Origin of the sequence: Muricoccus pecuniae, assembly GCF_014199205.1 — a bacterium.
In the GTDB taxonomy this organism is placed as follows: Bacteria; Pseudomonadota; Alphaproteobacteria; order Acetobacterales; family Acetobacteraceae; genus Roseomonas; species Roseomonas pecuniae.
On record NZ_JACIJD010000011.1, the window covers coordinates 1 to 112,924 of the forward strand.

At 73.5% G+C, this 112,924-nt stretch carries 98 protein-coding genes (1 of these 98 cut by a window edge); 58 read left to right on the top strand and 40 right to left on the bottom strand.

The genetic code is table 11. From position 1 onward, the window contains the following. The 6 genes from FHS87_RS12805 to FHS87_RS12830 form a co-directional block, all read left to right on the top strand. The coding region (locus FHS87_RS12805; protein WP_184518817.1) for a cupin domain-containing protein at nucleotides 1–240 on the top strand (240 nt) is incomplete at its 5' end. A 106-nt stretch (nucleotides 241–346) separates the two neighbouring features. Beyond that, nucleotides 347–988, top strand: a complete 642-nt coding sequence (locus FHS87_RS12810; protein ID WP_184518820.1) for a TetR/AcrR family transcriptional regulator — start codon at nucleotides 347–349, stop codon at nucleotides 986–988. Between the two features lie 69 nt (nucleotides 989–1,057). Continuing rightward, a complete protein-coding gene (locus FHS87_RS12815) occupies nucleotides 1,058–2,212 on the top strand; it encodes a Gfo/Idh/MocA family protein (RefSeq protein ID WP_184518823.1) in 1,155 nt (384 codons plus the stop codon). A gap of 2 nt (nucleotides 2,213–2,214) precedes the next feature. Next, nucleotides 2,215–3,375, top strand: coding sequence for a dihydrodipicolinate synthase family protein (locus FHS87_RS12820; RefSeq protein ID WP_184518826.1), 1,161 nt, complete (start codon nucleotides 2,215–2,217; stop codon nucleotides 3,373–3,375). Between the two features lie 5 nt (nucleotides 3,376–3,380). Beyond that, nucleotides 3,381–4,193, top strand: a complete 813-nt coding sequence (locus FHS87_RS12825) for a sugar phosphate isomerase/epimerase family protein (RefSeq protein ID WP_312861986.1) — start codon at nucleotides 3,381–3,383, stop codon at nucleotides 4,191–4,193. Nucleotides 4,194–4,226: 33 nt separating this feature from the next. Then, complete coding sequence (locus FHS87_RS12830) at nucleotides 4,227–5,198, top strand: Bug family tripartite tricarboxylate transporter substrate binding protein (RefSeq protein WP_184518830.1); 972 nt, start codon at nucleotides 4,227–4,229, stop codon at nucleotides 5,196–5,198. Here the strand turns inward: FHS87_RS12830 and FHS87_RS12835 are convergent. Both FHS87_RS12835 and FHS87_RS12840 read right to left on the bottom strand, forming a co-directional pair. After that, nucleotides 5,195–7,294 (bottom strand): YjbH domain-containing protein, encoded by a 2,100-nt coding sequence (locus tag FHS87_RS12835; protein ID WP_184518832.1) that lies wholly within the window; start codon nucleotides 7,292–7,294, stop codon nucleotides 5,195–5,197. The genes FHS87_RS12830 and FHS87_RS12835 overlap by 4 nt on opposite strands. Before the next feature lie 304 nt (nucleotides 7,295–7,598). After that, a complete protein-coding gene (locus FHS87_RS12840) occupies nucleotides 7,599–7,799 on the bottom strand; it encodes a hypothetical protein (protein WP_184518834.1) in 201 nt (66 codons plus the stop codon). A gap of 298 nt (nucleotides 7,800–8,097) precedes the next feature. On the opposite strand from FHS87_RS12840, the gene FHS87_RS12845 reads away from it, so the two are divergent. Then, nucleotides 8,098–9,165: a P1 family peptidase gene (locus FHS87_RS12845; protein ID WP_246418376.1), complete on the top strand. Its 1,068-nt coding sequence runs from the start codon at nucleotides 8,098–8,100 to the stop codon at nucleotides 9,163–9,165. Nucleotides 9,166–9,199: 34 nt separating this feature from the next. Here the strand turns inward: FHS87_RS12845 and FHS87_RS12850 are convergent, their stop codons facing one another. Together FHS87_RS12850 and FHS87_RS12855 are read right to left on the bottom strand one after the other, a co-directional pair. Further along, complete coding sequence (locus FHS87_RS12850; RefSeq protein WP_246418377.1) at nucleotides 9,200–10,117, bottom strand: manganese catalase family protein; 918 nt, start codon at nucleotides 10,115–10,117, stop codon at nucleotides 9,200–9,202. Nucleotides 10,118–10,214: 97 nt separating this feature from the next. Next, complete coding sequence (locus FHS87_RS12855) at nucleotides 10,215–11,147, bottom strand: serine/threonine dehydratase (protein WP_184518838.1); 933 nt, start codon at nucleotides 11,145–11,147, stop codon at nucleotides 10,215–10,217. A 143-nt stretch (nucleotides 11,148–11,290) separates the two neighbouring features. On the opposite strand from FHS87_RS12855, the gene FHS87_RS12860 reads away from it, so the two are divergent. The 14 genes from FHS87_RS12860 (at nucleotide 11,291) to FHS87_RS12925 (ending at nucleotide 26,949) form a co-directional block, all read left to right on the top strand. Then, nucleotides 11,291–11,746 (top strand): HPr kinase/phosphorylase, encoded by a 456-nt coding sequence (locus FHS87_RS12860; protein ID WP_184518839.1) that lies wholly within the window; start codon nucleotides 11,291–11,293, stop codon nucleotides 11,744–11,746. Nucleotides 11,747–11,778: 32 nt separating this feature from the next. Further along, nucleotides 11,779–12,795, top strand: a complete 1,017-nt coding sequence (rapZ, locus tag FHS87_RS12865; protein WP_312861987.1) for an RNase adapter RapZ — start codon at nucleotides 11,779–11,781, stop codon at nucleotides 12,793–12,795. Further along, entirely contained in the window at nucleotides 12,792–13,238 is a 447-nt protein-coding gene (locus FHS87_RS12870) for a PTS sugar transporter subunit IIA (protein ID WP_184518842.1), read from the top strand. The genes rapZ and FHS87_RS12870 overlap by 4 nt, the downstream gene beginning before the upstream one ends. Further along, nucleotides 13,235–13,558: an HPr family phosphocarrier protein gene (locus FHS87_RS12875; protein ID WP_246418378.1), complete on the top strand. Its 324-nt coding sequence runs from the start codon at nucleotides 13,235–13,237 to the stop codon at nucleotides 13,556–13,558. The genes FHS87_RS12870 and FHS87_RS12875 overlap by 4 nt, the downstream gene beginning before the upstream one ends. Before the next feature lie 58 nt (nucleotides 13,559–13,616). After that, complete coding sequence (gene ptsP / locus FHS87_RS12880) at nucleotides 13,617–15,743, top strand: phosphoenolpyruvate--protein phosphotransferase (RefSeq protein ID WP_246418379.1); 2,127 nt, start codon at nucleotides 13,617–13,619, stop codon at nucleotides 15,741–15,743. An 84-nt stretch (nucleotides 15,744–15,827) separates the two neighbouring features. After that, nucleotides 15,828–17,243, top strand: a complete 1,416-nt coding sequence (gene ahcY, locus FHS87_RS12885; protein ID WP_184518845.1) for an adenosylhomocysteinase — start codon at nucleotides 15,828–15,830, stop codon at nucleotides 17,241–17,243. 143 nt (nucleotides 17,244–17,386) lie between these two features. Further along, nucleotides 17,387–19,981 (top strand): FtsK/SpoIIIE family DNA translocase, encoded by a 2,595-nt coding sequence (locus FHS87_RS12890; RefSeq protein ID WP_376766438.1) that lies wholly within the window; start codon nucleotides 17,387–17,389, stop codon nucleotides 19,979–19,981. Continuing rightward, nucleotides 19,974–20,450 carry a cupin domain-containing protein gene (locus tag FHS87_RS12895; protein ID WP_184518847.1) on the top strand — a complete coding sequence of 159 codons (477 nt, stop codon included), beginning with the start codon at nucleotides 19,974–19,976 and terminating at the stop codon, nucleotides 20,448–20,450. Before FHS87_RS12890 ends, FHS87_RS12895 begins: the two co-directional genes overlap by 8 nt. 202 nt (nucleotides 20,451–20,652) lie before the next feature. Continuing rightward, on the top strand, nucleotides 20,653–21,510 hold the full coding sequence (locus FHS87_RS12900; RefSeq protein ID WP_246418380.1) for an endonuclease/exonuclease/phosphatase family protein: 858 nt from the start codon (nucleotides 20,653–20,655) through the stop codon (nucleotides 21,508–21,510). Continuing rightward, nucleotides 21,510–22,973: a phospholipase D family protein gene (locus FHS87_RS12905; RefSeq protein WP_184518850.1), complete on the top strand. Its 1,464-nt coding sequence runs from the start codon at nucleotides 21,510–21,512 to the stop codon at nucleotides 22,971–22,973. Before FHS87_RS12900 ends, FHS87_RS12905 begins: the two co-directional genes overlap by 1 nt. Before the next feature lie 125 nt (nucleotides 22,974–23,098). Continuing rightward, on the top strand, nucleotides 23,099–24,145 hold the full coding sequence (locus tag FHS87_RS12910) for a glycosyltransferase family 2 protein (protein ID WP_184518853.1): 1,047 nt from the start codon (nucleotides 23,099–23,101) through the stop codon (nucleotides 24,143–24,145). Between the two features lie 4 nt (nucleotides 24,146–24,149). Continuing rightward, a complete protein-coding gene (locus tag FHS87_RS12915) occupies nucleotides 24,150–24,569 on the top strand; it encodes a GtrA family protein (RefSeq protein WP_184518856.1) in 420 nt (139 codons plus the stop codon). A gap of 40 nt (nucleotides 24,570–24,609) precedes the next feature. Beyond that, nucleotides 24,610–26,211 carry a hypothetical protein gene (locus FHS87_RS12920; protein ID WP_184518858.1) on the top strand — a complete coding sequence of 534 codons (1,602 nt, stop codon included), beginning with the start codon at nucleotides 24,610–24,612 and terminating at the stop codon, nucleotides 26,209–26,211. A 117-nt stretch (nucleotides 26,212–26,328) separates the two neighbouring features. Continuing rightward, nucleotides 26,329–26,949, top strand: a complete 621-nt coding sequence (locus tag FHS87_RS12925; protein ID WP_184518861.1) for a hypothetical protein — start codon at nucleotides 26,329–26,331, stop codon at nucleotides 26,947–26,949. A gap of 18 nt (nucleotides 26,950–26,967) precedes the next feature. Here FHS87_RS12925 and FHS87_RS12930 read toward each other — a convergent pair whose 3' ends face one another. The 3 genes from FHS87_RS12930 to purM are packed head-to-tail and all read right to left on the bottom strand — an operon-like array spanning nucleotide 26,968 to nucleotide 28,903. Beyond that, on the bottom strand, nucleotides 26,968–27,126 hold the full coding sequence (locus FHS87_RS12930; protein ID WP_184518864.1) for an aa3-type cytochrome c oxidase subunit IV: 159 nt from the start codon (nucleotides 27,124–27,126) through the stop codon (nucleotides 26,968–26,970). 41 nt (nucleotides 27,127–27,167) lie between these two features. Then, entirely contained in the window at nucleotides 27,168–27,854 is a 687-nt protein-coding gene (purN, locus tag FHS87_RS12935) for a phosphoribosylglycinamide formyltransferase (protein WP_184518867.1), read from the bottom strand. After that, complete coding sequence (purM, locus tag FHS87_RS12940; RefSeq protein WP_184518870.1) at nucleotides 27,842–28,903, bottom strand: phosphoribosylformylglycinamidine cyclo-ligase; 1,062 nt, start codon at nucleotides 28,901–28,903, stop codon at nucleotides 27,842–27,844. Before purM ends, purN begins: the two co-directional genes overlap by 13 nt. Nucleotides 28,904–29,048: 145 nt before the next feature. On the opposite strand from purM, the gene FHS87_RS12945 reads away from it, so the two are divergent. The 14 genes from FHS87_RS12945 (at nucleotide 29,049) to FHS87_RS13010 (ending at nucleotide 55,467) form a co-directional block, all read left to right on the top strand. Continuing rightward, the gene (locus FHS87_RS12945) at nucleotides 29,049–29,750 is read left to right on the top strand and encodes a hypothetical protein (protein WP_184518873.1); all 702 of its coding nucleotides are present in this window, start codon (nucleotides 29,049–29,051) and stop codon (nucleotides 29,748–29,750) included. Further along, nucleotides 29,734–30,330 carry a CDP-alcohol phosphatidyltransferase family protein gene (locus FHS87_RS12950; protein WP_184518876.1) on the top strand — a complete coding sequence of 199 codons (597 nt, stop codon included), beginning with the start codon at nucleotides 29,734–29,736 and terminating at the stop codon, nucleotides 30,328–30,330. Before FHS87_RS12945 ends, FHS87_RS12950 begins: the two co-directional genes overlap by 17 nt. Further along, a complete protein-coding gene (locus FHS87_RS12955; RefSeq protein WP_184518878.1) occupies nucleotides 30,327–31,478 on the top strand; it encodes an AI-2E family transporter in 1,152 nt (383 codons plus the stop codon). Before FHS87_RS12950 ends, FHS87_RS12955 begins: the two co-directional genes overlap by 4 nt. A gap of 9 nt (nucleotides 31,479–31,487) precedes the next feature. Next, nucleotides 31,488–32,234, top strand: a complete 747-nt coding sequence (locus FHS87_RS12960; protein ID WP_184518880.1) for a P-loop NTPase family protein — start codon at nucleotides 31,488–31,490, stop codon at nucleotides 32,232–32,234. 9 nt (nucleotides 32,235–32,243) lie between these two features. Next, entirely contained in the window at nucleotides 32,244–34,718 is a 2,475-nt protein-coding gene (locus FHS87_RS12965; RefSeq protein ID WP_246418381.1) for an RNA degradosome polyphosphate kinase, read from the top strand. A 109-nt stretch (nucleotides 34,719–34,827) separates the two neighbouring features. Next, nucleotides 34,828–36,312 (top strand): Ppx/GppA family phosphatase, encoded by a 1,485-nt coding sequence (locus FHS87_RS12970; protein ID WP_221299889.1) that lies wholly within the window; start codon nucleotides 34,828–34,830, stop codon nucleotides 36,310–36,312. Nucleotides 36,313–36,485: 173 nt separating this feature from the next. Then, nucleotides 36,486–39,758 (top strand): maltotransferase domain-containing protein, encoded by a 3,273-nt coding sequence (locus FHS87_RS12975; RefSeq protein WP_184518882.1) that lies wholly within the window; start codon nucleotides 36,486–36,488, stop codon nucleotides 39,756–39,758. A gap of 11 nt (nucleotides 39,759–39,769) precedes the next feature. Further along, nucleotides 39,770–43,042: a maltose alpha-D-glucosyltransferase gene (gene treS / locus FHS87_RS12980; protein WP_184518884.1), complete on the top strand. Its 3,273-nt coding sequence runs from the start codon at nucleotides 39,770–39,772 to the stop codon at nucleotides 43,040–43,042. Then, nucleotides 43,039–45,195, top strand: a complete 2,157-nt coding sequence (gene glgB / locus FHS87_RS12985; protein ID WP_184518886.1) for a 1,4-alpha-glucan branching protein GlgB — start codon at nucleotides 43,039–43,041, stop codon at nucleotides 45,193–45,195. Before treS ends, glgB begins: the two co-directional genes overlap by 4 nt. Nucleotides 45,196–45,203: 8 nt before the next feature. Further along, on the top strand, nucleotides 45,204–47,315 hold the full coding sequence (gene glgX, locus FHS87_RS12990; RefSeq protein ID WP_184518888.1) for a glycogen debranching protein GlgX: 2,112 nt from the start codon (nucleotides 45,204–45,206) through the stop codon (nucleotides 47,313–47,315). 10 nt (nucleotides 47,316–47,325) lie between these two features. Continuing rightward, nucleotides 47,326–49,083: a malto-oligosyltrehalose trehalohydrolase gene (treZ, locus tag FHS87_RS12995; RefSeq protein WP_184518891.1), complete on the top strand. Its 1,758-nt coding sequence runs from the start codon at nucleotides 47,326–47,328 to the stop codon at nucleotides 49,081–49,083. After that, the gene (malQ, locus tag FHS87_RS13000) at nucleotides 49,080–51,125 is read left to right on the top strand and encodes a 4-alpha-glucanotransferase (protein WP_184518894.1); all 2,046 of its coding nucleotides are present in this window, start codon (nucleotides 49,080–49,082) and stop codon (nucleotides 51,123–51,125) included. The genes treZ and malQ overlap by 4 nt, the downstream gene beginning before the upstream one ends. Before the next feature lie 11 nt (nucleotides 51,126–51,136). Next, complete coding sequence (gene treY, locus FHS87_RS13005; RefSeq protein WP_184518897.1) at nucleotides 51,137–53,956, top strand: malto-oligosyltrehalose synthase; 2,820 nt, start codon at nucleotides 51,137–51,139, stop codon at nucleotides 53,954–53,956. A gap of 77 nt (nucleotides 53,957–54,033) precedes the next feature. Beyond that, the gene (locus FHS87_RS13010) at nucleotides 54,034–55,467 is read left to right on the top strand and encodes a sensor histidine kinase (RefSeq protein WP_184518899.1); all 1,434 of its coding nucleotides are present in this window, start codon (nucleotides 54,034–54,036) and stop codon (nucleotides 55,465–55,467) included. On the opposite strand, the gene FHS87_RS13015 is transcribed toward FHS87_RS13010, so the two are convergent. The 3 genes from FHS87_RS13015 to ubiA all read right to left on the bottom strand — a co-directional run bounded on the left by FHS87_RS13015 (nucleotide 55,411) and on the right by ubiA (nucleotide 57,559). Continuing rightward, nucleotides 55,411–55,851, bottom strand: a complete 441-nt coding sequence (locus FHS87_RS13015; protein ID WP_184518902.1) for a response regulator — start codon at nucleotides 55,849–55,851, stop codon at nucleotides 55,411–55,413. The two genes, FHS87_RS13010 and FHS87_RS13015, sit on opposite strands and share 57 nt — an antisense overlap. A 102-nt stretch (nucleotides 55,852–55,953) precedes the next feature. Next, the gene (locus tag FHS87_RS13020; protein ID WP_184518905.1) at nucleotides 55,954–56,613 is read right to left on the bottom strand and encodes a class I SAM-dependent methyltransferase; all 660 of its coding nucleotides are present in this window, start codon (nucleotides 56,611–56,613) and stop codon (nucleotides 55,954–55,956) included. Nucleotides 56,614–56,623: 10 nt separating this feature from the next. Further along, nucleotides 56,624–57,559, bottom strand: coding sequence for a 4-hydroxybenzoate octaprenyltransferase (gene ubiA / locus FHS87_RS13025; protein ID WP_184518909.1), 936 nt, complete (start codon nucleotides 57,557–57,559; stop codon nucleotides 56,624–56,626). Here ubiA and FHS87_RS13030 point away from each other — a divergent pair. From FHS87_RS13030 to FHS87_RS13045, 4 genes are all read left to right on the top strand, one after another. Continuing rightward, nucleotides 57,552–58,280 carry a 16S rRNA (uracil(1498)-N(3))-methyltransferase gene (locus tag FHS87_RS13030; RefSeq protein ID WP_184518913.1) on the top strand — a complete coding sequence of 243 codons (729 nt, stop codon included), beginning with the start codon at nucleotides 57,552–57,554 and terminating at the stop codon, nucleotides 58,278–58,280. The two genes, ubiA and FHS87_RS13030, sit on opposite strands and share 8 nt — an antisense overlap. 7 nt (nucleotides 58,281–58,287) lie before the next feature. Next, complete coding sequence (locus FHS87_RS13035; RefSeq protein WP_184518916.1) at nucleotides 58,288–59,631, top strand: glutamate--cysteine ligase; 1,344 nt, start codon at nucleotides 58,288–58,290, stop codon at nucleotides 59,629–59,631. Between the two features lie 164 nt (nucleotides 59,632–59,795). Next, nucleotides 59,796–60,635: a glucose 1-dehydrogenase gene (locus FHS87_RS13040; RefSeq protein WP_184518918.1), complete on the top strand. Its 840-nt coding sequence runs from the start codon at nucleotides 59,796–59,798 to the stop codon at nucleotides 60,633–60,635. A 43-nt stretch (nucleotides 60,636–60,678) separates the two neighbouring features. Then, nucleotides 60,679–61,704 carry an SDR family oxidoreductase gene (locus FHS87_RS13045; protein WP_184518920.1) on the top strand — a complete coding sequence of 342 codons (1,026 nt, stop codon included), beginning with the start codon at nucleotides 60,679–60,681 and terminating at the stop codon, nucleotides 61,702–61,704. 13 nt (nucleotides 61,705–61,717) lie between these two features. On the opposite strand, the gene FHS87_RS13050 is transcribed toward FHS87_RS13045, so the two are convergent. Genes FHS87_RS13050 through FHS87_RS13075 form a run of 6 tightly spaced genes read right to left on the bottom strand, consistent with a single transcriptional unit; the run spans nucleotide 61,718 to nucleotide 68,088 of the window. Next, on the bottom strand, nucleotides 61,718–62,170 hold the full coding sequence (locus tag FHS87_RS13050) for a GNAT family N-acetyltransferase (RefSeq protein WP_184518923.1): 453 nt from the start codon (nucleotides 62,168–62,170) through the stop codon (nucleotides 61,718–61,720). After that, nucleotides 62,167–62,880: a TSUP family transporter gene (locus tag FHS87_RS13055; protein ID WP_184518926.1), complete on the bottom strand. Its 714-nt coding sequence runs from the start codon at nucleotides 62,878–62,880 to the stop codon at nucleotides 62,167–62,169. The genes FHS87_RS13050 and FHS87_RS13055 overlap by 4 nt, the downstream gene beginning before the upstream one ends. Nucleotides 62,881–62,895: 15 nt before the next feature. Next, nucleotides 62,896–63,327 carry a hypothetical protein gene (locus FHS87_RS13060; RefSeq protein ID WP_184518929.1) on the bottom strand — a complete coding sequence of 144 codons (432 nt, stop codon included), beginning with the start codon at nucleotides 63,325–63,327 and terminating at the stop codon, nucleotides 62,896–62,898. After that, nucleotides 63,327–64,775 carry a metalloprotease TldD gene (gene tldD / locus FHS87_RS13065; protein WP_184518932.1) on the bottom strand — a complete coding sequence of 483 codons (1,449 nt, stop codon included), beginning with the start codon at nucleotides 64,773–64,775 and terminating at the stop codon, nucleotides 63,327–63,329. Before tldD ends, FHS87_RS13060 begins: the two co-directional genes overlap by 1 nt. Continuing rightward, a complete protein-coding gene (locus FHS87_RS13070; RefSeq protein WP_184518935.1) occupies nucleotides 64,772–67,006 on the bottom strand; it encodes a PAS-domain containing protein in 2,235 nt (744 codons plus the stop codon). The genes tldD and FHS87_RS13070 overlap by 4 nt, the downstream gene beginning before the upstream one ends. Then, the gene (locus FHS87_RS13075) at nucleotides 67,003–68,088 is read right to left on the bottom strand and encodes a COX15/CtaA family protein (protein ID WP_184518938.1); all 1,086 of its coding nucleotides are present in this window, start codon (nucleotides 68,086–68,088) and stop codon (nucleotides 67,003–67,005) included. The genes FHS87_RS13070 and FHS87_RS13075 overlap by 4 nt, the downstream gene beginning before the upstream one ends. A 213-nt stretch (nucleotides 68,089–68,301) precedes the next feature. Here FHS87_RS13075 and FHS87_RS13080 point away from each other — a divergent pair, with 213 nt between their 5' ends. The 3 genes from FHS87_RS13080 (at nucleotide 68,302) to FHS87_RS13090 (ending at nucleotide 70,770) form a co-directional block, all read left to right on the top strand. After that, nucleotides 68,302–69,066 (top strand): glycosyltransferase family 2 protein, encoded by a 765-nt coding sequence (locus tag FHS87_RS13080; protein ID WP_184519221.1) that lies wholly within the window; start codon nucleotides 68,302–68,304, stop codon nucleotides 69,064–69,066. A gap of 11 nt (nucleotides 69,067–69,077) precedes the next feature. Next, nucleotides 69,078–69,815, top strand: a complete 738-nt coding sequence (locus FHS87_RS13085) for a TVP38/TMEM64 family protein (protein ID WP_312861989.1) — start codon at nucleotides 69,078–69,080, stop codon at nucleotides 69,813–69,815. A 208-nt stretch (nucleotides 69,816–70,023) separates the two neighbouring features. Further along, on the top strand, nucleotides 70,024–70,770 hold the full coding sequence (locus FHS87_RS13090; RefSeq protein ID WP_184518942.1) for a hypothetical protein: 747 nt from the start codon (nucleotides 70,024–70,026) through the stop codon (nucleotides 70,768–70,770). Between the two features lie 15 nt (nucleotides 70,771–70,785). On the opposite strand, the gene FHS87_RS13095 is transcribed toward FHS87_RS13090, so the two are convergent. Next, nucleotides 70,786–72,066: an OmpA family protein gene (locus tag FHS87_RS13095; protein ID WP_184518945.1), complete on the bottom strand. Its 1,281-nt coding sequence runs from the start codon at nucleotides 72,064–72,066 to the stop codon at nucleotides 70,786–70,788. Between the two features lie 124 nt (nucleotides 72,067–72,190). Continuing rightward, nucleotides 72,191–72,856 (bottom strand): invasion associated locus B family protein, encoded by a 666-nt coding sequence (locus FHS87_RS13100; RefSeq protein WP_184518947.1) that lies wholly within the window; start codon nucleotides 72,854–72,856, stop codon nucleotides 72,191–72,193. Nucleotides 72,857–72,928: 72 nt separating this feature from the next. Between FHS87_RS13100 and FHS87_RS13105 the strand changes: the two genes are divergently transcribed. After that, nucleotides 72,929–73,759 (top strand): aldo/keto reductase, encoded by an 831-nt coding sequence (locus FHS87_RS13105; RefSeq protein WP_184518950.1) that lies wholly within the window; start codon nucleotides 72,929–72,931, stop codon nucleotides 73,757–73,759. A gap of 113 nt (nucleotides 73,760–73,872) precedes the next feature. Then, a complete protein-coding gene (locus FHS87_RS13110) occupies nucleotides 73,873–74,865 on the top strand; it encodes a hypothetical protein (RefSeq protein ID WP_184518953.1) in 993 nt (330 codons plus the stop codon). Nucleotides 74,866–74,868: 3 nt separating this feature from the next. On the opposite strand, the gene FHS87_RS13115 is transcribed toward FHS87_RS13110, so the two are convergent. Then, the gene (locus FHS87_RS13115) at nucleotides 74,869–75,273 is read right to left on the bottom strand and encodes a response regulator transcription factor (protein WP_184518956.1); all 405 of its coding nucleotides are present in this window, start codon (nucleotides 75,271–75,273) and stop codon (nucleotides 74,869–74,871) included. Between the two features lie 106 nt (nucleotides 75,274–75,379). Here FHS87_RS13115 and FHS87_RS13120 point away from each other — a divergent pair, with 106 nt between their 5' ends. After that, a complete protein-coding gene (locus FHS87_RS13120) occupies nucleotides 75,380–76,186 on the top strand; it encodes an aspartate dehydrogenase (RefSeq protein WP_184518958.1) in 807 nt (268 codons plus the stop codon). Between the two features lie 11 nt (nucleotides 76,187–76,197). Here the strand turns inward: FHS87_RS13120 and FHS87_RS13125 are convergent, their stop codons facing one another. Continuing rightward, a complete protein-coding gene (locus tag FHS87_RS13125) occupies nucleotides 76,198–77,628 on the bottom strand; it encodes a GTPase (RefSeq protein WP_184518960.1) in 1,431 nt (476 codons plus the stop codon). Nucleotides 77,629–77,647: 19 nt separating this feature from the next. On the opposite strand from FHS87_RS13125, the gene FHS87_RS13130 reads away from it, so the two are divergent. Then, entirely contained in the window at nucleotides 77,648–78,379 is a 732-nt protein-coding gene (locus tag FHS87_RS13130) for a hypothetical protein (RefSeq protein WP_184518962.1), read from the top strand. Between the two features lie 27 nt (nucleotides 78,380–78,406). Here the strand turns inward: FHS87_RS13130 and FHS87_RS13135 are convergent, their stop codons facing one another. From FHS87_RS13135 to FHS87_RS13155, 5 genes are all read right to left on the bottom strand, one after another. Then, nucleotides 78,407–78,694, bottom strand: a complete 288-nt coding sequence (locus tag FHS87_RS13135) for a DUF2218 domain-containing protein (protein ID WP_184518964.1) — start codon at nucleotides 78,692–78,694, stop codon at nucleotides 78,407–78,409. 65 nt (nucleotides 78,695–78,759) lie between these two features. Beyond that, on the bottom strand, nucleotides 78,760–79,437 hold the full coding sequence (locus tag FHS87_RS13140) for a GTPase (RefSeq protein WP_184518966.1): 678 nt from the start codon (nucleotides 79,435–79,437) through the stop codon (nucleotides 78,760–78,762). A 10-nt stretch (nucleotides 79,438–79,447) separates the two neighbouring features. Beyond that, nucleotides 79,448–80,857, bottom strand: coding sequence for a TRAP transporter large permease (locus FHS87_RS13145; RefSeq protein WP_184518968.1), 1,410 nt, complete (start codon nucleotides 80,855–80,857; stop codon nucleotides 79,448–79,450). Between the two features lie 30 nt (nucleotides 80,858–80,887). Then, nucleotides 80,888–81,442 (bottom strand): TRAP transporter small permease subunit, encoded by a 555-nt coding sequence (locus tag FHS87_RS13150; RefSeq protein WP_312861990.1) that lies wholly within the window; start codon nucleotides 81,440–81,442, stop codon nucleotides 80,888–80,890. Nucleotides 81,443–81,461: 19 nt separating this feature from the next. Then, entirely contained in the window at nucleotides 81,462–82,580 is a 1,119-nt protein-coding gene (locus FHS87_RS13155) for a TRAP transporter substrate-binding protein (RefSeq protein ID WP_184518970.1), read from the bottom strand. Nucleotides 82,581–82,795: 215 nt separating this feature from the next. Here FHS87_RS13155 and FHS87_RS13160 point away from each other — a divergent pair, with 215 nt between their 5' ends. Beyond that, complete coding sequence (locus tag FHS87_RS13160) at nucleotides 82,796–83,014, top strand: hypothetical protein (RefSeq protein WP_184518973.1); 219 nt, start codon at nucleotides 82,796–82,798, stop codon at nucleotides 83,012–83,014. A gap of 10 nt (nucleotides 83,015–83,024) precedes the next feature. Here the strand turns inward: FHS87_RS13160 and FHS87_RS13165 are convergent, their stop codons facing one another. Genes FHS87_RS13165 through FHS87_RS13205 form a run of 9 tightly spaced genes read right to left on the bottom strand, consistent with a single transcriptional unit; the run spans nucleotide 83,025 to nucleotide 95,028 of the window. Further along, nucleotides 83,025–84,920, bottom strand: a complete 1,896-nt coding sequence (locus FHS87_RS13165; protein ID WP_312861991.1) for a response regulator — start codon at nucleotides 84,918–84,920, stop codon at nucleotides 83,025–83,027. Next, on the bottom strand, nucleotides 84,917–86,686 hold the full coding sequence (locus FHS87_RS13170; RefSeq protein WP_246418382.1) for an ATP-binding protein: 1,770 nt from the start codon (nucleotides 86,684–86,686) through the stop codon (nucleotides 84,917–84,919). The genes FHS87_RS13165 and FHS87_RS13170 overlap by 4 nt, the downstream gene beginning before the upstream one ends. Nucleotides 86,687–86,699: 13 nt before the next feature. Continuing rightward, nucleotides 86,700–87,725, bottom strand: coding sequence for a chemotaxis-specific protein-glutamate methyltransferase CheB (gene cheB, locus FHS87_RS13175; protein WP_184519233.1), 1,026 nt, complete (start codon nucleotides 87,723–87,725; stop codon nucleotides 86,700–86,702). Between the two features lie 27 nt (nucleotides 87,726–87,752). After that, the gene (locus FHS87_RS24480) at nucleotides 87,753–90,008 is read right to left on the bottom strand and encodes an ATP-binding response regulator (RefSeq protein ID WP_184518975.1); all 2,256 of its coding nucleotides are present in this window, start codon (nucleotides 90,006–90,008) and stop codon (nucleotides 87,753–87,755) included. A gap of 19 nt (nucleotides 90,009–90,027) precedes the next feature. Further along, nucleotides 90,028–91,704, bottom strand: coding sequence for a methyl-accepting chemotaxis protein (locus FHS87_RS13185; RefSeq protein WP_184518978.1), 1,677 nt, complete (start codon nucleotides 91,702–91,704; stop codon nucleotides 90,028–90,030). Between the two features lie 5 nt (nucleotides 91,705–91,709). Further along, complete coding sequence (locus FHS87_RS13190) at nucleotides 91,710–92,375, bottom strand: chemotaxis protein CheW (protein WP_184518981.1); 666 nt, start codon at nucleotides 92,373–92,375, stop codon at nucleotides 91,710–91,712. Then, a complete protein-coding gene (locus FHS87_RS13195; RefSeq protein WP_184518984.1) occupies nucleotides 92,375–93,751 on the bottom strand; it encodes a CheR family methyltransferase in 1,377 nt (458 codons plus the stop codon). The genes FHS87_RS13190 and FHS87_RS13195 overlap by 1 nt, the downstream gene beginning before the upstream one ends. Next, the gene (locus FHS87_RS13200) at nucleotides 93,748–94,275 is read right to left on the bottom strand and encodes a chemotaxis protein CheW (protein WP_184518987.1); all 528 of its coding nucleotides are present in this window, start codon (nucleotides 94,273–94,275) and stop codon (nucleotides 93,748–93,750) included. Before FHS87_RS13200 ends, FHS87_RS13195 begins: the two co-directional genes overlap by 4 nt. Nucleotides 94,276–94,302: 27 nt before the next feature. After that, nucleotides 94,303–95,028 (bottom strand): ankyrin repeat domain-containing protein, encoded by a 726-nt coding sequence (locus FHS87_RS13205; RefSeq protein WP_184518990.1) that lies wholly within the window; start codon nucleotides 95,026–95,028, stop codon nucleotides 94,303–94,305. A 522-nt stretch (nucleotides 95,029–95,550) separates the two neighbouring features. Here FHS87_RS13205 and FHS87_RS13210 point away from each other — a divergent pair. Then, a complete protein-coding gene (locus tag FHS87_RS13210; protein ID WP_184518993.1) occupies nucleotides 95,551–95,688 on the top strand; it encodes a hypothetical protein in 138 nt (45 codons plus the stop codon). A gap of 110 nt (nucleotides 95,689–95,798) precedes the next feature. Here FHS87_RS13210 and FHS87_RS13215 read toward each other — a convergent pair whose 3' ends face one another. Both FHS87_RS13215 and FHS87_RS13220 read right to left on the bottom strand, forming a co-directional pair. Continuing rightward, nucleotides 95,799–96,149 (bottom strand): hypothetical protein, encoded by a 351-nt coding sequence (locus FHS87_RS13215; RefSeq protein WP_184518996.1) that lies wholly within the window; start codon nucleotides 96,147–96,149, stop codon nucleotides 95,799–95,801. Nucleotides 96,150–96,192: 43 nt separating this feature from the next. Continuing rightward, on the bottom strand, nucleotides 96,193–96,888 hold the full coding sequence (locus tag FHS87_RS13220; RefSeq protein ID WP_184518998.1) for a Fe2+-dependent dioxygenase: 696 nt from the start codon (nucleotides 96,886–96,888) through the stop codon (nucleotides 96,193–96,195). Nucleotides 96,889–96,917: 29 nt separating this feature from the next. Here FHS87_RS13220 and FHS87_RS13225 point away from each other — a divergent pair, with 29 nt between their 5' ends. The 3 genes from FHS87_RS13225 to FHS87_RS13235 all read left to right on the top strand — a co-directional run bounded on the left by FHS87_RS13225 (nucleotide 96,918) and on the right by FHS87_RS13235 (nucleotide 100,661). After that, nucleotides 96,918–97,940 carry a hypothetical protein gene (locus FHS87_RS13225; protein WP_184519001.1) on the top strand — a complete coding sequence of 341 codons (1,023 nt, stop codon included), beginning with the start codon at nucleotides 96,918–96,920 and terminating at the stop codon, nucleotides 97,938–97,940. Continuing rightward, a complete protein-coding gene (locus FHS87_RS13230; protein ID WP_184519004.1) occupies nucleotides 97,937–99,316 on the top strand; it encodes a cytochrome c peroxidase in 1,380 nt (459 codons plus the stop codon). Before FHS87_RS13225 ends, FHS87_RS13230 begins: the two co-directional genes overlap by 4 nt. 61 nt (nucleotides 99,317–99,377) lie before the next feature. Next, entirely contained in the window at nucleotides 99,378–100,661 is a 1,284-nt protein-coding gene (locus FHS87_RS13235; RefSeq protein WP_184519007.1) for an ArgE/DapE family deacylase, read from the top strand. Here the strand turns inward: FHS87_RS13235 and FHS87_RS13240 are convergent. Genes FHS87_RS13240 through FHS87_RS13255 form a run of 4 tightly spaced genes read right to left on the bottom strand, consistent with a single transcriptional unit; the run spans nucleotide 100,658 to nucleotide 107,340 of the window. Further along, nucleotides 100,658–102,739, bottom strand: coding sequence for a hypothetical protein (locus FHS87_RS13240; protein WP_184519010.1), 2,082 nt, complete (start codon nucleotides 102,737–102,739; stop codon nucleotides 100,658–100,660). The genes FHS87_RS13235 and FHS87_RS13240 overlap by 4 nt on opposite strands. Next, nucleotides 102,740–105,442, bottom strand: a complete 2,703-nt coding sequence (locus FHS87_RS13245) for a DUF4159 domain-containing protein (RefSeq protein ID WP_184519013.1) — start codon at nucleotides 105,440–105,442, stop codon at nucleotides 102,740–102,742. A gap of 25 nt (nucleotides 105,443–105,467) precedes the next feature. Then, nucleotides 105,468–106,331: a DUF58 domain-containing protein gene (locus FHS87_RS13250; RefSeq protein WP_246418384.1), complete on the bottom strand. Its 864-nt coding sequence runs from the start codon at nucleotides 106,329–106,331 to the stop codon at nucleotides 105,468–105,470. Continuing rightward, entirely contained in the window at nucleotides 106,324–107,340 is a 1,017-nt protein-coding gene (locus tag FHS87_RS13255; protein ID WP_184519016.1) for an AAA family ATPase, read from the bottom strand. The genes FHS87_RS13250 and FHS87_RS13255 overlap by 8 nt, the downstream gene beginning before the upstream one ends. A 118-nt stretch (nucleotides 107,341–107,458) precedes the next feature. Between FHS87_RS13255 and FHS87_RS13260 the strand changes: the two genes are divergently transcribed. The 7 genes in view from FHS87_RS13260 to FHS87_RS13290 are tightly spaced (at most 47 nt apart) and all read left to right on the top strand, a layout consistent with a single transcriptional unit that may run on beyond the window. Next, the gene (locus tag FHS87_RS13260) at nucleotides 107,459–108,106 is read left to right on the top strand and encodes a DUF1285 domain-containing protein (protein ID WP_246418385.1); all 648 of its coding nucleotides are present in this window, start codon (nucleotides 107,459–107,461) and stop codon (nucleotides 108,104–108,106) included. Then, nucleotides 108,103–108,720: a CoA pyrophosphatase gene (locus FHS87_RS13265; protein ID WP_312861992.1), complete on the top strand. Its 618-nt coding sequence runs from the start codon at nucleotides 108,103–108,105 to the stop codon at nucleotides 108,718–108,720. The genes FHS87_RS13260 and FHS87_RS13265 overlap by 4 nt, the downstream gene beginning before the upstream one ends. A gap of 45 nt (nucleotides 108,721–108,765) precedes the next feature. Beyond that, nucleotides 108,766–109,083 (top strand): hypothetical protein, encoded by a 318-nt coding sequence (locus tag FHS87_RS13270; RefSeq protein WP_184519019.1) that lies wholly within the window; start codon nucleotides 108,766–108,768, stop codon nucleotides 109,081–109,083. Further along, nucleotides 109,080–110,360 (top strand): CCA tRNA nucleotidyltransferase, encoded by a 1,281-nt coding sequence (locus FHS87_RS13275; protein WP_184519022.1) that lies wholly within the window; start codon nucleotides 109,080–109,082, stop codon nucleotides 110,358–110,360. The genes FHS87_RS13270 and FHS87_RS13275 overlap by 4 nt, the downstream gene beginning before the upstream one ends. 45 nt (nucleotides 110,361–110,405) lie before the next feature. Continuing rightward, nucleotides 110,406–110,828, top strand: coding sequence for a DoxX family protein (locus FHS87_RS13280; protein WP_184519025.1), 423 nt, complete (start codon nucleotides 110,406–110,408; stop codon nucleotides 110,826–110,828). A 47-nt stretch (nucleotides 110,829–110,875) separates the two neighbouring features. Continuing rightward, a complete protein-coding gene (locus FHS87_RS13285; RefSeq protein WP_184519028.1) occupies nucleotides 110,876–112,645 on the top strand; it encodes an ABC transporter ATP-binding protein in 1,770 nt (589 codons plus the stop codon). Beyond that, nucleotides 112,642–112,924, top strand: partial view of a HutD/Ves family protein gene (locus tag FHS87_RS13290; RefSeq protein ID WP_184519031.1) — the 5' portion only. It continues 257 nt past the right edge of the window; only the first 283 of its 540 coding nucleotides appear in the window; it begins with the start codon at nucleotides 112,642–112,644; its stop codon lies beyond the right edge, outside the window. Before FHS87_RS13285 ends, FHS87_RS13290 begins: the two co-directional genes overlap by 4 nt.

The following is a 112,924-nucleotide window of genomic DNA, read 5'->3' on the forward strand; positions in this document are numbered from 1 at the left end:
CTGCAGAAGCACTACCACCGCGCCGAGCACTGGGTGGTGGTCAACGGCACCGCCATCGTCGAGAGGGACGCCGAGCGCATCCTGCTGCGCGAGAACGAGAGCGTCTACCTGCCGCTGGGCTCGGTCCACCGCCTGGAGAACCCAGGCATGATCCCGCTGACCCTCATCGAGGTCCAGTCCGGCGCCTATCTCGGCGAGGACGACATCGTCCGCTTCGAGGATACCTACGGGAGAACGTGAGGGCCGGAGGCCGGGGGACCGTTAGCCCCCGGCCTTTTCAGCTTCGGGCCTTTTCAGCTTCGGGCCTTCTCCGCTTCGGGCTTTTTCCGCTTCACTGGGGGGCATCATGGACACCCCAGCCCGCACCATCCCGCAGAGCCCCCGCGCCGAGGCCACGCGCCGGCGCATCCTCGACGCCGCGCTGACCGAGTTTGCCGCGCACGGCCTGGCCGGCGCGCGGGTGGACGAGATCGCGGCGCGCGCGGGCGCCAACAAGCGGATGCTCTACGCCTATTTCGGCAACAAGGAGGAGCTGTGGGTGGCGGTGCTGGAGGCCGCCTATGCCCATAAGCGCGCGGAGGAGCGGGCGCTTCAGGTGGACGGCCTGCCCCCCGCCGAGGCGATGGCGCGGCTGGTGCGCTTCAACCTGCGCTATACGGCCCGCCACCCCGAATTCGTGGCCCTGCTGAACCAGGAGAACCTGCACCGCGCCGCCTATCTCGCGCGCAGCGAGAGCGTGCCCGCCCTTTACTCACCTTTGCTGGACACGCTGCGCGAGGTGCTCAGGCGGGGCGCGGAGGAGGGGGCGTTCCGCCAGGGGGTGGACCCCGTGCAGGCCTATATCACCCTCGTCTCGCTCGGGCATTTCTACGTCTCGAACATGCACACCCTCTCCGCGATCTTCGGGGCCGGGCTGGACACCGAGGCGGCGATCGAGGTGCGGGAGACCCATGCGGTGGAGGTGGTGCTCGGCTGGCTTCGCCCTTGACGGGACCTCCCCGGGGGCGCTTAGGTAACCGCACAGTTACCTAAACGATGTCCGGGGAGGAACGCGCGAATGGCGCAGCGGCGTATCGGCCTGATCATGCACGGCGTGACCGGCCGCATGGGCATGAACCAGCACCTCATCCGCTCGATCGCGGCGATCCGGAAGGAGGGGGGCGTGCCCCTGCCGAACGGGGACCGGATCATGCCGGACCCGATCATCGTCGGGCGCAACAGGGAGAAGCTGGAGGCGCTGGCCAGGGCGCACGGGATCGAGCGCGTAGGAACCGACCTCGACGCCGCCCTCAGGGATCCCGAGGACACGATCTTCTTCGACGCCGCGACGACGCAGATGCGCGCGGCGCTCATCAGGAAGGCGATCGGCGCCGGCAAGCATATCTACTGCGAGAAGCCGACGGCGGAGAACCTGGAGGACGCGCTGGATCTCGTGCGCGTGGCGAAGGCCGCCGGCATCAAGCACGGGGTGGTGCAGGACAAGCTCTTCCTGCCGGGCCTGCGCAAGATGAAGATGGTGATCGACAGCGGCTTCCTCGGCCGCATCCTCTCCGTGCGCGGCGAGTTCGGCTACTGGGTCTTCGAGGGCGACCTGCAGCCCACCCAGCGCCCGAGCTGGAACTACAAGAAGAACGAGGGCGGCGGCATCATCCTCGATATGCTCTGCCACTGGCGCTACGTGCTGGACAACACCTTCGGCGAGACGAAGTCCGTCTCCTGCCTCGGCGCCACGCACATCCCCGTGCGCTACGACGAGCAGAACAAGCCCTACGACGCCGATACGGACGACGCGGCCTACGCCACCTTTGAGCTGGAGGGCGGCATCGTCGCGCAGATCAACTCCTCCTGGACGACGCGCGTGCGGCGCGACGACCTCGTGACCTTCCACGTGGACGGCACGCACGGCTCCGCCGTCTGCGGCCTGACGGATTGCTGGACGCAGTCCCGCGTGAACACGCCCAAGCCGGTGTGGAACCCCGATGTGCCGCAGACCATCGACTTCTTCGAGGGCTGGCAGAAGGTGCCGGACACCCAGCCCTATCCGAACGGCTTCCGCGTGCAGTGGGAGGAGTTCCTGAAATACGTGGCCGGCGAGCGCGCGGACTACCCGTGGGACCTGATGGCGGGCGCGAAGGGCGTGCAGCTCGCCGAGGCCGGGCTGAGGTCCTGGGCCGAGCGCCGCTGGATCGACCTGCCGAAGCTGGAGGCCTGAGCATGGCCAGCATCACCCTGCCCACCGCCTCGGGCGCGCTGGAGACCTACACCACCGGCGCGCCGGGAAGCTTCGCCGTCGCGAAGCCGCCCTATCCCCGCGTGGCCTATGCCGCCGCGCATGTCGTGGCCGATCCGCTGGCCGAGCAGGACCCCTGGCTGGACGTGCGCGTGGACTGGGACCGCACCATCGCCTTCCGCCGCCATCTCTGGTCGCTCGGCCTGGGGGTCGCGGAGGCGATGGACACGGCCCAGCGCGGCATGGGCCTGGACTGGACCGGGGCGCAGGAGCTGATCCGCCGCTCCCTCGACGCGGCCCGCGACTTCCCGAACGCCTTCATCGCGAGCGGCGCCGGGACGGACCACCTGACGCCCGGGCCGGAGGTGACGGTGGACGACGTCATCCGCGCCTATGAGGAGCAGTGCGAGGCGGTGGAGGGGATGGGCGGCCGCATCATCCTCATGGCCTCCCGCGCCCTGGCCAAGGCGGCGAAGTCGCCGGAGGACTATGTGCGCGTCTATGACCGCGTGCTCTCCGGCGTGCGGCAGCCCGTCATCATCCACTGGCTCGGGGAGATGTTCGATCCCGCGCTGGAAGGCTACTGGGGCCATCACGACCACATGGCGGCGATGGAGGTGGCGCTCGACGTCATCGCGGGCCATGCCGACAAGGTCGATGGCGTGAAAATCTCGCTGCTGGACGACAGGAAGGAGATCTCGATGCGCCGCCGCCTGCCGAAGGGCGTGCGGATGTATACGGGCGACGACTTCAACTATGCCGAGCTGATCGCGGGCGATGCGGAAGGCCACTCGGACGCGCTGCTGGGCATCTTCGACCCCATCGCGCCGGCGGTGGGCGGGGCGCTGGCCGCGCTGTCGCGCAACGACCTCTCCACCTTCCACGAGATCCTGGCGCCGACCGTCCCGCTGTCGCGCCACATCTTCAAGGCGCCCACCCGCTTCTACAAGACCGGCGTGGTGTTCATGGCCTGGCTGAACGGGCACCAGGACCATTTCGTCATGGTGGGCGGGCAGCAATCCACGCGTTCCATACAGCACTTCTCCGAGCTGTTCCGGCTGGCCGACAGGGCGGGGCTGCTCTCCGATCCCGAGCGCGCGGTATCGCGGATGCGGACGCTCCTCGCCCTGCACGGGGTGGCGTGATGGGAGTGCCCGGTCCTCTCTCCCTCAACACCGTCACGGTGAAGGAGCGCTGGGGGCTGCGCGAGTGCATCGAGGGATGCGCGCGCCACGGCATCCCCGGCATCTCCCCCTGGCGCGACGTGCTGCAGGGCATGGGGGTGGAGGCGGCCGCGCGCGCGATCCGCGATGCGGGCCTCTCCGTCTCCGGCCTCTGCCGCGGGGGCATGTTCCCGGCCGCCGACGCCGGGGGCCGCGCCGCCGCGATCGAGGACAACCGCCGCGCCATCGCCGAGGCGCATGCGATCGGCGCGGCCTGCCTCGTCATGGTCTGCGGCGGTCTGCCGCCGGGATCGAAGGACCTGGAAGGCGCCCGCGCCATGGTGCGGGACGGGCTGCACGCCATCATGGAGGAGGCGCGCGCGGCGGGGGTGACGATCGCGCTGGAGCCGCTGCATCCCATGACCTGCGCCGACCGCAGCGTTCTCTCCACCCTGGGACAGGCGCTCGATCTCTGCGACGAGCTGGGCGAGGGCAGCGGCGTCGCGCTGGATGTCTACCATGTCTGGTGGGACCCGGCGCTGCGCGCGCAGCTCGCCCGCGCGGGCCGGCGCATCGCGGCCTTCCATGTCTGCGACTGGCTCGTTCCCACCACGGACACGGTCTTCGACCGCGGCCTGCCGGGCGAGGGGGTGATCGACATCCCGGGCATCCGCGCCATGGTCGAGGCGGGCGGCTATCGCGGCCATACGGAGGTGGAGATCCTCTCCCGCCGCTGGTGGGCCGCCGATCCCGACGACGTGCTGCAAGAGATCAAGCGGAGACACGCCACCGCCTGCTAGCGTCAGAGAAAGAACACGGAGGAACAGGCAAGAATGAGCATCAGCCGGCGTTATCTTCTCGGCGGCGCCGCGGCCCTGGTCGCGGCGCCCGCTCTCGCGCAGGGCTGGACGCCCACGCGACCCATCCGCTTCGTCGTTCCCTTCGCCGCCGGCGGCGCCACGGACGTGGTGGCCCGCGTGCTGGCCGAGCGCATGGGCGAGCGCCTGGGCCAGCCCGTGGTGGTGGAGAACCGCGCGGGCTCCGGCGGCAATCTCGGCATGGAGAATGTGGTGCGCTCGCCCGCGGACGGCAGCACCATCGTGATGGGCACCACGGGCACGCTGACGATCAACCAGCATCTCTACGGCAGCATGGGCTTCGATCCCGTGAAGGACCTCGCGCCCGTCGGCATGGCCTTCGCCACCGACCACGTGCTCATCGTTGGCGAGAAGGTGCCCGCCCGCACCGCGGGGGAGTTCCTCGCCTGGCTGCGCGCCAATCCGGGCAAGGCGAGCTTCGGCTCCGCGGGCTCCGGCTCCTCCACCCACATGGTCGCGGAGCTGTTCCGCGCGGCGGCGAAGGTGGAGGTGCAGCACATCCCCTATCGCGGCAGCGCGCCGGCGCTGAACGACACGGTGGCGGGCAACGTGCAGTTCATGCTGGACCAGCTCCCCTCCGCCATCGGCATGATCCAGGGCGGCAAGGTGCGGGCGCTGGCCACCACCGGGCCGCGCCGGACATCGCAGCTGCCCGATGTGCCGACGATGCGCGAGATCGGCCTGCCGGATGCCGAGGCCTCCTCCTGGGGCGCGGTGATGGCGCCGGCCGGCACGCCCGCCCCCGTGATCGCGGCGCTCAGCGCCGTGCTGCGCGAGGCGCTGGCGGATCCGAAGATCCAGGAGCGCCTGCTGGCCGCGGGCGCCGACGCCGTCTCCTCCACGCCGGAGGAGCTGCAGGCGAAGATCGCGCAGGAGGTGGGGACCTGGGGCCGCGTGGTGCGCGAGGCGAAAATCACGGTGAACTAGCGCGCGTAGTCCCCGATCCCGCGCCGGACGGCATCCTCCCGCCCGGCGCGCGTCACCTCCCAGAGCGGGTTGTCCACCGCCAGGCGCTGCCCGCCGTCGCGCTGCACCGGCCGGATCACCGCCGTGCCGGAGCCGCGCGCCTCCGTGCCGAAGAGGGAGAGCGGCAGGCGGACATAGATGCCCTTGTCGAAGGAGCCCTCGCCGAAGCGGGCGAAGGGGACATTGGTGAAGGTGGCGAAGCCGCCCACCTCGATGCCGCTGTCGAAGCGGCGCCCCATCTCGATCGTCGTGCCCCAGTCGCCCGCGAGATAGCGCCCGGCGCGCAGGACGCCGTAGAGGTTCCACACGGGCAGGTCGGCGTAGAGGGAGAGGTGGCCCGTCGCCACGCCGTAGTCGCGGAAGCCGAACTTCCCGCCCGTGCCGCGCTGCTGCACGAGGTTGAGGTCCAGCCCCAGCGCGAAGCCGCGCCCCGCCGGGCGCCACAGCACCTCCGAGGACAGGCCGCCGAACATCGGCTCCAGCAGCCCCGCCGTCGCGCGGGCGAAGACGTCGGGCGCGAGATTCCACACGCGCTCGCCGTAGAGGGCGGGGATCGAGGTCTTTCCCTCCCGGGCATAGAGGGCGTAGTCGCTGCGAACGCGCGGGAGCTGGCTGTCCGAGGGCAGGCCGCGGTCGAGATTGCCGAACACCGCCTGCTGCACCGCCCCCGCCGCGCTGAAGCCGCTCCCGAACTCCACCCGCGCCCCGGCCGCCACGGCGCCCTGGTAGCGCAGCGTGCGGGAGGGATCGCCGAGCTGGAGGTTCAGCCGGGGCTCCAGCAGCAGGTCCCAGTCGGGGCCGGGCTCGCGATGGGCATCCGGCCAGGGGGCGCCCTCGGCGGGGTGCAGGGCAGTGGCGGCCCAGGCCTCCTCGGCACTTCCCCAGGGAGAGGCGGCGGCCTCCAGCGCCGGGCGGGACAGGGTGGTGGCCGCGATCTCGGCGCCTGCCGACCACCAGGAGAGGCGGATCACCTCCACCTCGGGCGGCAGGATGCCGTTCACGGCGCGCAGCACGCGGGAGGCGGTGCCGGGGAGGGTGCGCTGGTTGCCCTCGGAGACCGCGATCCGCGCCTCCACGCCGCGCTCCTCATAGGCGAGGGGGCGGAAGCCGGCCTCCCGCAGGGCGGCGAAGGCGGCCCGCGCGCGCTCGTCCGGGTCGCCTCCGCCGCGGCGCGCGGGCATCGCCGGCACGGGGCGGAGCGGCGGGGCGGCGGGCGGGCTCGCCGGGTCCATGCGGAGGGAGAGGCGCACCAGCAGGTCCGTGCCGTGGAGGAAGCCGATCCCGGCATCGAGGTGCTCGCCCGACCATTGCAGGCCGAGATTGACGGGGCTGCGCGCCTCGCCCCGCAGCGGGCCGCGGCGCACGGGGTAGCCGCCGCGCTCGTCCCGCAGCGCATCGCCCGACCACTCGGCCTTGGCGCGCAGCCCGTCCAGCTCGCCCCAGGGCGTGTCCAGCCGGGGCAGGCTGTATTCCACCCCGCCGAAGGGGGCCACCCTCTCGCCCCGGAAGAAGTCCAGCCGCAGCGTGCCGCCCCGGCCCACCTCGCGAGGGCGCACGCTGAACTCCTCGGCGAGTTCCGTCAGCGGGTTCCCGAGGTCGCCCCGCGTGCCCAGCCGCCCGAAGCCGAGGCCGAAGGAGACGTCCAGCGGCCCCCAGCGGCGGGAGGCGACGAGGTACTCGCCGGCATAGATGCCGGTGCCGATCACGTCCTGCAGCCCGAGGGCGAGCGCCGGGTTCCACTTCCCCTCCTCCAGCAGCCGGAGCTTCACGTCGAAGGCGCGGTCGGTGGTCGTGCCGCGGCCGGTGGTGGCGTTCAGCCGCTCGCTCAAGCGGAAGGTGGTCTCCAGGAAGGGCAGGGCCTGGAAGTTGACGAACCAGAAGCGCCGCTGGTGCCGGAGGGAGCCGCCGGCCTCCAGCGTTCCGTCCTCGCGGAAGCGGGCGTTGCGCGTCTCCATCAGCCCGATGCCGCCGAAATCGCCGCCCGTGGCCGGAACCTCCTCGGCGCGGGCCGGGAGGGAGAGGAGCAGCAGCAGGGCGAGCCGGGCGGCGCGCAGCATGGGGCGTGTTAACGATGCTCTCGACTTCGTGAGGCCAATGGGCATGACGGCCGCGCGAAGGCAAGGCGAAAGAGACTACCGATGCGCGAGAGGATCGGGATGGGCACCCGCGCAACACGCCCGTGGGAGCAGGGGTGGGCTTAGTGACCCCCCGCATCATCCGCGCCGGATGGGTCGGCCCCCTCGGCCCGGTCCCGCCGTGCCAACCAGGGGACGGCCGCCCATGAGAAAGGGCACGGCGGGGATGCCCGCCATGCCCTCACTACTCTCTCCGTCCCCGGTTTCTCGCGGGGAGAGGATGCCGTCAGCCGTGGGTCTTGTGGCCCGGCCGGTTGTTCGCGGTCTTATTGGAACCCGCCCCGCCGATGCTGTGCTGGTTGTCCCCCTTGTCGCCCGAGCCGGGGAAGCTGCCCGGCCCCGTGGAGGTGCCGCTCTCGTTGCTGACGCTGCCCTGCCCGGACCCCAACTCTTCCGCCCGCCGGTCCGCCTTCTTCGCTGTCGTCATCGCCCGTTTCCCTTCCCGTCGGGGTTTCCCAGTGCAGAACGCTGGGAGGGTGCCGATGGTTCTGCAGGAGCTTTCCTTCCCGCACCGCCGGACCGCCGCCCGGCCGGAGCCCGGGAAAAGCGCGGTGGACACCCGTGGGGCGCGCCCCCAGGATCGGGGGCCATGACCTTCTCCCTTCTCGGCCGCTGCGCGCGACCGACCCGGACCGCGCGAGCGGCGGGGCCTCCGGCTCCGTTCCGGCCCCGCGCAAGGAGCGGGGCAGGGAGCCGGGCGTGGAACCGGGCCTGGGGAGTGCCGCATGAAGCGCCGCGAGATCGCCACGGGGTTGGGCGCCGCCACCCTCGCCGCCGGAGCCGCCATGGCCCAGAGCCCTCTCTCCCGCGCCACGCCGCCGCCGATGATCGGCGCCATCACCGAGGTGCCCGGCATCAAGGTGGGCCACTTCACCGATAGCAGGCGCCCCACGGGCTGCACCGTGATCCTCACGGAGGAGGGCGCGACGGCGGGGGTGGATGTCCGCGGCGCCGCCCCGGGCACGCGGGAGACCGACCTGCTCAACCCCGCCAACCTCGTGGAGAAGGTCCATGCGGTCCTGCTCTCCGGCGGCTCCGCCTTCGGGCTGGAGGCGGCGACGGGGGTGGTGCGCTGGCTGGAGGAGAAGGGCATCGGCTACCCCGCCGGCCCGGCGCGCGTGCCCATCGTGCCCGCCGCGATCCTCTTCGACCTCGGCCTCGGCGACCACCGCATCCGCCCCGACGCCGCCGCCGGCCACGCCGCCTGCGAGGCCGCCTCCGCCGAGGCCCCCGCCGAGGGCAGTGTCGGCGCCGGCACGGGGGCGACCGTGGGCAAGCTCTTCGGCATGGCGCGCGCGATGAAGGGCGGCATCGGCACCGCCTCGGTGCGGGTGGGCGCCATCACCGTGGGCGCGATCGTTGCCGTGAACGCGGTGGGCGACGTGATCGACCCCGCGACGGGCGAGGTGATGGCCGGCGCGCGGGACGCGGAGGGCCGCCGCCCCTTCGGCGCCACCGCCGGCATCCTGCGCGGCGAGTTGCCGCCGCCGATGCAGGCGGGCATGGCGACGACCATCGGCGTGGTGGCGACGGACGCGACGCTCACCAAGGCGCAGTGCGGCCGCCTGGCCGGCGCGGCGCATGACGGGCTGGCCCGCACGATCGACCCCATCCACACCATGTCGGACGGCGACACGGTCTTCGCACTGGCGACGGGCAAGAGCGGATTGCCCGGGAACATGATGGCGCTGGGCGCGGTAGTGCCGCATGTGATGGCGGCGGCGGTGCTGCGCGCGGTGCGCGCGGCCAAGGCGGTGGGCGGGAGCCCGCCGGGAATGTCGGAGCTGCGGTGAAAAGGGCCGGGGTTCCTCCCCGGCCCGGTTCGGCTCACATCTTTTTCGTGAGCTTCTGCGCGATCTCGAACATCTCCTCCGGCGCGTAGTCCGGCGTGAAGGCGGAGGGGACGCCGGTGAGCTGGTGGATCTTGCCGCCCTCGGGCATGCCGTCCACCACCGTCAGCTCGCCCGGCGGGTCGCCGGGAAGGGCGCTCTCGCCGTGGTTCCAGATGCCGGCGATCTCCTTGTAGTCCTGCGGGCTCCATGTGTAGAGGCGGCGGTGCGAGCCCTCGTCGAGGTACTTCTGGCACTCCGGGATCTTGCCCAGCGGGATGTTCGGCGTCGGCAGGAACTTCTCCAGCTCCACGCCCGTGATCTGCTTCAGCGCCAGCGCATAGGCATGCGCGTGGACGGAGCCACGCACGAGGAGGTAGCCGCAGACCTCGCGCCCCGTGGGATCGGACAGGCTCTCATAGACGCGCAGCTTGTGCAGTCGCGCGCCGCATTCCAGGTGGAAGTTGTGCAGGAGGTCCACGACGACGTTGCCCGTCGTCGTCACCATGTCCGCGTTCCAGGACATGGAGTTGCTGTTCACCGGCGTGCTGCCGCCGCCGTGCGAGGCGAAGGAGGCGAAGGAGCGGATGTCCTTCATCGCCTCGAAGGGCGCGCCGGAGATGTCGCCGCCGTCGCCGGAATCGGCGCCCGGCTTGTCCGGCCCGTTGGCGAGCATGGCGACGCCGTTGCTCACCAGCTCCACATGGCCCAGCTCCTCCGCCGTGATGCTGGCGACGAGGCTGTAGAAGGGGCGCAGCTTGTCCTTGCTGCGGAAGTTGAAGCTCTGGAACATGTAGTTCCCGAGCGTGGACATCTCGCCGTACTTGCCGCCCAGCAATTCCTGGAGCGCGGCGGCGGCGTTGGGGTCTTTCCTCTTCGGGGCAGGCAGCTCGGCCTGCAGCTTGTCGACACGCATAAACATAGGCGAATCTCCGCGAGGGGTGCGCGCCTCAAACGGCAGCCCCGGCCGGAGGTTATGGGCGTCACGGACTCGTGCGCCCCTCGTTGCGGCCTCAGCCGGTGACGGAGCCCGGCTCGCAATTCCCGCCGCAGACGAGCACGCCCACCCGCGCCCCCGCGGGCGGCACCCAGGCGCCGGAGAGGAGCGCGGCCAGCGCCGCCGCCCCGCCGGGCTCCGCCACCACGCGGCAGGCGGACCAGAGGCGGCGCTGCGCGTCGCGGATCGCCTCGTCCGTCACGAGCACGGATTCGCGGATCTCCCGCCGCGCCAGCTCGAACATGAGCGAGCCCACGCGCCGCGCGCCGAGGCTGTCGGCCGCCAGCCCGCCCACCGGCGCGTCCACCGGCATACCGGCGCGCAGGGCCGTGTGCAGCGTGGGGCAGCCCTCGGGCTCCACCGCCACCACCTCGGTCCCGGTGCCGGCGAACCAGGCGGCGGTGCCGCCGATCAGCCCGCCGCCGCCCACGGCCACGAGCACATGGGTCAGGCCGGGCAGGTCGGCTTCCAGTTCGCGCGCGGCCGTGCCCTGGCCGGCCAGGACCTCCGGCTGGTCATAGGCGTGGACGGAGGCGGCGCCCGTCTCCGCGCGCCGGGCCTCGCTGGCGGCGAAGGCCTCGGCATAGGTCGCGCCGCCCTGCACCACCACCGCCCCCGCTTCCCGGATGCGCGCGACCTTGGAGGGGGCGGCGATGGCGGGGACGTAGATCTCCGCCGGGATGCCGAGCGCGCCCGCCGCATGCGCCACCGCCGCGCCATGATTGCCGCCCGAGGCCGCGATCACCCCCGCCGCCGCGGCCGGGGATTGCAGCAGGGCGTTGAAGGCGCCGCGCGCCTTGAAGGAGCCGCTGACCTGCATTGTCTCCAGCTTCAGCGCCGCCCCGCAGGGGGCGCCGAGCGCCTCGGCGGGCAGGTGCAGCACCGGCGTGCGCCGGATATGGGGGGCGATCCGGGCGGCGGCGGCCTCGATTTCGGCGCGTGTGGTCATCGGCTTGGGATGGGGCAGGGCGGGGCACCTGTCCAGGCCCGGCGGCCGGGGCGGTTTTTGAGACGCGCGGGACCCTCCCCGCTTCCGCCCCCGCCGGATTTCTGCCACCTTTCGCCTTCTGTCCGGGGTGTCCTTATCCAGCCATGCTGCAACACGGCAGTTGTGCCGCGCGGGACGGGGCCGGGGTGCTCCTTCTCGGCCCGCCCGGCGCCGGCAAGTCCGACCTCCTCCTGCGCCTCACGGGCGAGGGGTGGAGTCTCGTCGCCGACGACCAGGTGTTGCTGCGCGCGGAGGGCGAGGCCCTTCTCGCCGCCGCGCCCGAGTCCCTGCGCGGCATGATGGAGCTGCGCGGGATCGGGCTGATGGCGGGGCTGGCTGCCGTGCCCGAGGCCCGGCTCGCCCTCGTCGTCGATTGCGTGGCGCCGGGGGAGGTGCCGCGCCTGCCCGAGCCCGCCCGCTTCGAGGCGCTCGGCCTCCCTCTGCCGCGCATCGCCCTGCACGCGCGGGAGGCCTCCGCCCCGCGCAAGCTCTCCCTCGCGCTGGACGCGCTGGCCGGGCGCATCGCCTGCCGCGCGGGCGCGCTGGAAGCCGTGCCCTGAGCGCCGCTTTCCATGATGGCGGGCCACGCCCCGTGGTGGTGGTCACCGGCATGTCGGGGGCCGGCAAGTCCTCTGCCCTGCGCGTGCTGGAGGATCTCGGCCACGAGACGGTGGACAACCCGCCTCTCGCGGTGCTCGGAGAATTGATTACCGGCCCCGGCGTGGGCCCGCTCGCCATCGGGGTGGACACGCGCACGCGCGGCTTCGACCCCACCGCCCTGCTCGCCGGGCTCGACGCGCTCCGCGCCCGCCGCGCCGCCGCGCCCGAGATCGTCTTCGTGGACGCCGCGGAGGATGTGCTGCTGCGCCGCTTCTCCGAGACGCGCAGGCGCCACCCGCTGGCCCCGGCGGGGATGCCGGGCGGCGGCGTGGCGGACGGCATCGCGCGGGAGGAGCTGGCCCTAGCCCCGCTCCGGGAGGCGGCGGACTGGGTGATCGACACCTCCGTCCTGCCCCTGCCCGAGCTGCGCCGGATGCTGGAGCGGCGCTACGGCCCGGCCGGGCTGGCGGGGATGTCGGTGACGGTGCAGTCCTTCGGCTATCCGCGCGGCCTGCCGCGGGAGGCCGATCTCGTGCTGGACCTCCGCTTCCTGCGCAACCCGCATTATGACCCCGCCCTGCGCCCGATGACGGGCCGGGACGCCCCTGTCGCGGCCTTCATCGAGGGGGACCCGGAATGGGGCCCATTCTGGGCGCGCATGACGGCGCTGCTGGACCCGCTCTTGCCGGCCTATGAAACGGGGGGCAAGAAGTACCTCACCGTCGCGCTCGGCTGCACGGGCGGCAAGCACCGCTCGGTTCTCGCGGCGGAGCGCCTCGCCCGGCACATCGCCGGGAAGGGCTGGCCGGTGGAGCTGTCCCACCGGGAGCTCTCGATAAGGGAGTCCCTGCCGGGCGCCCGACTCCAAGCGACCCCCTCCGCACCCCATATCGGCTCCCCGAGCATGAACGAACCGCCTCCGGCCACGCCCCGCGCGGCCCATGCCCTCTCTCCTGACAACCCAGCCGAGACCCGCCCCTGGCGGGCGGCGCTGCCGGACCACCGATGATCGGATTCGTCCTCGTTACCCATGGGCGCCTGGCCGAGGAGCTTCGCCTCGCCATGGAGCATGTGATGGGTCCGCAGAAGCATGTGTCGACCATCTGCATCGGCCCCGAGGACGACCTCGAGGGCCGGCGCGGCGACATCCGCGCGGCGGTCGCGCAGGTGGACCAGGGCGACGGGGTGGTGGTGCTGACCGACATGTTCGGCGGCACGCCCTCCAACCTCGCCGCCTCCATCAAGACCTGCGTGCCGGAGGCCTGCTGCGGGCGGCAGGTGGAGGTGATCGCGGGGGTGAACCTGCCGCTGCTCATCAAGCTCGCCCGCGTGCGCGGCACGGAGCCCCTGGCCGAGGCAGTGAGCCATGCCGTGGATGCCGGGCGGAAATACATGGCCACCGCCGGCGAACTGCGCGGCGACAACGGGACGAACGGGGGAAGCAGGCGATGAGCTACAAGGGAGCGGAGCTGACGATGGGCGGGAAACCGGAGGGCGCGCCGCTGCCGCTGCGCCGCAGCATCCTCATCCGCAACCAGCGCGGGCTGCACGCGCGCGCCGCGGCCAAGCTGGTGACGCTGGCCGAGAAGCACTGCTCCGCCCTCAGCGTCACGCATGATGGCCAGACCGTGCCCGCCTGCTCCATCATGGGGCTGATGATGCTCGGCGCCGGCAAGGGCGCGACCGTGGTCCTCGAGGCCGAGGGCTGGGACGCGCGCGAGGCGCTGGACGAGGTGGCCGCCCTGATCGAGGCCGGCTTCCACGAGGAATAGGACCCGCCCGCCCGGCGGGCCCTGATACCGCCGGCACGGTGCCGGCAGGAGCGGATCCATGAAGACGGAGGCGCCCGGCTCACCCCGCGCCGCGGATGGCAAGTCCGCCGAGGTAAGTTCCGGCAAGTCCGCCGGGGCGGGCCCGGGCAAGTCCGCTGGTCAGGCGGGTTCCGGCAAGGCTGCCCAGGGCGCGGGCGGTAAGCCCGCCGAAGTAGGCTCCAGCAAGCCTGCCGAAGTAAGTTCCGGCAAGCCCGCCGAGGACGGTTCCGGCAGGCCGGGCGCGGGCAAGGCGGCGCCATCGGGCAAGGCTGCCCCCCCGGGTGGGGGCAAGTCCGCCGACTCCGGCGCGATTAAGTCGGGCGATCCGGGCGCGGGCAAGGCAGGGGATTCGCGCAAGGGTGGTCGCCGCGGGCGCGAGCTGTCCATCAAGGGCATCCCCATCTCCCCCGGCGTCGCCATCGGCCCGATCTTCGACACGGATGCCGCCCCCGCCGCCACGCCCCGCCGCTCGATCACCGCGGCCGGGGTGGAGGAGGAGCGCGCGAGGCTGGCCGCGGCCGTCGCCGCCTCCCGCAAGCAGGTGAGCAAGCTGAAGGCGCGGCTCGCCATCCTGCCGGAGGAGGCGCAGGAGGAGCTGGAGCCGCTGCTTGATGCCTACTCGATGATGCTGGGCGAGAGCCGCCTCATCCGCGGCGCCCGCAAGCGCATCGAGGCGGAGCTTCTCTCGGCCGAGACGGCGGTGGAGGACGAGGCGGAGGCGATCGCGGGCGCGATCCTGGCGGCCAAGGACGACGACAAGGCCGGGCTCCGCCGACGCGCCGGCGAGGTGCACGAGATCGCTCGCCGCCTGACGCGCAACCTCACCCAGTCCGGCTTCCGCTCTTTCAAGGACGTGCCTGAGGGCTCGATCCTCGTGGCCGAGGAGCTGACCCCGGCCGATGCCGCGCTGCTCGACCCCTCCCGCATCGCCGGCGTGGCGACGGAGGAAGGGGGGGCGGACGGACACACGGCGATCATGCTGCGGGCTCTGGGCATTCCCAGCGTGCTCGGCCTGCCCGGCCTGACCAACGCCTTCTCCCGCGGGGACGAGGCGGTGCTGGACGGCGGCACCGGCACCATCGTGCTGCGCCCGGGCAAGGAGGCCCTGGCCACCGGGCGCAGCTCCATCGCGGCCTATGCGAAGGAGCGCACGCGGCTGGGCAAGCTGCGCCGCCTGCCCTCGGTCACCACCGACGGGGAGGAGATGGAGCTCCAGGCGAATCTGGAGATCCCGGCGGAGCTGCCGCTCATCGCCCAGGCCGGCGCCCAGGGGATCGGGCTGCTGCGCACCGAGTTCCTCTTCATGAACCGCCAGGGCCTACCGGACGAGGAGGCGCATTACGAGGCCTACCGCCAGATCGTGGAGGGCACGGACGGGGCGGGTGTGACCATCCGCGTGCTCGACTGGGGCGGCGAGAAGGACATGGAGGCGCTGGCCGAGGGGGTGGAGCCCTTCCATGCCGGCCCGAACCCCGCCCTTGGCCTACGCGGCATCCGCATGCTGCTGCGTCGGCCGGAGCTGCTGGAGGTGCAGTTCGCCGCCATCCTGCGCGTGGCGGCGCTGGGCCCCGTGCGCGTGCTGCTGCCCATGGTGACCATCCCCCAGGAGGTGCGGGAGGCGCGCGAGGTCTACGAGCGCGTGGTCAAGCGCGTGCGCCGCCGCGGCGTGGCGCTGCCGGAGAAGCTGCCCCCGCTCGGCGCCATGATCGAGACGCCCGGCGCGGCGCTGGCGGCCGACGCCATCGCGCTGGAGGCGGACTTCTTCGCGATCGGGACGAACGACCTGGCCATGTACACCCTGGCGGTGGACCGGGCGGAAGTGGAGGTCTCCCACCTCTACGATCCCCTCCACCCCGCCGTGCTGCGCCTCATCCAGTTCGCCACCGAGGCCGCGCTGCGGCTGCGGATGCCCGTCTCCGTCTGCGGGGAGATGGCGGGGAACCCGCGGCTGGTGCCGCTGCTCATGGGGCTGGGGCTGCGGAGCCTTTCCATGAATGCCAGCGCCATCCCGCGGGTGAAGCAGATGGTGCGCGCCCTGAACGTGGACGACTGTGCCCGCTTCGCCCGGCGGGTGATGGAGCAGAGCGACCCCAAGCGCATCCAGGAACTGGTGATGGGCTTCGTGCCGGGCGAGAAGACCACATAAAGATATCCTGATATCGTTTAACCCCTTGGCCATTCCCTGCCGGGCATGATAGGCGCCTGCCCGATACCGGAAGGCCATCCCGACATGCCCGACACCCTGCCCCCGAAGACCGACTACGTCGTCGCCGATCTCTCCCTCGCCCAGTGGGGCCGCAAGGAGATCGAGATGGCCGAGGACGAGATGCCCGGCCTGATGGCCACGCGCCGCGAGTACGGCCCTGCCCAGGTGCTGAAGGGTGCCCGCATCGCCGGCTGCCTGCACATGACCATCCAGACCGCGGTGCTGATCGAGACGCTGAAGGCGCTCGGCGCCGATGTGCGCTGGTCCTCCTGCAACATCTTCTCCACCCAGGACCACGCGGCCGCCGCCATCGCGGCCACCGGCACCCCGGTCTTCGCCGTGAAGGGCGAGACGCTGGAGGACTACTGGCATTACGTTCAGCGGACCCTCGAGTGGGCCGATGGCGGCGAGCCGAACCTCCTGCTGGACGACGGCGGCGACATGACGCTGCTGGTCCATTACGGCCTGCGCGCCGAGCAGGGCGATACGAAGTTCCTCGATGGCGCGACCAATGAGGAGGAGACCGTGTTCTTCGCCCTCATCAGGAAGCTGCTGACGGAGAAGCCGGGCTGGTTCGCCAAGCTCGCCGCCTCCCTCAAGGGCGTGTCCGAGGAGACGACCACGGGCGTGCACCGCCTGTACTCCATGGCGAAGGAGGGCAAGCTGCTCTTCCCCGCCATCAACGTGAACGACAGCGTCACCAAGTCGAAGTTCGACAACCTCTATGGCTGCCGCGAGTCCCTGGTGGACGCGATCCGCCGCGGCACGGACCTGATGATGGCCGGCAAGGTCGCCCTCGTCGCCGGCTTCGGCGATGTCGGCAAGGGCTCCGCCGCCTCGCTCCGCAACGCCGGCTGCCGCGTGATGGTTACGGAGATCGACCCGATCTGCGCGCTGCAGGCCGCGATGGAGGGCTATGAGGTCGTGACGATGGAGGATGCCGCGCCGCAGGCCGACATCTTCGTGACCGCCACGGGCAACGTGGACATCATCACCATCGAGCACATGCGCGCGATGAAGAACCGCGCCGTGGTCTGCAACATCGGCCACTTCGACAGCGAGATCCAGGTCTCGGCGCTGCGCAACCTGCAGTGGACGAACATCAAGCCGCAGGTGGACGAGATCCGCTTCCCCGACGGCAAGAAGATCACCCTCCTCTCCGAGGGCCGGCTGGTGAACCTGGGCAACGCGACGGGCCACCCCTCCTTCGTGATGTCCGCCTCCTTCACCAACCAGACGCTCGCCCAGATCGAGCTGTGGACGAACGGCGCGGCCTACGGGAAGCAGGTCTACACCCTGCCGAAGCACCTCGATGAGAAGGTCGCCTTCCTCCACCTGGAGAAGGTGGGCGCGAAGCTGACGAAGCTCTCCCAGCAGCAGGCCGACTATATCGGCGTGCCGCAGCAGGGCCCCTTCAAGGCCGAGCTGTACCGCTACTGACCGGGAAGGGGGCCTTGGCCCCCTCCCTCCGGGACGGGAGGGCGCGCCCTCCCGTTTTCGCGATTTCCTGCCAACTGTGTCGTTCAAACCAGCGATTTAGCGTGTAGTCTTGTCCCGCTGCATCAACCGCAACCGGGACTTCCATGCCGCGCGCCTCCGCCGACCGCTCCGCCCCTGCCCAGACGGACGCGGTGTCCGGCATGAACCCCTTCGGCACGGCCACCATCCGCCGCTTCGCCTCCCCCGCCGTGAAGGCGGCGCTGAAGAGGCGGGGAGGGCAGTCGCTCGGCCTCGTCTGCGGGCTGCTGGGCCTCGCCGTGCTCGTGGCGCTGGCGAGCCATAACCCCGCCGATCCCTCCTTCTCCACCGCCACCAGCCGGGCGCCGACCAACCTCGCCGGGCCTTTCGGGGCCATGGTGTCGGACGTGCTGCTCCAGGGCTTCGGCTGGGCGGGGCTGCTGCCCGCGGCCTGCCTGATGACCTGGGCGCTGCGCCTCTCCACCCATCGCGGCCTCTCGCCCTTCGCCGGGCGCGTCGCGGCGCTGCTGGCGGGGTTGCCGCTGCTGGCCGCGGCCCTCTCGGCCAGCCCGCTGCCGGCGCCCTTCCCCGGCGGCACGGCCGGCGGCGCCATGGGCCCGCTGGTGCGGGAGGCCGTGGACGAGACGCTCGGCGCCGCCTTCGGCCCTCTGGGCAATGCCCTCGGCAACACGGGCGTGCTGGTGATGGCGGTGGCCGCCTCGGTGCTGGCGCTGGCCATCCCGCTCTCCTCCTGGCGGCGCGCGGGCAAGGCCGCGGCGCGGCGCGGGCACGGGCTGGCCGGGACCATCATGCGCCGCCGGGCCGATGCCCGCGCCCGCGCCGCCGAGGCCCGCCACGCGCGGGACCGCCTCTCCCACCGCCGCGGGGAGGCCGTGCAGCCCCCGGGGCTGCTGGCCCGGCTTCTCGGCGCGCCCGCGCATCTCGCCGGGATGATCCGCCGGCGGCAGGAGGCCTCGCCCGGCCTCTCCGAGCTGCTGCGCGCCGCCGACGCCGCCGCCCGCGAGGCCCCGGCCGCGCCCCCGCCGCCCCGCCGCGCGCCCAAGGCCCCGCCGGCCGAGGTCCCGGCTTCCGATGCCAAGGGGGAGGCGAATGACGGCGCCAAGGGCGAGGGACCGCGCATCGCGGACCGCGTGCTGCCCGCGCGCCGTCTGCCGATCGGCGAGACGGTGAAGAAGGGCGACGACGGCAAGTTCCGCCTGCCGCCGCTCTCGCTCCTCGCCCCCGCCCCGCCGCGGCGCGACACCGGCCCCTCGCGCGAGGCGCTGGAGGAGAATGCGCGCCTGCTGGAATCCGTGCTCGACGACTACGGCGTGCGCGGGAAGATCGTGGACATCCGCCCCGGCCCCGTCGTGACGCTCTACGAGCTGGAGCCCGCGCCCGGCACGAAGTCCGCCCGCGTGATCGGCCTGGCGGACGACATCGCGCGCAGCATGTCCGTGCTGGCGGTCCGCATCGCCACCGTCCCCGGCCGCAACGTGATCGGCATCGAGATGCCGAACGCCAGGCGCGAGACCGTCTACTTCTCCGAGATGATGGAGGCCGAGGACTGGGCGCGGAACACGGGCAAGCTGCCCATGGCGCTGGGCAAGGACATCGGCGGCGCGCCCGTCGTCGCCGACCTCGCGCGCATGCCGCACCTGCTGATCGCGGGCACCACCGGCTCGGGCAAGTCGGTCGGCATCAACACGATGATCCTGTCGCTGCTCTACCGCTTCGGGCCGGACGAGTGCCGCTTCATCATGATCGACCCGAAGATGCTGGAGCTCTCGGTCTATGACCGCATCCCGCATCTGCTCGCCCCCGTGGTGACGGAGCCGCCCAAGGCGATCGGCGCGCTGAAGTGGACGGTGCGCGAGATGGAGCGCCGCTACAAGGCGATGAGCCAGCTCGGCGTCCGCAACATCGGCGGCTACAACGAGAAGGTCACCGCCGCCTCCGCCCGCGGCGAGGCGCTGACGCGCCGCGTGCAGACGGGCTTCGACCCCGAGACGGGCAAGCCGGTCTTCGAGGACCAGCCGCTCAACCTCGCCGCCCTGCCCATGATCGTCGTCGTGATCGACGAGATGGCGGACCTGATGATCGTGGCGGGCAAGGAGATCGAGGCGGCGGTGCAGCGCCTGGCGCAGATGGCGCGCGCGGCGGGCATCCACGTCATCATGGCCACCCAGCGCCCGTCGGTGGACGTCATCACCGGCACGATCAAGGCGAACTTCCCGACCCGCATCTCCTTCGCCGTCACCTCCAAGATCGACAGCCGCACCATCCTCGGCGAGCAGGGGGCGGAGCAGCTCCTCGGCCAGGGCGACATGCTGCACATGGCCGGCGGCGGCCGGGTGAGCCGCGTCCACGGCCCCTTCGTCTCGGACGAGGAGGTGGAGCGCGTGGTGGACTTCCTGCGCGAGCAGGGCGAGCCCGCCTATATCGAGGAGGTCACGGAGGTCGAGGACGACGAGGAGGGTGGCGGTGGCGGCTCCATCGGGATCGATGCGGGCGGCGGCGAGAAGGGCCTCTACGAGCAGGCCGTCGCCCTCGTCTCCCGCGAGGGCAAGGCGAGCACCTCCTTCGTCCAGCGCCACCTGAACATCGGCTACAACCGCGCCGCCAAGCTCATCGAGCAGATGGAGCGGGACGGGGTGGTGGGCCCGGCGAACCATGTCGGCAAGCGCGAGGTGCTGGCGCGCGCCTCCGCCGATGACTGAGGCGCGCCGTTTCGCGCCTTCCGGCGAGATCCCGAACTCGGCGCTTCCCCTGCTGGTCCGGCGCGGCGCCCTGTCCGGGGACGCCGCCGCCGTCACCGCGCATTTCGCCCGCCACGGCTGGTCCAACGCCTGGACGGACGGGGTCTTCCCCTACCACCACTTCCACAGCACCGCGCACGAGGTGCTGGGCGTCACGCGCGGGCAGGCCCGGGTGCGCTTCGGCGGGGAGGGAGGAGAGACGGTCGAGCTCCGCGCCGGGGACGCCGTGGTGATCCCCGCCGGGGTCGGCCACTGCCGGGAATGGGCCAGCCCGGATTTCGAGGTGGTCGGCGCCTATCCCGGCGGGGCGGATTACGACATCCGGCGCGGCGACCGGGCGGAGCGGGCGGAGGTGGAGGCCAATCTCGCCGCCGTGCCGCTGCCCGATGCCGATCCCGTGAGCGGGGGGAAGGTGCCGGAATGGGGCTGAATCCCGGGGATCACGGGATTTTCAGTCCTTCCGCGACGGGACCGCGCCAACGATGAGCGCCCCGGCCCGCTCTCTCTTCCGGGTCCTGTGGCGGCGCCTCGGCGCGCGCGGCGGGGCCGGGCGGCTTGACCGGGGGCTCCCCGACCCCAAGTCGGGCCCTTCCCGGGCGGATGGTCGCCCATCGCCCAGGATGGAAGACAGGATGATCCCACCCCTCGCGCAGCAGGCCACCCGCCGGGAACCCTTTCCCCGCGTGATGGCCGAGCTCCGAGGCCGGCTCAGCGCCCCGCCGGTGCTCCATCACGGGCCCGTGCCGGAGGGGGCGATCACGGTCGCCTCCTACAACGTCCATAAGTGCGTCGGCACGGACAAGCGCTTCGATCCCGCCCGCGTGGCCGAGGTGATCGCGGAGCTGGATGCCGACATCCTCGCCCTGCAGGAGGCCGACCGCCGCTTCGGGCGCCGCGTGGGGCTGCTCGACATGGCCGGGATCGAGCGCCGCACGGGGCTGCGCCTCGTCCCCCTCTCGGTCATTCCCCAGGGACATGGCTGGCACGGCAACGCGCTGCTCGTGCGCGGCGGCCATGCCGTGCGGGTGCGTCGCCTCTCCCTGCCCGGCGGCGAGCCGCGCGGGGCGGTGATGGTGGACCTGGAGATGCCGGCCGGGCCGATGCGCGTGGTGGCCGCCCATTTCGGCCTGCTGCGCCGCCATCGCTCCCGCCAGGTGGATGCCATCCTGGATTCCCTCTCCGGGGAGGACCATGTCCCCACCGTCATGCTCGGCGACCTGAACGAATGGCGGCCGGGGCGGCGCTCCTCCCTCCGGGCGCTGGAGGGCAGCTTCGGCACCGCCCGCCCTGGCCCTGCCACCTTCCCCAGCCGGATGCCGATCCTCTCGCTGGACCGCATCCTGGCCCGGCCGCACTCGCTCATCTGCGGCCTCCAGGCGCATGACAGCCCGCTCGCCCGTATCGCCTCGGACCACCTGCCCCTGAAGGCGCGGCTGGACCTGGCGGCCGCGCAGGACGCGATGGCCGCCTCCCTCGCCGCGGCGGCGTGATGACCCGGGCCGCCCGAGTGGCGGCCGGGGGCGTCCTGGCCTCGGACGTCCTGCCCCGGCCGGAGGGCGCGGCCAGCGGCGTGGCGCTGATGCCGAGCGGGCTGGCGGCCTTCGCCGCCCGCGTCCAGGCGGCTCGGGCGGCGACGCGGACGCTCGATCTGCAATACTACATCTGGCGCGGGGACCTCACGGGCCAGGTGCTCGCCCGCGAGCTGCTGCGCGCGGCCGATCGCGGCGTGCGCGTGCGCGTGCTGCTGGACGACATGTACGCCATCGGGCGCGAGCGGGTGCTCGCCGTGATGGACGCGCATGAGAACATCGAGGTCCGGCTGTTCAACGCCACCCGCTGGCGCCGCTTCGGCCAGCTCGGCCTGCTGCTGGAGATCGTCTTCGGCGGCTGGCACCTGAACCGGCGCATGCACAACAAGGCCTGGATCGCCGACGGGCGCGCGGCTATCTGCGGCGGCCGCAACATCGGGGACGAGTATTTCGACGCCTCCGGCGAGTTCAACTTCCGCGACCTCGACCTCGCCATCGCCGGCCGGGCCGCGGGCGCCGCGCAGGCGATCTTCGACCTCTACTGGAACCACCACCTCGCCCGGACGGTGACGGAGGTGAGCCAGGCGCCGCACCGCCGCCGCGGGGGGCTGCGGGGCCTCGCAGCGAAGCTCGATGCCGCCTGCACGGCGCCCGCGGCGCGACCCTTCTTCGAGAGCCTCGATGCCGAGCCCGGCGTGGCGCGGATCCTGGCCGGGGACTCCTCCCGCCTCTCCCCCGTGAAGGCGGACAGCATCCGCATCGTCGCGGACCCGCCGGACAAGGCGCGCGGCCTCGCGCCGGAGAGGGAGTGCCTCGCCCACGTCATCCTGGAAGCGCTGCAAGGCGCCAGGCGCGAGGCACTGCTGATCTCCCCCTATTTCGTGCCGGGCGAGCAGGGGGCGGAGATGCTGGAGAGGATGGCGCGAGGGGGCGTGCGCGTCTCCGTCGTCACGAACTCGCTCGCCGCGACCGATGTGGTGGCCGTCCATGGCGGCTATGCCCGCTACCGCGAGCGGCTGCTCGCCGCGGGCGTCGAGATCCATGAGCTGAAGCCCTCCGGCGACGAGGGGGCGAGCGTCTTCGGCTCGCGCGGCGCCAGCCTGCACACCAAGGCGCTGGTGATCGACGGGGAGCTCTCCTTCGTCGGCTCCTTCAACCTCGATCCCCGCTCGGCCGCGCTGAACACCGAGATGGGCGCCTTCGTGCGCGACGGGGGGATCGCGGCCGAGCTGCGTGAGGAACACGCGCGCCTCGCCGAGCCGGCGCGGAGCTGGAGGGTGGCGCTGGAGCGGCCCGGCCGCCTTCTCTGGACCGGCGAGTTCGTCGGGGTGGAGGTGACGCGGCACAGCGAGCCCGACGCCTCCCTCCGCCGCCGGCTGCTCGCGCGGCTCGTGCGGCTACTCCCGGTGGAGTCGCAACTTTAAGACGACGTACGAAAAAAGACGATCAACCCATTGTGTTGATGCCTTCCCACTGCTCGCAAGCTTGTTCCCGCAACGCGAGGGGCACAGCCCTTATTGTGCAGGTGCAGCATAAGGACGGGCCCGGCATGCATCAGACCCAGGACCAGCTTCGGCCCAAGATCTCGATCGTGGCGCCCTGCTACAACGAGGAGGAGAGCCTGCGCGAGTTCCATGCGCGGGCCTCGGCCGCCTGCAGCGCGCTGACCTCCTCCTACGAGATCGTCCTGGTCGATGACGGGTCCAAGGACCAGACCTGGCGCATCATCGAGAGCCTGGCGGATGTGAGCCCGAACGTGGTGGGCGTCCGCCTGCTCCGGAACCACGGGCACCAGCTCGCCGCGACCGCGGGGCTGCACGTGGCCAAGGGCGAGCGCGTCATGCTGATCGACGCCGACCTCCAGGACCCGCCCGAGCTGCTGGACCAGATGATGCGGCTGATGGATACGGGCGCGGACGTCGTCTACGGCCAGCGCGCCTCCCGCGACGGGGAGTCCATGTTCAAGCTCGTCACGGCCGGGCTGTTCTACCGCCTGCTCTCCCGCCTCACGAGCGTGCCGATCCCGCGCGACACCGGCGACTTCCGCCTGATGAGCCGGCGCATCGTGGACCTGTTCATGTTGATGCCCGAGCGCCAGCGCTTCATCCGCGGTATGGTGAGCTGGATCGGCGGCAACCAGGTCGCGCTGCCCTATGAGCGGCAGGCGCGCTTCGCCGGCACTACGAAGTACCCGCTGAAGAAGATGATCCGCTTCGCCGTGGACGCCATCACCAGCTTCTCCACCGTCCCGCTCCGCATCGCGGCCTGGGTCGGCATGGTGACGGCCGGGCTGGCCATGGTGATGCTCGTCTACACGCTGTGGCAGTGGTCCCAGAACTCGGTGGTCGCGGGCTGGTCGAGCCTGATGACGGCGATCACGCTCTTCGGCGGGCTGCAGCTCCTCGTGCTCGGCGTGCTCGGCGAGTATCTCGGCCGCCTCGTGAACGACGCGAAGAACCGCCCGCTCTTCATCATCGATTCCATCCGCGCCGGGCGGAACGCCTATCAGGTGCCGAGCGAGTTCTCCGGCCTGAACCCCTCCATGCGCGAGGACGTCGTCGCGAGCTGGACGCCGCGGAACCCGGTGCGCGCCTGAGGCCATGCAACGACCCGTCCGCTCCGGCCCCGTGGCGGCGATCCCGCCGCGGCTGCTGGAAGCCGTCCTCTTCGCCGGCGTCGGGGCGCTGAACACGGGGATCGACATCCTCGTCTTCACCGCCCTCGTCACCTTTACTGCCACCCCGCCGCTGCTCGCCAGCGCGGTGGGCTATGCCTGCGGGGCGCTGAACAGCTACGTCGTGAACGGCCGCCTCACCTTCCGGCGCCGGGACGTGCGGCTGGCCTCGGCGCGCCGGATCGCGGGCTTCGTCCTGGTCAACCTGCTCTGCCTCGGCTTCTCGCTCGTCGTGCTCGCGCTGGCGGCGGAGGCCATGCCGCTGCTCGCCGCCAAGCTGCTCTCGGTGGTGATGACCTTCGCGCTGAGCTTCGTGCTCTCCAGAACCCTCGTCTATGCCGCCTAGCGAGCCGGCCCGTCCCCTCGCGCGCCATCAAGGAACCTCGATGGGATCGATGAACGGGCCGGTCCGCTACGGCGGCGCGCTCCTCTTCGGGATCGTGCTTCTCCTGCCGCTCCTCTTCTCGCCCCTGCCCATGCTGTCGGACTATCCGAACCACCTCGCCCGCTTCTGGCTGCTGAGCGGCGGCACGGAGCTGATGCCCGATGTCTACGGCGTGGACTGGAGCCGGGCGCGGACGAATATCGGCGCGGATCTCGTCACCGTCGCGCTCAAGGGGCTGCTGCCGGGCGAGCGGATCGCGCAGGCGATCCTGGCGACCGCCATTCTCGGGCCGGCGCTGGGCTGCTTCCTGCTCAGCCTCCGCCTGCACGGCTGGAACGCCTGGCAGTTCGCGCTGCCGTTCTTCGCCTGGACGCACACGCTCATCTTCGGCTTTGTCACCTTCCAGATCGGGCTCGGCGTGGCGCTGGTGCTCGCGGCGGCGGATGGCGGGCGGGAGGGGGGCGCGGCGGTCTGGCTGTCGCGCCTCGTCGCGGCGGCGGCGCTCCTCGTCGTGCATCCCTTCGCGCTGCTTTTCTACGCGGCGCTTCTCGGCGGGCTGATCATCGGGCCGCGCCTCGCGCCCATCCTCGCCTCGCGCGCGGCCTTCCTCGCCTTTCTCGGCAGGGGCGCCGGGCTGGTGCTGTGCTGCGCACTGCCCGTCATCGTCTTCGCCCTCACCGCGAAGGAGCTGCCGGGCGCCGACGCCAACGCGAATGGCGACGGCATCCTCTGGAACACCTCCATCGCGGGCCGGATCGCGGCCCTGACCTCGCCCGTTCGCCTCTACGAGATCCGGACGGACATGGTGCTCGTCGCGCTGCTCGCGGTCGTGCCGATCGTCGCGCTGCTGCGCTCGGGGCTGCGGACGCATCAGGGGCTGCTGCTCGTGGCCCTCGTCCTCGCGGCGGTCTCGCCGTTCATGCCGCTGGCGGTGGCGGGGACGAGCGTGATCCAGGTCCGCATCCCCATCATGGCGCTGCTCGCCGCCGCCGCCGCGATCCGGATCGAGCTGCCCGCGCGCGCGGCGGTGGTGGCCGGGCTCGCCCTTGCCCTGCTGAGCGTGGCGCGCACGGGCGATGTCGCGCGGCACTGGGCGCGGTCGGAGGAGGACATCCAGGCCATGCGGGCGGTCCTCGCCGCCCTGCCCCGGGGCAGCAGCATGCTTCCCCTGCAGCACGAGGCCTCGCGGGAGGCGGCGATGCGGTCGGGGCCGCTGGGGCGCTACTTCACGGGGGACCGCCCGGCCTACACCCAGTCCGTCGCGCTGGCGGCGCCGTGGCGGCAGGCCTTCGTGCCCATGCTCTTCACCGCCCGCGGCAAGCAGCCGCTCGTCGTGCTGCCGCCCTGGAGCGAGATCGCCGTGCCGGAGGGGGAGATCGCCACGATCCACGCCCTCGTCGATCCGGAGCTGCCCCTGCCGCCGAGCCAGGCCTATGTCCGACAGTGGCGGGAGCGCTTCGACTACGCCCTCGTCCTCAACACCGACATGGAGGACATGCGGGGGCCGGCAACGCTGCCGGCGGGGGTGGAGGTCGTCGCCGCCCAGGGCTTCGCCCAACTCCTGCGCCTTCCCCGCGCCGCCCGCACGGCCGAGGCGCGGTAAGGGGCCACACCCGAGAGGCCGCACCCAATAGGCCACACCGGGGTTTGAACCGGGGCCCCTTGCGCCGGCCCGGGGGCGGGGCCTTCTCTTCCCGCCCCTTGCCGGACCGGAGTGCCCATGCGCCGCCTCATCCTCACGCTGGCCCTCGCGGCACTCCCCGCCATGGCCGGGGCGCAATCCTCCGGCGGGGCCCCCGCCGGGGCGCGCCCGGCCTCCTTCCCGACGCGCGACGTGGCCGTGACCTATCGCGTGCTCGGCAACGCCGCCCCGCAGGCGCCGCGCGAGTTCAGCGTGGCAGCGCTCGCTTCCGAGGGGCGGCTGCGGGTGGAGAGCCCCTCCCTTCCGGCCTGGGGCCTGACGGACCGCCGCACCGGCCGGACCGAGATGGTGATGGATTCCATGCGGGTGGTGAGCCCGAGCCCGCTGCGGCAGGAGGAGGCGATGCGCTATCTCCGCCTCGCCGAGACGGCGCGGCTGACGCGCGCGGGCACGGCCAGCCAGGCCGGGCATTCCTGCACGAACTACCGCTGGGAGGAGAGGGGGCAGAGCGGCACGGTCTGCCTCACCGGCGACGGCGTGCTGCTGCGCGGCGTGAACGAGCGCGGCGAGGGGGTGGAGGCCGCGCGGGTGGAATATGCCCGCCAGGACCCCGCGCGCTTCCGCGTGCCGGAGGGCTATCGGCGCGTGGACCTCAGCGACATGGCCCGGAGCTTCGGGCTGGGCCTGCCGGGCCGCTGAGGGCCCGGCGGCGCGCGATCAGCCGAAGAAGAGCTTCAGCGCGATCAGCAGGACCACGATGGCCCCGATGCCCCAGGCGGTCGCGCGGGTGAACATCGCCCAGCCGGTCTGGCGCTCGGCGATGATGTCCTTCGCCTTTACCTCGACGAAATCGATGTGCTGCGGCGCATCGGCCATGGGTCTGCCTCGTGATGGGGCGCCCCGCGGCGGGGCGGCGTTCAGGGGATTTCTGTAGGGAGCCCCGCCCCGCCGGGCAAGGGGTTGGCGAGGGCGCCCCCGGCCATGGGAGCGTCGAGCACCACCCGTCCCCCCTCCAGCCGCGCCGCGCCGGAGGCCGCCCAGGCGAGGGCGGCGGGGAAGATCCGGTGCTCCTGCGCCAGCACGCGGGCGGCCAGCGCCGCCTCGTCGTCCCCCGGCAGCACGGGCACGGCGGCCTGGGCGATGATCGGCCCCTCATCCACCCCGGGGGTGACGAAGTGCACGGTGCAGCCGTGCAGCCGGACCCCGGCGGCGAGCGCCCGGGCATGGGTGTCCAGCCCGGGGAAGGCGGGGAGGAGGCTCGGATGGATGTTGATCATCCGGCCGGCCCAGGCGGCGACGAAGCCCTCCGTCAGCACGCGCATGAAGCCGGCGAGCACCACCAGCCCGATCCCGGCGGCCTCCAGCCGCGCCCCCAGCGCCGCCTCGAAGCCCGCGCGGTCGCGGCCGAAGGGGCGGCTCTCCACCACCTCCGCCGGGATGCCCGCCTCCCGCGCCCGGTCCAGCCCGGCGGCGTCCGCCCGGTTGGAGAGGACAAGGGCGAGCTCGGCGGGGTAGGCGGGGTGGCGCGCCGCCGCGATGAGGGCGCCGAGATTGCTGCCGCGGCCGGAGATGAGGACCGCGGCGCGCCGCTTCAGTTCGGCCATGCGGCGGAGAGGCCTTCCATGCGGACCTCGGCCTCGCCCTCGCCGGCCTCAATGCGGCCGATGCGATGGGCGGTCTCGCCGTGCTCGCCGAGCATCGCGACGGCGGCCTCGACCTTCCCTTCCTCCACGACCAGGCACATGCCGATGCCGCAGTTGAAGACGCGCAGCATCTCCTCCGGCGCCACGCCGCCGGTGCGGGCGAGCCAGGCGAAGACCGGCGGCACGGGCCAGGAGCCGGCATCCACCACCGCGGCCGTGCCCTCCGGCAGCACGCGGGGCAGGTTGCCCGGCAGCCCGCCGCCGGTGATGTGGGCGGCCGCCTTGACCAGCCCCGCCCGGTGCAGGGCGAGGACGGGCTTCACATAAATGCGCGTGGGCTCCAGCAGCGCCTCGCCCAGCGTCCTGCCGCCTTCGAAGGGGGCGGGGTCGCCCAGCCCGGCCCCCCCGGCCTCCAGGACGCGGCGGACGAGGGAGAAGCCGTTGGAGTGGACGCCCGAGGCGCCGAGACCGAGCACCACGTCCCCCGGCCCCACATCGCCGGCCGGCAGCAGCGCGCCGCGCTCGGCCGCGCCAACGGAGAAGCCGGCGAGGTCGTAGTCGCCCTTGTGGTACATGCCCGGCATCTCGGCCGTCTCGCCGCCCACCAGCGCGCAGCCCGCCTGCCGGCAGCCCTCGGCGATTCCCGCCACCACCTCGGCGGCCTGCGCCACGTCCAGCGCGCCGGTCGCGAAGTAGTCGAGGAAGAAGAGCGGCTCGGCCCCCTGCACGACGAGGTCGTTCACGCACATGGCAACGAGGTCGATTCCCACCGTCGCGTGGTGGCGCGCATCGATCGCGAGCCGCAGCTTCGTGCCCACGCCATCGGTGGAGGAGACGAGGACGGGGTCGGTGAAGCCCGCCGCGCGGAGGTCGAACAGCGCGCCGAAGCCGCCGAGTCCCCCCATGGTGCCCCTGCGGTCCGTGGAGCGCGCGAGCGGCTTGATCCGGTCCACCAGCGCGTCGCCGGCCTCGATATCCACCCCGGCGTCGCGGTAGGTCAGTCTGGTCATGGCGGTCCTTGATCGGCTATCCCCGGGGGAGGAACCATAGGGGTTCACGGGGGAGCGGCTTATGCCGGGTTCAGACGGTCGCGCTACCCATCATGTCCCGGGCCCGCGCGCAATCCATTCCCCGCGCGGGACGGCGATGCACGGAATGATTCGGGGTGTGGCCCTCGCCCTGGCCCTGCTCTCCGCCCCACTCCCGGCGGCGGCGCAGGACGATCCGGCCGTGCAGCGCGGCGTGCCGGCGGAGGCAACGGCCGAGAACGCCGTGGTCGCGCGGGAGCGCGCCATCGCCAACGCCCAGCGCCTGGCATGGCAGCGCTACGCCGCCGCCACCGGGCAGAACCCGAACGCCTCCGCCTCGCAGATCGAGTCGCAGGTGGCGAGCATGGTGGTGGAGCAGGAGCGCACCAGCCTGAACGCCTATACCGGCCGCTACACCATCCGATTCCGCGGCGCCGGCTCCTCCTCCGGCGGGGGCGCGGTGGCGGGCGGGGCGACGCCGCCGCTCGGCGGGCCCGCCACCGGCAGCGCCCCGGCCGCCACGCCGCCGGTCCTGCCGCTCTCCTCCTATGTCGAGGCGGGGACGAGCTTCCGCTCGCTCGACGAGTGGCTAGCCCTGCGGCAGCGCCTGCTCGCCCAGCCCTCGGTCGGCAGCGTGGACATCCTGGCCATCTCCACCGAGGGCGCGCGGCTGCGCCTGGGGCTGCGCAGCCCGCCGGGGATCGTGGCGCAGGAGCTGGCGGGGGGAGGCATCTTCCTCGCCCCCAGCGCCCCGCCGGTTCTGCCGGGCGGGATCCCGGCGCCCACCACCGGCCCGGGCTGGCGCGTCGGCCTTGCCGGGGGAGCGTGACACGGGCCCAGCCCCGGAGGGCGGGGAGCCGGGCACCGGATCGGCGCTCCTCACCCTGCCCAATGTCATCACGCTCGCGCGGCTCTGCGCCGTGCCGGCCGTGGTGTGGCTCGTGATCCAGGGGCGGCTGGACCTCGCCTTCCTCCTCTTCCTCGGCGCCGGGCTGTCGGACGCGCTGGACGGCTGGCTGGCGAGGGTGCGGAACGCCCGCTCCTTCATCGGCTCCGTGCTCGACCCCGTCGCGGACAAGGCGCTGCTCGTCTCGGTCTATGTCACCCTCGCCGTCATCGGCGTGCTGCCGGACTGGCTGGCCATCCTCGTCGTGTTCCGGGACCTGCTGATCGTGGGCGGGCTGCTCGTGCTCACCCTCGTCGGCTCGCGGCCGGCGATCCGGCCCATCATGGTGTCCAAGCTGAACACGGCGCTGCAGATCGCCCTGGCCGGCACCGCCCTGTTCCTCCAGGGCTTCCGGCTGGACGGGGGCTGGCTGCTGCCCGTGCTCATCGCCCTCGTCGCCCTCACCACCCTTCTCTCCGGCGCCGCCTATGTGCGGGACGCCGCGCGCTCCTACCGGGCATGAGCACGACGGCGCCCGCACCGGCCCCCGCGCCGTTGCGCCCCGACCCGCGGCCGCGCTCGCCGGGGCCGCGCAACGCGACGCGGGCGCAGCGATTCGGCCTCGGCTTCGGGCTGCTCGCGGCCTTCATCTTCGCCCTCTGGTTCTTCGCGGCGATCCTCACGCCCTTCGTGCTGGCCGTCTGCGTCGCCTACTTCCTCGATCCCGTGGCGAGCCGGCTGGCGCGCGTCGGCGTGCCGCGATGGCTGGGGGCGGGGCTGCTGATCGCGGGGCTGCTGGCTTTCGCCCTCATCGCGCTGCTGCTGCTCTACCCCCTGCTCATCTCCCAGATCGGCGTGCTGCTCACCCGCCTCCCGGCCTATGTCACGACGATCAGCGCCCGGCTGCAGGACGTGATCGCGGCGGCCGAGGACGCGGTGGCGCCGATGGTGCTCGACCCCCGGCTGAAGGACCTCGCCGTCTCGCAGCTCGGCTCCATCCTCGTCTGGCTCGGCACCTCGGCGACGCGGCTGATCGGCGGCGGCTACGCCCTGTTCAACGTCTTCACCTTCGCCGTGGTCACGCCCATCGTCGGCTTCTACCTCCTGCGGGACTGGCCGCGGATGATGGGGCGGATCGAAACCTGGCTGCCCCGCCGCAACGCCGCCGTACTGCGCCAGCTCGCCCATGACACCGACCGCGTTCTCTCGGCCTGGCTGCGGGGGCAGCTCATCTGCTGCGCGCTGCTGGCCGTGTACTACGCCCTCGCCCTCTCGGCGGTGGGGCTGGAGCTGGGCCTGCTCGTCGGGCTGCTGGCGGGAATCTTCACCTTCATCCCCTATGTCGGCTCCATGACCGGCATGATCACCGCCATCCTCCTGGCCATCGGCCAGTTCGGGAACTGGCGGGACGTGGCGATGGTGGTGGGGGTGTTCCTGGCCGGCCAGATCGTGGAGGGCTACATCATCTATCCCCGCCTGCTCGGGGACCGGGTGGAGCTGCACGCGGTCTGGGTGATCTTCGCCCTCTTCGCCGGCGGCGTGGCCTTCGGCTTCCTCGGCGTGCTGCTGGCCGTGCCCATCGCGGCCGCCATCGGGGTGCTCGCCCGCTACTGGCTGCGGCGCTATCTCGAGAGCCCCCTCTATCTCGACCCGCCCCGGACCGGGGGCTGAACCGATTCCATGGCCCGACAGCTTCCCCTGCCGCTGCTCCCGCGCGCGGAGATCGAGATCGACCCGATCCCCGATTCCTCCAACGCCGTGGCCCGCACCTGGCTCGCCGATCCCATGAGCTGGCCCGCCGGGCGGCTCGCCCTGCACGGGCCGGAGGGGAGCGGGAAGTCGGCCTTCCTCGCCCAGGCCGCGCGGCGGCTGGGGCTGCGCCGCCTCTCCGGGCCCGCCCTGCGCGGCGTGCCCGACGGCGCGCCGACGGCGCTGGACGACGCCGATTGCGCGGCCGAGGAGCCCGCCCTGTTCCACCTCATCAACGCCTGCGCGGCCGGCGGACACCTGCTGCTGATGACCGGGTGCGAGCCGCCCTCACGCTGGGAGGCGCGGCTGCCCGACCTCGCCAGCCGGCTGCGCGCCACCGCCGCCGCGCCGCTCGCCCAGCCCACGGACGCCCTGCTGCGCGCTCTTCTTGCCCGCTACTTCGAGCGCCGGCAGCTCCGGGTGGAGCCGGCGATCCAGGACTGGCTCCTCGCCCGCCTCCCGCGGGAGGCGGCGGTGCTGGCCGAGGCCGCCGCCCGGCTGGACCGCGCCGCCCTCGCCCATGGCGGCGGCGTGACGCGCGCGCTCGCGCGGGCAAGCCTCGCCGGGTTGCTGGACGGCAGCGGGGAGGGGGCGCCGGAAGAGGAGTGGGAGGGGATCGGTGACGATTCCGTGGCAACCCTCGGCCCGCCCTCCGCTTCCATGGGGACCTTGCTGTAACCTCCGACGATGGACGCCAACACCGAATCCCCGAAGTCCGAGACGCCCAAGCCCGACGCAGCCCGGGCCGCCTCCTCCCGCACCCCGCGGACGGAGCGCCCCGCCGCGCGCGGCACGCCCCTCCCGGCACCGGAGGAGACGGTGAGGGAGGCGGCTCCCGGGACGTCCGGCGAGACCGGGGGCGTGGCGCCCGAGGCCGCGAGGGCCGATGCGCCCCGGCCCGCACAGCCCCGCGCCCCGCGGGCGGAGCGCGCCGCGACGCTGCGCGGCACCCCCACCCCTGAGCCGGCGAGGGAGCCGGAGGCCGACGCGCCCACCGGGCTCGGTGCCGCCCTCAACGATCCCGGGCGCTTCATCAACCGCGAGCTCTCCTGGCTCGCCTTCAACGAGCGCGTGCTGGAGGAGGCGGCCAACCCCGCCCATCCTCTGCTGGAGCGGCTGCGCTTCGTGGCAATCTCATCCTCCAACCTCGACGAGTTCTACTCCGTGCGCGTCGCGGGGCTGATGGGGCAGGAGCGGGCGGGTGTCGGCACCCTCTCGCCGGATGGCCTCACCCCCGCCCAGCAGCTCGCCGCTATCCACGAGCGCGCGGGGCGGCTGCTCGCCCGGCAGCAGGCGGGGTGGCTCGACCTGCGCGGGCAGCTCGCCGAGGCCGGCATCCGCGTCAGCGAGCCCTCCGAGCTGTCGGAGGCGGACCGGGAATGGCTCGCGGCCTGGTTCATGGACCGCGTCTTCCCCGTGCTGACGCCGCTCGCCATCGACCCCGCGCACCCCTTCCCCTTCCTGCCCAACCTCGCCCTCTGCCTCATCATGAAGCTCGTGCGGGAGGAGGATGGCGGCACGATGCGGGCGATCCTGCCCCTGCCGCCGCAGATCGACCGCTTCATCCGCCTGCCCGCCGGCGGCCCGCGGGCGGATGGGGGGCGCGAGCCCGCGCGCTTCGTGCTGCTGGAGGAGGTGATCCTCCTCAACCTCCGCCGCCTCTTCCCCGGCTTCATCCTCGCCGAGCGCGGGTTGTTCCGCCTCATCCGCGACACCGACGTGGAGTTCGAGGAGGAGGCCGAGGACCTCGTCCGCTCCTACGAGACCGCGCTCAAGCGCCGCCGGCGCGGGCGGGCCATCCGCCTCTCCGTCACCGCCGACACGCCGCCCGACATGCTGGACCTCGTCGCCGAGGAGTTGGACGCGCCGCGGGCGGAGATCTTCACGATGGACGGGCTGCTCGGCCTGTCCGACCTGACGCAGCTCATCCTGGACGACCGGCCCGACCTCCTCTTCAAGCCCTACACGCCGCGCTTCCCCGAGCGCATTCTCGACTTCGGCGGGGACTGCTTCGCGGCGATCCGGGCGAAGGACATCGTCGTCCACCACCCCTACGAGTCCTTCGACGTGGTCGTGCAGTTCCTCCGCCAGGCGGCGCGGGACCCGGCAGTGGTGGCGATCAAGCAGACCCTCTACCGCACGAGCCGGGACAGCCCGATCGCGCGCGCGCTGATCGAGGCGGCCGAGGCGGGCAAGTCCGTCACCGCCATGGTGGAGCTGAAGGCGCGCTTCGACGAGGAGCGCAACATCGCCCTCGCGCGGGAGCTGGAGGCGGCGGGGGTGCAGGTCGTCTACGGCTTCGTGGACCTCAAGACCCACGCGAAGGTCAGCCTCGTCGTGCGGCGCGAGAGCGGCGCGCTGCGCTCCTACGCGCATTTCGGCACGGGCAACTACCACCCCGTCACCGCGCGCATCTACACCGACCTCTCCTTCTTCACCGCCGATCCCGGGCTGACGCGCGACGCGGCGCGGCTGTTCAACTACATGACGGGCTATGCGCGGCCCGAGACGATGGAGAGCCTCGCCTTCGCGCCCCTCACCCTGCGCCCGACGCTGATGGGGCTGATCGAGGGCGAGATCCGCAACGCGCGGGAGGGATGCCCCGCGGGCATCTGGCTGAAGCTCAACTCCCTCGTGGACGAGGGACTGATCGACGCGCTCTACCGGGCGAGCGCGGCCGGGGTGAAGGTGGACCTCATCGTCCGCGGCATCTGCTGCCTGCGCCCGGGGGTGAAGGGGCTCTCCGACAACATCCGGGTGAAGTCCATCGTCGGCCGCTTCCTCGAGCACTCGCGCATCTGCGTCTTCGCCAACGGCCACCGCCTGCCCAGCCGCCGCGCGCGCGTGTTCATCAGCAGCGCGGACTGGATGGCGCGCAACATGGACTGGCGGGTGGAGACGATGGTGCCGGTGGAGAACCCCACCGTCCACGCGCAGGTGCTCGACCAGATCATGGTGGTGAACCTCAAGGACCGCGACCAGTCCTGGGAGCTGCATCCCGACGGGAGCTACCGGCGCATCGACCCGGCGTCCCAGCCGCTCTCGGCGCATGAATACTTCATGACCAACCCCTCCCTCTCCGGCCGCGGCAGCGCGCTGCACCGCGCGCCCCGCAACCGCGCCCCCGCGCGGCGCCGGCCGGACCGCGTGGCACAGGACTAGACGCTTGGATCTTCGCGAAGTTCACCCCGACGTCCCCCGGCCGGGCGACGTCGCCCCGCAACATGCGGGCGGGGCTTCCCCGCAGTGCGCGAGGGACGCTGCGGCGCCCTTGCCGCGCGCCGGGGTGGTCGATCTCGGCTCCAACTCCGTCCGCCTCGTCGTCTTCGAGGGGCGCTGCCGCAACCCCGTGACCATCTTCAACGAGAAGGCGGTGCTCGGCCTCGGCCGCGGGCTGCAATCCACGGGGCGGCTGAACGCGGCCGCGGTGGAGGGCGCGCTGACCATCATGGGGCGCTACATCGCCATCGCCCGCGCCATGGGCGCCGACCCGATCGAGGTGCTGGCGACGGCCGCCATGCGCGACGCCGCCAACGGCCCCGCCTTCGCCGAGGCGCTCCGCGCGCGCATGCCCGGCGTGCCGCTGCGCATCCTGACAGGGGAGCAGGAGGCGGCAATGTCGGCCGAGGGCGTGCTGCTCGGCGTGCCCGGCGCCGACGGCATCCTGGGCGATATCGGCGGCGGCAGCCTGGAGCTGGTGGACCTCGCCAATGGGCGGCCCCGCGATTCCGTCAGCCTGCCGCTCGGCGTCATCCGCCTGGCCGAGCGCGCGGGCGGCGATCCCGTCCGCGCCCGCGCCATCGCGGAGGAAACCCTGGCCGGCGTGCCCTGGCTCGACCGGGGGCAGGGGAGGGACCTCTACCTCGTCGGCGGCGCGTGGCGGGCGCTGGCGAAGATCCACATCACCCAGACCGGCTACCCCCTCTCGATCGTCCACCACTACGTGCTCCGGCGGGAGGAGGCGCGGGATCTCTGCGCCGCCGTCATCGCCGCCGGGGACCGCCCGAACCGCCTGCCCGGGGCGCCGGCCAAGCGGCTGGCCGACATGCCTTATGCCGCAGTGGTGCTGCGGCGGCTGCTGCGGCGCACGGGCGCGCGGCGCGTGGTCTTCTCCGCCAACGGGCTGCGGGAGGGGTGGTACGCGCGCCTGCTGCCCGATGCCGTGCGGGAGCGGGACCCGCTGCTCGCGGCGGGCACCGACCTCGCCGAGCGCTTCGGGCGCGACCAGGCCATGCCGCGGGCCCTGGCGGACTGGACCGCGCCGCTCTTCCCGGATGAGCCGCCGGCCGATGCCGCGCTCCGCCGCGCCGCCTGCCAGCTCTCCGACACCGGCAGCCACGACCACCCGGACTACCGCGCCGAGCAGGCCTTCCTGCGCGTGCTGCGCCAGCCCGGCGTGGGGCTGGACCACCACGCCCGCGCCTTCCTCGCGATGACGACGGCGCTGCGCTACGACGCCGGGCCCGCGGACCCCCTGCTGGAGCCCGCGCGCCGCCTGCTCGGCCCCACGGCGCAGCAGCGGGCGGAGCGCATCGGCGCGGCGCTGCGGCTGGCCTACACCCTCTCCGGCGGCACGCCGGCCCTGCTGGCGGGCACGGCGCTGATCCCGCGCGGCGGGCGCCTCGTGCTGCGGCTGGTCGAGGGCACCGGCGTCTTCGCCGGGGAGAGCGTGCAGCGGCGCGTGGACAACCTGGCCGCCGCCATGGGGCTGGAGGCCGCGGTGGAGGTCGCCCCGGGGCCCGTCACCGCCGCCTAGGAACGGTGCGGCGGGGGCGGATCGGCTCAAAAAAGTTGCCCTAATCACAGGATGATGCGGCCCGCATGCGGGCCGCGCCGCCTCACGCCTTGTTGCGCCGCGTCACGCTTGGCCCGGCGCGCGAGGGCTGCGATCCCCTGGCATCCAGATCGACGAAGCCGGAGCCGGGAACCATGACCGCCGACCACCGTTCCTCGCCGATGCGACCCTTGACCCTGTATCACCTCAACCCGCTCCTGCTCGGCCCGCTCGCGGGCTGGGGGGCGGAGCTGGAGCGGATCGCGGCGCTCGGCTTCCGCGCCGTCTGTATGCCGCCGCCCCTGGCGCCCGGCCGCTCGGGCGACCCGCTGCAAGTGGCCGATCACGACCGCCCGCACCCGGCGCTGGAGGCCGGGACGGACGGCACGGCCGCGATCGCCGCCATCGCCGAGGCCTGCCGCATGGCCGGGCTGGAGCTGTGGCTCGATCTCGCCCCGGGCTACGTGGCCGCCGAGGGCGCGCTGGCCGCCTCCCATCCCGAGTGGTTCGCCGGGGCGGGCGACGTGCTGCCCGATCCCCGCGGCGGCGTCGTGCCGCCCGGCCTTCTCCGGCTGAACCTCTCGGCCGAGGGGCCGCTCGCCTTTTGGGAAGCGCGGCTGCGGGACTGGATCGGGGCAGGCGCCTCGGGCTTCCGCGCGCTGCGCCCGGGCGAGGTGCCCGCCCCTGCCTGGGGACGCCTGATCGCTGCCGCACCGGGCGCGGACTTCATCGCCTGGAACCCCGGCATGCCCTGGGGCGAGGCGGCCGCGCTGCGCGGGGCGGGCTTCGGCTGGCTTACCTCATCGGTGGCTTGGTGGAACGGGCGCGATCCCTGGTTCATGGAGGAGCGCGCCGCGCTCGGCGCCCCGCTGATCGGCTTCCCCGAGGCTCCCTTCGGCCCGCGCGCCGCGATGGACGAGGGGGACGAGGCCGCGCGCGCCCGCGCCGCCGCCCTTTCCCTCCGCTTGGCCGCCACGCTCTGCGACGCGCTGCTCGTCCCGCAGGGCTTCGAGTACGGCGCCCGCCGCACCGCCGAGCCCGCGCAGGACCGGCCGGGCGACCTCGCCTGGGCGAGGGAGAACGCGCCCTACGACCTCTCGGCCGAGATCCGGGAGGCGAACGCGCTGGCCGCGCGCCTCGTGCCCCTGGCGGGCCCCACGGCCAGCGGTGAGATACGCCCGCTGACCGGCCCCGGCGCGCCGGTGCTGGCCGTGCTGCGCGCCGCCGCCGACCCCCGCGTGGCGGAGGCCGCGACGCTGGTGATCGCCAATCCCGACCGCCGGGCCTCGGCGAGCCTCGCGCCCGAGACGGTGCTGCCCGGCATCGGCGGCGGCCCGAACCTTTTCATCGGCGCTGATGGCCAGGAGACCGTGACCCCCGGCGTGCCGCTGCTCCTCTCCCCCGGCGAGGTGCGGGTGCTGGAGGCCGGCGCCCCCAACCCCGTGATCCGGCCGGATGCCGCGCGCATGCCGCCGGAGCAGGGCGTGCTGATCCCGCGCATCGGCATCGAGAACGTCACGCCGCTGGTGGAGGGCGGGCGCTTCCCGGCGAAGCGGATCGTGGGCGAGGTGGTGACGGTGGAGGCCGACATCGTGGCCGACACCCACGCCACCTTCGGCGTCGCGCTGCTCTGGCGCCCGATCGACGAGAAGGCCTGGCGCGAGGTGCGGATGACCCCGCTCGGCAACGACCGCTGGACCGCGAGCTTCCCGCTGGAGCGCATGGGCCGCCATGTCTTCGCCGTCGAGGCTTGGCTCGATGTCTTCGCCGGCTACCGCGACGAGCTCTCGAAGAAGCACGCGGCCGGTGTGCCGGTGACGCTGGAGCTGGAGGAAGGGCGCCGCCACGTCGTGGCCGCCGCCGCGCGTCCCGGCAATGCGCGCCGCGGGCTGCTCGCCCTGGCGAAGTCGCTGGAGAACGCGCCCGAAGCCGAGCGGCTGACCGCCCTGCTGGCGCCCGAGACGGCGCGGCTGATGGCGATCGCGGACAACCGCCCGCACCGGATGCGCCAGAACCCGCCCGGCAAGATCGAGGCCGAGCGCATCGCGGCGCGCTTCGCGAGCTGGTACGAGATCTTCCCGCGCAGCCAGTCCGGCGACGAGAACCGCCACGGCACGCTGGACGACGTCATCCGCCAGTTGCCGCGCGTGAGGGCGATGGGCTTCGACGTGCTCTACTTCCCGCCCATCCACCCGATCGGGCGCAAGAACCGCAAGGGCCGCAACAACACCCTCACCCCCGGGCCGGACGACGTGGGCAGCCCCTACGCCATCGGATCGGAGGAGGGCGGGCACGACGCGCTGCACCCCGCGCTCGGCACCATCGAGGACTTCCACCGCCTGCGCGACGCCGCCCACGCGCACGGGCTGGAGCTGGCGCTGGACTTCGCCATCCAGTGCTCTCCCGACCATCCCTGGCTGCGCGAGCACCCGGAGTGGTTCGACTGGCGCCCTGACGGCACGATCAAGTATGCGGAGAACCCGCCGAAGAAGTACGAGGACATCGTCAACGTCGACTTCTACGCGGCCGGCGCGAAGCCCTCGCTCTGGGTGGCGCTGTACGATTCGGTGAAGTTCTGGGTGGAGCAGGGGGTGAAGACCTTCCGCGTAGACAACCCGCACACCAAGCCGCTGCCCTTCTGGGAGTGGATGATCGGGGAGATCCGCGCGACCAACCCGGAGGTGCTGTTCCTCTCCGAGGCCTTCACGCGGCCGAAGGTGATGTACCGGCTGGCCAAGAGCGGCTTCAGCCAGTCCTACACCTACTTCACCTGGCGCGAGACGAAGGCCGATATGGCGGAGTACCTGACGGAGCTCTCCACCACCGCGCCGCGCGACTTCTTCCGCCCGCATTTCTTCGTCAACACGCCCGACATCAACCCGCGCCACCTCCAGACCGGCGGCCGGCCGATGCACCTGACGCGCGCGGCGCTGGCCGCCACGCTCTCGGGTCTCTGGGGCGTGTACCAGGGCTTCGAGCTCTGCGAGGCGACGCCGCTGCCGGGCAAGGAGGAGTATCTCGACAGCGAGAAGTACCAGATCCGCGTCTGGCCCGATCGCCGCCCCGGCGACATCGTGGACGAGGTGACGCGGCTGAACGCCATCCGCCGCGCCAACCCGGCGCTGCAGACGCATCTCGGCGTCACCTTCCTGCCGGCCTGGAACGACAACATCCTCTACTATGAGAAGGCGACGGAGGACCGCTCCAACGTGATCCTCGTTGCCGTCAGCATGGACCCATCCACTGTGCAGGAGGCGGGCTTCGAGCTGCCGCTCTGGCGCTGGGGCCAGCCCGACCATGCCGGGTTGGAGGCCGAGGACCTGATGCGCGGCCAGCGCTTCGCCTGGCACGGCAAGACGCAGCACATGCGCCTCGATCCCGCCGACCTTCCCTTCGCCATCTGGCGCGTGCGCCCCCTCGGCGCCTGAACGAGAAAACCATGCCCGACGACGCCCTTCCGGCCAACGAGGCCCTCCCCAACCACCAGCCCGATCCGCGCGACCCTCAGTGGTACCGGGACGCGGTCATCTACCAGCTCCACATCAAGTCCTTCTTCGATTCCAACGACGACGGGGTGGGCGACTTCCCCGGGCTGATCGCGAAGCTGGACTACATCGCCGAGCTCGGCGTCGACACACTGTGGCTGCTGCCCTTCTATCCCAGCCCGCGGCGCGACGACGGCTACGACATCTCCGAGTACACCGGCGTCCACCCGGACTACGGCAGCACCGAGGACGCGAAGCGCTTCATCGAGGAGGCGCATCGCCGCGGGCTGCGCGTGATCACCGAGCTGGTCATCAACCACACCAGCGACCAGCACCCCTGGTTCCAGGCGGCGCGCAACGCGCCCAAGGGCTCGCCCGAGCGCAACCTCTACGTCTGGTCCGACACGGACGAGATCTACCAGGGCACGCGCATCATCTTCCTCGACACGGAGAAGTCGAACTGGACCTGGGATCCGGTGGCGGGCCAGTACTTCTGGCACCGCTTCTTCTCCCACCAGCCGGACCTCAACTTCGACAACCCGGAGGTGGTGGAGCGCGTCCTCGGCGTCATGCGCTTCTGGCTCGATGCCGGCGTGGATGGGTTGCGCCTGGACGCCGTGCCCTATCTCATCGAGCGCGACGGCACCTCCAACGAGAACCTGCCCGAGACGCACGACGTGCTGAAGCTCATCCGCAAGGAGCTGGAGCGCGGCTATGCCGGCGTCGGCAAGATGCTGCTCGCCGAGGCCAACATGTGGCCCGAGGATACGCAGCAGTATTTCGGCGAGGGCGACGAATGCCACATGGCATTTCACTTCCCGCTGATGCCCCGCATGTACATGGCGATCGCGCAGGAGGATCGCTTCCCGATCACCGACATCCTGCGCCAGACCCCGGATATCCCCGAAGGCTGCCAGTGGGCGATCTTCCTCCGCAACCATGACGAGCTGACGCTCGAGATGGTCACGGACAAGGAGCGGGACTATCTCTGGAACACCTATGCCGCGGACCGCCGCGCGCGCATCAACCTCGGCATCCGCCGCCGCCTCGCCCCGCTGCTGGAGCGCGACCGCCGGCGCATCGAGCTGATGAACGGGCTGCTCATGTCCATGCCCGGCACGCCCGTGATCTACTACGGCGACGAGATCGGAATGGGCGACAACATCTATCTCGGCGACCGCGACGGCGTGCGGACCCCGATGCAGTGGTCGCCCGACCGCAATGGCGGCTTCTCCAAGGCCGATCCCGCAGGCCTGGTTCTGCCGGCCATCCAGGACCCGCTCTACGGCTTCCAGGCCGTGAACGTGGAGGCGCAGGCGCGCGACGCGCACAGCCTGCTGAACTGGACGCGGCGCATGCTGGCCACGCGCAAGCGCAGCCAGGCCTTCGGGCGCGGCACGATGCGGCTGCTCTATCCCGGCAACCGCAAGGTGCTCGCCTATCTCCGCGAGATGGGCGACGAGGCGATCCTCTGCGTCTTCAATCTCTCCCGCTCCGCCCAGGCGGTGGAGCTGGACCTCTCCGACATGGCCGGGCGCGTGCCGGTGGAGATGCTGGGCGGCACCGCCTTCCCGGCGATCGGCCAGCTCACCTACCTCCTGACGCTCCCGCCCTACGGCTTCTACTGGTTCGTCCTCGCGACGGAGCAGGCCCTTCCGCCCTGGCATGTGAAGGCACCCGAGCCCTTGCCCGACCTCCGCACCATCGTCTTCCCGACGACCGCCACCGCCATGGGCCCGGCCCAGCGCGCCGAGATCGAGCGCGAGGTGCTGCCGGCCTGGCTGCCCAAGCGCCGCTGGTTCGCCTCCAAGGACGAGGAGCTGGAGGGCGTCTCCCTCCGCGCCCTCGCCCCCGTGCCCGGCAGCCAGCACAACCTGCTGGCCGAGGTGGAGGTGCGCCTGCCCGGCCGGACGGAGCGCTACTGCGTGCCGCTCGCCGGCATGGGCGAGGACGAGGTGACGGGGCCGCTCGCCTCGCAGCTCGCCCTTTCCCGCGTGCGGCAGGGGCGGCGCGTGGGCTACCTCACCGACGCCTTCGCCTCCGACGCCTTCGTCCACCGCGTGGTCCGCGCGCTGCGCGACGGCGCCGTGGCGGAGACCGAGGACGGGCCCATCCTCTTCATGGGCGGCGAGCGCATGGCGGCGCTGGAGCTGGGCGACGAGCCCGCCGTGCGGCGCCTGCCGGGCGAGCAGTCCAACTCCTCCATCATCGTGGGCGAGGAGGTCGTGCTGAAGATCCTCCGCAAGCTCTCCCCGGGCATCCACCCCGAGGCGGAGATGACGCGCTACCTGACCGATGCGGGCTACGCCAACATGGCGCCGCTGCGCGGCGAGGTCGTGCGCAACGGGAAGGACGGCGTGCCCGTCACCCTCATGCTGCTGCAGGGCTTCGTCCGCAACCAGGGCGACGGCTGGGGCTGGACGCTCGACTGGCTCGCCCGCGCCGCCGACCAGACGGATGACGAGCACGGGGACGCGCTCTCGGGCTACCTTTCCTTCATCGCCGCGCTCGGGCGCCGGCTGGGCGAGCTGCACGCCGTGCTGGCCCGGCCGAGCGACGATGCCGCCTTCACCCCGGAGGTCGCGGGCGAGGCCTCACGCACCGCCTGGGCCGAGGGCGCCATCGCGCAGCTCGACCCCGCGCTGGACCTGCTGGAGAAGGCCGCGCTGGAAGGGGAGGAGAAGGCGATGGCCGAGAGCCTCCTCGCCCGCCGCGAGCCGTTGAAGAGGGCCGCGCGGCGCCTCGCCCAGTCCGCCGACGGCGCGCTGATGACGCGCGTGCACGGCGACTTCCACCTGGGCCAGGTGCTGGTGGCACAGGGCGACGCCGTCATCGTGGACTTCGAGGGCGAGCCGGCGCGCACGCTGGAGGAGCGCCGCGCCAAGGGCAGCCCGCTGCGCGACGTGGCCGGGCTTCTCCGCAGCCTCGACTACGCCGCGGCTGCCGCGGCCGGCACCACCTCGACCGCGCCGGCCGAGCGGCGGGAGGCGCTGCTCGCCCGCTTCCGCGCCGAGGCGGGAGAGGCCTTCATGGCCGCCTATCGCGAGGCCGAGGAGGCGTCGCCCAACCAGTGGGCGCCGGAGGAGACGCGCGGCGCGCTGCTCGACCTCTTCCTGCTGGAGAAGGCCGCCTACGAGCTGCGCTACGAGGCGGCCAACCGCCCGGCCTGGCTCCCCATCCCGCTGCGCGGCCTCGCCGCGCTGGCCGACCGGCTGGTGACCGCATGAGCGACGCCCCGATGGAAGCGATCCAGGCGATCGTGGAGGGGCGCCACGGCGACCCCTTCGCCGTCCTCGGCGCGCATGGCGGGCGGGTGCGGAGCTTCCAGCCCGGCGCGCTCTCGGTGGAGGCGGTGCCCGCCGGCGGGGCGCCCGTCGCGCTGGGGCAGGTGCACGACATCGGGATGTTCGAGGGCGAGGTGCCGGCCGGCCCCTACACCCTCCGCATCACCTGGCCCGGCGGCGTGCAGGAGACGGAGGACCCCTACGCCTTCGGCCCGCTGCTCGGCGACATGGACATCTACCTCTTCAGCGAGGGGCGGCACCACGAGATGGGCCGCGTCTTCGGCGCGCGCGCGATGACGGTGGAGGGCGTGCCCGGCGTGCGCTTCGCCGTCTGGGCGCCGAACGCGCGCCGCGTCTCCGTGGTGGGCGAGTTCAACAACTGGGACGGCCGCCGCCACCCGATGCGGCTGCGCGGCGGCGCGGGGGTGTGGGAGATCTTCGTCCCGCGCCTCGCCCCCGGGGCGCGCTACAAGTACGAGATCCTCGGCGCGCATGGCGGCGTGCTGCCGCTGAAGGCCGATCCGGTCGCGGCGCAGTCGGAGCTGGCGCCGGGCACTTCCTCGATCGTGACGAAGCCCGTGTCGCATCCCTGGAACGATGCGGCCTGGATGGACCGCCGGGCCGGGCTGCAGGCGCCGGATGCCCCCATCTCCATCTACGAGGTCCATCCCTCCTCCTGGTGGCGGGCCGAGAACGGCGAGGCGCCGGACTGGGACGGGCTGGCCGCGCGCCTCATCCCCTATGTCCGCGGCATGGGCTTCACCCATGTCGAGCTGCTGCCGATCATGGAGCACCCCTTCGGCGGCTCCTGGGGCTACCAGCCGCTCGGCCTCTTCGCCCCGACCGCGCGCTTCGGCACGCCAGAGGGCTTCTCGCGCTTCGTGGACCACTGCCACGAGGCCGGGATCGGCGTGATCCTGGACTGGGTGCCCGCCCACTTCCCCTCCGACCCGCACGGGCTCGGCCAGTTCGACGGCACGGCGCTCTACGAGCACGCGGATCCGCGGGAGGGATTCCACCGGGACTGGAACACGCTCATCTACAACTTCGGCCGGAACGAGGTGCGAGGCTTCCTCATCGCCTCCGCGCTGCACTGGCTGGAGCACTACCACGTCGATGGCCTCCGCGTGGATGCCGTGGCCTCCATGCTCTACCGCGACTACTCCCGCAACGCGGGCGAGTGGGTTCCCAACATCCATGGCGGGCGCGAGAACCTGGAGGCCGTCGCCTTCATCAAGGAGCTGAACGAGGTCGTGCGCGCGCGCTGCCCCGGCGCGATCATGGTGGCGGAGGAGAGCACCGCCTGGCCCGGCGTCTCCGCCTCCGTGTCGGAGGGTGGCCTGGGCTTCCACTACAAGTGGAACATGGGCTGGATGCACGACACCCTGCACTACATGCAGGAGGACCCGGTGAACCGGCGCTGGCACCACGGCCAGATGACCTTTGGCCTCGTCTACGCCTTCTCCGAGAAGTTCATGCTGCCGCTCTCCCATGACGAGGTGGTGCACGGGAAGGGCTCGCTGCTGCGGAAGATGCCGGGGGACGACTGGCAGAAGCGCGCGAACCTGCGCGCCTATCTCTCCTTCATGTGGACGCATCCCGGCAAGAAGCTGCTCTTCATGGGCGGCGAGATCGCGCAGCCGACGGAGTGGAACCACGACACCCAGATCCCCTGGCACCTGCTGGACGATCCCCGCCACCGCGGCGTGCAGGAGTTGGTGCGGGACCTGAACCGCGCCTATCGCGCGCATCCCGCCCTGCACCAGCGGGACGCCGATCCCGCCGGCTTCGCCTGGGTCGTCGGGGACGATGCGGGCAACAGCGTCCTCGCCTTCCTCCGCTACGCCGAGGGCGCCGCGCCGGCGCTGGTGGTGTGCAATCTCACCCCCGTCCCGCGGGAGGGATACCGGATCGGCGTGCCCTCCGCCGGCTGGTGGCGGGAGATCCTGAACAGCGACGCGGCCTCCTATGGCGGTTCGGGCCTCGGCAACGCGGGCGGTGCGGAAGCGCGGGAGGAGGCGTCGCACGGGCAGCCGGCCTCGCTCACCCTCACCCTGCCGCCGCTGGCCACCCTCATCCTCTCGCCGCAAGGATAGGGGAGGGGATGCCGAGCGCGCCGCCCCGGCTGGAAACGGGCAAGCCCTATCCGCTGGGCGCCAGCTGGGACGGGCTGGGCGTGAACTTCGCGGTCTTCTCCGCCCATGCGGAGAGGATCGAGCTATGCCTGTTCAACGCGAACGGGCGGCGGGAGGTCGCTCGCTACGACCTGCCGGACTGCACGGACGAGGTCTGGCACGGCTACCTGCCCGATGCCGGGCCCGGCACGGTCTACGCCTATCGTGCGCACGGGCCCTACGACCCCGGCAAGGGCCACCGCTTCAACCCGACGAAGCTGCTGCTCGATCCCTATGCGCGGCAGATCGTCGGCAACATCACCTGGTCGGACGCGCTCTTCGGCTACCGCGTCGGCAGCCCGCGCGGGGACCTCACCCAGGACCGCCGCGACAGCGCCGCCGCCATGCCCAAGGGCGTGGTGGTGGAGGAGCGCGCCTATGAATGGGGCGGCGACCGCCTGATCGAGCGCCCCTGGGGCGAGACGGTCATCCTCGAGGCCCATCTGAAGGGGTTGACGCGGCTGCACGAGGAGGTGCCGGGCCCGGTCCGCGGCAGCTTCCAGGCGCTCGGCCATCCGGCGGTGATCGACCATCTCGTGAAGCTCGGCGTCACGGCGGTGGAACTGCTGCCCGTCCACGCCTTCCTGCAGGACCGCTTCCTCGTGGAGAAGGGGCTGACGAACTACTGGGGCTACTCCACCCTCTCCTTCTTCGCGCCCGAGCCCTCCTATCTCGCGACGGGCGGGCTGAACGAGATCCGCGCCGCGGTGCGCCGCCTGCACGAGGCCGGGATCGAGGTGATCCTCGACGTCGTCTACAACCACACCTGCGAGGGCTCGGAGATGGGGCCGACCCTCTCCTGGCGCGGCCTCGACCACGCCTCCTACTACCGCCTGCTGCCCGACAATCCCCGCCACTGCATCAACGACACGGGCACCGGCAACACGGTGAACATGTCCCACCCGCGCGTGGTGCAGATGGTGATGGACAGCCTGCGCTACTGGGTGGAGTCCTTCCACTTGGACGGCTTCCGCTTCGACCTCGGCAGCGTCCTCGGGCGCGAGGCGACGGGCTTCGACCCGGGATCGGGGTTCTTCGACGCGCTGCGCCAGGATCCCGTGCTGGCGCGCTGCAAGCTCATCTCCGAGCCCTGGGACATCGGCCCCGGCGGCTACCAGCTCGGCAACCATCCCCCCGGCTTCGCCGAGTGGAACGACAAGTTCCGGGACGGCGTACGCCGCTTCTGGAAGGGCGACGAGGGCATGCGCGCCGACATCGCCGCGCGGCTGACGGGCTCGGCGGAGCTGTTCGACCGCCGGCGCCGCAAGCCCTGGGCGAGCGTGAACTACGTCGCCTCCCATGACGGCTTCACGCTGGAGGACATCGTCTCCTACGACCACCGCCATAACCTGGTGAATGGCGAGGACAACCGCGACGGCCATGGCGAGAACTACAGCCACAACTGGGGCGCGGAGGGGGAGACCGACGATCCGGAGATCCTGGAGACCCGCGCCCGGCTGAAGCGCGCCATGCTGGCGACCGTGCTCTTCTCCGCCGGCACGCCGATGCTGCTGGCCGGCGACGAGATGGGCCGCACGCAGCGCGGCAACAACAACGCCTACTGCCAGGACAACGAGATCTCCTGGATCGACTGGAGCAGGGGCTCGGCGGAGACGGGGCGCGCCCTCACCCGCTATGTCGCGCGTCTCATCCGCCTGCGCCACCGCTTCGCGCCGCTGCGGCCCCCGCGCTTCCCCCATGGCCGGTCCGAGCCCATGCCCGGCCTGCACGACACGCAGTGGTTCGGCCAGGACGGCCAGCCCATCACGCCCGAGGCCTGGCGCGATCCCATCGCCAAGACCTTCGCCATGCTGCGCGCCGACCACGCGCCGGAGGACGGCGTGGACACGGTGCTGCTGATGATGAACGCCGACAGCGCCGACCAGCCCTTCACCCTGCCCTCCCCGGTGCAGAATTGGACCGTCGTGCTCGACAGCGCCGACCCCGAGGGCCCCGAGCGCGTTCTCGATCCCGGGGAGGCGGAGGTGACCGTGCCCGCCCGCTCCGTTCTGCTGCTGTGGAGCCGCCTGGCCCACGATTGAGGATCCGCGCATGACCACGCTGTGGGGACCGTTGCTGCACGCCGATGGGGCGCGTTTCCGTCTCTGGGCACCGTCCAGCGATGCCGTTTCGCTGGAGGTGGAGGAGATGGACCCCATCCCCATGAGGGCCACCGGGGATGGCTGGTACGAGGCCGACGCCCCCGCCCGCGCCGGCGCCCGCTACCGTTTCCGCACCTCGCCCGACCTGCTGGTGCCCGACCCCGCCGCGCGCGCGCAGGCCGAGGATGTCCACGGCGCCTCCGTGCTGGTGGATGACAGCGCGTATCGGTGGCGCAACGCGGGATGGCGCGGGCGGCCCTGGCACGAGACGGTGCTCTACGAGCTGCATGCCGGCACCTGCGGCGGCTACAACGGCATCCGCGCGATGCTGCCGCGGCTGCGCGACCTCGGCGTGACGGCGGTGGAATTGATGCCGATCGCCGCTTTCCCCGGTGGGCGGAACTGGGGCTATGACGGGGTGCAGCCCTTCACCCCCGATCCGAGCTACGGCACCCCCGACGAGCTGAAGGCGATGGTGGACGAGGCGCACGGCCTCGGTCTCTCCGTCTTCCTCGACTGCGTCTTCAACCATTTCGGGCCGGACGGCGCCTATCTGCACGCCTATGCCAAGCCCTTCTTCGACGAGGGCATCCACACGCCCTGGGGCGCGGCCATCGACTTCACGCAGCCCGCGGTGCGCGCCTATTTCGAGGAATGCGCGCTCATGTGGCTGCGCGACTATCGCATCGACGGGCTGCGCCTGGACGCCGTCCACGCCATCGCCGACCAGCCCTGGCTCGACGTGCTGGCGCGGCGCATCCGCGCCGAGATCACGGGGCGGGAGGTGCACCTCGTGCTGGAGAACGAGGGCAACACGGCGTCCAAGCTCACTCCCGGCCTCTACGACGCGCAGTGGAACGACGACGGCCACAACACGCTCCATCCCCTGCTGACCGGCGAGCGCGAGGGCTATTACGAGGACTTCGCCGATGACGGCGCGAGAAAGCTCGCCCGCGTGCTGGCCGAGGGCTTCCTCTTCCAGGGGGAGGAGATGCCACATCTCCACCGCCCCCGCGGTGAGCCCTCGGGGCATCTGCCGCCCACCGCCTTCGTGCTCTTCCTGCAGAACCACGACCAGGTCGGCAACCGCGCGATGGGCGAGCGGCTGGACGCGCTGGCCCCGCCCGAGGCGATGCGCGCCGCCAACGCCCTGTTGCTGCTCTGCCCGCAGATCCCGATGCTGTTCATGGGCGAGGAATGGGGCGCCACCTCTCCCTTCCTCTTCTTCACGGGCTTCGGCGATCCCGATCTGGCCAAGGCCGTGCGCGAGGGGCGGCGCAAGGAGTTCGCCCACTTCAAGGCCTTCCAGGACGAGGAGGCCCGCGAGCGCATCCCCGATCCGAACGACCCCGCGACCTTCGAGATGTCGCGTCCCGACCCGGAAGAGGCGAAGCGCCCGCCGCACGACGCCATCCTCGCCCATCACAAGGCCCTGCTGGCGCTGCGCCACGCCGAGATCGTCCCGCGCCTGCGCGGCGCCATGGCGGCGGGCGCGGAGGTGGCGGGGGAACGCGCCGTGCTCGCCCGCTGGCGCATGGGCGACGGCGCGGTGCTGACCATCGCGACGAATCTCGGTGCCGCACCAGCACAGGTGAAGGCGGAGGGCGCGCGATTGCTGTTCGAGAGCGCCCCCGGCGCCGCCGCCTCCCTCGCGGCGGGGACGCTGCCCGCCCACACCACCATCGCCCTGCTGGACCCTTCTGCATGAGTGACCAGGATCTTCATGATCTCGCCCAGGCCGCCGGCATCGCGGCCGAGTGGCGGGACGTGCACAACAAGGACCACGAGGTCGGCCCGGAGGCGATGCGCGCCATCCTCGCGGCGCTGGACCTTCCCGCCGGTAGCGAGGCGGAGATCCGGGCGAGCCGCGAGCGGCTGCGCGAGGAGGGCAGGGGCCTGCCGCCGCTCTGCACGGCGATCCAGAACCGCCCCGTCCTGCTCGGCCTGCCCGGGGAGCCGGAGTTCCGCCTGCGGCTGGAGAGCGGCGAGGCCTGGGAGGGCCGCGCCTGGCAGGCGGACGGGCTACTGAACCTGCCGCCCGTGAACGAGGCCGGCTACCACGAGCTGGAGATCGGCGGGCAGAGGACGGTGCTGGCCGTCTGCCCCCAGCGCTGCCACGGCATCGCGTCGGGCACGCGGCCCTGGGGTGTGGCCGCGCAGCTCTACTCCCCGCGCCGCAAGGGCGATGGCGGGATCGGGGACTTCACGGGGCTGGAGCAGCTCGCCGTCTCCGCGGCCCGGCGCGGGGCGGACGCGCTGGCCATCTCGCCCGTCCACGCACAGTTCTCGGCCGATCCCGAGCGCTTCTCGCCCTACGCGCCCTCTTCGCGCCTCTTCCTCAACGTGCTGCACGCCGACCCCGCGGCCCTCGGTCCCGACGCGCTGCGAAAGGCCCTGTCCGAGACGGGGCTGGCGGACGAGTTCGCGCGGCTGGAGGCGCTGGACCTCGTGGACTGGCCCGCCGCCGCGCGGCTGCGGCTCCGCGTCTTCCGCGCGATCTTCGACCGCTTCGGCGGCGACCGCGCCTTCGACGCCTTCCGCAGGGAGGGCGGGGAGGCGCTGGAGAGCCATGCGCGCTTCGAGGCGCTGCACGCCCATCTCTACGGCCGCGATCCCGCCCTCTGGCACTGGAAGAGCTGGCCGGCGGAGCATCGCAGCCCCGAGGCGCCGGGGGTGGCCGAGTTCGCGCGGGCGCACGCGAAGGAGGTGTCCTTCCACGCCTTCCTGCAATGGATCGCCGATCGCGGTCTCGGCGCGGCGCAGGCGGCCTTCAAGGGCGCGGGCGCGGGGATCGGGCTGATCGCGGATCTCGCGGTCGGCACGGATGGCGGCGGCAGCCACGGCTGGTCGCGCCAGGGGCAGATCCTCTCGGGCGTCGGCGTCGGTGCGCCGCCCGACATCTTCTCGCCCCTCGGCCAGTCCTGGGGCATCGCCGCCTTCTCCCCGCGCGGGCTGCGCGAGGGCGGCTACGCGGCCTTCCTGGAGATGCTGCGCGCGGCCATGCGCCACGCGGGCGGCGTGCGGATCGACCACGCCATGGGCCTGGCCCGCCTCTGGCTCGTGCCGGAGGGCGCCAGCGCGGCGGACGGGGCCTATCTCCACTTCCCCGTTATGGACATGCTGCGCCTCGTCGCCCTGGAATCGCGGCGGCACGAGGCGATCGTGGTGGGCGAGGACCTCGGCACCCTGCCCGAGGGCTTCCGCGAGCGGCTGGACGAGACGGGGGTGATGGGTCTGCGCGTGCTCTACTTCGAGCAGGGTCAGGACCACCGCTTCACCCCGCCGGCTCAGTGGTCCCCGGGCGCCGTCGCCGTCACCACCACCCACGACCTGCCGACCGTCGCCGGCTGGTGGCGGGGGCGCGACATCGACTGGCGCGTGAATCTCGGCCTGCTCGGCGAGGGCAATGACGGCGGCGAGCAGCGCACCGAGCGCCTGCTCGACCGCGCCCGGCTCTGGGAGGCCATGCGGGAGAGCGGCGTGGCCGAGGGCGACATGCCGGACGAGGACGAGGGCGGGCGGGTCGCGACCGCCGCCGCCCGCCACGTCGCCTCGGCGGCCTGCGCCCTCGCCCTCCTGCCCCTGGAGGACGCGCTGGCGCTGGAGGAGGCGCCGAACCTGCCCGGCACCACCGAGGGCCACCCGAACTGGCGCCGCCGCCTGCCGGGCCAGGCCTCGACGATGCTCGACGAGCCCGAAACCGCCGCCCGCCTGGACGCTTTCGCCCAGGCACGTAGCCCGAAGAGCTGACTGGTCCCCCCATGCCCGCATCCGAGAATTCCGACACCGCTCCGGCGACGCCGCGCGCCACGGCGCGCCTGCAGTTCCACAAGGACTTCACGCTGGATGCGGCGGTGCCGCTGGTGCCGTACTTCCGCAAGCTCGGGATCAGCCATCTCTACGCCTCGCCGGTCCTGAAGGCGCGGCCGGGCTCGACCCATGGCTACGACATCGTGGACCCCGAGCGGATCAACCCCGAGCTGGGCGGGGAGGAGGCGCTGCGCCGCCTCGTCGCCGCGCTCCGCGAGAACGGCATGGGGCTGATCCTCGACATCGTGCCGAACCACATGGGCGTCGGCGGCGCCGACAACGGCTGGTGGCTGGACGTGCTGGAATGGGGGCCACAATCCCCCTTCGCCCGCTTCTTCGACATCGACTGGAACCCGCCCGACCCCGCGCTGAACGACAGGATGCTCGCGCCCTTCCTCGGCGCGCCCTACGGCACCGTGCTGGAATCGGGCGACCTCGCCCTGCATTTCGAGCCGGAGAGCGGGAAGATCTACGCGGAGTATTTCGAGCACCGCTTCCCCCTCGCGCCGCGCAGCTACGCCACGATGCTCTCGGCGACCGACGAGCCGCAGCTCGCCGGCCTCGCCCAGGTCTTCCGCGCCCTCGGCGTTGAAGGGGAGCGGGATGCCGTGCGCGCCGCCGCCTCCATCGCCCTCGACATGCTGGCGGGCCACGCGCGCACGCCAGAGGGCCGCGCGCAGATCGACGCGGTGATCGCGGCGCACGACCCGAAAACCGATGAGGGCCGCACGCGGCTGCACGCGCTGCTGGAGGCGCAGAACTACCGCCTGGCCTGGTGGCGCGCGGCGACCGACGAGATCAACTGGCGCCGCTTCTTCGACGTCACCTCCCTCGGCGGCTTGCAGGTGGAGCGCCCGCGCGTCTTCGAGGCGACCCACGCCCTCATCCTCAGCCTCTACGCGGACGGCCTCATCGACGGCGTGCGCGTGGACCATGTGGACGGCCTCGCCGATCCGCGCGGCTACTGCCGCAAGCTGCGCCGGCGCCTGGAAGGCCTCACCGCGCGCCGCCCGGAGGGGGCGCCGAAGGGCCATCCTCTGCTGCTGATCGAGAAGATCCTCGCCCCCCACGAGAAGCTGCGCCGCGACTGGATGGTGGACGGCACCACCGGCTACAACTTCATGGACGAGGTCGCGGGCGTGCTGCACGACCCCGCGGGCGCCGAGCCGCTGGCCGCCACATGGCACGCCATGACCGGCCGCCCCGCCGATTTCGGGGAGGAGGCGCGGGAGGCGCGGCGCCAGATCCTGCGCTACAATCTCGCCTCCGAGCTGAACGCCACCTCCTTCGCGCTGCGCCGCATCGCCATGCGCGACCTCGCCACCCGCGACTTCACCCTCACCGCCATCCGCCGCGCGCTGACGGAGGTGCTGGTCCACTTCCCCGCCTATCGCTCCTATCTCGGCATCGCCGGGCGCAGCGAGGCGGATCGCCGCCTGCTCGACTGGGCCATCTCGGGCGCCCGCCGCACCATCCGCGAGACCGACCGGCCGCTGCTGGACCTGCTGAATTCCTGGCTTGGCGGCGATCCGCCGCGGAGCCTGCCCCACGCGCAGCGCCGCGAGCGCCAGCGCGCCGCCATCCGCTTCCAGCAGCTCTCCGCCCCCGTCGCCGCGAAGTCGGTGGAGGACACGGCCTTCTATCGCTACGGCCGCCTTATCTCCCGCAACGAGGTGGGGTCCGAGCCCTCGCACTTCGCCATCACGCCCCACGCCTTCCACGCCGCCTGCCGCGACCGCGCGAAGTACTTCCCGCGCGAGATGCTCGCCACCGCCACGCATGACACGAAGCGCGGCGAGGACACGCGCGCGCGGCTGGCCGCCATCTCCGAGCTGCCGGAGGAATGGGCGGCGACGCTGACGCGCTGGACCCGGCTGAACAGCGTGCTGAAGAAGGAGGTGGATGGCGAGCCCGCGCCGGACGCGACCGACGAGATCATGCTCTACCAGTCCCTCATCGGTGCCTGGCCACTGGATCTCGACCCCTCCGACGAGGCAGGGGTGGAGGCGCTGATCAAGCGCCTCGCGGCCTGGCAGGAGAAGGCGCTGCGCGAGGGCAAGCGCCGCTCCGAATGGGCCGTGCCGAACGAGCCCTACGAGGCCGCCTGCCGCGACTTCCTCACGGCCATGCTGGCAAATGACCGCCCCTCCCGCCTGCGGGAGGAGGTGGCGGCACTGGTGCGGCGCCTCTCCCCGGCGGGCGCGGTGAACGGTCTCGCCCAGGCGCTGATCCGCTGCACCTCCCCGGGCATCCCGGACCTCTACCAGGGCACGGAGTTCTGGGACTTCTCCCTCGTCGATCCCGACAACCGCCGCCCCGTGGACTTCGCCGCCCGGGCGGCCGCGCTGGAGGCGGGGGAGCCGCCCGTCGGCCTGCTCTCCCACTGGCGGGACGGGCGGGTGAAGGCGGCCGTGATCGCCCGCGCCCTCGCCCTCCGTGCCCGCCATCCCGCGCTCTTCGCGGAGGGCGAGTACATCCCGGTCGAGGCGGAGGGGCCCATGGCGGCGCATGTGCTGGCCTTCGCGCGCCGGGCGGGGGAGGCGGCCTGCCTCACCGTCGTCACGCGACTGCCCGCCCGCGCCCTGGGCGATTCGTCCGACCCGTTGATCCCCGCCGAGGCCTGGGGGGAGACGGCGCTGGTGCTGCCGCCCGCCCTGGCCGGCCTGCCCCTGCAGGACGTGCTGGGCGATGCCGGCATGACGGGGGAGGAGCGCCTCCCGCTGGCCACCCTCCTGGCGCGCCTCCCCGTTTCGCTTCTCGCGACGGGTTGATCGGGATACCCTGGTCATCGCGGCCCATCCCTGTTCGATGGCGCCGCGAGCGGGAGGGCGATTCGATCAAGGACTCGTTGCTGCCCGACCGTCCCCAGGCCGAGGCGCGCCCGAGCTGGGCGGAGCAGCGGCTCGCCCTGGCGCTCGAGGCCTCCGGCATCGCCGGCGCATGGGACTGGGATGCGGGGACGGACCTGATCCACGGCGATGAGCGGGCCTGTGCCCTGCACGGGGTCGATGCCGGGCTGGGCGCGCGCGGCGCAAGGGGGGCGGAGCTGCTCGTCCATGTCGTGCCGGAGGACCGGCCGGCGCTGGACCGCGCCCTGGCCGCGGCACTCGTCGGCCGCGCGCCGCTGAACATCAGCTACCGCGTCTGGCCGCCGGGCGGTGATGTGGGCTGGGTGATGCTGCGCGGCCGCGTGCTGCGCGACGCCGCCGGCACGGCCACGCGCCTGGCCGGGGTCGCGCTCGACATCTCCGAGCAGAAGGACACCGAGGCCGCGCTGCGCGAGAGCGAGGCCCGCTTCCGCGCCATCGCCGACACCATGCCCCAGGCCGTGTGGTCCACCCTGCCCGACGGCTATCACGACTACTTCAACCGCCGTTGGTACGAGATAACCGGCACGCAGGCCGGCGAGACCGAGGGCGGGGCCTGGGCGGAGATCGTCCATTCCGACGACCGGGCCGTTACCTGGGAGCGCTGGCGCCACTCCCTCGCCACCGGCGAGCTCTACGAGGTGGAGTACCGCCTCCGCATGGCGGACGGGTCCTGGCGCTGGTTCCTCGGCCGCGCGCTTCCCGTGCGGAACTCGCGCGGGCGGATCACCCGCTGGTTCGGCACCTGCACCGACATCCATGACATCCGCCGCGCCGCCGAGGAGCGGGAGGTGCTGAGCCACGAGCTGAGCCACCGGATCAAGAACATCTTCTCCGTCATCGGCTCGCTCGTCTCGCTCTCCGCCCGCGGCCATCCGGAGGCGGCCGAGTTCGCGCAGGAGCTGCGCGGCCGGATCGGCGCCCTGGCCCGCGCCCATGAGTTCGCCCGCCCGCACAGCGAGGAGAGCCGGCCGGAGACGGGTGGCGGGACGCTGTTCGGCTTCCTCGGCGACCTCCTCTCCCCCTACGACCCGACGCCGGGGAGCGAGAAGCGCATCGCGGTCGAGGGAGAGGACCAGGAGTTCGGCGACGCCGCCGCCACGCCGCTCGCGCTGCTCTTCCACGAGCTGGCGACGAATGCCGCGAAATACGGCGCGCTGTCCGTCCCCACCGGCCGGGTGACGATCGGGGTGGGGTGCGAGGGGGAGGACATCGTCCTGCGCTGGCGGGAGCGGGGCGGGCCGGAGATCCCCTGCCCCCCGAAGCATGAGGGCTTCGGCAGCCGCCTGGCCACGATCAGCGTGCAGGGCCAGCTCGGCGGGCGGATGACGCGCCGCTGGCCCCGCGAGGGGATGGAGCTAGAGGTGCGGCTGCCGCGCGCAGCCCTCGCCCGGCGCCCCCGCGAGCAGCCTTAGCCCGGGCGGCGGCGAGGCGCAGCGGCCCTCGCGCAGGGAAACCGCGAAGCGCACCGCTTCCGCCACGGAACCCTCGGTATAGGGCTTGGACAGCACCCCGACCGGCCCCCGCACGCCCGGCCCGACCTGCCGCGGATTGGCGGTGAGGTAGATCACCATCGCGCCGTGGTCGCGCGCCAGGGCCTCGCCGAGCGCCGGGCCCGTGGGGCCGTCCCGCAGGTTCAGGTCCACCAGGGCGAGATCCACCCCTTCCTCGGCGGCGGCGAGGGCCTCGGCGGAATCGGCGGCCGTGGCGATCACCTCGTGCCCGAGCGTCTCCAGGCAGAAGGTGAGGTCGAGGGCGATCAGGGCCTCATCCTCCACGATCAGGACGCGTTGCGACATGCTGCTATCTGAACCCGCACGAATGACGGAACGATGAACCCGGGCGCGGTGCCCTGGTTTCCCCCGGAAATCAGGATTTGAGGGGCCTGTGTCCGTCGTGCCTCAGCCCAGGAGGCGGGACAGCACGACCACCCGCTCGTCCCGGTCCTCCAGCTCCCGCGTCACGGGCACGCGGAAGCGCGCGACCTCGGCCAGCCCGCCGCGCGGGACATAGGCGCGGCCGGGATCGGCCAGGATCACCCTCGCCCCCGCCGCGGCGAGGCCGCGCAGCCAGGGCAGGATGTGGTTCGTCATCGGCGCCTCGTAGCAGACATCGCCGGCCAGCACCGTGTCCCAGCGGCAGGGGGCGCCCACCACGTCCCCGGGCGCCTCGGCCACCGCCACCCCGTTCAGCCGGGCATTGAGGCGCGTCGCGGCATGGGCGAGGGGGTCGATCTCCGCCGCCTCCACCACGGCCGCCCCGGCCCGCGCGCAGGCGATGGCGGCCAGCCCCCCGCCCGCCGCGAAGTCCAGCACCCGCCGCCCCGCGACGCGGGACGGGTCGTCCAGCACCCAGCGGGCGAGCGCCTGGCTGCCGGGCCAGGCGAAGGCCCAGAAGGGCGGCTCAATCCCCTGCTCCCCGAGCCAGGCCTCGGTGGCCTGCCAGATCGGGGTGATCTCCGTGGCGAGGTGGAGCGGGATCTCGGGCACCAGCGCCGGGCGGGCGATGGCGGTGTGGGCGGCGACGAAGTCCTCCGCCTCCGCCTCCGCCGGCCCCCTCATAGTCGTCCCCTCACAGGCGCCCCAGCAGCAGGGCGAGGGCGATCAGCAGCCCCGCGTCGCGGTTCGACCTGAACAGGCGGAGGCAGAGGCCGGGATCGTGGATGTCCAGCCGCCGCACCTGCCAGGAGAAGTGCAGCGCGGGCAGGATCAGCCCCGCGGCGAAGAGCGGGTGCAGCCCCGCCAGGAAGCCCGCCGCGGCCAGGAGCAGGATGCAGGCGGCGAAGGCGGCGCCGAGGAAGGGCCGCGTCCGCTCCCCCAGCGTCAGGGCGGAGGATCGGATGCCGACCAGCGCGTCGTCCTCGCGGTCCTGGTGGGCGTAGATCGTGTCGTAGGCGAGCGTCCAGGCGAAGCCCGCCGCCCAGAGCGCCAGGGCGGGGGCCTCCAGCGCCCCCGTGGCCGCCGCCCAGCCCATCGGCGCCGCCCAGGTGAAGACGACGCCCAGCACCGCCTGCGGCCAGTTCGTCACCCGCTTGGCCAGGGGATAGAGAGCCACCGGCAGCAGCGAGGCCACGCCCAGCCCGATGGCGACCGGCGGCAGTTGCAGGAGGATGAGGAGCCCGAGCAGGAGCAGCCCCGCGAGGAAGGCCAGGGCCTGCCGGGGAAGGACGGCGCCCGAGGCCAGCGGCCGCCCGCGCGTGCGCTCCACCTTCCGGTCGAGGTCGCGGTCCCAGAGGTCGTTCACCACGCAGCCCGCGCCGCGCATCACCACCGCCCCGACGCCGAACAGGAGGGTGAGCCAGAGCCCCCTCTCCGGGAAGGGCGCGGCGGCGGCGAAAGCCCAGAGGCCGGGAAGGAAGAGCAGCCAGGAGCCGATCGGCCGGTCCAGCCGCATGAGCAGGGCGTAGGGCACCGCCCAGGCGGGCAGCCAGGCGGAGAGGCCTTCGCGGCGGATATCGGTGTAAGAGGCCACGGCCCTCCTGTCCGACGGATCATCGCCCGTGTCCATCCCGCGCCTCTTCACCGAACACGACCTCCGCGCCGGGATCGCCGTCCCGGCCGCGCCGGGGCAGGGCCGGTATCTCGGCGCCGTCATGCGCAAGAAGGAGGGGGACGCGGTGGTCCTCTTCAACGGGCGGGACGGGGAGTGGCGCGGCCGCCTCGGCCCCATCCGCAAGGACGACGCGGCGCTGATCCCCGAGGGGATGATCCGCCCCCAGCCCCCCGCCGCCGGCCCCGTGCTGCTGATGGCCGCCCTCAAAAGGGAGGCGATGGAGTGGGTGGTGGAGAAGGCGACGGAGCTTGGCGCCCGCGCCATCCGCCCCGTGATCACCGCGCGCGCCGTGCCGGACCGGGTGAACCGCGCCCGCCTCACCCTCATCGCGCGGGAGGCCGCCGAGCAGTGCGAGCGGCTGGACGTGCCGGAGATGGCCGAGGCCGTGCCCCTCCACGCCGCCCTTGATGCCTGGGACGGCACCCCCCTGCTGGTCGCGGCCGAGCGCCGCGACGCGCCCCCCCTGGCGAACCTCCCGCCCGGCCCGCCGCCCGCGATCCTTGTGGGGCCGGAAGGAGGGTTCACGGGACCGGAACTTGACGCCCTGGCACGGCATCCCTTTGTTGCATTGGTCAGCCTCGGCCCCCGAATCCTCCGGGCGGAGACGGCGGCGGTCTCGGCGCTCGCGGTCGTGCAGGCGATCCGCGGCGATTGGGCCCACCACACGGACGAGTAGAGAACGCATGTCGAATCCTGGCGAGGCCGACCTCACGCCCATCCAGTCCGTGAGCGACCTCGCCGGATGGTTCGCCGCCGGCAGCAAGCCGCGCGAGGCCTGGCGCGTGGGCACGGAGCACGAGAAGATCGGCTTCTACCGCGAGGGCTTCGCCCCGCCGCCCTACGAGCCCCAGGGCATCTGCGCCCTACTGGACGGGCTGGCCGCCCGCGGCTGGGAGCGGATCGAGGACGCGGGCAAGCTCATCGGCCTCAAGCGCGGCGAGGCGAGCGTGAGCCTCGAGCCGGGCGGGCAGTTCGAGCTGTCGGGCGCCCCCGTTTCCACCATCGCCGAGACCGAGGCCGAGCTGGACGACCATCTCCGCGACCTCCGCGAGGTGGCCGAGCCGCTGGGCATCGGCTTCGCCGGCATCGGCTTCCACCCCCTCGCCACGCGCGAGGCGATGCCCTGGATGCCCAAGACGCGCTACGCGATCATGCGGAACTACATGCCGCGCGTGGGCGACATGGGCCTCGACATGATGCTCCGCACCGCGACCGTGCAGGCCAACCTCGACTTCGGGGACGAGGCGGACATGGTGCAGAAGCTCCGCGTCTCCCTCGCCCTCCAGCCGCTCGCCACCGCGCTCTTTGCCAACTCCCCCTTCCGCGAGGGGGAGCCAACGGAGTACCGCACGCTGCGCGGCCAGGTCTGGTCCCGCACCGATCCGGACCGCACGGGCATCCCCGCCGTCGCCTTCGAGGACGGCTTCGGCTTCGAGCGCTTCGCCGACTGGGTTCTCGACGTGCCAATGTACTTCATCATGCGCGACGGCCGCTTCGTGGACGCGACGGGCAACACCTTCCGCGAGTTCATGGCGCGCGGCCTGCCGGGCGATCCCTCCGTGCGCGCCACCATGGGCGACTGGGCGGACCATGTGACGACGGTCTTCACCGATGTCCGCCTCAAGCGCTTCCTCGAGATGCGCGGCTCCGACATGGGCTCGGCCGAGATGGTCTGCGCGCTTCCCGCCTTCTGGGTCGGGCTGCTCTACGACGACGCCGCGCAGAAGGCCGCGGCCCGCCTCGTGCGCGGCTGGTCGGTGGCGCAGATGCAGGCGCTGCGCGCCGACGTGCCGAGGCGCGCGCTGGACGCAACCATCGGCGGCGCCACGCTGCGCGAGGTGGCGCGGGACGTGCTGACTATCTCGCGCGAGGGGCTGCGCGCACGCGGCCAGGGCGAGGAGCGCTTCCTCGAGCCGCTGGAGCGCATCGTGGCTTCCGGCGAGACCCAGGCGGACCGCTGGCTGCGCCTGAACACGGAGAGCTGGGAAGGCGACGTCTCGCGCGTGTTCGAGGCGGCCGCGCTCTGAGAGGCTGAAGAACTTTCCTGTCCAGCACAGGGCTTTCTTAACCCAGGTTACGCCGGCGCTCACGATCGGGGGATCGCGCCGGGGCGGCGAAACAACGGTGTCCCGCAGCCGCTTGTGGGAGGTCCGCGCGCCAGGCCAGGCCGGCGCGCGCCAAAGGAACCCCCATGTCCCAGCCTCCGCAGCACCAGAACCCGCCCGGCAGCACGGCGGAGATGACGCCCAGGCCCGACCATGGCGAGGAGAGCTACAAGGGCTGCGGCAAGCTCACCGGCAAGGCGGCGGTGATCACGGGCGGCGACAGCGGCATCGGCCGCGCGGTCGCCATCGCCTATGCGCGCGAGGGCGCGGACCTGCTCATCAGCTATCTCGACGAGCACGAGGACGCGCAGGAGACGCAGCGCTGGGTGGAGAAGGAGGGCCGCAAATGCGTGCTCGTCCCCGGTGACATCGGCGACCCCGCCCATTGCCGCGCGATCATTCAGAAGGCGGTGGAGGAGTTCGGCCGCCTCGACATCCTCGTCAACAACGCCGCCTTCCAGATGGTGCGGCAGTCGCTGGAGGAGATCCCGGACGAGGAGTGGGTCCACACCTTCAACACGAACATCCACTCCCAGTTCTTCCTCACCAAGGCCGCGCTGCCGCACATGAAGCCGGGCTCGGCCATCGTGAACACGAGCTCGGTGAACTCGGACAAGGCGCCGCCGAGCCTCATCGCCTATTCCGCCACCAAGGCCGCGATCGCCAACTTCACCGCCAGCCTCGGCCAGTCGCTCGCGGAGAAGGGCATCCGGGTGAACTGCGTGGCCCCGGGCCCGATCTGGACGCCGCTCATCCCCTCCACCATGCCGGAGGAGGAGGTGAAGAGCTTCGGCCAGTCCGTGCCGATGAAGCGCCCGGGCCAGCCGAAGGAGGTGGCGACGCTCTTCGTCTTCCTCGCCTCCGACGATGCCAGCTACGTCACGGGGGCGCTCTACGCGGTCACCGGCGGCACGCCCGTTCTCTGAAGCACGCCGTTCTCGGCACATGACAGCACAGCGGAGGCCCGGGATGCAGCTCAAGCCCGTTTCGGAACAGGTCGTGGTGGTGGCGGGAGCCTCCAGCGGCATCGGGCGCGAGACCGCGCTCCGCTTCGCCTCGCGCGGCGCGAAGCTCGTCGTCGCGGCGCGCAGCGAGCCCGGCCTCGCCTCGCTCGCGGGCGAGATCGAGGCGCTCGGCGGCCAGGCGCTGCACGTCGCCTGCGACGTGGCCGACTTCGCGCAGGTCCAGGCCCTGGCCGAGGCGGCGGTGGCGCGCTTCGGCCGCATCGACACCTGGGTGAACAACGCCGCCGTCTCGGTCTACGCCCTCGCCGAGGAGACGAAGCCCGAGGAATACCGGCGTGTGATGGAGGTGAACTATCTCGGCCAGGTCCACGGGGCGCTGGCGGCGCTGCCGTACCTGCGCGCGGCGGGCGGGGGTGCGCTGATCGCCATCTCCTCGGTGGAGAGCATCGTTTCCCTGCCGCTGCACGCGGCCTACAGCGCCTCCAAGCACGCGGTGGAGGGCTTCACCGACGCGCTGCGCCGCGAGCTGATGGCCGAGGGCGCGCCGATCTCCGTGACGAGCGTGAAGCCCGGCACGATCAACACGCCCTTCTTCAACAACTCCCGCAGCAAGATGGACGTGAAGCCGAAGGGACCGCCGCCCTATTACGACCCGGGCGTGGTGGCGGATTGCGTCCTCTACGCGGCCGAGCACCCCGTGCGCGACCTCTTCGCGGGCGGCGCGGCCAAGAGCATGGCGGCCGCGCAGATGATGGCCCCCGGCCTCGTGGACGCGGCGCTCGCGCGCTTCGGCATCCCGGCCTCGCGCACCGGCGAGCCCGAGACGCAGGGGCAGCAGGGCAACCTCTACGAGCCGCGCGCCGGGGACAACCGGACCGATGGCGACTTCGCCGGCCGGGCCCGGCGCTTCAGCCTCTATACCTGGCTGGAGACGCATCCGCCGGCGAAGGCGCTCGCCCTTGGCGGCGCGGTGGTGGGAACGGCGCTTCTCTTCATGCGGCGGCGCGAGGAGCGCCGGCGCTGGGGCTGACCGCGCGGCGGGTTCAGGTGTCCAGCCGGCGCACCATGTAGACGCGCCGGTAGCCCGCCTCCTCCCGCCGCTCGGTCTCGGTGAAGCCCGCGCGGGCGTAGATGGCGCGGTTGCGCTCCATCCGCTCGTTCGTCAGGAGCCGCATCTCGCGCAGGCCGAGCCGCCGCGCCTCGGCCTCGCAGAAGGCGAGGAGCGCGCGGCCGATCCCCTGGCCGTGCAGCGACGGCTCCACCGCCAGGTCCTCGATCCAGAGATAGGTGCCGCGATCCTCGATCACCGCGAGGGCAATGATCGCGCCGCCATGCTCCATCACATGCGCCTGGCCGTGGGAGATGCGGAAGGCGAAGTCGTCGTCCATCGGTGCGGGCCGGCGGCCGAGCAGCGGGATGTAGGGGGCATAGGCGCGCTCGACGAGCGCCCGGATCGCCTCGGCCTCCCCGGGCCGCGCGGGGCGGAGCGGGCTCATCCCGCCGCCACCAGCGAGACGCCGCCGAGGGTGGCGATGCCCAGGATCGCCCAGCGCAGCCGCGCGCCGTGCAGCCAGCGCCGCGCGGGACCGGAGAGGGCGACGCCCAGCGCGATTCCGGGCAGCAGCGCGGTGGCCAGCCACAGCTCCTCCCATCCCAATCGGCCCGCGAGCAGGGCGATGAGGAGGATGGCGAGATAGGCGATGAGCCAGAACAGCCCGAGGAAGCCGCGCACCGCCCCCGCGGGGAGATGCGCGACCACCAGCCCCATCAGCGGCCCGTGCACGCCGGAGATCCCGCCCATCGCGCCGGAGACGAAGCCTGCCCCGGCCAGCATCGGCACCGTCGGCCGCAGCCGCGGCACCGCGAGGGCGAGCACCACGGCCAGGAGCACGACGACACCGTAGCCGCGCCGCGTGGCGAGGCCGGGATGCACCACCGCCAGCGCCATGCCCGCGGCGGTGCCGAGCACCACCCCCGCCGCCGCGGGAAGCAGCATCCCCGGCGGCACCGCGCGCGAGTCCACGCGCCACTGGCCGAACATCATCAGCAGTGCCGAGAGGGCGAAGGGCACGGGCAGCAGGCGCGGATCGACCGCCGCCAGCAGCGGCACGCCGACCAGCCCGAGGCCCAGCCCGGCGGAGAGCTGCACCACCGTGGCGAGGGCGATTGCCAAATTGACGAAGACGAGTTGGACAACGTCAATCACGAGCTTTTACTGAGTTCAGCCCGACCATGCTGTCGATATTTCAACGCTCAGTCGGCGTGAAATTTTGCTCAGTGCTCCGCTTCGGAGGGCCTCAAAGACCATCCCTCCACCGTTTTCAAAGCCAGCGTCGGCGTGTCGCTCGGCCCGGAGCATATAGTGCACAAACTGCCGGACATGCTTGAAGGGTGCAGAAAGAACAGCATCTGGGTTGGTGAGGAAAACTTCCCAATGGAAGGCTTCTGGCAAGAAATCTCGGCAGACGAAGCCGCAGGCATATGCGCCTTCTAAAAAGCGGCTGTAGGCACCTAAGTCACGAAAAGGGCCTCGGCCAGCAGCGCTCTCTTCTGCAGCGAGCTCGTCAATGAGGCGGATGAAGAATGACGCTTGGAAGGCATTGATCTTCTGCCGTGAGCTGGGTGCGAGGCCGGAGATCGCAGTGGAAGCCATCACACCGCCGTGCCGCCGATCGTCAGCCCCATCATCTTCAGCGTCGGCTGGCCCACGCCCACCGGCACGCCCTGGCCCTGCTTGCCGCAGGTGCCGATGCCGGCATCCAGCGCCATGTCGTTGCCGATCATGGAGACCTGGGTCAGCGCGCTCGGCCCGTCGCCGATCAGCGTCGCGCCCTTCACCGGCGCGCCGATCCTGCCGTCCTCGATCATGTAGGCCTCGGAGGCGGAGAAGACGAACTTGCCGGAGGTGATGTCCACCTGCCCGCCGCCGAAGTTCACGGCATAGATGCCCCTCTTCACGCTGCGCAGGATCTCCTCCGGCGCGTGCTCGCCGCCGAGCATCACCGTGTTCGTCATGCGCGGCATCGGCGCGTGGGCGTAGCTCTGGCGGCGCCCGTTGCCGGTGGGGGCCACGCCCATCAGCCGCGCGTTCTGCCGGTCCTGGATAAAGCCGGTGAGGATGCCGTCCTCGATCATCACGGTGCGGTTGGTCGGCGTGCCCTCGTCGTCTACGGTCAGGCTCCCGCGGCGGTCGGGGAGGGTGCCGTCATCCACCACGGTCACGCCCTTGCTCGCCACGCGCTGGCCCATCAGCTTCGCGAAGGCGGAGGTGCCCTTGCGGTTGAAGTCGCCCTCCAGCCCGTGGCCGATCGCCTCGTGCAGGAGGATGCCCGGCCAGCCCGGGCCGAGCACCACCTCCATCTCGCCGGCGGGCGCCGGCACGCTGTCGAGGTTCAGCACGGCCCCGCGCAGCGCCTCGTCCACCGCCGCCTTCCAGCCCGCCTCGCCGAGCACGCGGTCATAGGCGAAACGGCCGCCCATGCCGTAGGTGCCGGTCTCGCGCCGCCCGTCCCGCTCCACCACGACGGAGACGTTCAGCCGCACGAGGGGGCGCAGGTCGGCCACCTCGCGCCCGTCGGCGCGGACGATCCGCACAGCCTGCCACTCGCCGTAGAGCGAGGCCATCACCTGCACCACGCGGGGGTCGCGGGCGCGGGCATAGGCGTCGATCTCGGCGAGCAGCGCCGTCTTGGCCGCGAAGTCCATCGCGAGCAGCGGGTTGGCGGCGTCGTAGAGGCGGGCATTGGTCGCGCGCGGCGGCTCGGCCAGGCGGATGGCGCCGCTGCCGGGCAGGCCGCGCACGGCCGCCGCCGCGCGCCTCAGCGCGGGCGCCGTGACCTCGCCCGCATGGGCGTAGGCGGAGGCCGCGCCGCGCACGGCGCGCAGGCCGAAGCCGCGCTGCGTGTCGAAGGTGGCGGAGCGGATGCGCCCGTCCTCCAGGCTGATCATCTCGCTCTCCCGGTATTCCAGGAAGAGCTCCCCGTCCTCGGCGCCGGAGAGGGCGTCGGCGGTGATGCGGGCGGCCTCGGCACCGTCCAGCTCGCGGAAGAAGAGGCGGGCGGTGGCGTCGAGCGGCGCGCTGTCCGCGATGGCGTGGCTCATGCGGTGATCCTCTCTGCCGGCGGCACGGCGAGCCGCGCGGTCGTGCCCTGTCCGGGCGTGCTGTCGAGCGCGAGCGCGATCCCCATCGCCCCCGCCAGCGCGCGGGCGAGATAGAGGCCGAGCCCGGAGCCGGGATAGCGGCGGGAAAGCCCGCCCTCGAGCTGGGTGAAGGCCTCGAAGGCGCGCGGGATGTCCTCCGCCGCCATGCCGATGCCGGTATCCGATATGGTGACGAGGCTGCCGCCCGTCTCCACCGGCTCGGCGGAAACCGTCACGCGCCCGCCGCCCGGGGTGAACTTGCAGGCGTTGGAGAGCAGCGCGTCCAGCACCTGGCGCAGCCGCGCCTCGTCGCCCTGCATGGGCGGCAACTCGTCCGGCAGGGCGGCGCGGAACTCGATCCCGGCCTCCTCGGCCACCTTTCGCGCGCGGGCGGCGGTGGCGCGCAGCACGGGGGCGGGGTCGAAGCGGTCCCCGCGCAGGGAGAGCGATCCCGCCTCGATCCGCGTGGCCTCCAGCAGCCCGTCGATCAGTCCCAGGAGCTGCTGCCCCGCGGCCAGGATCTCCTGCGCGTGGTCGCGCAGCATCTCGGGCCGCGTCTCGTCCAGGATGGCCTCGGAGAAGCCGATCACGGCGTGCAGCGGCGTGCGCAGCTCGTGCGTCATGGTGGCCAGGAAGCCGGACTTCGCGCGGGAGGCCGCCTCGGCCGCGTCGCGCGCCGCTTCCAGCTCGACGCGGATGCGCCGCTCCTCCGTCACGTCGCGATAGGTGCGGATGAAGCCGCCATCGGGGGTGAGGTCCGTGCGGATCTCGAGGATCGTGCCGTCGGGGCGGCGGCGGAGGTAGCGCCCGTCCTTGCCCAGCGCGCGGTGCCCGCCAGTGACGGAGATGACCTCGACCTCGCCCTCGACGATGGTGATCTCCCGCGCCTCCGCCTGGCGCGCGCGGAGGTCGAGGAGATGGCTGCCAGGCCGCATCGCTTCCTCGCCCAGCCCGGTCATCCGGGCGGCCAGGGCGTTGGCCGCGATCAGGTAGCCATGCGGGTCGAAGAGGGCGACGCCGTGGGGCTGGTTGTCCAGCATCGCCTGGAGCGTCGCGGTGCGGCGCCCGGCCTCCGCCTCGGCCTGGGCGCGGCGTGTCACATCCGTCACCACCGCCACGCGCCCGCCATCGGGCAGGGCCACCAGCCGCGCGGAGATGACGGTGCCGTTCGGCCGCACCCGCGTCTGCTCGATCGGCTCGCCCGGGCCGGCATCGGCGCGGCGCAGGACGCCGTCATCCTCCGAGGCGTACTCGCCCGAGGCGACGCGGCGGGCCAGCACCGCCGTGAGCTCGTCTCCCACCGCCACCTCGGCGCCCGCCATGATCCGCTGGTAGGCGGCGTTCACCACCCGCGCCCGCCCGTCCGGGCCGTAGACGCAGACGCCATGGGGGAGGGCGGCGAGAACGCCGTCCAGCAGGGCGGCGCGGTCCTGCGCGGCCTGCTCGGCGCGGTGCAGGGCGGTGACGTCGTGAACCTCGGTCAGCACCCCGGCCTCGGGCAGGGGATGCGCCCGCACCCAGAGCACGGAGCCGTCGGGGCGGCGGCGCCAGCGCTCCTCCACCTTCCGCTCGCCGAGGGTGGCGAAGGTCTCCAACTCCTCCGGCGTGAGGCTGAACAGCTCCCCGGCGGCGTGCATGGTCTCGAACAGCTCGGCCCGCGTCATGCCCGGGCGGACCGTGCCGGGGGCGGTGCCGGTGAAGCCGTGATAGGCGCGGTTGAAGTAGATCAGCCGGCTCGCGCCGTCGCTGACCAGCACGCCGGTGTCGAGCCGCTCCAGGATCGTCTCCAGCATCCCGGCATGCTCCACCGCCTCCGCCTCGGACCCGCGCAGGGCGGTCACATCGACGGAGAGGAGGACCGTGCCGCCGCCGGGGACGGGAAGGGCCGCCATCTCGTGCCAGCGCCCCCCGGCACTGCGCGCGAGGAGGCGCCCGGGCAGGGGGCCGTCAGCCCCGGCGGGGAGGGCGGCGAAGCGCGCGGCCTCCTCGGCGCTGAGATGCCCGGCACCGGCGAGCAGCGCGGCCAGTTCCTCGAGCGTCGCGCCGGGGGCGAGCGCCGGGGCGCCGGCCTGCGTCCGGAAGGCGGGGTTGGCATGGATCAGGCGGCCCTCGGCGTCGAGCACCGCGATGCCCGCCGGCAGCGCGTCCAGCGCCGAGCGGGCGAGGTCGTCGACGAGGTCGGGGGCGGTCAAGCCCGTGCGTCCGGGCGTGGTCGCCGCAGCGCGTGCAGCAGGACCAGCGCCGCCGCGAGCACGCCGACCGCGACCGTCTGGTGCAGCGTGCCCAGCCAGACGGGCACCACGTGCAGCAGCGTCGCGACGCCGAGCGCGTACTGCACCGCCACCACCCCCGCGAAGGCGAGCGCGGCGCCGCGGGCCGGGCCGGCGGGAAGGCGGCGCAGGGCGAGGAAGCCGAGGGCGAGGGCCGCGACGCCGGAGAGGGTGGCGAGCAGCCGGTGGTTGAACTGCACGGTCGCGACATCCCCTACGAGAGCCTGGGCGAAGGATGACACGCCGCCGTAACCTTCGGGAATGATCTGCCCGCCCATCAACGGGAAGGTGTTGTAGTCCAGCCCCGCGCGGATCCCCGCCACGAAGCCGCCCGCCAGCATGGCGAGCACCACCAGCCCCGCCGTGGCATGGGCGAGCGGGCGCAGCGGCGCCGCCTCGGGAGGGGCGTCGCGATGGGGGCGCAGCAGGCTCAGCGCCGTCCAGAGCAGCAGGGAGAAGAGCAGCAAGGCGAGGCCGAGATGGATCACCAGCCGCCAGGGCGAGACGGCGGTGCGGTCCGCCTCGAAGCCGGAGGCCACCATGAACCAGCCGACCGCGCCCTGCAGCCCGCCCAGCGCCAGCAGCAGCACCAGCCGCTTGCCGTATCCCCGCGGAATCGCGCCGCGCCACCAGAACAGCAGGAGGCCCGCGGCGTAGACGAGGCCGATCAGCCGGCCCCAGAGCCGGTGCGCCCATTCGAGCCAGAAGATGCCCTTGAAGCCCTCCAGCCCGAAGCCGCGGTTGACCAGCTCGTATTGCGGGATGGTGCGGTAGAGGTCGTAGAGGCGGTTCCACTCCGCCTCGCTCATCGGCGGCAGGGTGCCGCGCAGCGGCGCCCATTCCATGATGGACAGGCCCGATCCCGTCAGCCGCGTCGCGCCGCCGAGGGCCACCATCGCCCAGACCATGGCCGCGACCGCGAGGAGCCAGAGCGCCACGGCCCGCGCGCGCCGGTCCGGCGCGGCGGTGGTGCTGAGATAGGGGTCATGGGCGTCGAAGGGCATCGCTGCTGTCACATGGGGGGTGAGAAGGGGTTAGGAAGCCGCAAGGAAGTACTGTCCGGCATGCGGGGCAAGAGGTAGGCGCCGCGATCCCCGGCATCGGTAGGATTCCTTACACCGCCGGCGCGCTGGACGCGCCCCCCGCCCCCTGCTACCCCCCGCCGCCGCATGTCCCCCGTCCCACCCCTGTCCGGCGGCCCCGCCGAGCGCGCCGCGATGCCCGGTGCCCCGGAAGCGGGAGGCCCCGCCATCAGCGTGCCCGCTATCAGCGTGGTGGTGCCCGTGCGGAACGAGGCGCCGAACATCGCCCCGCTGGTGGCCGAGATCACCGCCGCCCTCTCCGGGGTGCCGCACGAGATCCTCTATGTGGACGACGGATCGACGGATGCCACCGCCGCGGCCGTGCGCGACACCGCCGCGGCGGGCGCGCCCGTGCGGCTGCTGCGCCACGCCCATTCCTGCGGGCAGTCCGCGGCGGTCGTCACCGGCATCCGCGCCGCCCGCGCCCCCTGGATCGCGACGCTGGACGGCGACGGGCAGAACGACCCCGCCGACATCCCCCGGCTCTGGACCCGCGCCCGGGCGGAGGGGGCGGACACGCTGGTGGCGGGATGGCGCACCACCCGCCGCGACACGGCCACCAAGCGCTTCACCAGCCGCATCGCCAACCGCGTGCGGGCGCGGCTGCTGGGCGATGCCACGCCGGATACGGGTTGCGGGCTGAAGGTCTTCCCGCGCGACCTCTTCCTCTCCCTCCCGCATTTCGACCACATGCACCGCTTCCTGCCCGCCCTCGTGCTTCGCGCCGGCGGGCGGGTGGTGAGCGAGCCGGTGGGGCACCGCCCGCGCACGCGCGGCGTCTCCAACTACGGCACGCTGGACCGGCTGGCCGTCGGCATCGTGGACCTGCTCGGCATGATGTGGCTGCAGCGCCGCTGGAAGCGCCCCCGCCTGCTGCCGGACGAGGCCGGGGAGGCGTGAGTGCGGCGGCCGTGACCGGGGCCAGCGGGTCCGGGAGGGGGCCGTCCGCCCCCGGACCGGACGAGGCGTCCTCCCGCACCCGCCGGGGGCTGGAGGCCGCGGCGCGGCTGGTGGTGCTGGCCGCGGGGCTCGGCCTCGCGGGCTGGGTCATCCGGACCCTCGGCCTCGCGCCGGGCGGTGAGACAGGCACGGAATGGGTGGACCGGTGGATCCGCGGCCAGGGGCTGTGGGGGGAGGCAGTGTTCATCCTCGCCGGTGCCCTGGCTGCCGCGGCCGGGCTGCCGCGCCAGGCGGTGGCTTTCCTCGGCGGCTACGCCTTCGGCGCGGCGGTGGGGGTGCCCCTCTCCCTCCTCGCGCAGCTCCTGGGCTGCGCCACCTCCTTCGGCTGGGCGCGGCTGATCGGGCGGGGCTGGGCGGCGCGGCGGCTGGAAGGAAGTTTCGGGCAACGGCTCCGCCCGCTGCATGACAGGCTGGCGGCCCGCCCCTTCCGCGCCACCCTCGCCCTGCGCCTGCTGCCGGTGGGGAACAACCTCCTGCTGAACCTTCTCGCCGGCCTCTCCGGGCTGCGGCTCCTGCCTTTCCTCGCGGGATCGGCGGTCGGCTACCTGCCGCAGACTCTCGTCTTCGCCCTTCTCGGGGACGGGGTGGCGGTGGACCGGACGGCGCAATTCGCCCTCGGCGGGGTGCTCTTCCTCGTCTCCATCGGCCTCGGCGTGTGGCTGCTGCGGCGGGAGCCCCTGGCGGACTGAGCCGCGGCCCGGCGGGCGCCGTGCCTTCCCGAATTCTCGTCCTCACCGTCCCTGCATCGCGGGGCTGAGTGCGCGCGGCGCGTTTCCGGCGATGCCCTGAAGCAACACCCCCATCCCATGCTCACGATTTCGTGAGTTTTCCCTTGAGCCCGGCGGCGGCTCTCTCTTAACCCGGACATGGTTTCGCCACTTTTGCCCCGGTCCCGCCATGATTCCGCCCTATTTTCGTCTGCTGGCCGCGGCGCTCCTCTGCGTCCTGATGCCCGCCCGCCCGGCCGCGTCCTATGAGATGCTGACCGAGGGGCAGTCCCTCACGGGCCAGGCGACCAGGGCGGTCCTGCCTTCCCCGCCCATGCGCCTGGGGTGGACGAGCCCGGACAAGGCCTTCTGGATCAATGGCGAGAGCCCGGAGCCGAAGCGCGACACCGCGGGGCAGATCGTCCACGCCCATGGCGCGGGCGCGATGGGCGCGCGCTACCGGCTGCTCCAGCACGGGCGCTTCGCCCTCTCCCTCGTGCCGACGATCCGGGCCCAGGCGGTCTGGCAGGAAGGGGACCCCGGCGCGCGGCAAGGCATCGGTGGCGCCCTCTTCGAGGAGTTGTCCGTCACCCTGCCGGCCGGCTTCGGGTTCCGCGCGCGGGGCGGGCTGGGCGATCGCACCGGGGTGGCCGGGCCCGTCCCCCGCGGCATGGCCTCGCCCAGCCTCGCCCTGCGCGGCGAGATCGGCTTCTCCGGCAGCCTCGCCCCCCTCGGTTTCCCGGAGGCGCGCTTCGACCTGCAGCTCATCTCCATCAAGGCCTTGGGCACCGAGATCGGCGAATCCCGCCCGCCCTCCTCCTGCGAGCTGAAGCTGGAGCTCGCCACCTTCCGCACGGCGCCGCTCCGCATCGGCGGCTCCTGCCCGGGGGCGTCGGGCGAGGGGAGGGTCACGCTCGGCATCGGCGGGCGGTTCTAGCCCGGGCCTCCCCCGCTACAGGAGGCCGTTCGGGAAGGTGCCGCAGGAGACCGGCTCGATCTCCACCCGCCGGTCCAGCACGTCGGAGGCGTTGTCCGCGCCCGTGCCGACGAGGGGGTTGCGGGCGCCGAGGCCGATGGCGCGGATCCGGTCCCGCAGCTCCGGCCTGATTGCCACCAGCCGCGCCCGCAGCGCCTCCGCCCGCGCGAGGGAGAGGCGCTCGTTCGCCGCGGCCGAGCCGGTCGGGCTCGCATGGCCCGTGAGTTCGAGGCAGGCCCCCCTCTCCGAAGCCTGCTGCGCGACCTGGCGGAGCCAGACGCGGTTCGTGTCGCCCGCGCCGACCGTGGGCAGGAGCGCGGTCGAGCCCGGGGGGAAGAGAAAGCGGATCGAGAGCCGGCCGTGGCGGAGGCCGAACTCCACGATCCGCCCGAAGGCCACCTCCGCGTCCCCCGGCCGGCCGAGGGCGCGTGTGGCGAGATAGACGCCGTTGTAGACGCGCATCTGGTCGCCCCCCGGGAGCTGCCCGGCCCGGGAGTAGTTCTCATAGGCTTCGGCGTAGCGCCCGGCCTCATAGGCCACCATGCCCTCGGCCACGAGCGCCTGCACGAGGATGGCCTGACGGTAGAGCGGATCGACGAACTGACCGGCCCCGGCATTGACGGTGCGGAGATAGGCGGCGGCGGCCTCGTCCGGCAGCCAGCCCGGGCTGTCGCGGAAGAAGGGGGCGAGGGTGGTGTCGATCTCCCCCGCCCCCACCCGCGCCGTGGCGGCGCGGAGGATGCGCCCGGTCCGCAGGTCGGCGAGGACCGCGCGTAGGCGGAAGGCACCGGGCGGGGGCGCGTCGCCCGCCTCGGTGGCGAGGCTGCCGAGCAGGACGAGCGGCTGCTCGTTCACGGTGCCCGGGGTGAGGGGGAGCAGGCCGATCGCGGAGAGGTCCCGGCGCACCCGCTCCGCCATGCGGGCCACGACGGCGCGCGTGGCCTCGGTCTCCGTGCCCGTGCCCTGGTCGATGAAGGGGTCGATCGCCACCGCTACCCGGCCGCCCGGCGCCGCGGCCGGCGCGAGCAGGGCGCCGGTCAGTTCCGCCACGGCGGCGTCGAGGGGAAGGGCGGGGGCCGGCACGGGCGGGGCGGGTTCCGTGACGGGCGAGACCGCCGCCGCCATGCCGGGCACCTCCTGCCGCCCGGCGCAGCCCGTCACGGCCATGGCGGCGAGGGCGATGATGGCGAGCGCGCGCGGGGCGGCGACGCCCCGGCGGCTTCCGGCTTCCAGCGCCCGTCGGTCGCGATCCTGCATCCCGTTCCTCCCGTTGCTTTCCCGTTCCGGCGGACGCGGCCGGCCTGCGGCTTCCATGGCCGGGCCATCGTCCCCGGTGCAGAACAATTCCCGACCCTTCGGGTTGAGGCCGGGCGCGCCGCGCTCAGGGCGCGCCCAGCGGCCCGAGCAGGGACATCAGGCGCGACAGCATCTCCCGCAGGTCCAGCCAGGCGGGCGGCGGGGGAGGGGCGGTGCCCTCGGGCTGCCGCGCCCGCAGCCGGGCGAGGGCGGCGGGCGTGTCGGAAAGAGGGAGTTCCACCGGCTCCCGCATGGCCTGGGCGTCCGGTACCAGCAGGCCGGTGACGCGCAGCAGCACCCGGTCCGCCCCCGGCAGCTCCGCCGCGGCGCGGGCCAGGTCCGCCTCCCGCGGGGCGCAGACGAGGGAGCGCCCCTCCAGCCCGCAGGGCATCTCGAACAGGCGGCTGGGCGGGAAGCGGAGCTGCACCGTGCCGGTCAGCGCCAGCACCCCGCGCGCGGCCCCCTCCAGGGAGAGATCGCGCGCCGCCACCACGGGGACGAGCCGCCCCCCGCGGTCCTCCACCTCCAGGGCCAGGGCGGCCATGCCCGCCGACGCCGGCTCCACCGGCCGGCGGTGCAGCATCCGGCAGGCGGAGTTGTCCGTCATGCGGTCCATCGCGCATGAGAGCAGCCAGGGGCCGAAGGTCTCAGTGACACCCCCGGGGGCGCCACCCGTGGCGGGCGCCCCGCCCTGGGCGAGGGCGGGTCCGGCCGCGAGGATGGCGAGGAGAGGGGCGACAAGCCGCATCATGCTCCCCATCCTGCCATGGCCGCGCCGCCGCGGCGCCGCGCGATCGCGTGACCGGAAGAGGAGAGCCCGCCCATGAAGCACGCCACCCTGCCCGACGGCACCCGCGTCCCGGCCCTGGGACAGGGCACCTGGCACATGGGCGAGCGCGGCTCCGACCGGCGGGCCGAGGCCGACGCGCTGCGCCTCGGCCTCGATCTCGGCCTGACGCTGATCGACACCGCCGAGATGTACGCCGATGGCGGGGCGGAGGAGGTGGTGCGGGACGCCGTCGCGGGCCGGCGGCAGGAGGCCTTCATCGTCAGCAAGGTCTACCCCCAGAACGCCTCCCGCGCCCTGATGGCCCGGAGCTGCGAGGCGAGCCTGCGCCGGATGGGGGTGGAGGCGATCGACCTCTACCTCCTGCACTGGCGCGGCGGCGTGCCGCTGGCCGAGACGGTGGAGGCCTTCTCCCGGCTGGTGGAGGCCGGGAAGATCCGCCGCTGGGGCGTCTCCAACCTCGACGTGGAGGACCTGGAGGAACTCGGCGCCGCCCTGCCGGACTGCGCGACCGACCAGGTGCTGTACAACCTTGAGGCCCGGGGGCCGGAATACGACCTGCTGCCCTTCTGCGCCGATCGCCGCATGCCGGTGATGGCCTACTCCCCCGTGGGGCAGGGCGGGCGGCTGCTGCGGCACCCGGCGCTGCAAGGGATCGCCGCCCGCCACGGCACGGGGCCGGCCGCCATCGCCCTCGCCTTCGTGCTCCGGCGGGAGGGGATCATCGCCATCCCAAAGGCCGGCGACCCCGCCCATCTGCGCGAGAACGCCGCCGCCCGCGACATCGTGCTGACGGCGGATGACCTGCGCGAGCTGGACGCCGCCTTCCCGCCGCCGCGGCGCAAGCAGGCGCTGGCGATGCTCTAGCCCTTCGGCGGCTCACGCGGAATTGGGCGGGGTGCGTGTCAAAGAGCAGAACGTTCCGGCCCCGCTTCCCCTAGCCTTCCCCCGGCAGACAGCCCTCCGGAAAGGCTCGCGCGATGACGTACCGGAACCTCCCCTCCCTCTCCGACCTGCTCGATCTCACCCTCGTCCTGGGAACAGCGGGCGAGGACGCGATCGACCGGCAGGGGGACGGGCTGCTCGTCCTCGCGCGCGGCGGCGACGACAGGCTGGTGATCTCCGCACCCCCGGACGGTTCTGGCTCCGGCAGCATCGTCCTCGCCGGGGCCGGGAATGACGAGGTCACCGTCTATGGCGACGGCAACACAGTCCTCGGCGGCGCCGGCGACGACAGCGTCAGCCTGTTCTCCGTGGCCGGCACCGGTGCCCAGGACAACACCGTCCTCGCGGGAAGCGGGAACGACGTGATCCTCTCCGTCGGCTACTCGGCGCTGCTGCATGGCGGGGGCGGGGACGACCGGATCACCATCACCGGGCAGGCCGCGAACGGCAACACGGCCCATGGCGGCGCGGGCAACGACCTGCTGGAGGCCTCGGGCTTCACGAACAACCGCCTCCTCGGCGGTGCGGGGGAGGACACGCTGCAGGGCAGCAGCCGCGGCATCGGCCCCTTCGCCGAGGGTATCGGGCCGGGGACGGTGATGACAGGCGGGCCGGGCGCCGACCGTTTCGTGCTGGACGACTTCAGCCACTTCCGGGTTCTCGGCGGGGAGGACGGCATCCTCGGCGAGGGCGACAGGCTGCGCGGCATCATCAGCGAGGTCACGGATTACGAGCAGGGGGAGGTGCTCGATCTCGCCGTGACCAGGCGCGCCGACGGTCCCGTCCTGGTTCTGGAGGCGCCGTTTCAGGCTCCTGACACCTTCTGGCCCGCGGTTCCGAGCGGGAGCTACGCCCTTCTCCGCGGCAGCGTGGTGGAGGATGGCGGTGTCTTCGCCGTGGAGGCGGAGGGGCCGGACACCCTCGTCCTGTATGCCGGGGGGCAGGAGACGGAAGTCCCCGGCACCTCCTTCGCCTTCGGCGCGGTCGCGCTGCGGAGCTGGACGGGCGGGGAGATCCTGATCGCCTGACGCTCAGTTCTTCGCCGCGCTCGGGAAGAAGGGGGCGGCGGCCAGGCTGCGGATCGCCTCCACTAATTCGGGCGTCCGGAAGGGCTTGCGCAGGAAGCGCTCCCTCGGGCCGAAGTGGCGGTCGTTGGAATGGGCCGGCCAGGCCGTAAGATAGATCACCGGCAGCTCCGGGTGCCGCTCCTGCGCCGCGCGGGCGGCCTCGAAGCCGTTCGGCCCGGGGCCCAGCTCGATATCGGCGAGCAGCAGGCTGCATCCCGCACTCGCCGTGATCCGGGCAAGCGCGTCGGCGGCGGTGGCGACGGGATGTACGAAGAAGCCCTCAGCCTCGATGATGTCCGTCAGGACATCACGGACGAGCGCGTCGTCCTCCAGCACCACCACGTCACGGATCGGTAAGGCCGCGGTCATCGGGAAACCTCCGCCTCCTTAACGCCGGGGTGGCGCAAGTGTTGGCGGGGGACACGGAATAGGTGCGGTACGGGTTGCGACCGGACCGCCGGGAAGGGAGTGGTTCATGGGCAAGGGATCGCCGCTGCGGGTGGCCGTGGCAGGGCTGGGCGCGGTGGGCATGGCCGTGGTGCGCGCGCTGGAGGCCGGGCTGCCCGGCTGCGAGCTGGCCGCCGTCTCGGCGCGGGACCTCGGGGCCGCCCGCGCCCGCCTGCCCCGCGCCGTGCCCGTGCTGCCGGTGGAGGAGCTGGAGCCCCTGGCCGATCTCGTGGTGGAGGCGGCCCCCGCCGCCCTGCTGCCCGCCATCGCCGCGCCCTTCCTGAGTGCCGGCAAGGGCGTCGTGGTGCTCAGCGCCGGGGCGCTGCTGCGGAACGACCACCTCATCGCCCTCGCGCGCGAGCGGGGCGGGCAGATCACCGTGCCCACGGGCGCGCTGATCGGGCTGGACGCGGTGGCGGCGGCGGCCGAGGGGGTGATCCACAGCGTGCGGATGGTCACGCGCAAGCCCGTGCGCGGCCTCGCCGGCGCGCCCTACCTCATCGAGAACGGGATCGAGATCGAGGGCATCGGGGAGCCGCTGCGGGTCTTCAAGGGCACGCCGCGGGAGGCGGCGGTCGGCTTTCCCGCCAATCTCAACGTCGCCGTCGCCCTCTCCCTCGTCGGCATCGGGCCGGACCGGACGGAGCTGGAGATCTGGGCCGATCCCGCCCTCGCCCGCAACGTCCACAGCATCGCGGTCGAATCGGATTCCGCGAACTTCACCATGTCGATCGAGAACCTGCCGAGCGAGAACCCCAAGACCGGGCGGATCACCGCCCTCTCGGTCATCGCCTGCCTCAGGAAGATGGGCGCCCCGCTCCGCGTCGGGACCTGAGGGCGGGCGCGCTATCCCCGGAAGCGCCCGAGGAAGGCCACCACCTCCGCCAGGCTCGGCGGGGCCCGCAGCACGGCCCAGCGGTCCTTCAGGAAGGAGAGATAGGCCTGGCCGAGCGCGGTGGTGAGCCCGTAGGCCACCGCCGCGTTCACCGCCCCGCCCGCCGCGCTGCCGAGGCCGGGGATGAACTTCAGCAGCGTGCCGACGGCCCGCGCCGCCACGCGCCCGCCCACCCCGGCGGCGGCGGGGCCGAGCAGGGCGGCGGCCACGGCCCGCACCGGCATCTCCTCGGCGGGCGTGCCCATCCGCACCGTCACGTCCACGATCATCTTCGCCTGCACGCCGAAGACGAGCGCCGCGTCGGCCAGCGGGATGGGGGTTGCGGCGAGGGCGGCGGCGATGCGGGCATGGGCGGCGATGGCCGCCTCGGCCTCCGCGATCTTGGGGGCGAGGGCGACGAGATTGGCCGCCGCCGCCGCCGCGCGCCGCCCTTCCGGCAGGGCGGCCACGGTCTCCTCCACCAGCTCCTCCAGCCCCCGCGCCTCCACCCGCGCGCCACCGGGGAAGAGGCGGGGCGCGGCCACCACGCGCAGCACCGCCCGGGCCTCGGAGATCATCTCCCGCGCGGCGGCCAGGAGCCGGTCCTCCCCCCAGGCCTTGGTGAGCACGACGATCACCGGCACGCCCTGGGCCGCCAGCAGCCGGGCGAGATCGGCATCGGCCGGCTCCACCCGCTCCCCGGCGGCGTCGATGACGAGCCAGGCGACGTGGAGCCGCTCCTCCTCCGGCAGGGTGGCGAGCCGCGCCAGCTCCGCCTCCACCGCCTCCCGCGTCTCGCGGTAGGCGCCGGGCTCCAGCCCGCGCGTGTCGGCGAGGTGGAGCGGCGCGCAGGGGTGGCGGTACCAGCTCGCGGCGGTGGAGACGGGCGCGCCCTCCCCGGTCTCGGCCACCACCCGGCCGAAGACGGCGTTCACCAGCGTGCTCTTCCCCGCGCCCGATCGCCCGGCCAGCAGCACGTTGCAGCGCTGCATCCCGGCCAGCCGCTCCTCCACCCCCGGCACGGCGCCCACGGCCTGGTCCAGCAGGCTCGTCCCGCGCCCGAGCAGCCGCCCGACGAGGCTGCCCCGCCGCGGTGCGGGGCGGGTGAAGCCGCGCGCGATGGGGGAGGTGTCGCCGAGCGCCGAGAGCTTCCTCACCCGCAGCGCCGTCAGCAGCGCGGGCAGGGCAGGGGGGGCCTCCGCGCCCTCCACCAGCAGGGGGCGGAGGGCGGTGGCCAGCGGCAGAGGCTCCGTCTCGGCCAGCCCCGCGGCGGCGGCGATCTCCGCCCTCTCCCTCCCCGTGCAGACGAGGAGCAGCGGCAGGGGATCGCCTCCCGCCACGGCGCGGCGGGCATGGTCGAGGGCGACGGCGATCGGATCCAGCTTGACGGTGCGTCGGAACATCGGGGAGGAGTCTGCCCGCATGCCAGCCCCCGTCCAACCCACAATGCCGCCGGGGGCTTCCGGCCTGGCCGATGGCAGCCCCGAGGGCGACAGCCCCTCCCTCATCGCCGCCCTGCTGGCTGGCAGCGAGGCGGAGCTGGCGGCGGAGCTGGAACCAGCGGTGGAGGCCTTCATCGGCAACGCCGTGTTCCGCTACATCTCGGAGGAGGCGCTGGTGGCGATCGGCGTCACCGCCGTGTTCTTCGCCCTGGCCGCGATCGCGCCCTACCTGCCCAGCCTCTCCTGGGCGGTGGCGGGGGCGGGGGCGGTGCTGCTCTGGTACCTCATCCACTTCGCCCAGGGGATCGTCTCCACCTGGCCGCTGCTGCGGGCGCTGGTGCTGCTGCGCGGGGCGCCGGTCTTCCGCTTCGCCCTCTTCGTCCTCGCCCGCCAGGCCATCGGCACGCTGGAGACGAAGATGGACGAGGTGGCGCGCGCCGCGACCCTCATCCCCCGCTTCGGCCTGCGCATCGCGCGCGTGGTCTACCAGGACGACCGGGACCGCGTGGCCCTCGCCCTGGCGGACGCGCTGGGCAAGCCCGTGCGGCGGGAGCTGCTCTGGACCGCCGCCCTCGGCCTGCTGCCGATGCTGGTGGTGATGTTCGGCTTCCGCTCCGCGCTGATGTGGAAGGCGGGGCTCTACGGGGTGGCGCACATGGCCTGGTACGAGCTGCTCCTCCTGCCCTTCCGCGGCGGGATGGGCGGGGGCTGACCGGCCCGCGCGCCCGTCAGCCGGGGGTCATGCCCCCGCGCGCCAGTCGAAGGCCAGCTCCTCCCGATGGCCGAAGCGCTGGAGGTGGTCGGCCACCACCTGCTGGAAGCGGTCCATGTCCGCGTCCTCCGCCCCCGCCAGCCGGACCAGGAGCTGCTCGGGCGTGGCGGTCAGGCGGCACTCCCCCGCGGGGAGGCGGATGAGGGCCTCTTCGGGCGTGAACTCGACGGGGAACTTGTGGGCCCAGTGCTTGGCGAGCTGCTGGAGGTAGCGGCTGGCATGGGCGGTGGCGACGGTGGCTTCGGACTTCTTCATGCCGGGAGGATGGGGAACGGAGGTCTTGAATGCAACTCACTCGCAGTTGAGGCCTTCCTGCTCGATCAGCTTCCCACCACCTGTTCCCGCCGGGCACCCGTGAGGAAGGGCAGGGAGGCCTCCCACAGCGCCGCCACCCCATGCGCGGGCATGAGCACCGCCCCGCCCTCCCCGCGCAGCGCGAGGGTGTTCACGGGGAAGACCGGCGCCTCCCCCATCACGGCGGCGATGCGCGCCCGCAGCCGGGAATGCGAATCCGGCCCCGGCTCCGCATGGGTGAGCACGACGAGGTAGGGGATCGACCGCTGCCGCAGCGCCTCGGCCAGGGCCGCCAGCGTGCCCTCGCCCGCGAAGGCGCGGCCGCTCTCGGCGTTCATCACGAGCCAGACGAGATGCGGGTGGCGGGACGGCCCGCCCTCGGCGAGCGCCGCCTCGAAGGCGGCCACCTGCCCGGCGCTCTCGGCCGCCTCCAGCCCGCGCGTGTCGCCGATGGCGACGGGGAGGGAGGCGTCCTGCCCGTACCAGGCCGTTCCCTCCGTCACCGGCGCGCCGGCGCCCGAGGGGGCGGTGCCCTCGCCCAGCAGGGCGTTCACCAGCGCGCTCTTCCCCGCCCCGGTCGGGCCGATGAGCAGCAGCCGCGCGCGGCCGGCCACCCAGTCCGGCTGCGCTTCCCCCTTGGAACGGAAAAGGCCCGGGACGGCGCCGCGAAGCGCCTCCCGGGCCCGGTCCAGGAACCCAGCCATCAGGGGCCCGTCAGTTGAAGGTGATGGGCGGCGCGTCCTCGCCCATGTCGGGCATGGGAACCTCGATCTGGACGCTGTTCGGGTCCACGCCGGTGCCCCTGTCGATCCAGTAGGTCACGCTCTCCGGCCAGAGGATCACCACGCCCACCAGCACGACCTGCAGCAGCAGCCAGGGGATGGCGCCCCAGTAGATGTCGCGCGACAGCACGCTCTTGGGCGCGATGCCGCGGAGGTAGAAGAGCGCGAAGCCGAAGGGCGGGTGCATGAAGCTCGTTTGCAGGTTGATGCAGAGCAGCACGCCGAACCAGACGAGATCGATGCCGAGCTTGGCCGCCACCGGCGCCAGCAGCGGCACGATGATGAAGGCGATCTCGAAGAAGTCGAGGAAGAAGGCGAGGAAGAAGACGAAGATGTTGACGAAGATGAGGAAGCCGAGCTGCCCGCCCGGCACGCCGGACATCAGGTGCTCCAGCCAGATCCCGCCATCCACGCCCTGGAAGACGAGGGAGAAGACGGTCGCGCCGAGCAGGATGAAGATCACCATGGCGGTGATCCGCATCGTGTTGCCCATGGCCTCCCGCAGCAGCTTCCAGGAGTAGCGGCCGTTCAGCACGGCCAGCCCCACCGCGCCCACCGCGCCCATGGCGCCCGCCTCCGTCGGCGTGGCCAGCCCCATGAAGATCGTGCCGAGCACGAGGAAGATGAGGACGATGGAGGGCACCATGCCCTTGGCCACGCGCCAGATCAGCGGCCAGCCGCGCGTGCCCAGCGCCTCGTCCGGCAGGGGCGGAACCTTGTGGGGCGCGAAGATGGAGACGCCCACGATGAAGAGGATGAACAGGACGATCTGCAGGATGGAGGGCCCGATCGCCCCCGCATACATGTCGCCCACCGAGCGCCCGAGCTGGTCGCCCAGCACGATGAGCACCAGCGACGGCGGGATGAGCTGCGTGATGGTGCCAGACGCCGCGATCACCCCCGTCGCGATCCGCATGTCGTAGCCGTACTTGATCATGATGGGCAGGGAGATCATGCCCATCGCGATGACGGAGGCCGCGACCGTGCCGGTGATGGCCCCGAGCACCGCGCCGACCAGGATCACCGCATAGGCGAGGCCGCCCGGGATCTTGCCGAAGAGCTGCCCCGTGCCTTCCAGCAGGTCCTCCGCCAGCCCGCAGCGCTCTAGGATCGCGCCCATCAGGGTGAAGAAGGGGATGGAGAGCAGCAGGTCGTTCGACAGCGTGCCGAAGACGCGCAGCGGCAGGTTGCCGAGATAGGCCGTGGTGAAGAAGCCCAGCTCGATGGAGATGAAGCCGAAGAACAGCCCCACCGCGGCCAGGGAGAAGGCCACGGGGAAGCCGAGCAGAAGGAAGACCACCAGCCCGCCGAACATCAGCGGGGGCATCACATCCTCGGTCATGGGAAGTCCTGTCCGGTCGTCGTCAGAGGGTTACTGGAGAGGTCGCTCATAGGCGACGACCGCCTCGCTCTCGGGCCGCAGGCCGCGCAGCAGCGCGATGCGCTTGATGAGCTCGGAGATGCCCTGCAGCGCGATGAGCGCGAAGCCCACGGGAAGGATCAGCTTCACGGGCCAGCGGATGAGCCCGCCCGCGTTCTGGCTCGTCTCGCCGCGCTGCCAGCTGTCGAGGAAGAAGGGCCAGGTCATCCAGGCCAGCAGGATCATGGCCGGCAGGAGGAAGACGATGATGCCCAGGATGTCCACCCAGAGCCGCATCCGCTCGGACATGTTGCCGTAAAGGATGTCCACGCGCACGTGCTCGTTGCGGAAGAGGGTGTAGCTCGCCCCCAGCATGACCATGCCGGCGAAGAGGTACCACTGCACCTCCAGCCAGGCGTTGGACGAGTAGGAGATGCCGTAGCGGACGAAGGCGTTGCCGGCGCTGATGGCGCAGGCGGCCAGCGTCATCCAGTCGGCCAGCCAGCCGACCCGGGTGTTGATGTCATCCACGACCCGGCTGAAGGCGAGCAGGGGCTTCATCGTCATTCCAATCCTTCGGGGCCGCTCAGCGACGGGGCTGCGCGGCCTGCTGCTGCTCCTGCGCCTGCATCAGGTACACGAAGCTGTCGTAGGAATTCTCCGCCACCCGGAACCACTGGAGCTGGGTGTCGCGGAAGGCCTTGAAGTGGTCATAGACCTTCTTGAAGCGCGGGTTCGTCGCCGCCGTCTCGTCGTAGAGCTCGAAAGTGGCGCGGTAGCAGGCCTGCATCACCTCGCGCGGGAAGGCGCGGAGCTGCGTGCCGGCGGCGAGCAGGCGGCGTAGGGCCTGCGGGTTCTGCGCGTCGTACTTGGCGATCGTCTCGATGGTGGCGTCGCGGCAGGCGCTCAGCAGCGCCTCCTTGTAGAGGGGCGGCAGCTCGTCATACTTCGCCTTGTTGACGTGCACGGACAGGTTGAGCCCGCCCTCCCACCAGCCGGGGTAGTAGTAGTAGGGCGCGACGCGGTTGAAGCCGAGCTTCTCGTCGTCATACGGGCCGATCCACTCGGCGGCGTCGATCGTGCCGCGCTCGAGCGAGGCGTAGATGTCGCCGCCCGCGATCTGCTGCGGCACGGAGCCGAGCTTCTGGATGACGTTCCCGGCGAAGCCGCCGATCCGCATCTTCAGCCCCTTGAGGTCGTCGACCGTGCGGATCTCCTTGCGGAACCAGCCGCCCATCTGGGCGCCCGTGTTGCCGGCCTGGAGGGAGACGATGTTGTAGCTCTCGAAGAACTCGCGCATCACCTCGGCGCCGCCGCCGGCGTTGAGCCAAGCGTTGAGCTGGCGGAAGTTCATGCCGAAGGGCACGGTGCCGTCGAAGGCGAAGGTCGGGTCCTTGCCGACGAAGTAGTAGGAGGCGGTGTGGGAGCACTCGATCGTGCCCTGCTGCACGGCGTCCACCGTGCCGAAGGCGGGCACGATCTCGCCGGCGGCGAACATGCGGATCTGGAACTTGCCGTCCGTCAGCGCGGCGACGCGCTTCGCGACGATCTCCCCCGCGCCGTAGATCGTGTCCAGGCTCTTGGGGAAGGAGGAGGCGCAGCGCCAGCGCAGCTCGGGCGCGGACTGGGCGATGGCGGGCGCGGCAAGCGTGGTGGCCGCGGCTGCGGCCAGCGGCGCACCCGCGACGAATCGGCGACGGTTCATCGGATGTTCGGCTCCCATGACGCCCCCTTGGATCCGGGCGTTCCCGTTCGCCATTAATCCCGGGGGAGGCCTCTGCCTAGAGAGGATCGTTGCGCCCCGGCCCCTCGGCCCGGGCCGGCGGACCGCTCCGTTCACCATTCCTTCACTCCGGCACCGGAATGCTTGGCCTGCCGGAAGAACCGGCACGCTCTCAGGAAAAGAACCGGACAGTCCCCATGCCCTCCCCCAGCCCCCTCCCGGCCGCGCCCCGCATCCTCCGCCCCGTCCATTCCGCCGTCCTGCTGGAAGGCCCGGCCGGAGTCGCCCTGCACCTCCACGGGGTGGACGGCGCCATCACCCAGGTGCCGCTGACCCTCTCCGCCCTGCGCGAGATCGCCGCCCTGGCCGGGGTCGCGGGGGAGGCGGCCACGCAGGACGCCGCGCCGGCGCGCTGAGCGCCGCGCCTTAGCCGAGCAGCGCCGCGACCCGCTTCGCCAGTTCCGCCGGCTGGTACGGCTTGTGCAGGACATGGGTCTCGGGCGGGATGGCCGTCAGCTCCGCATAGCCCGTCACGATCAGCACCGGCAGGCCGGGCCGCATGGCCCGCACGCGCTCGGACAGCTCGGCGCCCGTCATGTGCGGCATGGCGAAATCCGCCACCACCAGCCGCACGCCGGGATCGCCCTCCAGCGCCCGCAGGGCCGAGGGGCCGTCCGCCGCCTCCACTGTCTCGTGGCCGAGATCGGCCAGGAAGCCCGCCGTCACCTCCCGCACCGTGGGATCGTCGTCCACCACCAGCACGCGCACGCCGCGCCGCGCCACGGGGGGCTCGCCGCTCTGGCCGGGGCTCCGCGGCGCCTCCGCCCCGCCGCGGGGGAGGTAGAGACTGACCGTCGTGCCCGCGCCGGGCGCGCTCTCGATCGTCATCCCGCCGCCGCACTGCTGCACCAGCCCGTAGACCATGGGCAGGCCCAGCCCGGTGCCCTTGCCGACCTCCTTCGTCGTGAAGAAGGGCTCGCAGACGCGGGCCAGCACCTCGGGCGTCATGCCCACGCCCGAATCGGCGACGGTGACGCGGACATAGTCCCCCGCCGGCAGGTCCGGCACGCTGTCCGCCGCCACCCTCACCGCTTCCGTCGAGAGGGTGATGGTCCCGCCCGACGGCATGGCGTCACGGGCGTTGATGCAGAGGTTGAGGAGGGCCAGCTCGAGCTGGCCGGGATCGACCACCGCTGTGTCGGGCGCCGCGCCCAGCTCCCGCCGGATGGTGACGAGCCCGTCGGTGGGGCCGCCCAGGCTGCGCGCCAGCAGGTCGTCCATGCCGAGGATGAGGCCGTTCACCGGGACGGCCCGCAGCGCCAGCTCGTTCTGCCGGGAGAAGGCGAGCAGCCGCCGGGTCAGCGCCGATCCGCGCTCGGCCGCCATGCCCGCGTTCCGCAGCAGCCGCTGCAGCGCCGGCTGCTCCCCCACCAGGCGCCGCTCCGCGAGCTGCAGGCTGCCGAGGATGGCGGTGAGGAGGTTGTTGAAGTCGTGGGCGACGCCGCCCGCCATGGTGCCGAGGGCCTGCATCTTGTCGGCCTGGCGCAGCCGCGCCTCCATCTGGCGCGCCTCCGTCACGTCCCGTCCGATGGTCACCAGCACGCCGTTGCCCAGCGGCACGCGGCTCACCTGCACCCAGCGCGCGCCGCCCGGGCGTTCCTCCAACTCTGTCACGGCGCCCGAGGCGGCGGTGGCCTCGGCCCGGGCCAGCCGCGCCGCGGCCTCCCCGTCCAGGAACTCCGCCTCCCGCCGCCCGAGGCAGGCCTCGGCCCCGCGGCCCAGCGCCGCCGCCTTGGCCGCGTTCAGCCGGAGGAAGCGCCCCTCCGCGTCCTTGAAGGAGAGCTCGTCCGGCAGGTTCTCCAGCAGCCCCTGCATCAGGGCGCGCTCGGTCGCCAAGGCCTGGCGGAGGGCGTAGCGGTCCCCCGCCGCGCCGACCATGGCCAGCAGCCCCTCGGGCTCCCAGGGCTTGGCCGCGTAGCCCGCGATGCGGCCGCGATTCACCGCCCCCACCACCGCGTCCAGCTCGGCATAGCCCGTCAGGAGCAGGGCCTCGGCATCGGTATAGGCGCGCGCGCGCTCGAGGAAGACGTCGCCCGTCAGCCCCGGCATCCGCTGGTCCGAGAGGATGACGGCGGGTTGCAGCCCGCCGGCCAGCATGGCCAGCGCCTCCTCTGGCCGGGTGGTCGAGACGACCTCGAACCGCTCCTCCAGCAGGTCGGTCAGCGCGGTCAGGATTTCCGCCTCGTCGTCCACGAGGAGGATCGTGGCGCGCCCGCTGCCGGCCGTGGCCAGCCCGGGATCGAGGCTCCCGTCCGGGCTCACGCCGCCTCTCCCACCGGCACGCGGATGGTGAAGCGCGCGCCGCCGTGGCCGTCCGCCCAGCGCGCGTCGTCCACCGCGATGCCGCCCCGGTGGGCCTCCACCACGGCATAGGCGATGGACAGGCCGAGCCCGGTGCCCGCGCCGATGGGCTTGGTAGTGAAGAAGGGCTCGAAGATGCGCGCGCGGATGGCCTCCGGCACGCCCGGTCCGGTATCGGACACCTCGATCACGTAATCCCCCGCCTCCAGCCGCGTGGCGACGCGGATGCGCCCCGTCCCCTCGATCGCGTCGGCCGCGTTGCCGACGATGTTCATCACCACCTGGTTCAGCAGGGCCGGCGAGCAGTGCAGCACGCGGGGCGCGGCGAGCGCCTGTTCCACCACGATACGGTCCGACAGCTTGTGCGTCAGCAGCACGAGCACCGTGCCGATCGCCTCAGGCACGTTCACCTCCTGCGCCCCGCCCTCCTCCAGCCGGGAGAACTTGCGGAGGTTCTGCACGAGTTCCTGGATGCGGCGAAGGCCCAGGGTCATGGATTCCGACCGGGCCAGGGCCTTGGACACCGCCCGCTCCGCATCGGCATCGCCCGCCACGCGCGGCGCGACCTGCCCGAGCAGGCGGGTGACGGTGCCCTGATGCGCCAGGATGAAGGCGAGGGGGTTGTTGATCTCGTGCGCGATCCCGGCCACCAGCTCGCCCAGCGAGGCCATCTTCGCGGCCTGCACCAGCTTGCCCTGGGTGTCGCGCAGGGCGTGGTTGGTCGATTCCAGCTCCGCATTCGCCCGCTCCAGCGCGCCGGAGAGGGCGGCGCGGGCCTCGGCGGAGGCGGCCTCGGCGCGGGCGCGCTCCACCTCGCGCAGCCGGTCGCGCATCGCGCCCTCGATCCGGCGGTTCTCCTCGCGCAGCAGCTTGCGGCGCACCAGCGCGCGCACGCGCAGCCGGATGGCCTCCGCCCCGGCCTCGGCGGGCAGCACGTCGTCCGCCCCGGCCTCGAAGGCGTCGGCGGGCGTCGCCAGGCTGCCCTGGAGCGCGACGATGCGGAAGTCGCCGCGCCCGTCCGTCGCGCGGGCGCGCAGCGCGTCGAGCCGGCGGCAGAGGGCCAGGCCTTCGGGCCCGAGGCCGGCGAGGTTCACCAGCACCCCGTCCCAGGCCTCCCCCGCCTCGCCCTCGGCGCGGGCGGCGACGGCCTCGGCCTCCTTGCTGTCCACCGCCTCCACGCTGTCCCCGTCCCCGGCGAGGAGGGAGAGGAGCCAGAGCCGGTGGGTCGGGCTGTCGTCCACCAGGAGGAGCCGCGCCCGGCGGAAGCCGGCGCCGGGGGAGTCCGGCATCGCCTCCCCGTCCGAGGTGCTGCGGCGCAGCAGCGCGCGCAGGCGCAGCAGGATCAGCTCCCGCCCCGCCGATTTCGGGGCATAGGCGTCGGCGCCGCTCTCCAGCCCCTGGCGCTCGAGATCCGCCCCCTGGGCCCCGCCCTGGGCATCGGTGAGCATCAGCACGGGAAGGGCGCGGGCGCGGACGTTCAGGCGGATGCGGCGCACCAGCTCGTCCCCGTTCATGCCGGGGAGGTGGTAGTCGGCGATCACGAGGTCGGGCAGGGGGCCGTTCAGCCCGTCCAGCGCGGCCTCGGCCGTGCCGGCGCGGGTGACGGCGAAGCCCTCCGTCTCCAGCATGCGGCGGAGCTGGAGCGCCTGGGTCTCGGAATCCTCGACGAGAAGGATCCGCGGGGCCGCCCCGGGCGCTGGCCCCCGCCATGCCGTGCCGGTGCTCAAGGAGGGCTCGCCTTCACGACGGTTCCGCTCCCACGGCCCGCAGCAGGCGCGGCCCGATCAGGTCGAGCGGGAGCAGGGCGGAGACCCCGCCCAGCCGCGCCGCCGCGGCCGGCATGCCGTAGACGACGGCCGTGGTCTCGTCCTCCGCCAGCGTCAGCCCGCCTGCCCCGTGCAGGGTGGCCAGGCCGCGCGCGCCGTCCTCGCCCATCCCGGTCAGGAGGATGCCCATGCCGCGCGGGCCGAGGAAGCGCGCCATGCTGCTGAACAGCACGTCGGCGGCCGGGCGCTGGCCCCCGACGGGCGGTGCCTCGCTCACCTGCATCAGCCCTCCTCCCGTCACCCCGAGATGCCGGTCCCCCGGCGCGACATAGACATGGCCCGGGCGCGGCAGCTCCCGGTCCCTCGCGATCCCCACCCGGGGGCCGACCAGCCCGTCCAGCCAGGCAGCGAAGCCCTCCATGAAGGGTGCGCCCATATGCTGCACCACCAGCACCGGAACCGCGAAATCCGATGGTAGCGCTCCCAGCACGCGCGCCAAGGCGGGCGGGCCGCCGGTCGAGGCGGCGATCCCCACCAGCGAGGGCCGGGTGGCGCCCGGCAGGGCGGGGGCGGGGCGGGGCACGGCCAGGGCGGAAGGGCGCCGCCGGATCACGGGAACCTGGCTCATGATGTAGAGCTGGGTGCAGATCGCCTCCGCCACCCCCTCCCACCCCTCGCGGGAGGGGCCGAGGGGCTTCTCCACCACGGTCAGCGCCCCGGCGCGGAGCGCGTTCATCGAGATCCGCAGTCCCCGCTCCTCCACCGCGTCGGCGATGACCACGATGGGGGTCGGGCGCTCCGCCATGATGCGGCGCGTGGCCTCCAGCCCGTCCATCCCGGGCAGGCGGATGTCCATGGAGATGACGTCGGGGCGCACCCGCTCCAGCTCGGCCAGCGCCGCCTCGGCCGAGTCGAGCGCCGCGGCGAGCGCCAGCCGCGGGTCGCGCGAGACGATGTGGGCGAGCAGCTGCCGCACCACCGCGCTGTCCTCGACGATCATGACACGGACAGGGTTCAACGCACGGCCCTAGATCAGCTGGCCGATGGTGGCCAGCAGCGCCTGCTGGTCGAAGCCTTGCTTCGTGAGATAGGCGCTCGCCCCCAGCTCCATCCCGCGCTGCACGTCGCCGGGGCTGTCGCGGGAGGTCATGAGGATGACCGGCAATCCCGCCAGGGCGGGATCGGCCCTGATCGCCTCGACAAGGCCGAACCCATCCATGCCGGGCATTTCGACGTCCGCCAGGACGAGGTCAACCGAGGCGAGGGGATCGCGCAGAGAGTTGAGCGCCTCCAGCCCGTCCACGGCGAGGCTCACGCGGTAGCCGCCCGCCTCCAGGATGCTGCGCTCCAGCGTGCGGGTGGTGAGGGAGTCGTCCACCACCAGCACGTGGCGCCGCGGGCGCTCGGGCGCGGCGGCGGGGCGGGGGGTGCCGGGACGCATCGCCTCGCGCAGCCCGCGGTCCAGCAGCCCGTCCGGGCGCAGCACGAGGGCCAGGCGGTCCCCCTCCAGCAGGGCGGCGCCGGAGAGGAGGGCGGGATCCGCCCCCGGCGCGTCCAGCTCCGTCACCACGAAGCTGCGGGCGTCGCGCAGCGCGGTGACAACGAGCGCCAGCCGCGCCGCGCCGCGCGAGAGCAGCACGGCCGGGACCGGGGCTCCTACCGGGCCCGCCGCCGGAACCTCCTCCGCCCCGCCGAGCAGGGCGGCGAGCGGCAGCAGCGGGACGAGCGTCTCCGCCCCCTCGATCCCGATGCGGGCGACGGGCCTTCCCTCCGCGCTCGACAGCGCCGCGGGATCGAGGCGCAGCACCGGCCCGACCGTGACCAGCCCGTGCCCGCCGGGAAGGCCGAGCAGCTGCCCGCCCGCCTCCACCAGCAGGAGGGAGCGGCGGCCCGTGGAGGGGGGAAGGGCGATCACCACCTCCGTCCCCCCGCCCGGGCGGGGGCGCAGTGCGGCGCCGCCATGGAGCGCCGCCGCGGCCTCCGCCACCACGGAGAGCCCCATGCCGCGGCCGGAGAGGTGGTCCACGGAAGCGGCCGTGGAGAAGCCGGGCTCGAAGACGAGGGCGAGCAGTGCCTCCACGGGCGGCGGGGGCGCGCCCGGCGGGCGCGGGGGCAGCAGCCCCTGGCGCACGGCCACCGCCTCGATGGCCGCGAGGTCCGGCCCGGGGCCGTTGTCCCAGACATTGACTGTCAGCCCGCCGCCGGTCGCGGCCACGCGCAGCCCGATCTCCGCCCGCTGCCCGTCCCGCGGCGCCCCGTGGCCGAGGGCGTTCCGCAGGAGGTGGAGCACGGGGTCCTTCAGCGCCTGGAGCACGCGGCGCTCGGCCTGGGCGTCCAGCCCCTCCGCGCGCACCGCCACCTCCCGCCCGGCCTCGCGCGCCATCTCCCGCGCCGCGGCCGCGAGCGGGCCGAGAACCCCCTCGGCCGGGACGAGGGCGACCGCCTCCACCTCATGCGCCAGGGACGCGGCGGCGCGGTCGATCGCGTCCTCATTGGCGCGGCCCTGGCGGGAGAGGCCCGCCACGCGGCGCGTCACCTCGCCCAGCGCCGCCTCGAAGCCGCGCAGGCGAGGGACAAGGGCAGGGGCGGGGGAGAGGGCGGCGCGCAGCCCCTCCCAGTTCCGGCGGAGGGCGCGCAGCTCCGCCTCCACCCCGCGCAGGCCGCCGAGGGTGGAATCCTGGCGCCCGATCAGCGCCTGCAGCCCGTGCATGGCCGCGGAGAGCCGCTCCACCCGCGCCGCCTCGACCCGGAGATAGGCCTCGGGCGGGGCCGCAGGCGCGGCGGGCTCCGGGGCGGGGCGCTGGGTCGCCGGGCCGGGGGCATCGGGCGCCGGCCGGGGCGCATCTGGGGCGGGCCGTGGGGGCGGAGGCGGGAGCGAGTCCGGGCCCGGCGTGGCGGAGAGGGCGGCGAGCACCGGCTCCAACGGCGGCGGCGGCGCGCCCTCGGCCATGGCGGCGGCCACGGCCTCGATCGCGTCCAGCCCCCGGTGCAGCAGGGCGATGCGCGCCGGGCCGAGGCGCGTCTCGCCGCCCGCCGCCCCGTCCATCTCCGCGGCGAGCAGCGCCTCCAGCGCGTGCGCCAGCGCCTCCAGCCCCGGCAGGTCCACCGCGCGGGCGGCGCCCTTCAGCGAGTGGGCGCGGCGGAACACCTCGCGCAGCGCGGCCGCGTCCAGCACCACCGCCCCTGAGACGTCCTCCGCCGCCAGGGCGGCGCGGATCGCGGCGAGGTGCTCGCGGTGCTCGGCGGCGAAGGCCGCGAGAAGCTCCGCGCGGAAGTCGGACACGCGCCGCCTCCCGCCCGGGCTACAGCCGGTACCGCTCGGCGATCCGCACGAGGTCCTGGCTGAGCCCGGCCATGTTCGCCGCCGCCTGGTCGAGCTGGCGCGTGCCGGCGGCGGTCTGCTGGCTCGCCTGGCGGATGTTGGTCAGCGCGCCCATCACCTGCTCGATGCCGAGCTGCTGCTGGTTCGTGCTGGCGACGATCTGCTGGAAGGTCTGCACGGCCTCCTGCACGCGGGCGGCCATCTCGCGGATCGTCTCGTGGCTCGTCGCCGTGCGCTCGCGCCCGGCGGCGGCGCGCTTCACCGCCTCCTCCGTCAGCATGACGGAGGCGTTGATGCCGCGCTGGATGTCGCCGAGATTCGCGCGCACCTGCGCCGTCGCCTCCTTCGCCTGGTCGGCGAGCGACTTCATCTCGGCAGCCACGACGGAGAAGCTGCGCCCGGCCTCGCCCGCCGCCGCCGCCTCGATCGCCGCGTTCAGGGCGAGCAGGTGGCTGCGCTCGGAGATGTCGTTCACCGTCGCGGTGATCTCGCCGATCGCCTGCGTCTTCTCGCTCAGCGCCACGATGTTCTCGGCCACGCGCTCGGCCTGCTCGCGGATGGCATCCATCGCGCGCACCGTCTCCTCCACCGCGCGCAGCCCGCTGTCGCTCGTGCGGGTGGTGGCCTGGGCGGCGGCGATCACCTCCTGCGCGCGCTTGCCGATCTGGGCGCCGGAATGGGTGATCTCGTCCACCGTCGCGGCCGTTTCCTGCACGGCGGCGAGCTGCTCCTCGACGGAGGCCGCCTGCTGCTGCGTGCTCGCGCGGATCTCGGCGGTGGAGGCGTCGAGCTGCTGGGTCGCGTCGCGGCTCTGGCGCGCGATGTCGCGAAGGCTCGCCACCATGGCGTTCATCGTGGTGCCCAGCCGGCCGAACTCGTCCCGCCCCTCGCGCGCGGGCGTGCCGGCCAGCTCGCCGCGGCCGATGCGCTGCACGAAGTCCAGCAACCCCTCCATCGGGCGGGCGATGGCGCGGCGGGTGAGGAAGGAGACGAGGACGGCGATCACCACCGAGATCCCCATGCCCGACAGGATGAGGGTGCGCGCCTTGTCCGTGATCTCGTCCACCCGCCGCTGCCCGATGGCGGTGAGGGTGCCGAGCGCCTCCTCCACCCCGCCGACCGCGGCGTCCAGCTCGGTGGCGCTGGCCATCACGCCGGGCTCGGCGGCCATCACCGCGGCGATGTCGTCCGCCTCCACGGAGCGGAGCTTCGCCTCCACCCGCTCGCGGTGACGGAGCAGGGCGGCGCGCACCTCGCCCAGCGCGGTGACGACGCGCTGCCAGGCGGCCTGGCGTTCGGGGGTGATCGCCTGGGCGGCAAAGGTCTGGGCGGAGCCGAGGGCCGTGGAGAGGGAGCCGGAGACACCGCCCAGCGCCCGCTGCCATTCCTGCATCGGCGCGGCGACGGTGGCGATCGGCGTGCCCGGCGCCGCGCGGCGGCCGAGATAGCCGATCATGATGCGCGCGCGCGTGTCGCGCAGCTCGATCTGCGCCTCGCGCAGATCGCTCACCTGCTGCGTCACGCCGCCATCCCGCGCGCCGATGAGGCGGCCCGCGTTACGCACCGTCTCGAACTGGTCGAGGCTCCACAGCCCGAGGCCGATCGTCAGCAGGGTCAGCGTCACGAAGGCGAACAGGACGCGGTTGGTGATGGACACGCGGATCAGGCTCCGTGCGCGAAGGGAGGAGAGGGGGTGGCGAGGGGCCGCAGCAGCCGCGCGAGGTCGAGCACGGCGACGCGCGCCCCCTCCGCCGCATCGGGCGCCGAGGGTGCTGCCGGGGCCGCGAGGCCGGAGGCGGCGAGGGCCACGGCGCCCGATGCGGGGGAGAGGGTCGGGGCGGCGAGCGCCGCGTGGAAGGCGACGGCCCCGTCCGGGCGCGTGGGCGCGCGCTCCGGCGGCAGGGGAAGCGGGGAAGCGGCGGAAAGGGCGCGCCCGACCCGCAGTGCGAGGCGCCGGCCCGCCGGGAAGCCCGGAAGCGGCCGCAGCAGCACGTCATGGGCGCCCGCCGCGCCGAGGGGGAGGCCGAGCAGCGCCGCGAGGTCGAGAAGCGTGTGGACCCGCCCGGCCCGGGCGCGCAGGCCGAGCACCGCGGGGGGGCTTCCCGGCAAGGGGCAGGGCGGCTCGGCCGGCAGCACCTCCGCCACCCCGTCCAGCGGGAGGCCGAAGGTCTCGCCCCCCAGGGCGACGAGGAGGACGGGCGCCGCGGTCACGGCAGGGGCGGCCGCGCCGCGGGCGGCGAGCCGGCGGGCGCGCTCCTCCATCAGGCGCGCCGCTCGCGCCTCGCCGAGGGTGCCGAGGGATTCCGGCCCGGTCGCGGGCTGCCGCATCACCGGCTCATCTCCGCCGGGCCGAGATGCTGCCGGGCGAGGCCCAGGAGGGTTTCCGCCGTCATTCCGTCGCCCTCCTCCAGCACGGTTCCGCCGGGCATGGCCCGGGCCAGGCGTGCGGCATTGGCGATGCTGCGCCGCCCCGCCTCCGCCGCGCCGCGCGCCAGCAGGATCAGGCCGAGCTGGTAGTGCGCCGCCACGAAGCCTCTGTCGAGGTAGAGGGCGCGGCGCAGTGCGGCCTCGGCCGCGGCCTCCTCGCCCAGCGCATGCGCCACCAGCGCGTCGAGGTAATGCAGCGCCGCGGTGGTCGGATGCGCCCGCAGCCCCTCCCTCAGCCGGGCCCGCGCGGCGTCGAGCGCGCCCGCATCGGCCTCGGCGCGGGCGCGCTCGATCACCTCGCGCGGGGTCGGGGGCTCCGCCGGCGGCGATGGGGGAGAGGTGGGCAGGGCGGGTGGAGCCGGCGGGCGGGCCGTCTCGGCCGGGGCGGGTTCCTCATCCCCGGCCCCCTCCGCCGGCGCGCGGAGGCCGGGCGGGCGCCAGGCCGTTGTGCCCGCGAGGCTCACGGGTTGGAGGAAGGCGTTGTAGGCCGGGTCGGGCTCGGCATGGCCGAGCAGCAGCCATCCATCCGGCGCCAGCCGCTCGCCCAGCCTCCGCACCAGCGCGGGAACGGTGCTCCGGTCGAAATAGATCAGCACGTTGCGGCAGAGGATGAGATCGAAGCCCGTCATGCCGAGGGGCAGGGTGCCGTCCAGCAGGCCGAGCAGGTTCTGGCGCTCGAAGCGGGGGCTCCGGCGGTGCTCCGGCCGCAGCTCCCAGCGGCGCCCCTCATCCACCGGCAGGAAGTCCCGCGCTCGCTCGGCGGCCGACATGCCGCGCAGGGCCCAGGGGCCGAAGCGCGCCTCCCGCGCCGCCGCCAGCGCCGCCTCGCTGATATCGGTGCCGAGGATGGAGATCCTCCAGCCCGGGAATTCGGCGCCGAGCAGGCGGCGCAGCAGGATCGCGACGGAATAGGGCTCCGCCCCGGTGGAGCATCCCGCCGACCAGATCCGCAGGCGCCGCGACCCCGCGCGGCGGGCGACCAGCCCGGGCAGGATCGTGTCGCGCAGGGCGGCGAACTGCCCGGCGTCGCGGAAGAAGAAGGTCTCGCCGATGGTGACGGCGGCCTCCAGCCTGGCCCACTCGGCCTCGCCCTCCCCGGGCTGGTCGAGCAGGGCGGCGTAGCCGGTGGCGTCGCCGGTGCCGGTGGCGCGGATGCGCTGCTGCACCCGCTCCCACAGGGCGGCGTCCTTGTCCTCGTAATAGGCGTGGCCGGTGCGGGCGATGACCGCGCGCTTGATCTCCGCGAAGGCCGGATCCGGCGGCGCGGCGGGCCTCACGGGCCGCCCCCGGCCCCCCAGCGCAGGAGCCGCTCCCCGGCCTGTCGGGTGAGGGCGTCGAGGATCGCCGATTCCTGCGCGAGGAGGAGCCGGTCCGGGTCCAGCCGGTGCACAGGGCGCCCCTCCGCCTCCACCATCCCCGTCACCACGCCGCCGAGCGAGGCCTCCCGCTCCACCGCGCGCAGGGGCAGGCCCGCGGGCAGCACCTCCGCCACCCGGTCCACCAGCAGGGCCAGGGGACCGCCGGCGCGGTCGAGCAGGATGAGATGGCGGTAGGGATGCGGCTCGCCCGGCTCCAGCCCGAGCAGCCGGGCGAGGTCGAGCACCGGCACCGCCGCGCCGCCGAGATTCAGGAAGCCGGCCAGCGGCGCCGGGAGGCCGGGCGGCGCGTCGAGCCGGGGGAGCGGCAGCAAGGCGCGGACGGACTCGCGCGGCAGGGCGCAGTCGGTGCTGCCCAGGGTGAAGAGCACCAGCGCGCCCGCGCCGGCTTGGCCGGGCGCCGCGGAGGCCTGGAATGGTGGCACGGCGCCCCTTATCGGCAGGGCGGCGCCTCAGGCGCCCCGGCCGCGGCGCGGCGCGGCGCGCGCGGGCTCGGCCGAGGGCGCGGCGCCGGCGGGCCGGCCGGCATCGAAGCCGAGGAAGCCGATCTCCGGCCGCGGCGCCCCGCCATCCCCGGCGAAGAGCCGCGCCCGCACCGGGGCGACGGGTGCCGCCGCGCCGGCGGAGCCGCGCCCGCGCGGTGGGTCGCTCAGGAGGCCGGAGACGCGGCCCGGCGCCTCCTCCCTCTCCTCGAGGACCGGCGGGGCGGCGGGATCGCGCCCGGCGCGGCCCCGGCGGGCGGCCTGGGGCGGCGGTGCGGGCTCGGAGGGCGCAATGGTCGGCCCGCTGCCCGCGCTACCGCGGGCGGAGAGAAGGTAGAAGACGATCTCGTTGCGCCCCTGGTCCACCGCCGTGTCCACCGGGGTGAGGCCGAGCTGGTTGCGCGCGTTCAGGTCGGCGCCGCGCGCCATGGCCTCGCGCGCCGCGGCCAGGTCGCCGCGATTGATGGCGTCGAACAGCGCGTCGTTGGGGGAGAGGTTGATCCCTGGCTTGTCCGCCGGGATCGGCTCCACGGCGCGGCGCCCGGCCAGGCCCGGCAGGGCGGGCGGCGGCGGGCGGGGCGCGGGGCCGGCGCTCGGCGGCGGCGCGCTGCGGCCGACGCCCTGTGCCCCGGCATCGGGAGCGAGGAGGGCCAGTATCGGGCCGGCCAGGAGGAGGGCGAGGGGGAGGCGGCGCATGCCTCCCAGGCTATAGCGGCACCGCGCGCCCGGAACCACTCCCCGCGGACGGAAGTTCTTCTCTCCCCCGGTATGTGCCCCAGGACCGTGGCGGGCCGGCCTCCATGCCCGGAGCGGAGCCGGTGATCCCATGGGCGGCGAGTGTCGCCGCGCGGGCGCGATGGGTTTCCCACGCGGCTTCCGACGCCCGGCGGATCGCCTCATGCGTCATCGGCCGGACAGGGGCGGGCATGCCGTCATTCGTGGCGAAGGCGTGTCGGAAGACCTCCGCCTCACCGGAGCGGAGCAGCCAATCCCAGTAGGTGGTGAACGGCATGAGAGGGCTCCGTGCGGCTGTTCCGGCCGCCTGCCCCACTGCCTCCGGGGGAACGCGACGACATGCCTGGTCGGAAGCGTAAAGGGATAAAATTTGAGAAACGGTAAAATTTTCTGGAGCAAGCGCTTGCCATTCCGTGACCGGTCCGAATAGAAGGCGCCGCCCCCGCCCCCCAACACCCTCGTCCGCTTCGAGAAGGATTGAAGATGTCGAACGACGCCATCAGGCACCTTTCCAGTGATCACGACGACACGTCAGAGAACTCCGACTGGCTGTTTCTTGGCCGTGCCCTGCTCCTGCTCCTCGGCAGCACGGCCCTGCTCGCCTTCCTGCTCTCGCGCTGAACCTCGTCGCTTGCACAACCTGCCCGAAAACATGCCCTGACCGGGTTGAGCGACGAAGCGCCGCCAGGAAGGCGGTGCGTCCTCCCCGCGCCTGAAAAGCCTTCGAAGAACTAGCTGCAACCCTCGCCGCGATAGGTGTAGCTCACTACACGCCCCTCCCGCAGGCCGAAGGTCACGTCGCACTGAACGGGGGCATAGGCCGTGGTGGAGAAGCCGCCATAAAGGCCCCGCCGGTAGCCCCAGGGACCGCCGACGAAGCCGCCAGGCACCGCCACCGTTCGCTGCTCCTCATAGGACAGGAAGCGCTGCCCGCCCGTGTCGTAGCTCCGCGACGGTGCGCCGAGGGTGGAGACGAGCTCCAGCTCCGATCGTCCGACGAAGGCCGAGAGACGCTCGTCGATCGAGGGGCCGATCGCGCAGGCCGAGAGGGCGAGGAGGGGGAGCAGGAGGGCGTGGCGCATCCTCTTCATTTAGGAGGCGCCGGCAGCGGCGGAAGATATCCCTCTATGTTTCCGCCCAGCGGCGCAGCAGGGCGGCGCGCGACTTGGTGAGAAGGTCGAAGGCGCGCGACTTGCCCTCCCGCGCGAAGAGGTCGCGCCGGGCGGAATCGAGGTCGAAGAGGATCTCCCGCGCCGCGGGGTCGCGCACGAGGCTCTGCGCCCAGGTCACCGCGACCAGCCGCTCCCCCCTCGTCACGGGCGCCACGCGGTGCAACGTGCCGGCGGGGTAGGCCACTGCCTCTCCGGCACCGAGGCGCACGGCCATTTCCCCCGCCGTCGTCTCGATCACCAGCTCGCCGCCGTCGTAATCCGCGGGGTCGGAGAGGAAGAGGGTGACGGCCACGTCCCCCCGCAGCGGCGCCTCCCCGCGTGGGTCGGAGGGCGCACCGCCGCCCATCAGCGCGTCGTCCACATGCGCGCCATAGGTCTGTCCCGGGACGTAGCGGGCGAAGAGGAAGGGGCGCATCCGGCGGGGCAGGGCGGCGGCGCGGAACACCTCGCTCGCCTCCAGCGCGGCGGCGGCCATCTCCCCCGCCGCCTGCGCCAGGGGGTCGAGTGGGTCGGCCTGCTCGTTGCTCTTTACCCCGCGCGCGTGCCAGCCGGCCGTGGCGGCGCCGTCGCGGAAGACGGCGCGTGAGAGGAGGCCGCGCAGCTTGCCGAGGGCCTCGGGGGAAAGCACATTAGGGATGCAAACGATCATCGCTCGCAGCTTGCCAGGAGAGAATACCGATGGGGAGTGGTCCGGTACGCTTCGGCCCCTTGCGGCTCTGGGTCGGGGTCGGGGCCTTCGCCCTGGCCGGCGGCGCGGTGCCGCCCGCGGGCGCCCAGGCCCCGGCCACCGAGGAGGCGCGGCCCGCGCCCCCCGCCATCCCGGCCGAGGCCGTACCGGCCCCCGAGCCGCCGCCGGCCGACCTGCCCGTCCTATTCCAGGGCACGCCGGGCGAGACCCCCGCTGCCCCCGCCGCCCCCGCCGCCGCGCCGCCCGCCCCCGCGGCGGCCCCCTCCCATGCCGGGCACGGCGCGGCGACCGGTTCCCTCTCGGCCCAGGGCGGCGAGGGCGGTGAAGGGGGAGAGGGCGGTGAGGGCGGCATCGCCTTCGGCGCCTCGCCCGAGGTCGCCTATGCCGGGCGGCTGATGCTCGTGCGCGGGCATCTCGCGGTGGGGATGGAGCTGGCGCGGGCCGGCGCCTGGGACGAGGCGGTGTTCCACTTCCTCCACCCCCGGGAGGAGATCTACGACGAGCTGCGCGAGGACCTGCGCCGCCGCCGTGCCCCGGGCTTCGCCGCCGCCCTCGATTCACTGGCCGCCCGGGTGCGGGCGAAGCGCGGCGGGCCGGGCCTCGAATCCGCCTACCGCGAGGTGCTGGCGGCGGTGGACCGCGCCTGGGCCGCGGGCCTTCCCGCGCGGGTGCGGAACGCGCCAGGCTTCAATGCCGAGGTCGCGGCCCGCACCATGCGCGCGGCGGCCGCCGAGTACGAGGCGGCAATCGAGGACGGGCGCCTCGCCAATGTCGTGGAGTACCAGGACGGCCGAGGCTTCCTGCTGGAGGCCGAGGCGCTGCTGAACCGCAACGCCGCCGCGCTGCGCGCCGCACCCGGCGGGGCCGCGGCCTGGCGCGAGGTGCAGGCCTCGCTCGCCGCGCTGCGCCCGGTCTGGCCCTCGGCGCGCCCGCCGGCCGCGCCGGTGATGGACGCCACCGCCCTCATCGCGGCGGTCGGCCGCTTCGAGCGAGCGGCGCTCGCCTGGCGATGAGGCGCGCCGCGGCGTGGCTGGCGGACGGGCTGCTGGCGGGGGCGGCGCTGCTGCTCCTCTCGGCGAGCCTGCTCGCCCTGGCGGGGCCGGCGGGATCGGCTGATCCCGGCTCGCCCGCCGAGAGTGCCGCGCTGCGCGCCGCCTATCGCCGCCCCGCGGGCCTGCCCGAAGGCCCCGCCGACAACCCCTTCACCGCGGAGAAGGCGCAGCTCGGCCGGCGGCTCTTCTTCGATCCCTCCCTCTCGGCCTCCGGCACCATGTCCTGCGCGAGCTGCCACCAGCCGGCGCGGGGCTTCACGGACGGGCTCTCCCTCGCGCGCGGGAATGACGGCGGGGAGCTGCGCCGGAAGTCGCCGACGCTTTGGAACCTCGCCTGGGCGCCCTTCCTCTTCTGGGACGGGCGCGCGGAGGGGCTGGAGGCGCAGGCCGAGGCCCCGATCGAGGCGCATGAGGAGATGGGCCAGCCCCTCGGCGCGCTGGTGGAGCGCATGGGCGCCGACCCCGCCTGGCGCGCCGCCTTCGCCACCGCCTTCCCCGGGCAGGCGCGGCCGGTGACGCGGGAGAACCTCGTCCGCGCCATCGCGAGCTGGGAGCGCACGCTCGTCTCCCCCCGCACGCGCTTCGACGCCTGGGTGGAGGGCGAGGAGGCCGCGCTGACAGCGGCGGAACGGCGCGGGCTCTCGGTCTTCCACGGCCCCGCCGGCTGCGCGAACTGCCACGAGGGCTGGGCCTTCACCGACCATGCCTTCTACGACATCGGCCTGCCCGGAGGACGCGTGCCCGATCTCGGCCGCGGCCCCGTGCTCGGGCTGGAGCGCGCCGACCGCGCCTTCAAGACGCCCACGCTGCGCGAGGCGATCCGCCGCGCGCCCTACATGCATGACGGCTCCCTGCCGACGCTGGACGCCGTGCTGGACCACTACGAGGGGGGCGTGGTGGACCGCCCGACCCTGCCGCCAGAGCTGCCGCGCCGCCTCTCGCTGAGCGCGGGGCAGCGCGCCGACCTCATCGCCTTCCTCGGCACGCTGACCAGCCCGCCCGACGCGCCCCTGCCGGAGATGGCGACGCCACCCGCCGCGGCGCCGGCCGCCGTCGCCTCCATCCCGCCCGTGGCGCGGGCGCGCGTCTCCCAGCGCGGGCGGCAGTTCGCGCCGCTGCGCGCGGCGCTGACGCCGGGCGGCGTGCTGGAGATCGTCAATGACGACACCACCGCCCACAACATCCGCATCGACGCGCCGGAGCTGACGCTGAACAGCGGCATCCAGGACCCCGGGCAGACCGTGCGCTGGCGCATGGAGAAGCCCGGCCGCTACACCGCCTTCTGCGGCATCCACCCGAAGATGCGGCTGGAGATCGAGGTGGCGGCGGCGCGCTGACTGGCGCCCGCGCGCCGCGCACGCCACCATCCCCGGCGCACATCGAAAAGGACGCGCCGCCTTGCCCGACACCGGCATTCTCGACCGCCTGCGCGCCGCCGTGGACGCGAACTTCGAGGCGGAGACCGCCTTCCTCGCCGATCTCGTCCGCTTCCCCAGCCTGCGCGGGCGGGAGGCGCCGCTGCAGGACTGGTTCGCGCGGGCGATGGCGGCGCGCGGCTACCAGGTGGATCGCTTCACCCTCGCCGAGGTTCCGCTGGAAGCGCATGAGAAGGCCGCGCCGATGGTGGGGGTGGACCCCGCCGGCTCCGTGCAGGTGGTGGCGACGAGGCGCGCGCGCGGCGCGGGCGGGCGCAGCCTCATCATCCAGGGCCATATCGACGTGGTGCCGGAGGGCCCGGCCGAGATGTGGACCCACCCGCCCTATGCCGGGGTGGTGCGCGACGGCTGGCTCTACGGCCGCGGCGCGAACGACATGAAGGCGGGGGTCGCCGCCATGGTCTTCGCCATGGACGCGCTGCGCGACGCCGGGCTCACCCCCGCCGGCGACATCCATCTGCAGACCGTGACGGAGGAGGAGAGCACGGGCAACGGCGCCCTCTCCACCCTGCTGCGCGGCTACCGCGCCGATGCCTGCCTCATCCCCGAGCCGACGGGCGGCACCATCACCCGCGCGCATACGGGCACGCTGTGGTTCCGCCTGCGCGTGCGCGGCGTGCCCGTGCATGTCGCCGTGGCGGATACGGGGACGAACGCCATCCTCTCCGTCATGCATCTCATCCGCGCGCTGCAGGAGCACACGGCCGCGCTGAACGAGCGAGCGAAGGAGGACCCGAGCTTCTCGGCCGTGCGGAACCCCATCAAGTTCAACCCCGGCATCATCCGCGGCGGCGACTGGGCCTCCTCCACCCCCGCCTGGTGCGAGGTGGACTGCCGCATCGGCCTGACGCCCTCGATGGAGGTGGCCGAGGTGATGCGCGGCGTGGAGCGCGCGGTGGAGGCTGCGCGCGCGGGCGACGCCTTCCTCGCGAACAACCCGCCCAAGATCACCTGGCACGGCTTCCAGGCCGATGGCTACGTGCTGGAGCCCGGCAGCGAGGCCGAGCGCGTGCTGGCCGGCGCGCACCGCGCCGCCTTCGGCGCGGAGATGGAGGAGCGGCTCTCCACCGCCGTGAACGACACCCGCTACTACGGCCGGTACTACGCCATGCCCGCCCTCTGCTACGGCCCCGGCGGCGAGGGGAACCACGGCTTCGACGAGCGCACGAACCTGGAGCTGCTGAGGAAGACGACGCTCTCCATGGCCGCCTTCATCGCCGACTGGTGCGGGGTGGAAGGGGCCTAGCGCCCCTCCCGCCGCCAGGCGACCAGCGCGACGCCGAGCACCAGCAGCAGCGCCAGCGCGGGCGGCAGCAGCGGCAGGGCGGAGATGCCGGTGACGGTGTGGTCCTCTCGCCGCACGAGCCCGATCCAGCCCGGTCCCGCCGCATCGCGCCCGGTGGAGACGCGGCGAATGTCGGGCAGGCCGCTGCCGTCCCCGATCCAGCGCGCGGCCCCGCCGGAGGATTGCACCACGGGCTGCACGCGCCCGGGATCGGCGCGGAGATCGGCGATCTCCGGCGGGTTGGCGGCCTCGGCAGCGGCGAAGGCGGTGCGGGTGCCGTCAGTCGCGGACCACACGCCGGCGCGCGGCGCGGGCAGCTCCACCACGGCGCGCCCGCCCTCCCGCCGCTCGGGCGCGTGGCGGGAGCGCGTGCCATCGGGCGCGGTGACGGTGATCTCGGGCGGCGGGGCGTCGGCGACGCTGCGGCGGGTGACGGTGAGGCGGCCTTGCGCGATGGCGGCAGTGAGGTCCTCCTCCTCCAGCTCCGGCTCGCGCATCAGCCAGTGGGCGATGCGGCGCAGCAGTTCCGCCTGCGGCCCACCGCCATCATGCCCGCGCGACCAGAGCCAGATCTGGTCCGAGAGCAGCAGCGCCACGCGGCCCTCGCCCACGCGGTCCAGCAGGAGCAGGGGATTACCCTCCGCCCCGTTCATGATGTTGACGCCGCCGCGCGGCTCGGCGCGCAGCATGCGGTACCAGCGGCCCCAGCTTGCCTGGGCGACGGCATTCGCATTGGCGCCCGTCAGCCCCTCCGTCACGGGGTGGCGCAGCCCGGTCTCGCTCACCTGCGCGCGGAAGGGGGCTTCCAGCAGCGCCTGGCTGCCGGGCAGCGGCCGCGCGGGCAGCACGGCGCCGAGCGGCGTGTTGGCGAGCGAGGCCGCGCCGGTGAATTCCGGCCCCACCGACATCAGCAGCGCGCCGCCCTGCCGCACGTGGTCCGCAATATTGCGGAGATACTGCGGCGGCAGGATGCCGCGGTTGGAGAAGCGGTCGAAGACGATGAGGTCGAAGTCGCGCAGCTTCTGCTGGAACAGCTCGCGCACGGGAAAGGCGATAAGCGCCAGCTCGTTCAGCGGCGTCAGGTCGTCCTTCTCCGGCGGGCGGAGGATGGTGAAGTGGACGAGGTCCACATTCGGGTCCGCCTTCAGCAGGCGCCGCCAGGTGCGCTCCCCCGCATGGGGCTCGCCGCTCACCAGCAGGACGCGCAGGCGGTCGCGCACGCCGTTCACCGTGACGATGGCGCTGTTGTTCAGCGTGCTCACCTCGCCCGGGCGCTCGTCGGCGGTGATCTCGATCACGCTCGGCCCGCCGCGCTCGATGGGCAGCGCGATGCGGTGCTCGCGTCCCGGCGGCACGCTCTCCGTGCGCGGCGCGCCGCCGTCCCGCCGGATGGTGAGGCGCACGGGCGCGCCGCCGGCGGGGGCGCCGAGATCCTCCACCATCACGCGCAGCTCCACGCCGCGCCCGACGATGCCGAAGCCCGGCGCCTCGATCACGCGCAGCCGCCGGTCCACCTCCCCCGCGCGGCCGGGCAGCAGGAAGTGTAGCGGCGCCTCAATGCCGAGGCCGGGCGGCACGTCGTGCACCTGCCCGTCGCTGAGGGCGATAATCCCCGCGAGCCGCGCGCGGGGAATGTCGGCCAGCCCGCGCTCGATCGCGGCGAAGAGGCGCGTGCCCTGGTTGCCCCCTTCCTCCGCGGTGACGGTGCGGAGCTCGAGGTCGGGCAGCCGCCCCGCCCTGCTCTCAATGGCCGCGCGCGCGGCGGTGATGGCGGCCTCGCGCCCCGCGACACCTGTGGAGGCGCTGTTGTCCACCGCGAGCAGCGCGATGTCGGGCCGCGTCTCGCGCGTCTGCTGCACCAGCCGCGGGTTGGCGATGGCGCCGAGGATCAGCAGGAAGGCCAGCGCCCGCCACCAGGCCCCGCGCGCCCGCCGCAGGAGCGCGGGCAAGAGCGCGAGGGCGGCCAGGGCCGCCAGCACGACCAGCAGCCAGGCGGGCAGGACGGGGGCGAAGTCGATGGAGGAGAGGGACTGGACCATCTAGTTCCCCAGCCGCTCCAGGATGGCAGGCACGTGCACCTGGTCGCCCTTGTAGTTGCCGGTCAGCGCGTAGATCACGAGGTTCACGCCGAAGCGGTAGGCGAGCACCCGCTGCCGCGTCCCGCCGGGCATGACGGCGTAGGGGTTGTTCCCGCGCGCATCGACGGCCCAGGCCGCCGCCCAGTCATGCCCGCCGATGATGACGGGCGAGACGCTGTCATTCGCCCGGTCCGTGTCCCGCGCGATCCAGACGGGGCCGCCGGCATAGCGGCCGGGAAGGTCGGGCAGGAGATAGAAGGCGCGCTTGAGGACGTGGTCCTCCGGCAGCGGCGCCAGCGGCGGCACCTGGAGGTCCCGCGTGATCCGGCGCAGCGCGGCATCGGCGCCGAGCGAGACGCCCTCGCCCGATCCCTCGTTGCGGGTGTCGAAGAGGATGATGCCGCCGTTCCGCATGAAGGCGTTCAGCGCGGCGATGGCGGGCGCGTCCGGCGCCGGCGCGTTCGGCAGCACGACCCAGAGGAGCAGGGGGTAGAAGGAGAGATCGTCCCGCCCCGGGCGCAGCGCGACGGGCTCGGCCAGGCCGGCGGCGGTGCGGCGGTTCACGTAGTCCGACAGGCCGGCAAGACCCTGGCGCGAGACCTCGTCCGTCGCCGCGTCCCCGGTCACGACATAGGCGAGCCGCGTGGCCAAGGCCGGGGCGCCCTCCCCCGGCTGGGCCTGGGCGAGCCCCGTCCCGGGCAGCAGCAGGCCGAGCGCCAGCACCGCCGCCCGCGCCCGCAGGCCGAGGCCGCGGCTCTGGAGGGAGAGCAGCAGGTCGGCCACCAGCAGCAGCAGCGCCGCGGCGAGCAGCCAGGGGCCGAGGTCGCGCTCGGCCGGCACGCCGCCGATCCTGACCTCCCGCGCGCCCGAGGGGGCGGGGGCGGCCGGCAGGAGCGAGGGCAGATGGGAGGAGAGGTTGAGGGCGCGGCGCTCCCCGCCCTCGCCGGGGGTGCCGTACCAGCCGGGCGGGTGGCGCGGGCCGGGGGTGGTGGCGTCCAGCCGCGCGGCGGGAATCGGCCCCGCGGCGGGCGGCGGCGCGCCGAGGCGCCCGAAGCCGTCCAGCGTTTCCACCGGGGCGAGCGGCGCCTCGCCCTCGCCCCCCGCGACGCCGGAGGAGAGGGCGACCACCCGCCGCAGCATGTCGATGTAGAGGCCCGAGAGCGGCAGGTCCGACCAGTCCGCATTGGCGGTGACGTGGAAGAGCACGATCCGCCCCTGCCCCCTGTTCTGGAAGGTCACGAGGGGCGTGCCGTCCGACAGCCGCGCCCAGCTCCGCTCGGCCAGGCGCGGCACGGGCTCGGCGAGGACCTGGGTGGTGACCGTCACCTCCGCGGGGGGCACCAGCCCGGCGAAGGGGCTGCCCTCGGGGAAGGGGGCGAGGGTCTGCGGCCGCTCCCAGGAGAGCGCGCTGCCCAGCGCCCGCTCCCCCGCGCGCAGGGGCACGGGGAGAAGGGAATCGCCCCGCTCGGCCAGGCGCGGCCCGGCGAAGCGCAGCAGCAGCCCGCCACCCTCCACGAAGCGTCGCACCGCCTCCGTCTCCGCCCCCTCGGCCAGCGGGCGGTCGGCCAGGACGAGCACGGCGAGGCGGCGGGAGAGGAGCTGCTCGAGTGTCCCGCGCCGGATCTCGGCGGTGGGGGAGAGGGCGCGGTCGATGTAGTAGAGCGAGCCCGTCAGCGGCGTGTCGGCGGCCTCCTCCTGCGCGGCCAGCAGGCCGACGGGGCGGCGGCGGAAGCGCTCGTCCAGCAGCACGGTGCCCGCCGCGCCGGGGGCGTTCCCCTCGAGAACGAGCTGCGTGACGCTGTTCCGCACCTCCACCGGCAGCTCCAGCGCGCCCTCCGCCTCCGTGGCGCCGGCGGCGAGCGGCAGCACGGCGCGGCCGAGGGCGCGGCCGTCCGGCGTCATCGCCAGCACCGCGGCCTCCCCCGCCGGGCCGCCGGGCGCGCGGCGCAGGCCGAGGACGAGCCGGTCCGCCTCCGCCCGCGGCGGCGTCAGCACGCGCGCCGCGCCGGGGGTGCCCCGCGCCACCTGCAGCGGGCCCGCATCGGCCAGGGCCGCCATCAGGGCGGCGCCGTCATCCCCGCCATGGGCGAGGCCATCCGTCACGTAGAGGCTGGCGAAGCTGCCGTTGCGCCAGCCGCGCAGCGCGGCGAGCGCCGCGGCGCGATCGGGCGCCCAGGGATGCGGGCGCAGGGCGGCGAGGCGGGCGCGGGCCTCCTCGGCGGGCATCCAGCCCGTCGGGCGCGGGGCCTCGCCGGTAGCGGAGGGGGCGGTGGCGAGCAGCGCCGCGCGCCGGCCGGCGCGGGCGGCGGAATCGAGCGCCGCCCCGGCCACCGCCACGCGGTCCGGCCAGTCGGTGCCCGAGGCCCAGCCATTGTCCACCACCAGCAGCAAGGGCTCGTCCGGCGCGTCGCCCGCCGCCGCGTTCCAGATCGGGCGGGCGAGGCCGAGCACGATCAGCGCCGCCGCGGCGATCCGCAGGAGCAGCAGCCACCAGGGCGTGCGGGCCGGGGTCTCCTCCACCGCCGGCAGGTCCCGCAGGAAGCGGGCGGGGGGGAAGGATTGCCGCCGCGGCGTGGGCGGGGTGACGCGCAGCAGCCACCAGAGGGCGGGCAGGGCGGCGAGCGCCAGCAGCAGCCAGGGGGCGGCGAAGGTGAGGGCGCCCATCAGGAAGGGGCTCCGTTCGCCTGGTTCATCGGGTCCCCCCGGGCGCGAGCGCCTGCCAGAGCGCCATCAGCGCGGCCTCGGGCGGGTGGTCCGTGCGGTGGGACAGCAGGCGGAAGCCGAGCGAGGCGGCCAGCGCCCCCAGCGCCTCCCGGTGCGCCGCCATCCGTTCCTCATAGAGCGCGCGGATGCCCTCCACCCGTGGGACGAGGGCGGCATCCGTCCCGTCCAGCGGCTCGAAGCGCACGCGGCCGCCATAGGGCAGCGTCTCCTCCGCGGGGTCGAGCAGGGCGACGAGCGTGCCCCGCACCCCGGCGGCGGCGAGCGGCGCCAGGGCCTCGCGCAGCGCGGGCAGGGGTGCCAGGAAGTCACCGAAGAGCACGGCGCGGGCGTGGCGCGGCAGGCTCTCATCCGCGGGCGGGCCGGACTGGGCTTCCAGCCGCATGGCCAGGGCCGGCAGGGCGCCGCGGCCCGAGAGCCCCCGCCCGCCGCCGACCAGCCGCACCCGCTCCCCCCCGCGCAGCAGGAGGGCGGCGAGGGCGATGAGCAGGAGGTCGGCCCGGGCGCGCTTGGTCGGGCGGGAGGCGGCGCCGGACCAGTCCATCCCCGGCGCGGCATCCCGCCACAGCGCCACGGTCTGGGCGGATTCCCACTCGCTCTCCCGGAGGTAGAGGCGGTCGGATTTCGCGCTCTGCCGCCAGTCCACCCGGGCGGCGTCGTCCCCGGCGAGAAGGGGGCGGAACTGCCAGAAGGCATCGCCCTGGCCCGCGCGGCGGCGGCCATGGACACCCCCCATCACCGTCGCCGCCACGCGCTCGGCCGCGACGACCAGGGGCGGCAGCCGGGCGGCGGCGGCCTCGGCGCGGAGGGGAAGCGGTGCCTCCCTAGGCAAGATCGGCCTTCAGCGCGCCGATCACCTCGGAGAGGCGGACGCCGTCCGCCCGCGCCGCGAAGCCGAGGGCCATGCGGTGCCGCAGGACCGGCTCGGCGAGGGCGATCACGTCCTCCACGCTCGGGGAGAGGCGCCCGTCCAGCACCGCCCGCGCGCGGGTGGCGAGCATCAGCGCCTGGGCGGCGCGGGGGCCGGGGCCCCAGGCGAGGTGCTGCCTCACCGCGGGCAGGGTCGCCGTGTCGGGCCGCGCGCCGCGCACGAGGCGCAGGATGGCGTCCAGTACCGCCTCCCCCACGGGCAGGCGGCGGATAAGGGACTGCGCCGCGATCAGCTCCGCCGCCGTCAGCGCCGCCTCCGCCCGCGCCTCCCGCGCGCCGGTGGTGGCGAGCAGCATGGCGCGCTCGGCGGCCTCGTCGGGGTAGCCGATCTCGATCTCCAGGAGGAAGCGGTCGAGCTGGGCCTCGGGCAGGGGATAGGTGCCCTCCTGCTCGATCGGGTTCTGGGTGGCCAGCACGTGAAAGGGGGCGGGCAGGTCCAGCACCTCCCCGCCCACCGCCACGCGGCGCTCCTGCATCGCCTGGAGCAGGGCGGACTGGGTGCGGGGGGAGGCGCGGTTGATCTCGTCCGCCATGAGGAGCTGGCAGAAGACGGGGCCGCGCAGGAAGCGGAAGGAGCGCCGGCCGCCCTCTCCCTCCTCCAGCACCTCCGAGCCCAGGATGTCCGAGGGCATGAGATCGGGGGTGAACTGAACGCGGCGGGCATCCAGCCCCATCACCGTGCCCAGCGTCTCGACCAGCTTCGTCTTGCCCAGGCCGGGCACGCCAACCAGCAGCATGTGCCCGCCGGCCAGAAGGGTGACGAGCGCCTGCTCCACCACCTCCTCCTGGCCGAGGATGACGCGGCCCACGGCCTCGCGCACGCGGGCGAGGCGGGAGGAGAGGGTTTCGGCCTCGGCGATCAGCTTCTCGGCATCACCCGCCGCTTCCGTGACACCGGGCACTTCAACCATGCCTCGCCCCTTCTCATATTGCGGTCGGTAACGCCCGATCCCGCACTCTTCCCCACAGATGAGGGCGCGTCGGTTGAATGGGGAGGGTAGGGCGCTTCGATGGCGCGGAGGAAGTCACATGGCGCTGGGAATGCATGACGTGACGGGTGGCGGAAAACCGGCGGCGCCGGTGGTTTCGGGCGCGCTGGCCCGGGCGCCGCGAACGATCTGCGGCGATTTCCACATGCGCATCGCGCGAGATGGCTCCTGGCACTACCAGGGCAGCCCGATCGGCCGGAAGGAGCTGGTCTGCCTCTTCGCCTCCGTCCTCAAGCGCGAGGCCGATGGCAGCTACTGGCTGGAAACCCCCGTCGAGCGCGGCCGGATCGAGGTGGAGGACGCCCCCTTCGTGGCGGTGGAGCTGACCTGGGGCCATTGCTGCGGCGAGGGCGCCTGCGACGGCGGCGCCCCCCCGAAGCGCCGCGCCCGCCAGTGCCTGACCTTCCGCACCAACCTGGACGAGATGGTCACCGCCGACGAGAACCACCCGATCCGGGTGGAGATCGACCCCGTGACCCGCGAGCCCCGCCCCTATGTCACGGTCCGCCCCGGGCTGGAGGCCCGGATCAGCCGCCCCGTCTTCTACGAGCTGGTGGCGCTGGCCCAGCCGGAGACGATGGACGGGCGCGAGGTGATGGGCGTCTGGAGCCAGGGCGTCTTCTTCGTCATCGACGACAGCCCGGCCGAGGAGGTTCCCGTCGGGGAACTCGACGACGAGATCGCGTGACGGCTTCTCCCATCGATAGTCTCCCCGCGCTTCTCCCGCTGTCCCTCACCCCCGCCGAGGTGGAGGAGCGCCTCGCCGACCCCGCCCGCCTCGCCCGCGCGGCGGGGGATGTGCAGTCCCCGGACGGGATGCGCCGCTCCGCCGTGCTGGTGCCCGTGCTGCTGCACGAGGCGCCCACGGTGCTGCTGACGCTGCGCGCCGCCACCCTCTCCTCCCATGCCGGGCAGGTCGCCTTTCCCGGCGGCCGGATCGAGCCGGGCGAGACGCCCGAGGCCGCCGCCCTGCGCGAGGCCGCCGAGGAGGTGGGGCTGGACCCCCGCCTGCCGCGCCTCGCCGGGCGCCTGCCCGGTCTCGTGACCGGGACGGGCTTCCACGTCGTGCCCGTGGTCGCGCTGCTGGACCCGCCGGTGAGCCTCACCCCCGAGCTCGCCGAGGTGGCGGAGGTGTTCGAGTACCCCCTCTCCCGCCTGCTCGATCCCGCCTCGCCGGAGCGGCGCAGCGGCGTCTTCGGCGGGCGGACGCGGCACTACTGGTCCTGGCCGCACGAGACGCAGACGATCTGGGGCGCCACGGCCACCATGCTCCGCAGCCTCGCCCTCGCGCTGCGCGACTGACCCCGCCCTACCGGTGCGGGGTGGCCGACGGCATATAGGCGGGCAATGCCCTACATCTTCGAGGCGATCCTCTTCCTTCTGCCCTTCGGGCTCTACGCGATCTGGCTGCGGCTGAACCCCGGCCAGGCGGTGGGGACCCATGTCCTCGCCCTCGCCGTGCTGGGGCTGGTCCTCTCCATCGGCGGGGCAATCCTGTACGGATTGTCGCGCGGGATGGACCCCAGCGCCGTCTACGTGCCCCCGCGCGCCACGGTGGAGGGCATCACCCCCGGCCATTCCGAGCGTACGGACCGCCCGGGCGCCTGGCCGCCCGGCCCCGGCCTCAACCCTCCTTTCCCGCATGAGGGCCCGCCGCGCCGATGAGCGACCCGCCCGTCGCCCGGATCGACCCGCCCGCTTTCCTGGCCACGCCCGCCGCCGCCGCGGTGCTGGCCGCCCTGCCGGGATCGCGCGCGGTGGGCGGGGCGGTGCGGGACGCGCTGGCCGGGCGCCCCGTGGCCGATACCGACGTCGCCGCCCCCCTGCCGCCCGGGGAGATCGCCGCCCGCCTCACCGCTGCGGGGCTGAAGGTCCACGAGACGGGCCTCGCCCACGGCACCGTCACCGCCGTGCTCGACGGCGAGCCGGTGGAGGTGACGAGCCTGCGCCGGGACGTGGTGACGGACGGCCGCCACGCCGTGGTGGAATGGACCACCGACTGGCGGGAGGACGCGGCGCGGCGCGACTTCACCATCAACGCCCTCTCCCTCTCCGCCGGGGGTGACCTCTGGGACTATTTCGGCGGGCGGGAGGACCTGGCCGCCGGCCGCGTGCGCTTCGTGGGCGATCCCGCGACCCGGCTGGCCGAGGACCATCTCCGCGCCCTCCGCTACTTCCGGTTCCAGGCGCGCTACGGGCGGGGGGAGCCGGACCCGGCGGCGGTGGCGGCCATCCGCGGCGCCGTCGGCAGCCTCTCGCGCCTCTCGGCCGAGCGGGTGTGGTCGGAACTCAAGCGCCTCCTGGCCGCGCCGGAGCCCTCCGGGGCGGTGGCGCTGATGGAGGAAACCGGGGTGCTGCCCGCCGTCCTCGGCCCCGCCTGCCTCGGCGCCTCCGGCCATCTCCGGGCCCTGTCGGAGATCGGCGCGCCGCCCGACCCGATGCTGCGCTTCGACGCCCTTCTCACCCACGGCGCCGCCGAGGCCGCGCGGCGGCTGAAGGCCTCGAACGAGGAGGTTCAGCGCCTCGTCGCCCGCTACCGCGCGGGGCACGACATCCTGCCGGTGCAGCCCGAGATCGCGGCCGGCGGGCCGGACGACGACGCGCTGCGGCGCCTGCTGGCCGAGCAGCCGCTCGACCGGCTGCTGGACGCCGCCTGGCTGCGGCAGGCCGTGAACCGCGCCTGGGGCTGGGAGGGGCCGGGGGACGAGGCCTGGGCCCGCTTCCGCGCCCGCCTCTCCGCCCTGCCGCGCCCCGTCTTCCCCCTTCAGGGCCGCGACGCGCTGGCGCTGGGGATGAGCCCCGGCCCGGAGATGGGGCGCCTCCTGGCCGAGACCCGCCGCTGGTGGCTGGAGGGCGGCTGCACCGCCGGTGCCGAGGCCTGCCGCGCCCGATTGGCGGGGTTGATGAGGGACATTCACGCGAAAACGCTTCCGGAGGGCTGAGCGGTCCGGTTACGGCTTGTTCACCATCGAATCGGAGTCCCCGCCTTGTCCCCCACCCTCGTCACCTGGGCGCCGCGCGTGCTCTCCATCCTGCGGATCGTCGCGGCCTTCATCTTCCTCCTGCACGGCACGCAGAAGCTCTTCGCCTTCCCCGGCCCGCCGCCGAGTGGCGTTCTGCCGCCGCTGATGTCCCAGTACGGCATCGGTGCAATCATAGAACTGGTGGGCGGGCTGTTGCTGATGTTCGGCCTCTTCACTCGGCCCGTCGCGTTCATCCTGTCCGGCGAAATGGCTGTCGCTTTCTGGCAGTTTCACGTCTTCAAAAACTTTGCCCCGAATGCGGCTCCTGTATTTTGGCCCACGCTGAACGGCGGCGACGCGGCGATCCTCTACTGCTTCGTCTTCCTCTACATCTTCTTCGCCGGCCCCGGCCCCTGGAGCGTGGACGCGGCCCGCAAGCGGGACTGAGGCACAGGTCTCTGGCCATGGGCGCGCGGCAGGGGTAACCGCCGCCCATGGCCCCCTCATCCGGCAAACGGCGTCTCGACCCCGACACCAGCCGCGCCCTGATCGCGCGGCTCTGGCGGGAGGAGGTGCGGCACCATCCCCGCCGCATCCTCCTCGCCCTTCTCTGCACGGGGCTGGTCGCGGCGCTGACCGCCCTCTACCCCGTGGTCATCCAGCAGGCCTTCGACCTCTTCGCGGCGGGGGACGGGCGGATCGTCTGGGCCATCCCGCCGGCCATCATCGCCCTCACCGCGGCCAAGGCGCTGGCGCAGTACGGCCAGGCCGTCTCCATCCAGTCCACCGTGCTGCGCGTGATTGAGGGGCTGCAGAACCGGCTCTTCCGCGCCCTCACCCGCGCCGACCTCGCCACCGTGGCGCGGGACGCCCCGGCCCGCCACGCCGCCCGCTTCACCGCCGACGCCGCCGCCATCCGCGAGGCGCTGACCAAGGCGATCAACGCGGTGGCCGACGTGCTGACCGTGATCGGCCTCGTCGGCTCGATGGTGTGGCTGGACTGGAAGATGTCCCTCGTCGCGGCGCTGCTCTACCCCATCGCCGTCGTGCCGATCCTGCGCCTGGGCAAGCGGATCCGCCGCGCCTCGGGCGGGATGCAGGAGCGGGTGGGGGAGGCGGCCGCGGCGCTGACCGAGAGCTTCGGCGCCGCGCGCGTGGTCCGCACCTACCGGCTGGAGGAGGCGGAGGAGCGCCGGGCCGCGCGGCTCTTCGCGGATCTCCGCGCCAGCCTTCTCTCCATCGCCCGCACGCGGGCGAGCCTCGACCCCATGCTGGAGGCGATCGGCGGCGTGGCGGTGGCGGCCATCCTCGCCCTCGTCGGCTGGCGCGTGTCCCAGGGAGAGGGGACGGTGGGCGAGTTCACCGGCTTCGTCGCCGCCCTCCTCATCGCCGCCCGGCCCGTGCGCGCGCTGGGCAGCCTCAACGCCGCCCTGCAGGAAGGGCTGGCAGGGCTGGCCCGGGTGAACGCGGTGATCGACGCGCCCCGCAGCATCGCCGCCCCGCCCGGCGCCCCCGCCCTGCCGCCCGGCGCCGGGCGCGTGGCCTTCGAGGAGGTGCATTTCCTCTACGAGGACGGGCGCGCGGCCCTCAGCGGGCTGAGCTTCGTCGCCGAGCCCGGGCGCACCCTCGCCCTCGTCGGGCCCTCGGGCGCGGGCAAGTCCACCGCCCTCGCCCTCGTCCCCCGCCTTTACGACCCCTCCGCCGGGCGCGTGACGCTGGACGGGGCCGACCTGCGCGCCGTCTCCCTCGAATCGCTGCGCGACGCCATCGCCTATGTCGGCCAGGACGCGACGGTGTTCGACGACACCGCCCGCGCCAACATCGCCTGCGGCCGCCCCGGCGCGACGGAGGCGGAGGTGGAGGCCGCCGCCCGCGCCGCCGCCGCGCACGACTTCATCGCGATGCTGCCCGAGGGATACGACACCGTGCTCGGCCCCGGCGGCGCGCGGCTCTCGGGCGGGCAGAGGCAGCGCATCTCCCTCGCCCGCGCGCTGCTGCGCAACCCGCGCGTGCTGCTGCTGGACGAGGCGACGAGCGCGCTCGACACGGCGAGCGAGGCGGCGGTGCAGTCCGCGCTCGCCACCCTGCGCGCGGGGCGGACGACGCTGGTGGTGGCGCACCGCCTCTCCACCGTGCGGGACGCGGATCTGATCCTGGTGGTGGAGGGCGGGCGCGTGGCCGAATCGGGGACGCATGACGAGCTGCTGGGGCGCGGCGGCCCCTATGCCGGGCTGGTGCGGGCCCAGGCCTTCGTCCCCGCATGACCCTGCGCCTCATCCGCGCGGCCGGGCTGCGCCCGCGCCCCTGGCCCAACGGCCTCGGCACCACGCGCGACGTGGCGGAGGGGCCGGGCTGGCTCATCGGCATCGCCGATCTCGGCGGCGAGGCCGCCTTCTCGCACTTCCCCGAAACCGACCGAATCTTCACCCCGGTCGCGGGGGAGGGCGGCACCCTCACCCTGGAGGGGCACCCCATCCCCTGCCGCCCGCTGGTGCCCGTGCTCTTTCCCGGAGACCGGCCGGCGCATTACGTCCCTGCGGGCG

Excerpts from the sequence above, each read along its gene's own strand:
- ubiA (WP_184518909.1), bottom strand. The coding sequence starts at position 57,559 with ATGGACACGGGCGATGATCCGTCGGACAGGAGGGCCGTGGCCTCTTAC.
- FHS87_RS13205 (WP_184518990.1), bottom strand. The coding sequence starts at position 95,028 with ATGCGCCGCCTCCCCCTCGCCCTCCTCCTGGCCGGCCCGATACTGGCC.
- FHS87_RS12975 (WP_184518882.1), top strand. The coding sequence starts at position 36,486 with ATGACCGCCGACCACCGTTCCTCGCCGATGCGACCCTTGACCCTGTAT.
- FHS87_RS13080 (WP_184519221.1), top strand. The coding sequence starts at position 68,302 with ATGCCCGGTGCCCCGGAAGCGGGAGGCCCCGCCATCAGCGTGCCCGCT.
- FHS87_RS13255 (WP_184519016.1), bottom strand. The coding sequence starts at position 107,340 with ATGGTTGAAGTGCCCGGTGTCACGGAAGCGGCGGGTGATGCCGAGAAG.
- treS (WP_184518884.1), top strand. The coding sequence starts at position 39,770 with ATGCCCGACGACGCCCTTCCGGCCAACGAGGCCCTCCCCAACCACCAG.
- FHS87_RS12820 (WP_184518826.1), top strand. The coding sequence starts at position 2,215 with ATGGCCAGCATCACCCTGCCCACCGCCTCGGGCGCGCTGGAGACCTAC.
- FHS87_RS13045 (WP_184518920.1), top strand. The coding sequence starts at position 60,679 with ATGCAGCTCAAGCCCGTTTCGGAACAGGTCGTGGTGGTGGCGGGAGCC.
- FHS87_RS13095 (WP_184518945.1), bottom strand. The coding sequence starts at position 72,066 with ATGCAGGATCGCGACCGACGGGCGCTGGAAGCCGGAAGCCGCCGGGGC.
- FHS87_RS13015 (WP_184518902.1), bottom strand. The coding sequence starts at position 55,851 with ATGTCGCAACGCGTCCTGATCGTGGAGGATGAGGCCCTGATCGCCCTC.
- cheB (WP_184519233.1), bottom strand. The coding sequence starts at position 87,725 with ATGATCGTCGAGGACAGCGCGGTGGTGCGGCAGCTGCTCGCCCACATC.
- FHS87_RS12960 (WP_184518880.1), top strand. The coding sequence starts at position 31,488 with ATGGCCCGACAGCTTCCCCTGCCGCTGCTCCCGCGCGCGGAGATCGAG.
- FHS87_RS13020 (WP_184518905.1), bottom strand. The coding sequence starts at position 56,613 with ATGAGGGGGCCGGCGGAGGCGGAGGCGGAGGACTTCGTCGCCGCCCAC.
- FHS87_RS13110 (WP_184518953.1), top strand. The coding sequence starts at position 73,873 with ATGACGTACCGGAACCTCCCCTCCCTCTCCGACCTGCTCGATCTCACC.
- FHS87_RS13100 (WP_184518947.1), bottom strand. The coding sequence starts at position 72,856 with ATGATGCGGCTTGTCGCCCCTCTCCTCGCCATCCTCGCGGCCGGACCC.
- FHS87_RS13285 (WP_184519028.1), top strand. The coding sequence starts at position 110,876 with ATGGCCCCCTCATCCGGCAAACGGCGTCTCGACCCCGACACCAGCCGC.
- FHS87_RS13125 (WP_184518960.1), bottom strand. The coding sequence starts at position 77,628 with ATGTTCCGACGCACCGTCAAGCTGGATCCGATCGCCGTCGCCCTCGAC.
- tldD (WP_184518932.1), bottom strand. The coding sequence starts at position 64,775 with ATGAGCCACGCCATCGCGGACAGCGCGCCGCTCGACGCCACCGCCCGC.
- FHS87_RS13270 (WP_184519019.1), top strand. The coding sequence starts at position 108,766 with ATGCCCTACATCTTCGAGGCGATCCTCTTCCTTCTGCCCTTCGGGCTC.
- FHS87_RS13240 (WP_184519010.1), bottom strand. The coding sequence starts at position 102,739 with ATGGTCCAGTCCCTCTCCTCCATCGACTTCGCCCCCGTCCTGCCCGCC.
- FHS87_RS12895 (WP_184518847.1), top strand. The coding sequence starts at position 19,974 with ATGACTGAGGCGCGCCGTTTCGCGCCTTCCGGCGAGATCCCGAACTCG.
- FHS87_RS12900 (WP_246418380.1), top strand. The coding sequence starts at position 20,653 with ATGATCCCACCCCTCGCGCAGCAGGCCACCCGCCGGGAACCCTTTCCC.
- purM (WP_184518870.1), bottom strand. The coding sequence starts at position 28,903 with ATGACCAGACTGACCTACCGCGACGCCGGGGTGGATATCGAGGCCGGC.
- FHS87_RS12855 (WP_184518838.1), bottom strand. The coding sequence starts at position 11,147 with ATGACCACACGCGCCGAAATCGAGGCCGCCGCCGCCCGGATCGCCCCC.
- FHS87_RS13230 (WP_184519004.1), top strand. The coding sequence starts at position 97,937 with ATGAGGCGCGCCGCGGCGTGGCTGGCGGACGGGCTGCTGGCGGGGGCG.
- FHS87_RS12905 (WP_184518850.1), top strand. The coding sequence starts at position 21,510 with ATGACCCGGGCCGCCCGAGTGGCGGCCGGGGGCGTCCTGGCCTCGGAC.
- ahcY (WP_184518845.1), top strand. The coding sequence starts at position 15,828 with ATGCCCGACACCCTGCCCCCGAAGACCGACTACGTCGTCGCCGATCTC.
- FHS87_RS12945 (WP_184518873.1), top strand. The coding sequence starts at position 29,049 with ATGATTCGGGGTGTGGCCCTCGCCCTGGCCCTGCTCTCCGCCCCACTC.
- FHS87_RS13130 (WP_184518962.1), top strand. The coding sequence starts at position 77,648 with ATGCCAGCCCCCGTCCAACCCACAATGCCGCCGGGGGCTTCCGGCCTG.
- FHS87_RS12860 (WP_184518839.1), top strand. The coding sequence starts at position 11,291 with ATGCTGCAACACGGCAGTTGTGCCGCGCGGGACGGGGCCGGGGTGCTC.
- FHS87_RS12875 (WP_246418378.1), top strand. The coding sequence starts at position 13,235 with ATGAGCTACAAGGGAGCGGAGCTGACGATGGGCGGGAAACCGGAGGGC.
- FHS87_RS13215 (WP_184518996.1), bottom strand. The coding sequence starts at position 96,149 with ATGCGCCACGCCCTCCTGCTCCCCCTCCTCGCCCTCTCGGCCTGCGCG.
- FHS87_RS13210 (WP_184518993.1), top strand. The coding sequence starts at position 95,551 with ATGTCGAACGACGCCATCAGGCACCTTTCCAGTGATCACGACGACACG.
- FHS87_RS13225 (WP_184519001.1), top strand. The coding sequence starts at position 96,918 with ATGGGGAGTGGTCCGGTACGCTTCGGCCCCTTGCGGCTCTGGGTCGGG.
- glgB (WP_184518886.1), top strand. The coding sequence starts at position 43,039 with ATGAGCGACGCCCCGATGGAAGCGATCCAGGCGATCGTGGAGGGGCGC.
- FHS87_RS13120 (WP_184518958.1), top strand. The coding sequence starts at position 75,380 with ATGGGCAAGGGATCGCCGCTGCGGGTGGCCGTGGCAGGGCTGGGCGCG.
- ptsP (WP_246418379.1), top strand. The coding sequence starts at position 13,617 with ATGAAGACGGAGGCGCCCGGCTCACCCCGCGCCGCGGATGGCAAGTCC.
- FHS87_RS13160 (WP_184518973.1), top strand. The coding sequence starts at position 82,796 with ATGCCCTCCCCCAGCCCCCTCCCGGCCGCGCCCCGCATCCTCCGCCCC.
- FHS87_RS13135 (WP_184518964.1), bottom strand. The coding sequence starts at position 78,694 with ATGAAGAAGTCCGAAGCCACCGTCGCCACCGCCCATGCCAGCCGCTAC.
- FHS87_RS13140 (WP_184518966.1), bottom strand. The coding sequence starts at position 79,437 with ATGGCTGGGTTCCTGGACCGGGCCCGGGAGGCGCTTCGCGGCGCCGTC.
- FHS87_RS13155 (WP_184518970.1), bottom strand. The coding sequence starts at position 82,580 with ATGAACCGTCGCCGATTCGTCGCGGGTGCGCCGCTGGCCGCAGCCGCG.
- purN (WP_184518867.1), bottom strand. The coding sequence starts at position 27,854 with ATGGCCGAACTGAAGCGGCGCGCCGCGGTCCTCATCTCCGGCCGCGGC.
- FHS87_RS12920 (WP_184518858.1), top strand. The coding sequence starts at position 24,610 with ATGGGATCGATGAACGGGCCGGTCCGCTACGGCGGCGCGCTCCTCTTC.
- malQ (WP_184518894.1), top strand. The coding sequence starts at position 49,080 with ATGAGTGACCAGGATCTTCATGATCTCGCCCAGGCCGCCGGCATCGCG.
- FHS87_RS12925 (WP_184518861.1), top strand. The coding sequence starts at position 26,329 with ATGCGCCGCCTCATCCTCACGCTGGCCCTCGCGGCACTCCCCGCCATG.
- FHS87_RS12835 (WP_184518832.1), bottom strand. The coding sequence starts at position 7,294 with ATGCTGCGCGCCGCCCGGCTCGCCCTGCTGCTGCTCCTCTCCCTCCCG.
- FHS87_RS13150 (WP_312861990.1), bottom strand. The coding sequence starts at position 81,442 with ATGACGATGAAGCCCCTGCTCGCCTTCAGCCGGGTCGTGGATGACATC.
- FHS87_RS12955 (WP_184518878.1), top strand. The coding sequence starts at position 30,327 with ATGAGCACGACGGCGCCCGCACCGGCCCCCGCGCCGTTGCGCCCCGAC.
- FHS87_RS13220 (WP_184518998.1), bottom strand. The coding sequence starts at position 96,888 with ATGATCGTTTGCATCCCTAATGTGCTTTCCCCCGAGGCCCTCGGCAAG.
- treZ (WP_184518891.1), top strand. The coding sequence starts at position 47,326 with ATGACCACGCTGTGGGGACCGTTGCTGCACGCCGATGGGGCGCGTTTC.
- FHS87_RS13040 (WP_184518918.1), top strand. The coding sequence starts at position 59,796 with ATGTCCCAGCCTCCGCAGCACCAGAACCCGCCCGGCAGCACGGCGGAG.
- FHS87_RS12810 (WP_184518820.1), top strand. The coding sequence starts at position 347 with ATGGACACCCCAGCCCGCACCATCCCGCAGAGCCCCCGCGCCGAGGCC.
- FHS87_RS12930 (WP_184518864.1), bottom strand. The coding sequence starts at position 27,126 with ATGGCCGATGCGCCGCAGCACATCGATTTCGTCGAGGTAAAGGCGAAG.
- FHS87_RS12965 (WP_246418381.1), top strand. The coding sequence starts at position 32,244 with ATGGACGCCAACACCGAATCCCCGAAGTCCGAGACGCCCAAGCCCGAC.
- FHS87_RS13115 (WP_184518956.1), bottom strand. The coding sequence starts at position 75,273 with ATGACCGCGGCCTTACCGATCCGTGACGTGGTGGTGCTGGAGGACGAC.
- FHS87_RS12910 (WP_184518853.1), top strand. The coding sequence starts at position 23,099 with ATGCATCAGACCCAGGACCAGCTTCGGCCCAAGATCTCGATCGTGGCG.
- FHS87_RS13275 (WP_184519022.1), top strand. The coding sequence starts at position 109,080 with ATGAGCGACCCGCCCGTCGCCCGGATCGACCCGCCCGCTTTCCTGGCC.
- FHS87_RS13245 (WP_184519013.1), bottom strand. The coding sequence starts at position 105,442 with ATGGGCGCCCTCACCTTCGCCGCCCCCTGGCTGCTGCTGGCGCTCGCC.
- FHS87_RS13105 (WP_184518950.1), top strand. The coding sequence starts at position 72,929 with ATGAAGCACGCCACCCTGCCCGACGGCACCCGCGTCCCGGCCCTGGGA.
- treY (WP_184518897.1), top strand. The coding sequence starts at position 51,137 with ATGCCCGCATCCGAGAATTCCGACACCGCTCCGGCGACGCCGCGCGCC.
- FHS87_RS12870 (WP_184518842.1), top strand. The coding sequence starts at position 12,792 with ATGATCGGATTCGTCCTCGTTACCCATGGGCGCCTGGCCGAGGAGCTT.
- FHS87_RS12840 (WP_184518834.1), bottom strand. The coding sequence starts at position 7,799 with ATGACGACAGCGAAGAAGGCGGACCGGCGGGCGGAAGAGTTGGGGTCC.
- FHS87_RS13090 (WP_184518942.1), top strand. The coding sequence starts at position 70,024 with ATGATTCCGCCCTATTTTCGTCTGCTGGCCGCGGCGCTCCTCTGCGTC.
- FHS87_RS13260 (WP_246418385.1), top strand. The coding sequence starts at position 107,459 with ATGGCGCTGGGAATGCATGACGTGACGGGTGGCGGAAAACCGGCGGCG.
- FHS87_RS12915 (WP_184518856.1), top strand. The coding sequence starts at position 24,150 with ATGCAACGACCCGTCCGCTCCGGCCCCGTGGCGGCGATCCCGCCGCGG.
- FHS87_RS13145 (WP_184518968.1), bottom strand. The coding sequence starts at position 80,857 with ATGACCGAGGATGTGATGCCCCCGCTGATGTTCGGCGGGCTGGTGGTC.
- glgX (WP_184518888.1), top strand. The coding sequence starts at position 45,204 with ATGCCGAGCGCGCCGCCCCGGCTGGAAACGGGCAAGCCCTATCCGCTG.
- FHS87_RS12830 (WP_184518830.1), top strand. The coding sequence starts at position 4,227 with ATGAGCATCAGCCGGCGTTATCTTCTCGGCGGCGCCGCGGCCCTGGTC.
- FHS87_RS12850 (WP_246418377.1), bottom strand. The coding sequence starts at position 10,117 with ATGCGTGTCGACAAGCTGCAGGCCGAGCTGCCTGCCCCGAAGAGGAAA.
- FHS87_RS13075 (WP_184518938.1), bottom strand. The coding sequence starts at position 68,088 with ATGCCCTTCGACGCCCATGACCCCTATCTCAGCACCACCGCCGCGCCG.
- FHS87_RS12845 (WP_246418376.1), top strand. The coding sequence starts at position 8,098 with ATGAAGCGCCGCGAGATCGCCACGGGGTTGGGCGCCGCCACCCTCGCC.
- FHS87_RS13035 (WP_184518916.1), top strand. The coding sequence starts at position 58,288 with ATGTCGAATCCTGGCGAGGCCGACCTCACGCCCATCCAGTCCGTGAGC.
- FHS87_RS12815 (WP_184518823.1), top strand. The coding sequence starts at position 1,058 with ATGGCGCAGCGGCGTATCGGCCTGATCATGCACGGCGTGACCGGCCGC.
- FHS87_RS13190 (WP_184518981.1), bottom strand. The coding sequence starts at position 92,375 with ATGCGGCAGCCCGCGACCGGGCCGGAATCCCTCGGCACCCTCGGCGAG.
- FHS87_RS13050 (WP_184518923.1), bottom strand. The coding sequence starts at position 62,170 with ATGAGCCCGCTCCGCCCCGCGCGGCCCGGGGAGGCCGAGGCGATCCGG.
- FHS87_RS13060 (WP_184518929.1), bottom strand. The coding sequence starts at position 63,327 with ATGGCTTCCACTGCGATCTCCGGCCTCGCACCCAGCTCACGGCAGAAG.
- FHS87_RS12890 (WP_376766438.1), top strand. The coding sequence starts at position 17,387 with ATGCCGCGCGCCTCCGCCGACCGCTCCGCCCCTGCCCAGACGGACGCG.